Source organism: Synechococcus sp. A10-1-5-9 (genome assembly GCF_047716785.1).
Classification (GTDB): Bacteria; Cyanobacteriota; Cyanobacteriia; order PCC-6307; family Cyanobiaceae; genus Synechococcus_C.
The window spans coordinates 1,318,667-1,432,497 of sequence record NZ_CP180406.1; the positions used below are offsets into that span (position 1 = coordinate 1,318,667).

Below are 113,831 nucleotides of genomic sequence, written 5' to 3' on the forward strand. Positions count from 1 at the left end.
TGGAGGGAGCCTCCATCAGTGATGCTGAACTCAGGCAACCCGCACGCAACGCAACCCTGGGAGCGCGCTACCTGGCCTGGCTACTCGAGGAATGGCAGGGAAACCCCTGGCTCACCGTCGCCAGCTATAACGCGGGGCCTGGCGCCGCCGGATCTTGGTTGAGTCAAGAATTCACGCAAGATCCGGAACTTTGGGTTGAACGCATTCCCTATCCGGAAACCAGGCTTTACACAAAAAAAGTGCTGGGCAACCTCTGGGCCTACCTCAGATCGGACTGGGCAAGTCGTGACCAATCCAAATCCCGCTGATCACAATCACTGCCAACCAGAAAGCTGTGATCTGGGGAGCTGGTACCACTCTGATCCTGGTGAGATCCAACCGAGCCAAAAGTGTGGCTGATGCAAGGATCAACACATCGGAAAGCAGGCTAAGGCTCAACATATAAAGGCCCACAGTGATCACCAACGCGAGGGTGACCACCAGGCTGAGTACCCGGCTAGAAGCCATGAGCAAGGACAACTGACGCAGCAACAGATCCGGCATGGTGCAGATCACTACAACAACTAGGGCCTGAATCAGTTCAATCGTCCAGAACATATTGACACTCATCTGATGGGCCTTCGCAAGCCAGGTTTCCTGTATGGCCCAGTGATGACCAAGAAACAGAGAGACACCGAAAAGCACCAAAAGCAGGGGTGCTCTCAAGGGCAACAACAGGAAGCGAAGAAGAGGCATCAACGTGGTGGGTTTCCCTGGATGACAGACACCGGGTGCGATAACCACTCCACTTGAAACGCTAGCAACAGCAGGTGGTTTGTCCTGTCAGGATGGATGTCGAATCCTTCTCAAGGATGACCGGCACACCCGACAGCACAAGCCTTACATCACTGCAGAAAGGCCTTCTGCTCGTCTCGGCCATTGCATTGGCCGTCAGTCTGTTTTTGGTGCGCAATGGCGGGATAGCGGAATCACCCCTCGACCTCCTGGCCCGACGATCTCTGGCCCCGGAAATTGCACTCAGCAATGGACGTCCCACGATCCTGGAGTTTTACGCCGACTGGTGTGAGGTCTGCCAAGAAATGGCTCCCGCCATGATGACGATGGAAGAAGCTCATTCGGAAGAGCTCGACGTGGTGCTGGTGAATATCGACAATCCTCGCTGGCTGGACCTCACGGATCGCTATGACGTGACTGGCATCCCCCAGCTCAACCTCTTCGCTGCCGATGGAGAACTGCGTGGCCGGTCTCTCGGCGGCCGCAGTGAAAGCGAGCTGAATGCGCTGGCTGCTGCGCTTGTCACCAACACCTCGTTGCCCACATTGACCGGGGTAGGCAGCGCAAGTCCATTACCAGAGCCGACCATGCTGGAAACTGCGGCCGGTCCACGCAGCCATTCCTAGACAGACCGGTCATGATCTGACAACGCTTGTTCTCCGACCTGACGTGACCATGGATTCCCGCTTTCGGGTCGACCTGATCGCTGCAACCCCTAACCCGCAGCAATGCGTATATGCCGGCATGCATCAGGACTACAGCGAAGGTTTCGTAGCCGCCGACCGCGACGATTGGCCCGATGAAACCCGTGCCGGCAAAATCTGTGTGAAGCGCTTGCTCTCAGGCGAGCGAGGCCACTACGGCCCGCTTGAACATGCCCAGATCGTTCTGAATGTGGGCTGGTTCCCTCACTCGGTGATGCAGCAAGCTCGCACCCACCGAGTGGGCGTGAGCTTCGATGTCCAGTCGATGCGTTACACAGGCGAGCGGATTGCCCGGGCTGCCGACGGTGAGCTGGATCTAGAGGACGTGTTTTACCTCAGACCAGTTGGAGATTACAGCGATCGTCAGGGCAAGAAATACACTTACAGCCAGGCGCTGCGGTCGCAGGATCTGCAGCTCTGCAAGCAAGCTTCAGAGCGCTATCGGGATCTACTGCGAGCCGGTTTCGCAGAGGAACATGCCCGCGGGATTCTTCCCTTTGATTACCGACAGCACTTCGTGGTGAGCTTCAGTCTTCGGGCGTTCCTGCACTTCATGGATTTGCGCGCCAAGCTCGATGCACAGAAGGAAATCCGCGAGCTCTGTGACCTCATGTGGCCACACCTCCAGGATTGGGCGCCTGAATTCGCAGCCTGGTATGAAAAAAGCCGGCTTCATAAAGCAAGACTGGCGCCCTGAGGTCAGGCCCCCACAAGCGTTCAAACCTTGGCGAGGGTAACCCGCTCAGGCTGGTGCTGATATTTGCCCTGGCGATCGCTGTAAGTGGTGTCGCATGGGTCACCTTCAAAAAACAACAACTGACAGATGCCTTCATTGGCATAAATACGGCAATCAGCACCTGAGCTGTTGCTGAATTCAAGAGTGAGATGACCTTCCCAGCTAGCTTCCGCGGGCGTGGTGTTCACAATGATACCGAGGCGGGCATAGGTGCTCTTGCCCAGGCAGATCACCGTGATGTTGGGCGGCACCTTCATTTTTTCAAGGGCAACGCCAAGCCCATAGGAGTGAGCTGGAAGGATGAAATAGTCACCATCTTCATCATGATGGAGCTCGGTGGGCTCCAGGTTGGCTGGATTAAATCGCTTGGGGTTCATCACCGTGCCAGGCACGTGTTTGAAAATCAGAAACTCCTGCGGTGAAAGGCGCAGGTCATAGCCATACGACGAACAACCAAAACTCAACACCGGGCGCAGTTTCTGATCCGGTTCGAGATGACGCACAAGACCCGCTTGAAATGGATCGAGCATCCCTGCAGCAGCTTGCTCGGTGATCCAGCGATCGTTTTTCAGCATCAGAGGCCCCTACGCAATTCCGTGACTTGATCAGCCAAAGCCATCAGCGAGTCCGGGATGGATGGACCCGTGATGATCACATCCATTGACGCGGGACGCTGCTCCAGGCGACACAACACCTCCCGCTCATCGAGGTAGCCGAATGCAATTGCCAGGCCAAGCTCATCCAGCACCAACTGATCGAGGTCCCCGCTGATTAATTGCTTTGCGCAGGCGTTCCAGACCGATTGCACAGCATCAATCACCTCCGGCTCAGCATTGGCCGCAGGTTGGGACAAACACTCAAGAACAGCAGGACGCATCCAGCTGAGACGGTCGCAGAGAGTGACCGCAGCATCAGGCCCCTGCACCACACCACCTTTGAGAAATTGAGCGACCAGCACCCTGCTGCCAAGACCCGCAGCACGCAGTGCTTGGCTCATCACCGTCCCGAAACTCCCTCGATACGGGGCCGTGTGAACCTGAAGCTGGCCCTCCTGAGCCACCAGATGCAGCGGTGGCCTCGGCTCAAAAACCGGCAATCTCCGCAGACCAGCTTGCTCAAGCGTCCGGTGATCCGCACTGCGGACGTCTCGGGATCGATGGCTGGAACTCAAGCTTGTTGTCATCTCGGTCGCTGGCATCAGGGCTGGTGTCCAGACGGCCCAGCAGAATTTGAATCTAGCGCTGCGGATCCGATCCACAAGCCCTTGGACACCACCCATGGTGTCTCAGTCCAACTGCCAGGCTCAATGAAGCCATCGTCGCCAGGCATGAACACCATCTCCCGCAAGGACGGACGTCAAGCGTCCGAACTGAGGCCCTTCGCCGTCGAATGGGATCCCATGGGCTTCGCCCTCAGCTCCGTGATCGTTCGCACCGGCCGAACCGCTGTGCTCTGCAGCGTCTGCCACGAGCAAGGCGTGCCGCGCTGGCGCCGTGACCAGGGCCTCGGCTGGCTGAGCGCGGAATACCGGCTGCTCCCTGGTTCCACCCCCGAACGTCAACGACGGGAATGGCTGAAGCTCTCCGGACGCACCCAGGAGATTCAGCGTTTAATCGGTCGCAGTCTGCGCGCTGCGCTCTCCATGGAGGCGTTGGGCGAGAACACTCTGCTTGTGGACTGCGATGTGATTCAGGCCGATGCAGGCACTCGCACCGCCTCCATCACTGGAGCCTGGCTGGCACTCCATCACGCCTGCGCATCACTGGTGTCACAGGGACTCATCCCGGCCAATCCAGTCAGCGCCCAGGTGGCAGCCGTATCGGTGGGACTACTCCAGGGCGAAGCCCTACTTGATCTGGATTACAGCGAGGACTCTCAGGCGGATGTGGATCTGAATGTGGTGATGAACGCCAGCGGTGAACTTCTTGAACTCCAGGGAACAGCAGAGGGAGCCACCTTCAGCCGGCAGCAGCTGAACCTGCTCCTCGATCGAGCGGAACCTGGGCTCAAGCAGCTGATGCGCGCCCAGAACGAGGCTCTGAGAACGCAGTGATCACTTTGGAATCGTGTGCGTTGCTACAGGGTGAGAGTCAATCGCTCCTTAACTTCCTAAAACCAATGTGCCGGCCATGCCCGAAGTGATCCGCGGCTTTAGCCGCACAGCCTCTCATCAAGGACGCACATCGGAAGTGAGCCTGGCCAACGCGCCCGCACCAACTAGCAAGACTCTGCTTGAAGTCATTCGGGACCTCGAGGGTGCCAACACGGAGCTGATCGAACGCAGCAAAACCATTTTCTTCCCGGGTGATCCCGCCGAACGCGTCTATCTCATTAGGCGCGGTGCCGTGCGCCTCTCTCGCGTCTACGAGTCAGGGGAGGAGATCACCGTGGCTCTGCTGCGAGAGAACAGTCTTTTCGGTGTGCTCTCCCTCCTCACCGGCCATCGTTCCGATCGTTTCTACCACTCAGTGGCCTTCACCAGGGTTGAGATGGTCACAGCTCCCGCCACCTCGGTGCGTAAGGCCATCGAAGCTGACACCTCGGTGGGGCTGCTGCTGCTGCAGGGACTCTCAAGCCGAATTCTTCAGACGGAGACGATGATCGAAACATTGACCCACCGCGACATGTCGTCACGCCTGGTGAGTTTTCTGCTGGTGCTCTGCCGCGATTTCGGCATCCCTGGAAACCAGGGGATCACGATCGATCTGCGGCTGTCGCATCAAGCCATCGCCGAAGCCATTGGATCAACCCGGGTCACCATCACCCGCCTCCTCGGAGACCTTCGCAACTCGGGTCTGGTAGAGATTGACCGCAAAAAAATTACCGTTCTCGATCCCATCGCCCTTGCCAAACGGTTCAGCTGACGCACAGAAGAGTGAGGATGGCGACGTTCGAGCTGCACTGCGTGCAATGAGTTCTCTGTGACTGGCTGGTTGCTTCTGCTGTCGTTGCTTGTCCTCGGTGGCGTGCTCTCGACCTTGGGTGATCGACTCGGCTCCAGAGTCGGCAAGGCTCGTCTGAGCCTCTTCGGCCTGCGCCCCCGTCAGACAGCCGTGGTGATCACAGTGCTCACCGGCAGCCTGATCAGCGTCCTCTCCCTGGGCCTGATGCTGCTCGTCAGTCGGCAGTTGCGCGTCGGCCTCTTCGAACTGAATGACCTTCAGGCCAGGCTGCGCAGCAGCCGGGCGGATCTGAAGACCAGCCGGTCAGCTCAGAAGCAATCCAAACAACAACTGGACAAAGCTCGCAAGGATGAGATCGAGGTGCGCAGACGCCTTGAGGAAGCACGTAAACAAGCCAATGAGCTGAGAGAAACCCTTCAACCCCTGCAGGATCAGACCCGCCGACTCGAAGCAGAACGACAACGACTGAGCCAGGACGTTGGTAAACGCGACGACGAAATCCGCAGAACCGACCGCGAGCTCGCCGCTGTACGAGATCGCATCCGCTCCGGCGAAGCCGAATTGAAACTGCTAGAGGAAAATCTTCTAGCCCTGCGCCGCGGAAACGTCGCGATCAGCAGTGGTCAGCCCTTAGCAACAGCCACACTCAGACTTGAACGCCCTGACCAGGCGCGCCAGGTGATCGATCAGGTGCTGAGAGAGGCCAACCTCCAGGCTTACCAGCAAGTCCTGCCAGGACAGGCTCCCGACAAACAGATCCTGTTGGTGCCTCGTGAAGACATCAACCGCCTGGAACAAGCCATCCGCAAACCAGGAACCTGGGTTGTACTGCTGCGCTCTGCCGCCAACGTGCTTCAAGGTGAAACGGTTGTGTATGCCTTCCCGGAGGTCAGGCCCAACGTCACCATTACCCGCGATGGAGAGGTGCTTGCAAAGACCGCCCTGGCCAGCGAAGAAACATCCGCGGAGGATGTCCGCAACAGGTTGAACCTGCTTCTGGCATCAACCCTGGCAGAAATTCAACGCCGCGGCTCCATCAGCAAGGGACTGCAATTCGACTCCCAGGCACTAAACGAGCTCGGAAAGATGCTGATTGATCGCAGCACCGGACGGGTTGAGCTTGAGGCGGTGGCACTCAGGAACAGCGAGACAGCCGACCCCATTGCGATTCAGCTTCGACTTCAACGCAGCTTCAAACCCACCACTGCGGATGACACACCGTGACTCGCATCGCCGCCCTGGATCCGGGCCGAAGCAAGTGTGGGCTCCTGCTCGTTGACACAGACTTGGGAATCGTCCTCGAAGGACATGTCCTTGAGGGATGCTCTGTCCTGGAGACCCTGGAGCAATGGCGATCCAAGGAACCTCTTGATCGCGTGGTGATGGGCAACGGCACAGCCAGTAGGCACTGGCGCGACCAACTACCGGCGGATCTGCAGCTCACCGTTGTCGACGAACGCGGCACCACCCTGCAGGCCAGGAGTCGATACTGGGAGCTCTGGCCTCCGAAAGGATGGCGGCGACTGCTGCCTGAGGGACTACGCATCCCCCCCTGTGATCTCGATGCTGTTGCCGCTCTGGTGATTCTCGAGACTGCGCTCAACTGCCGTTTCAGCTGGCCTACACCGGAGCCCGTCAGAACTTGGCTCTCACGGTGAAGCTGTAATCCCCTCCAGCCTCGAGCCGATAATCGGATCTCACCAAAAAGCGTTGCAACGCATCCTGGATCAGGGCGCGTCCGAGCGAAGGCTCAACGCTGAGCTCACCGCGCTTGAAAAACCACTGAAACTCCCAGATAAATCCACCGGCCTGAACTTCACCCTGAAGACACTGATCACTAAAACTCTGGTGATGAACCCTCAGATGAGCTGTGGTGGATGGCAGACGTGCCATCAAACCGACTCACTCTGAGCAGGAGCGAGATTCAAAGCATTGATGTGGTTACCAGCCCGTTCCAATCCCTGACGTTGGATGCGTTCCAGCCCGGAGAGAACTTCTTTCAATACCTCGTTCAGCAGAGGCTCCTCCTCACGGCTGAACGCCCCCAACACATGCGACACGGTGCGAGCCCTTCGTTCCTCAGGCGAAAGCCCCGGAGCACCAATCCCGATGCGAAGACGTGCGAAATCCTGGGTGCCGAGATGCTGAATCGTGCTTTTTAATCCGTTGTGACCGCCGGCACTGCCCCGAGCCCGCAAGCGCAGGCGTCCGAGGGGGAGATCCATGTCATCGACCAGAACGATGACTTGTCCCAGGCTCAAACCAAACCAGTCGAGGGTGGCACGGATCGATCGGCCGCTCTCATTCATGAAGGTCTTGGGCATCAACAAGCGCAAACGATCAGGTCCAGCGCCGATATCCGCAAGATCACCTTGGAGCTTGGCCATGGCTCGGAACCGAGCATGTTCCTGAGCAGCAAGCTGCTCTAAAACCATGAATCCCACGTTGTGACGGGTCGAGGCGTAACGGTCACCGGGATTGCCAAGACCTACCACCAATCGGAGGTCGCCGGAGTTGATCACGATCAGTCAGCGCTAGCGCCTTTCGACGGAGGGGTGTCCGTCGTTGGCTCTGAAACCTCAGGAAGAACTTCAGGCTCAGCAATGGCTTTGTTGATTTCCCGCTCGAATTCCTTAGAAGCGGATTGAAACCCCTTCAAAGTCTTCCCCAAGGTGCGGCCGAACTCAGGAAGACGCTTCGGACCGAAGACAAGCAAAGCGACGGCACCAATGACGGCCATCTCAGGAAGGCCAATTCCAAACACGTTCATGAGCCTCGCCCGAGAGTGGGGTGAGCCGGCAAGAGTCAGCCGGCCCCGTTCCAGTTGACGTTGATTCCTTCCAGGATCAGAGACTGGTTGTACAGCTGCAGGATGACGAGAAGGAAGACCAGGAACAGCACCATGAAAATTCCCATCACAGGCGTGGTTCCCCAACCAGGCACAACCTTGCCGTACTCAGAATTAAGGGGACGGAGCAGATCGCCCAGACGAGTGCGTTGAGCCATAACGGCGCTTGGGTCTCGGGTGGAGTTCAGTCCCGATACTCTAGGGGTCCCGGCCCGGAAGAGGCCGATCCTGTCGAGAGATGTGATGGAAAGTTCTTCGCCGGCCCTGTCCGTCGCGATTGCCGTTCTGGCAGCCTTGCTTGGTCTCACTGGTTTCGGGGTCTATACAGCCTTTGGTCCGCCCTCGAAACGCCTCGACGACCCCTTCGACGATCACGAGGACTGACGGACCAACCGAACCTCCCTGAGTTCACCGGGCATCATTTGGATGATGGTCTCTCCCGTAGGCATTGCCCAGCCACCATCGAGGAGCCAACGCAATCGCTGGGCCCCAGGGTTCAGCAGCTGAATCATCAACGCCGAGGCTGCTGAACACGTCGTTCTGTCAGCTGCCATCAAGGGCTTGATGGCCAAGGGGATCAGTCCATCGGGGACAGCGGGAAGTCCCTCCCAGAAGGCCTTCAGGTCCACAGGACCAAGCCACCCCGGTTCTCGGAATCGAATGGCCGCTTGAGGCACACCGTTGCGCATCCATCCCTCCGCCAACGGCATCAATGCAACACGCTGCCGATGCCAACCGGCATCGGCGGAGGGGTCCGGCCAGGTGGGTCCTCTGAGCAGGGACACCCCGAGGTGATCTGGCCCTGCATCAGCGCCCTGAGGTCCATCGAGCAAAATCGCCAGCCCACCTCCTGAAGCGGCAGAGTCGCTAGCCAGCCAGGAGATCACAGGCACCTCCCATCGAGCTTTCTCCATGGGCGTGCGCGGCACAGCAGGTCGCTCGATCACACCACCGCTGGTGTCGGAAGCCCAGCGCACCGCAGGCCTTTCCAAAGGACACTCAAGGCGCAACACCTCATGGGACTGGCGCCACTGAACACTGAGGCGCAGCTCCACATGTGGAGAGTCAGCACAGAGAAGCACATCCATTCGAAGTGCACTGACACCGAACTGGCCGCGAAGTGTCACGCGGGCCATCAAGGGGCCAGAGTCCTGCAGCTCCACCTGCCAACGCTCTGGCATGGGCAACGGATGCTTCCGGTACTCAGCGGCAAGATCCCAGGCATCCCAGAATTCACCGTGATCGCGGTAGCGGTTCAGGCGCAGCGGGGCCGCCAGACAGTCGGCCCCCCCAGCATCCCGCAGACCGATCAGCCCCTGGGGCCCAACGTCGATTGAGAGTCGTGCGTTGGACAGCCTCCAACCTCCGCTTTCAAGGGCTGTCACCCGGACGGGGTCGCGCACAGTTTCGTCGCTCTGGCAAGGCTCGGAACGATGGTCAGAGCGCTCGAGCGGCAGCGCACTCACGCCATCGACCATGGGCAGCTGCACCCAGACGCCGCCGGCAGCTGCCGCCTGCACCGGCAGACGCCGACCGGCACTGGACCATTGCCCTCGCGGAAGCCGTACCAGCGGCGACCAGCGCGGCAAGGGCTGCAGCGCACACCAGGCCCAGCGGCCTGAAGCGAAGCTTTCACCTCCAGGACCTGGACCGTTGCCAGAAAGGAGATGCTTCAGGCCTGCATCACGGGCAGCCGCAGCTGCGCGACGGGCGGCGCGCCACTGCGGTTCGGCTTGATCAAACACCTCTGGGATGGCCGTGCCGGGAAGAATGTCGTGGAACTGATGAAAGAGCAGGACCGACCAGGCCCAGTCCTGCCTCTCCTGGCCTAGCAGTGCTGCCACCAAATCGGCTTCCCGCAGCAGTCGCTCCAGGGTTCGGTTGTGGCGTTTCTGATCGGGGCGCGAGGTTGCACAACCGCGATGCAGCTCGAGATAGAGCTCATCACGCCAGACCGGTAACTCCGTGCGCAGAGGCTCCAGGTGCTGCAGAAAGCCACGCACGGTGCCGCCTTCACGGGCCGGAGACTGTGGATGGTCTTGCCAGAGCTGCAGCTGCTCCAGCATCTCGGCCGTTGGGCCACCACCGTGGTCTCCCACACCGGGAAGCCACAACGCCCGATCGATGCCAGTGCTCTGTTGAAACTTGCGCTGCTCAGCCCCCATCGCCACGGGGTCGGCATCGGTGCCAATCCCAGGAAGCATCAAGGCCAGCACTTCGGCGGAGCCGCGGCCTCGCCAGCGGAACAACCTGTGGGGGAATGGATTGGTGGCGTTCCAAGCCAGTTTGTGGGTGCAGAACCACTGCACGCCGGTGGCGTTGGCGACCGCTGGAAGCCCTGCACCAAAGCCGAAGCTGTCAGGCAGCCAGGCCAGGTCATGCCTCCATTCAGGGAAATGCTGGCGACTGAACTGCTGACCGCAATCGAACTGTCTCCACAGGGAGGCTGTGCTGATCAGAACACAGTCGGTTTCGACCCAGGGACCATTGATGGGCTCCCAGCGCCCCTTGCGACTGGCCTCTTGAATCCGGGCGAACAGCGCAGGCCGATGCTGGGCCATCCAGGCATAGAGAGCCGGAGTGGAATGGGCAAAATGCAGATCCGGCCAGCGCTCCATCAACGCCAAGGCCGAGCGGAACGTCCGCTCGGCCGCCTGCCAGGTGTCGGCCACAGGCCAGAGCCAGGCCAGATCAAGGTGAGCATGGCCAACCCAGTGCAAGACACCGTTCGCGGGGGGCTGGTCGGCCAGATAGGTGCGCACGAGTAGAGCCGCCTCGTCTGAGCTGGGCTCGCAATCGAGCCATGACTCAGGGAATTGCTGATGACTGAGCTGCAGAAGGTCCAGCGCTTCCGGCAGGAGGCAACCGTCAGGGTCCACCTGAGGGTTGCGAGGCTCCTTGATCAAGGTGCTGCTGATCAGAGCGCCATCGTCATGGCATGGGCTGCGGAGCTCAAGCCGAACCCGCAATCCTGAACCGCTACGCCATCGCTTTGGCAGCACCCAGCGGCAGCGGGTCTCGAAGAGATCACCACTGTGGACCAACTCGTCATCAACCCAGACCCGGACCTCATCCGCCCACCAACTGAGCACCAGCCGTTCCTGGCTGTCTTCACTTCGAAGCCAGTGCGACGGCCAGCGAATCACCTGCTCAATCTCCAGCCACACGCCACCTCTGGGCCAGATCAGCAACCCCCGCTCAGCCCAGTCAGGTCGGTGGATTGCCCCCCAGGCTTCCGCCAGCACAGACCGTTGCTCATGGTCACCGCAGCGGTGCCACCCAGACAGGAGATCCAGGCGACTGCGACACCGAAACGTTTCAATCCACGCCAATCGACGGGCCTGCAGAGGGTCCTGCATCGTGAACTCACAACCTTGACCCATAAGATGATGATGCTGTCCCAGACGCCGGTCGGTCCCCATGCTCGCCCTCAAGATTTCCGTTTACTCGGTCGTCTTCTTTTTCCTCGGGATCTTTGTGTTCGGCTTTCTTGCCAGCGATCCCAGCCGCACGCCTAGCCGCAAGGACCTCGAAGACTGATCACGATTGCTCTCTGAACTGATTCAGGTCAGGACCACGCTGACCACTGGTCATTAACAGGTTCACAAAGCTCTCCTCCATGTGAGGATCGCCGCCCAACGCTGATCGGGTTTGAGAGCCTTCCGGGGGCCAATCACCATCACTGGTCTCCTGGCCATCGCATCTGCTTTGTGCGTACCTGTTGGAGCGCAAACACCAGAAGGAGTTGTCAACTCCGGGATGCCTGCCGATTCGGGTTCACTGCCACGGGTGAATGATTCACCGAAAGTTGATTCAGTTCCATTCCCTCCGACCAACGACACGCAGGATCGAGCTTCAGCCAGTCCTCAACCTCCGGCTGAACTTCTGCTGAAGTCCAACAGTCAGGTGTTCGACGCACGTCGAAATCTGTTCATTGCTTCAGGTGATGTTCAAGTCACCCTTAACGGTGGCGTGTTGCAGGCCGATCGGATCGAATTCGACTCTGAGTTCAACACGCTCTTTGCCCGAGGCAGCGTGCGTTTCCGCAAGGGATCTCAGTACTTTCAAGCCAGTACGCTGCGCCTCAGCCTGATCCAAGGCAGTGGAGAGATGGAAGACGTTTATGGCGTCCTCGATCTCGACACAGCAGCGCTTGATCTCAATCCCTTCCCCTCCAAAAGCAATTCCGACCGAGTTCGACCAGGTCAGCCCTCGGATGCGCCAGAACAAACGCTCCCCGTACGGGAGAGCAGTGGCCTGGGATTCCCGACAGCCCTCGACATTGAGCTTGATGCAAATACTTCAGAACGACTGAGTCCGCAAGGAGATAACAGCACCTTCTGGGATCTGGAGCTCCCCCCCTCACCGGAATGGATGGGCCCTGAGGTTTCGGAGCAACAATCTTCCGAAGATCGCCAGGGCATGGCATGTCCAGCGGAACTGCCTCCGATTCCCGACTGGCACCCCCATCCCTGGGCTGTCACCGTCTGGGGTGGACAGATGATCGACGCGAATTTCGGTGACACCTTTATCGCTAAAGGTCGCTTGCGTGCCGAATACCTGCTGGGCGTCAGCATGCAAAAGCGCATCTGGCGCGCAGGGCCCGTGGCCTTCGAGCTGGAAGCCGATCTCTTTGGCCACCAGGCCTACCAACAACAAGGTGGCGCCTTCAACCAGAGCGTCCCCAATGCCAGCACCCCAGATCAAGCCTACCTAGAGGGCATCCTCGGTCTTGGTGTCCGTCTCTGGGTCCAGCCCTGGCTGAGCTTTGGATTCGTCGAGGGCATCAGTTACAACTCCTCCGTCAGCAACTACGAACGCACCTTCCGAGAGAACTTCTCCCAGCTGCTGAACTACCTCGGCTTCGAAGTTGAAGCCGCTGTCTCTCCCCAGCTGTCCATGGTCGGACGCATCCACCACCGATCTGGCGCGTTCGGCACTTATAACGGCGTTAAAGAGGGAAGCAACGCCTACCTACTCGGCGTCCGTTATCGCTGGGGAGAAGACAAACCCGAAGCCCTATCACCTGAGGCACCACCGCCTCTGGGTTGTCCAGACCCTGGACGCATCGCACGCCTCGCGCCCCAGACGATGAGCGAGCAACTCGAAGACATCACACTCGGCAACCCAGTGCGTCAAGCGCAGACGCCATCAGCCAACGCAGCATCCTCCACTGTCCTGTCCCAGACGCAAGACTCCAAGCTTTCTCTGCCTGAACAGGAGCGACTGCGAGCAGAAGCCATCGCTGCCATCGATCAGCGCATCAGCAGCATTCAGCTGCAGCAGCGCCTCGTGATTCAGCGCAGCCGTGGATCCGAAAATCTCCGGAACAACGAAGTTTTGGCCGCCAATCGCTTCGGCGGCGTACGACCTTCCCAGCTCAACACCCAGGGGCAAACCCAGTTCATCACTGGTGAAATCAGCCGTTGGCGCGTTCAGGCCGCCAGGGTCCGAATCACTCCGGATGGGTGGAGTGCCGATCGCATGGGTTTCACCAACGATCCCTATACCCCGGCGCAGACGCGCATCGATGCCGAAAACGTTGTGGCAACGGAAGAGGAAAATGGCGACATCCTGATTAAGAGTGAACGCAATCGCCTGATCGTTGAGGAGCGACTGCCGATTCCCGTATCGCGAACACAGAGAATCCAGAAACAGGAAGAAGTGGAGAATCGCTGGGTTTTCGGTATCGACAACGATGATCGCGATGGATTCTTCATCGGCCGGAATCTGCGGCCAATCGAATTGACCGACGACCTCGTTCTCCAGATTCAGCCGCAGTTCCTACTGCAGCGTGCCATCAATGGTGACAACAACAGCTACGTGGCGCCTGGTGCATCCATCGACAGCGGAGACGTCACCCAAGACAACACCGTCGGCGACCTTTTCGGGGTGGACGCGGAACTCAGTAGTCAGTTCCTGGGGTTAACAACCAACGTAGAAGCCGAAATCAGTACTTTCAATCCAAGCAACTTCCTGAACGGCAGCCGTTTCTCGGGCTCAACCAGGCGCACAGTCACCCTTCCATGGCTCGGAGACGTGAGCGCACGCGTTTTCGGTGCCTATCGCTTCCGAGCATTTAATGGGTCACTGGGAGAAACGGATGTCTACAGCGCCTATGGGGTCCTCGCGGAACAAAAAGGCGATTGGAACTGGGGGAAACTCAAGAACGACTACATCTGGCGCATCGGGGTCGGCAATTACCAAGCTGAAAGTTTCACCAGCACCAACCTGATCGACACCCTGCGGGCCAACTTCTATGGCTCACTGAACAGTCGATACCAACTGTGGCGTGGCAAGCCAGCAGAGCTGACACCGGAAGCGGCCTATCGCTACAGCCCCGTTGCGATTGTTCCTGGGCTGGAGCTGCGGACGAATCTGAACACAGCGCTGGCAGCTTTTGGAGACGGAACGCGCCAGAACACCATCAGCCTTACTGGGGGCCCCACACTTACCCTTGGCAACTTCAGCAAAACATTCCTGGATTACACCCAACTCTCGATCGCTGGTGGAGGCACGTTGAAGCAGGGGTCCAGTCCTTTCGAATTCGACCAAGCGGTTGACTTAGGCACCCTTGGGCTCGGCCTGACACAGCAAATTGCAGGGCCTCTCCTTCTGAATGCAGGTGTAGGCGTGAATATTGATCCAGCATCCGAGTTCTTCGGCAATGTGATCAATTCGAACATCGAGCTGCGCTGGCAGCGAAGGTCCTATGACCTTGGTTTTTACTACAACCCTTATGAGGGCGTCGGTGGATTCCGCTTCCGTCTCAACGACTTCAACTTCACCGGAACTGGCCGACCTTTCATTCCCTATTCGCCAGACCCTCTCCGCAACCCACTCGATAGTCGCCCCTTCTAAGGCGCTTCAGATCTAATCGGGACCGCCGCCATAAATCAGATTGCTCCCTGTGAGATCGGCCCCGGCAAAACGCATGCCGTCCGTTCGCACATTCGGGGCATAAGCATTGATCACCACCGCATCGCGCAGGTCAGCCCGTCGAAGGTCTGTATCTGTGAGGTCTGCATTGCTGAGCCATGCTCCGCGCAGATCAGCTCCATCGAGCTGAGCACCGCTGAGGTCGGCTCCTTCAAGATTGGCCTCCCGAAGATCCACTCCTCGCAGATCGGCATCGCGCAGATCAACACCAATCAGATGCGCCCCCTGAAGGCTTAGCCCACGCAGATCGCATCCAGCACAGGCTCCAAGCTGAAGCAATCGCTCCTGCGGTGTTGCATAGGGAACAACTTCAATGGATTGCGGCGTTCCCGCCTGTAGAGCCATGGGTGCCAGCAGTGCTGTCATCAACATGACTGCCAAGGAATATGACGTCGAATTCACCATGACCTGAGATCATCTGTCTCATTCATAGACAATTCAGCAGGCGGTTGCCGTTCAGAACCCGCGAAGGTAAGGAAGATTATCCATCGTGCGCGTCAGTTCGTCATCTCGGGCCACCAATTGACCTGTGGCATCCCACTGACCACTACGCAGCATGTCGAGAGCACCCGAGGCAACCTGGATCGGCTCGGAGACGGAACCGCCTGAGAACGTAAGACCGTTGAGATCCAGCAGCCAGTTCTCGGAGGGATCAGCAGCCACAGCATCCTGAAGAAGGCTGATCTGTTGCGAGGCGGCCGTGGCACAAGGAATCCCGAGTGCGAGGCAGTTGCCATAAAAGATCTCTGCAAAGCTCACACCCACCAGCGCCCTGATCCCCCAGCGCATCAGCGCCTGGGGAGCATGCTCACGGCTGGACCCGCAGCCGAAATTGTCATTGACCACCAGGATCGAGGCCCCGGCGTGCACGGACTGATCAAAGGGATGGCGACCAGCCAGCTCCTGGCGATCATCCGCAAAGGCCTGTGCTCCGAGAGCCTCGAAACTGACGCATTTGAGGAAGCGGGCCGGAATGATCCGATCGGTGTCGATGTCATCACCGCGCAACACAAGTGCACGCCCCCTCACCATCGGGATCCGGCCTTGCGGGAAAGGAGTGGTCTCAGTCATCGGAAGTCATGCAGTTCAGCTGCCGCACATCACGAACCTGACCGGTGATGGCGGCGGCAGCAACCATCGCGGGACTCATCAGCAGGGTTCGGCCACTGGCCGAACCCTGCCGGCCCTTGAAATTGCGATTGCTTGAGCTGGCGCTGATCTGGCGCCCCTCCAGACGATCAGGATTCATGGCCAGACACATGGAACAGCCAGGTTCGCGCCATTCAAATCCGGCCTCGCGGAACACGGCATCAAGGCCCTCGGCCTCCGCAGCCCGGGCCACTTGTTCCGATCCAGGGACAACAAAAGCCCGAATGCCCGAGGCCACATGACGTCCCTTAGCTACCGCAGCTGCAGCCTGCAGATCACTGAGCCGTCCATTGGTGCAACTGCCGATGAAGCACACATCCACAGGCACCCCTGCGATCGCCTGACCGGGCGCCAGATCCATATAGCGATAAGCCTCCTCCGCGATGGGGCGATCGGCCGGGTCCAGCTGCTCAGGCGTGGGCACCGTCTCATCAACACCGATTCCTTGGCCGGGTGTGATGCCCCAGGTCACCGTGGGAGCGATGGTGGCGGCGTCAAAGCGCACCTCATCATCAAAGCGGGCATCAGCACCGGAGGCCAGAGATCGCCACCAGGTCAGCGCACGGTCCCAGGCCTCTGCCTTAGGCGCCTCAGCACGACCATGAAGGTAGTCGAAAGTGGTCTGATCAGGGTTCACGTACCCGCAGCGCGCACCTCCTTCAATCGCCATGTTGCAGAGGGTCATGCGCTCTTCCATCGACAGCGCCTCGATGGCTGGACCGGCGAATTCATAGGCATATCCCACCCCTGCTTTCACGCCCAGTGAGCGAATCACGTGCAGGATCAAATCCTTGGCGAACACCCCTGGGCTGAGCTTGTTTTCCACCCAGATCCGACGCACCTTGAGCTTGTTCATCGCCAGGCTCTGGCTGGCGAGGACATCGCGCACCTGACTGGTTCCGATCCCGAAGGCGATGGCCCCGAAGGCTCCATGCGTGGACGTGTGCGAGTCACCACAGGCCACCGTCATTCCGGGCTGCGTGAGACCGAGCTCCGGCGCAATCACGTGCACGATTCCCTGGCGACCACTGCCGAGACCATGCAGGGTGATGCCGTGATTGGAACAGTTGCGCTCCAATGTGCTCAGCATCTCCTCTGCGAGTGGATCTGCAAACGGTCTGGCCTGACTGGTGGTTGGAACAATGTGATCCACAGTGGCCACGGTGCGCTGCGGGCAGCGCACAGCAAGTCCCTTGTCTTCGAGGGCCGCAAAAGCCTGAGGACTGGTCACCTCATGAATCAGGTGCAGGCCGATGAACAACTGGGTGGATCCACCAGGAAGATCAGCAACGCGATGCAGATCCCAAACCTTGTCGTAAAGGGTCCCGCTGCTCATTCCAGGTCAGCTGTGAACATTCAACCCTAATGGCTTGTCGCCTGACACATTGTCTCACCCCGACTCGGTTGCCATCAACCGCAACCGCAGGCGGTTCAGTGCCTCCCCAGCACTCACCAGCCGGATCCAGTCCCGTCCTCGGGACGAGCCAAGCCGGATGGGGTGACTTTCGCAACCGTCCGGTCCTGCCACAGCGATGTGCACCAGCCCGACCGGTTTCTCATCGCTACCACCTCCCGGACCGGCAATTCCCGTGAGTGCGAGGGCCCAATCGCTGCCTGTCAGCCGTCGCACACCCTCAGCCATCGCCTGGGCGACCGGAGCACTGACAGCGCCGACTTCCTCCAGGAGAGAAGAGGGAACACCCAACAACTCACACTTCACTGCATTGGCATAGGCGATCACACCGCCGAGCAACACCTCCGAGGAACCAGGAACGGCTGTGAGCTCGGAGCCCAGCCCGCCACCCGTACAGGATTCCGCCACAGCCAGGGTCTCCCCACGCACGCGCAGATGCTTCAGCACCACAGAGGCGAGTGAATCATCGTCGGCACCGAAACAGAGATCGCCTGTTCGGTCGCGGAGATTTCGTTCGGTCTCATCCACGAGCTCAAGGGCTTCAGGCTCCGAAGACGCACAGGCAGTGATGCGCAGCTTCACCTCGCCGCGGCCGGCGTAGGGAGCCACCGTAGGGTTGGCCTGATCCAACAGATCACTGACCTGCTGAGCCAGGGTTGATTCGCCGATTCCCCAGAAGCGGAGCAACCGGCTGACAAAAACGCCATTGGAGAGTCCCGACTGGCTAAACCAAGGAGCCGCTGTGGCTTGCCACATGGCACGCATCTCACTCGGAACCCCCGGGAAAGTGAGCACCGTGAAGTCTTCAGTGGGTGACCAGATCATCCCCGGCGCCGTTCCCGTGGGATTGGGAAGCAATGTCGCGCCGACAGGCAGGAGGGCCTGCCGCCTGGTCTCAGGGCCGGGCTCCCTTCCACGGCTGCGTGACTTGGCCGTGATGTCAGCCCAGACGTCGGCCCGCTCCTCGAGGGGAGTCGCGAAGGCCGCAGCGATCGCTTCGGTGGTGAGGTCATCGGGGGTCGGGCCCAAACCACCCGTGGTGATCAACACCCTGGAACGACAGGAAATCTCCCGCACCTGCGCGATCAAACGATCCCGGTTGTCTCCCACAACGGTTTGCCGGAAGTGAGGCAGACCCAGAGCAGCCAGCTGCTCGGCAAGCCAGTGAGCATTCCCATTCACAATATTCCCGAGCAAAAGCTCCGTACCGATGCAAAGAATCTCCACGCCAGTACGGCCGGCACCGTTAACCATGGTGATCGCAGGAGCAGGATTGCCGATTCCCCGGGAGGGCATCCTCTGCCGCCGCGTCCTGAGCCAGCTCTGCCTGTTTCTGTCTCTGCATCACCACCACAGTGCCAACGAGGATGGCCGTCGCCAGCCCTAACCAGAGAAAGCGCATTTCCACATTGGCCACCACCATGGCCAAGGCAGCAAGCCACTGGGTGAACACATAGATCAGCAGCACGGTGCGACGGTGGCTGAACCCCGCTCTCAGAAGCCGGTGATGCAGATGGCGACGATCCGGATAGAAGGGGGAATGTCCGGAACTCAAGCGCCCCATGATCACGGCCGACATGTCGGCTAGTGGCAAAGAAAGAATGAGCAAAGGCAGCAGCAAACTCACCGTGGTGAGGCCTTTCGCTGGGCCAACGATGCTGATAGCAGCGAGGCTGAAACCGAGAAAGTATGACCCGCCATCACCCATAAAAATCCGTGCAGGATTGAAATTGTGCCGGAGAAAACCAAGACAACTTCCAGCCAACGCTGCCGCCAGGAACGCAGCAGCGACTTGATGCAGTGAAAAACTCACGGATACCAGTCCGATGGCCGCGATCCCAGCGACTCCGGCCGCTAGGCCATCGAGTCCGTCGAGCCAATTAATTGCGTTGGTGATGCCCACAAGCCAGATCACCGTGGCGATCAGGCTCACCAAGCCCGGAAGCACAACAGCGTCAGCGGTGCTGGAAGCCCAAGGCAAATCGATGGCGCCGATCCTCACGCCCTGGGACCAGACCACCATGGCGATCGCCACCTGGCCTGCCAGACGAGGCCAAGGTGACAGAGAAAAAAGATCATCGGCCAAGCCGATAATGAAGAAACACAGAGACCCTGCAAGCGTGGTCCAGATCAACTGATCCCTCGCGGGGATGAGCATGCCGAAACCACCGGCCATCCACGTGAGACCGAGCGCAACACTGAACCCGAGCACCATGGCCACGCCACCGAGACGGACCATCGGCACGCTGTGCTGCTTGCGTGAGTCAGGAGCATCGGTGAAGCCGTGGCGAAGGCCAAGCCTGCGTATCAGGGGCACGGTCACCATGGTGACCAGAGCCGCCGCCAGGAAAATCACCACAGCGACTGCGAGAGGAGTGCTCGCAACGGTCACGCAAAACTCCGAAGAGGACGACCCAACAAGGGTTTGATAGCGCCCAATTTAGGCAGACCTGAATTCGCAATCCAGGTCTGCATGGTCCAGTCAGACAAGCGCCGGCTCCGTCGCCTGTGCGTAAAGGGGGAAGCGACGGCAGAGATTCGCCACTCGCTCAAGACAGCGCGACTGAACCGCGTCGTCTGCGGGATTCAAGAGGCGATCGGCAATCACCTCCGCCACCTCAGCAAATGCATCGGTATCAAAACCTCGGGTGGTGAGAGCGGCGGTCCCTAAGCGCAGCCCGCTGGTCACGAAGGGAGATTCTGGATCAAAAGGAACCGTGTTCTTGTTGGCCGTGATGTGCACATCGCTCACCAGGAGATCGGCCACCTTGCCGGTCATACCGATGCTGCGCAGATCAAGCAGCACCACATGGTTATCAGTCCCCCCACTCACCACGTCAATGCCGCGGGCCATCAATCGGTCGGCCAAGGCTTGAGCATTAGCCACAACCTGCTGGCTGTAGACCTTGAATGATGGCCGGAGAGCCTCACCGAAGGCCACGGCCTTGGCCGCGATCACATGTTCGAGAGGCCCGCCTTGCGTGCCAGGAAACACGGCCTTGTCGAACTTCTTGGCGAAATCAGCATCCCGGCAGAGAATCAGACCACCGCGAGGACCGCGCAGCGTCTTGTGTGTAGTTGTGGTGACCACATCGCAGTACGGAACAGGGCTGGGATGGACGCCTGCTGCCACGAGGCCAGCGATATGAGCCATGTCGGCAAGCAAGTAAGCGCCAACTTCATCGGCAATCGAACGAAAAGCCGCAAAATCAATCGTTCGAGGGTAGGCCGAGTAACCACAGATGATCAGCTTGGGCTTGTGCTCGAGAGCCAGCTGACGGATCGCCTCCATATCCAATCGCTGGGTCTCTTGATCGACCCCGTATTGGACAACGTCGAACCATTTCCCACTCACATTCACCGGTGAGCCATGGGTCAGGTGACCGCCATGGGACAGATCCAGACCCATGATCGTGTCGCCGGGCTGAAGCAGGGCCAGGAAAATAGCGAAATTGGCCTGGGCACCACTGTGAGGCTGAACGTTGGCCCAGGCTGCACCAAAGAGTTCCTTGGCCCGCTCAATCGCCAGTTCCTCGATGGCATCCACGTGCTCACAACCGCCGTAGTAGCGCTTGTTTGGAAGGCCTTCAGCGTATTTGTTGGTCAACACAGACCCCTGGGCTGCCATCACGGCGCTCGAAGCAAAGTTCTCCGACGCGATCAGCTCAAGATGGGTTTCCTGACGCTCGCGCTCCTGATCGATCAGGCGGGCAATCGCAGGATCAGAGTCTGCCAGGGGTGCATTGATCGGAGCGGTTGCGAAATCCACCATGCGTTGCCTCGATGCGTTGTTTTGATGGTAAGCAACGGTCAACAGCAGCAGCGCTAGACAAAAAAAAACTGCCCGAAGGCAGTTGAACAACGCGCCTGGAGAGATTCGAACTCCCGACCCTCTGATCCGTAGTCAGATGCTCTAATCCGCTGAGCTACAAGCGCTGGCGCTTCACTATCTGACCCCACGAAGGGGCCCTTCGTCAACTGGCGCACATCCTCACGCGAGAATCGTTTGCATTCCATTCGGTCTCCCTCCATGCCGATCCGCTGGTACGGGCCTGCTGATCCCGCTGATCCCACTTACAGGCATTTCAACCGGGTGGTGAATCTCACGCTTCACGCCATGGTGTTCGCCGCCGTGAACAGTGGGCTCTGGTTCCTGCAAGAGATCCGCCATCCCTGGAACCATCTCAGTGTTCTCACTGGCCTGTGGCTTGTCGGACTGGCTGTGCATCTCTCGATGGTGCTGAAACTGCGGCCAGAAGTGGATACAGACAACATGGCGTCCTAAAGCCAGCATGCACCTGTTTGAACGTCTGCCATGACCATGGATGCCGCTGATCTGCATGATCTGAGCTCGGCCATCGGCGATCGTCTGTACTTGCAGGTCGCCGGCTGGCATCTTTACCTCAAAGATGCGGGCCTTGCCGAGTCCCTCGCGATCGAATGCAGCGCACTCGTCGATCAGGGAGCGGCGATCGCCGCTCGACATGCTCTTGAGCGTGTCCAGGTCCCGATCGGAGGCGGAAGCAGTCGATTGCCTCTCGCCAGGTTGTTGCCGTCCTCCCAACTTTCCGACCTCGAACAGATTCTTGAGGACCACGGCCGATAAGGTTGCTCTGATCTGGGAAAACGCGTGCTGATTATCGAGGTCACCAACGCACGTGAGGTGGTGCGTCAGCGCATCGGCCGCCTTGGGGAGCGCCTGATTGGCAAGGTCGTGGACCCCGAAGCCCAGGTGGAGAAGGCCCTGATTCAGGAACTTGATACAGCCTTCCGTGAGTTTGGAATTGAAGCTCGCATCGTGTCGGTGCAAGGGCCACAGCTCGTAGGCCGGCAGCAGCTCGAGTTGCCGATTCAGGTGCGCGATGACAGGAGAGTGACGCTCAGCGACGGCTGAAACGCCTTGCAATCCCTTGATTGATCTCAACAACTTCAACGATTCCGAGCGCCTGGCCGCACAACGCAAACAGAACCCCTCCGAAGCCACCGGAGAAAGCAACCTGAATCCCGCGGCCGATCAGATCAGGAGGCCATCGCACCATTGTGCTGAGCCCCCAGGCCGCACAACCGGCTAGTGCTGCCGATGCTGAGAGTCGTAGGACGTCATATCCCCAGCTACGCAGAGGCAGACCTCCCAAGCGTTGCTGGAGCACTAAGAGAAGAGCGAGACAGGTCAGGGAATTGATCAGCACCGTGGCCAGCACCAGCCCAGGCGCCCCGAAATTAAAGGGCAGCTGAGGGCCCCAAGGGGAGGGCCCCCCAACCAAGGCCCAGTCGAACAGAACATTCAGACCGATACCCGCCAACGACAGCCGGAAGGGAGTTGAGCCGTCTCCAAGGGCGTAGAACACGCGCACGAGCACATCGCGGCCGAGATAGGCCGGCATCCCGATTCCATAAGCCATCAACAGCCCGGTGACCAACTGCGCCGCCTCAGCATCAAAGGCACCGCGCTCATAAACGAGCGCAACGATCGGAGCAGCCAATGCCAGGAAAAGGGCCCCCAGCGGCAGCATCGAAGCAGTGGAGAGCATCAGGCCCTGACGGATCCTGGCGATGAGCTGAAGCCGATCCTCCGGAGCCGTGAGCCGGGAGAACGTGGGTAGAAGCGGCACCAACAAGGCATTGGAAATCAGTCCGAGTGGTGTCTGCACCAGCAAGTTCGCGTAACCAAGCCCTGCGGCTGCGCCGAGGATGCCCGACGCGAAGAACAGATCCGTAAAAACATTGATCTGAAGCATTCCGGACGACAGGGTGGCTGGGCCCATCACCCGCCAAACCTCACGCACCCCGGGGTGCCCCCAATCCCAGGACAGTTTGAACCGGGCCAGTCGCTGCCGAATCAAGGCTGGCAACTGCAACAACCACTGCAAGACGGCTCCAGAGAGCGTGGCCAGGGCCAGCACCACCCCTCCCCAGAGGGCATGCTCTGGCAAAGCGATGGCAGACCCGAGCTGCCACCAGAGCAAGCCGACTCCAAATATCAGCGCCAAGCTCGACATCAGCGGGGAAATCGCTGGGATCCAGAATTCGTCCGCGGCATTGAGCGATCCAAAGCCAAGACCGATCAGACCAGCGAGCAGGGCCATCGGGGCCATCACCTGCAACTGCGCGACAGCAATGCGATGAAGCTCGGGCGGCAGGCCTGGCCCAACCAGGGTGATTAATGGACCGGCAGCCATCACCAGCACCACCGTGACAGCCAGAAGCAGGGCACTCACCGTGGTGTTCAGCGTGGCGAGAATGTGGGCGCCTTCGTCTCTGGGCCTACGGCTGAGCACACTCACCATGGCGCTATGGAAGGGACCGTTGATGCCCCCCAAAAGGATGAGGAGAAAACCCGGAAGCACATAGGCGTAGTTGTAGGCGTCGTAGGCAGCGCCAACGCCGAACGCTGCAGCGATCACCAATTGCCGGACAAGGCCTCCGAATTTGCTGAAGAGAGTCCCAACGGTGACCACGAGGGCAATGCGCTTGAGAGATCTCGCCATCAGCGCTGCCAACCCGCCATTACTGCACTCATTCTCGGTCGATTCCCAGGCACCATGGCCCCAACTTGCCCGCCCCCATGACCGGCACCCCTCTCCTCTCATTTGAACCACTCACGGAGGGGATTTTGATCAAGCGCTACAAGCGCTTTCTGGCTGACATCGAGCTGAAAGATGGATCCTGCGTGACCGCCCACTGCGCCAACACCGGACCGATGACCGGTGTGCTGATTCCAGGGCAGCGAGTACGCCTTCGCCATGCCCCATCCCCAACCCGCAAGCTGGCCTGGACCTGGGAACAGGCGGAAGTACCCGGCGCTGATGGGAATCCTTGTTGGGTTGGCATCAACACCGCCTTACCCAACCGCTTAATCAGGGCGGCAATTGAAGCCGGATACCTGAACGAGATCGTTGGTCCGATCAGTGAGATCAGACCCGAGGTGGCCTATGGCGAGAACAAGCGCAGTCGCATTGATCTGTTGCTCACGCCAATGGCTAATGCGGCAGATCCAAGGCCCATTTATGTGGAAGTCAAAAACACAACCTGGTGCGAGGGATCACTGGCACTGTTCCCGGACACCGTCACCGAACGTGGCCAGAAGCATCTTCGGGAACTCATGAGCGTGCTGCCGAACGCGAGAGCCCTTCTGGTGCCTTGCCTCAGCCGTGATGACCTCAGTGCGTTCGCACCGGGAGACAACGCAGATGCCCACTACGGAGAGCTGTTCCGAGAAGCCTTGTCGAAAGGGGTGGAAGTCTTCCCCAGCGCATTCCGATTTGAACGCGACAAAATTGTCTGGCTAGGTAAGCGCGCCGTTCAGGAGAGGCAATCGCCGGTTTGGTAACAACGGCGACTTGAAAGGTGTACCTGCAAGTACATCTTAGGTCGGTGAGACGGTCATCACGACAGTCCGACCTGCAGTTCCGCTTTCTTTTCATGACAACTGCTCTGAACACTCCATCAGGGAGGCGAAAAGCTCTCCAGGAGGCAAGCCTGCTTGAGGGGCCAATGCTCCTTCTGCAAAGCATCCGAGGTTTCAGAACGAACCGAGCACTCCTTTGGCTTGCTTGTGTGCCAGTCGCTCTCTTCGGCCTTGGCATTTTCAATCTCTCCGCACACGCCGAAGAACTTCCCGAACTCAACGCAGCTTTCCTTGCAAACAATCTTTGGCTGCTGGTCGCGACAATTCTCGTGATCTTCATGAACGCCGGCTTCGCAATGGTGGAAGCTGGCATGTGTCGTCAAAAAAACGCTGTCAATATTCTCGCCAAGAATCTGTTTGTTTTCGCTCTTGCGGTCACAGCCTATTGGTTCATTGGTTATTCATTGATGTACGGCGGCTCAGTTGTTGATGGTTGGCTGTATTTCAAGGGCTTGTTCTTCGACCCAGCTGTTTCGGCGGAAACCATCAGCGAAGCTGGCTTGGTTCCAACTGTTGATTTTCTCTTTCAAGCAGCATTTGCCGGTACAGCTGCAACCATCGTGTCCGGCCTTGTCGCCGAGAGGGTGAAATTTGGCGAATTTGTTGTTTTCGCTCTCATTCTCACTGCAGTTATTTACCCGATTGCTGGTAGCTGGGAATGGAATGGTGGCTGGCTTAACAGCGTCGGCAACAAAGAATTCATTGACTTCGCAGGTTCATCCATCGTTCACTCCGTTGGAGCTTGGGCTGGACTGGTAGGCGCCATGTTGCTTGGCCCACGTATCGGCAAATACGTTGACGGACGAACGCAAGCCATTCCAGGCCACAACATGGCCATTGCAACACTCGGCGCACTCATTCTCTGGATCGGCTGGTACGGGTTTAACCCTGGCTCCCAGTTGGCCATGGACCAATGGGTTCCTTACGTTGCAGTCACAACAACACTTGCTGCCGCAGGCGGAGCCATCGGCGCAACAATCATTTCAACGATGACATCTGGCAAGCCTGACTTGACCATGATCATCAATGGAATTCTCGCCGGCCTTGTGAGCATCACAGCAGGTTGCGGGAACCTCACCCTGGTGGGGTCCTGGGTTGCTGGACTCATCGGTGGTGTGATTGTCGTGTTCTCAGTTTCTGCACTCGATTCAGCAGGAATTGATGATCCCGTTGGAGCTTTCTCTGTCCACGGCGTCTGTGGAGTTTGGGGAACGTTGGTCGTTGGACTCTGGGGTTTTGACATCCAGGGTGATGGCTCACCTCTTGGACTCCTTGTCGGTGGTGGAGTTGAGCAGCTCGGCATTCAAGCTCTCGGTTGTGCTGCCTATGCCATCTGGGCACTGGTGACCTGCTGGATTGCCTGGAGCATCATTGGTGCACTCTTCGGAGGCATCCGTGTCACCGAGGAAGAAGAGACCATCGGCCTCGATATCGGTGAGCACGGCATGGAGGCCTATCCGGACTTCGCTTCTGCAGGAAACTGATCACCAGTTTTTGTCTTAGAGCCCCGGCCACAACGCCGGGGCTTTTTTATGGAAAGGGTTGCCCTGTCTCAAGCAGATGAGCCAAGCCTGACCCACAGCCCATAGAGTCATCGCATCGTCGCCGCGGCTATGGATACCCACGCCTTCAAGCGCTCCCTGCACCATTCAGATCGCTACAACCGCCGAGGTTTCGGACGTGCCGATGAGGTAGCAGGAAGCCTTGAGCAGGCCTACCAAAGCAGCCTGATCGGATCCATCCGAGACAACGGCTACCAACTCAATCACGGTCGGCTTCAGGTACGCCTGGCCAAGGATTTCGGCTTCTGCTGGGGGGTGGAGCGCGCTGTCGCCATGGCCTACGAAACACGCAAGCACTACCCCGGTGAGCGTTTGTGGATCACCAACGAAATTATCCACAACCCCTCAGTGAATGACCATCTCCGCGAGATGAACGTTCAGTTCATCCCTGTTGAGCAGGGTGTGAAGGACTTCTCGGGTGTTACGTCCGGAGATGTGGTGATCCTTCCGGCCTTCGGCGCAACGGTTCAGGAAATGCAACTGCTCAACGAACGGGGCTGCCACATCGTTGACACCACCTGCCCCTGGGTCTCCAAGGTTTGGAACACTGTGGAAAAGCACAAGAAACAGACCTTCACCTCAATCATTCATGGCAAGGTGAAGCATGAGGAAACCTTGGCCACCAGCTCCTTCGCTGGTACCTACCTCGTGGTTCTTGATCTGGAAGAGGCACAGATCGTTGCGGATTACATTCTCGGTGAAGGGGACCGAGACAGCTTCATGGCTCGCTTTTCCAAAGCCTGCTCTCCAGGCTTCGACCCAGATCAGGATCTAAAGAGACTCGGCGTTGCCAACCAAACCACGATGCTCAAACGGGAAACCGAAGAGATCGGTCGCCTGTTTGAACGCACCATGCTCAGCAAATTCGGCCCAACGCAACTCAATGAGCATTTCCTGGCGTTCAACACCATCTGCGATGCCACCCAGGAACGCCAGGACGCAATGTTTTCTCTTGTGGATGAACCCCTCGACCTGATGGTGGTCATTGGCGGCTACAACTCCTCCAACACAACGCATCTTCAGGAAATCGCCATCAACCGCGGCATCCGTTCGTTCCACATCGACACACCGGAGCGAATCAGCGCCGACAACAGCATTGAACACAAGCCTCTCGGTCAAGAACTCATCCGCGAACAAAATTTCCTGCCAGGCGGAACAGTCACAGTGGGCATCACATCCGGCGCCTCCACCCCGGATCGTGTGGTGGAACACGTGATCCAGCAATTGATCAGTCTCAGCGAGGAAAACTGAAGGACCCGCTCGCTTTACATTGGTTGATCTTGGGGATCACCCCTCCAGGGACGCTCATCCGTGCTGCTCGTGTCGAGACCACCAGCCGATTCCCTTCGCTCTCGCCATGGCCAGGATCCGCAGGTGCGCTGTTACCGCAGCCACTTCAGCGACTGCATGGAGATGCGCGCCAGCCCTGCGGTGGTGGCTAGCTACCTCGATCGACATGACGATTGGTTCCGCCGCAGCGCCGCTCCGATGGAGGTGGAGGCACTGGACGCCCAGACTTATGTCCTCACTCTCGGGAGGTTCGGGAATTTTGGCTTTGAGGTAGAGCCGACCATTGCGTTGCGCCTGCTGCCTGGCCATGAAGGCACCTATGCCATCGAAACGGTAAAGCTGCCGGCGGTGGATCCAGCATTGGCTGCGCTCTACGACGTTGATTTTCAGGCTGATCTCAACCTGATCAACGACGTTGACCAGGGTCTCCCTGCAACTTGTGTGCGCTGGGAGCTTGATCTCAGCATCTGGATCTCACTTCCCAAAGTGATCACCATGCTTCCCGATGGCCTGGTGCAATCCAGCGGTGATCGACTGCTGCGTCAGATCGTGAGACAGATTTCACGACGACTCACTTGGAAGGTGCAGGAAGATTTTCATGGAACCCATGGGCTGGCTTGCCCGCCACGCAGGCGGGCCACCTTCTAATCAGCCCAGGAGCAGTCAGCGACTCGACCAGATCTTGTTGACAATTTGCATTCCACTGACCGCCTGCCAGAGAAAGAGAGTCATCATCCCCATGTTGAGACCCACATGAGCTTTACGGGCAATCAGATTGCCTTGCTGCATGAACGGAGTCAGGGACGCCGCCACCGCGATCATGGCGGTCATGGCGAGACCGGCTAGGAGGTGAGGGCCAACGAACAGCTTGTCGTTATTCAGATAGGTGACCGCCATGCCGCCAATGCTGCCCAGAACGATCAGTCCGAGCAGCACTCCACCCCAACGGAAATGACGCTGAGCGAACTTTCCAGGGATCAGAGCCTTGCGCTCTTCAGGCGTTCCCGTGCGGGTCTTCTTGGCTTTAATTCCCAGATACATCGCATAGGCAGATGCCAAAAGCAACATCCACATCATCAGTGGGTGAACAAAACTCAAGGCGAAAGGCAGCGCGGCAAGCGTCATCACAGGTCATCCCGTGGAGGTTGGCGCGAGGTTAGGACTCCGTGGTCATCAAAAGCGGTACTGAAAAACTCAGTGAAGAAAATGTCGCCGGCCTGTTAGCAGCATCGCCAGCCCCAATTCGTTGCAGGCTTTGACGGAATCCTCGTCACGTTTGCTGCCACCAGGGTGAATCACAGCCGTGATGCCGTGCTGCGCAGCCAGTCGCACCGTGTCATCGAATGGGAAGAAGCCGTCACTGGCAAGGACGGCACCGCGGACACGATCCCCTGAAGCCTCGAGGGCGATTCGGGCTGATCCAACCCGATTCATCTGGCCTGCGCCGATTCCGAGGCTCTGACCGTCTCTGGCCACGACGATGGCATTGGAGCGGACATGACGGACCAACTGCCAGGCGAAGCACAGGTCATCGTGCTCAGCCTGACTGGGAGCCCGCTCGGTGGCCACCGTCCACCCGTCCGCCGCGACCGGAAGGTCATCGAGATCCTGAACCAGCAGACCACCCAGGATGCTGCGCACATGGTCATGCCCGGCAGCATCGATGGCAGTGGGTGGAAGCTCCAAAACCCTGAGATTGCCCTTCGACGCGAGAATCTCTCTGGCCTCAGGCGCATACTCCGGCGCCACCACGCACTCCAGGAACAAGCTGGTGAGTTCACGGGCAGCGTGGGCATCCACGCGACCATTGACCGCCACAATGCCCCCGAAGGCACTGACCCGATCGCCATCCAGTGCTCGGGTGAGAGCGGCTGCTTCGCCATCGGCGACCGCCACTCCGCAGGGATTGGTGTGTTTGACCACAACAGCCGCCGGACGCAAAGCCGGGTAGGCCCCACCCTTGCCATAGCCAAATTCCCGCACCGTGGCGAGGGCTGCTTCAAGATCGAGAAGGTTATTGGTGCTCAGCTCCTTTCCCTGCAACTGGATGGCACCTCCCCAGCCAGTCTTGGGTGCGCTGTACCAGGCCGCACGTTGGTGGGGATTCTCTCCATAACGCAGCCGCTGACGCAGAGGCAGTGCTTGCAAAAATGGGAGCGCAGTTGCTGAAGGGTCATCGACTTGCTGCAGCTCAGACCTGCTCTGCATCCAGCGCGTGATCGCAGCGTCATAGGCCGCTGTGTGAGCAAACGCCTCCAGGGCAAGCCGCCGCCGCAGCCCAGAACTCACGGTTCCTCCTGATTGAGCCAGATCCTGGAGAAAGCGGTCGTATTGGTCCGGATCCGTCAGTACAGCCACGTGTTCATGGTTCTTGGCTGCGGAACGCACCATCGTGGGCCCTCCGATGTCGATGTTCTCAATCGCACGCTCCCAATCCACAGCGGGATCAGCGACGGTCTCACGGAAGGGATACAGATTGACCACCACCACATCAATCGGTGTGATCTGCTGAGCCAGAAGATCCGCTTCATGCTCTGGATCACCACGACGAGCCAGGATTCCGCCATGGATGCGGGGGTGGAGCGTCTTCACACGACCACCAAGGATCTCGGGGGCACCGGTGTGCTCTGCCACTGGCGTGACCGGCAGGCCGGCCTCCTTCAACACCTTGGCCGTGCCGCCACTGGAAAGAAGCTGATACCTATAACGTTCATGCAGGGTCTTGGCCAGTGGCACCAGACCACTCTTGTCAGACACACTGAGCAGCGCTGTGGGAGCCATGGGAGCAGGACACAGGGGACACCATTCGCCAACCTACGCAGCAGTCGATCAAGTCATCCATGGGCGACCTCCTGATCCATTGCGGCGAGGAACACCCCCAGACACGTCTGGTGGTTCTGCACGGCTGGGGGGCTGATGCAAATGATCTGATTCCTTTAGGAGATTCGCTCGTTGCAGGCTCTGGACTAGCCATGGAGCGCATGGCCTTACATGCCCCTGAACCTCATCCGGCGGGTTTTGGGCGCCAGTGGTATGGGTTATTTCCACCTCAGTGGGCCGATGTTCCCAAGGCTGTGAGCCAGTTAAGAGAGCGCCTGGAGGGGGGCGATCAACGGCAAATTCCGCTTTCAAGAACAGTCCTGCTGGGGTTTTCCCAAGGCGGCGCCATGGCCATCGATGTGGGATGCCAACTCCCTTTGGCGGGAATCATCGCCTGCAGTGCATATCCGCACCCCGGCTGGCAACCGAGAAAAGAACGACCGCCTGTCTTGCTTATCCACGGCCGGAACGATGACATCGTGCCCTTCGAAGCACAAAAGAGATTGTCAGAACAACTGGGCGGTGAGAGCCAGACTTGCCAGCTGATTACTTTCTCAGGAGGGCACACCATTCCTGAGAGCACTCAGCCTCAGATGATTCAGGCCATGCAGTCCTGGCTGAAGCCAATCAGCCAGGATTCCTAGGCAGTCAGCTCAAACGAACGCGTATTCGTACTCTTCCATCTCTTCCCAATCGTCGGAGGCAAGCTCGAGGCCCTCGAAGATCACCTCTTCGCCGACCTTGTCGACAATCAAGCGCAAGGATGGAAATAGAAAATGGTTCTCTTCGGCGTACTGAGCGCTGAACAGGCCCTTTTCACCCCAGAAGAAACGGTCGGTGGTGTGCTCGTTGCGCCGAACGTTCAGAAGGGCAGGAGGCACCAGTCCGCCTTCCGCAATGAAGCGGCGGGCTGCTGTGACAGGCTTGTGCTCACCGGTTTCCAGATGGAACGTCGGAACATGGGCAAGAACCCTCTGGCCGGCAAGACGACGGCGGCTGATCCGCTTGCGCTTCTTTGACATGGAAATCGTCGACCCGAAGTGGGGAGAAAGGAAAGGACAGTGAAAGAGCGGGGAGAGCCGTGAATTCAGCGCATACCGCAGGAGGCTCATCACGAGCACCCAAAATCTGCGTTCCTTCTGACGATGCGGTTAGTTAAACCGCATCGGCCATGAGGAGACGCACCGTTGAAATCTTCGACAGTGATGACGAAGACAGCAGAGGATTCATCAACCTCTGCTGTAGCCTTGGTCGTGCTGAAAGCGCAACCTCGATCAAACAATCGACTGAGTCCGATCTCCACGAGATCGAACCCTTTGGTCGTTCATTTGATCTTAAGACTTTTTTCTGAATTGGCAAGCTGACGATGTCTGTCGCCCTTTTGACCGTCTGAGCGTTTCCTCGCTGATGCATCTCTCTGATCGGTTTCTGGCTCTGGCACAACAGCATTTGAGCCTTCTGATCACCGACGGAGTCGCCGATCGCTTGGCCTTATACCTCACCGAACGAAACGGAGAGAACACACCAAGCCTCACTTTGGTTGCCCAGGCACCGCAGGATGCCGCTCTACCTGCATCAATTGCGCAAGATCCAAATATGCGCAGTTCAGCACCAGAACGACGCTGGTACCCCCTACGTCATGGCTCCTTGCTGCTGGGGGTGCTGCGGTCTGAACAGCACGCAGACGATGGACAGCCTGTGGCCCCTGCTCCCCGCCTGCAGACCTGCGCCGAAACACTGGCCTGCATCCTCGGACTGGAACTCGAGCAGGAACGGCTAAACGGGCAACTGAACGGGCAACGCCAACAGCTCTCCGTGATGGTCCATCAGCTGCGCAACCCGCTGACTGCTCTCCGGACCTATGCCCAGTTGTTGTTGCGACGCCTAGGTCCTGACGACCAACAGCGACCGCTGGTGGAAAACCTGATCCGCGAACAAGTGCAGCTCGATCGCTACGTGAGCTCTCTTGACCAGATCGGCCGGGAGGACCTGCGGCTTGAGCCAGAGAACTCCACCCCACTGCTGCTACCACCGGTGCCTTCCAATGCACCCGATCTCACAATTGCCGACCTGTTGAGCCCTCTGGTGGAACGCGCTGCTGCGACGGCCGCACTGCAGGGAAGGTCGTGGCAAGAACCAAAGCAATGGCCGAACTGGACGCACAGACAACGTCCGGCGGCCGATGCCGTGACGGCAGAGATCGTGGCCAACTTGCTTGACAATGCCTTTCGATACAGCCCCAATGGCTGTGACCTAGGCCTGCACCTGCACGACCATGGGGTGTGCGTGTGGGATGCCGGCCCCCCGATCCCTGCGGATGAACGAAAGCGAATTTTTCTCAAGGGGGTGCGTGGAAGTACAAGCCGCGAACGAGCCGGCTCAGGTCTCGGTCTGGCCCTGGCGCAGTCACTGGCCCAGCAACGGGGAGGACAGCTCGAACTCTTGCATTCACCGGCGGAACTTGATCCGTGTCTACCGACTCAGGGCAATGCCTTTCTGCTCAGCCTGCCCCCCACAGAACAGGAAACAGCAGCGCTGAACTGAAAAGAGTGAACGTCTCCCCCCACACGAGACAGGCACCGTAGGTATCGCCGGTGTGACCACCCAGGCGCTTTCCCAAACACTCCACCATCAGCAGTGCCGCCGCCAGTCCCAGCACAAGCACCAAAGACACGGCCACAAAGGAATTGGGCACTGCGCAAGCCACTCCAATGGTCAGGAGGAGAACCAGCACCAGGGCCGGAAACCAGTCCCAGAACCCGCGCCAATGCCGGCGATGAAAGGCCGCAGTCCCGCCTTGGCGAAGGTAAGGAAACCGTGCCATTGCAGCGAGAGGAGCGATCCTGCCGATCACAGCAGCCATCACCAGCGCGAGCGGGCCCCATGTCCCCAACCTGATCAAGGCCCCCGCTTGCAGAAGCACAACAAACAGCAGGGCCAGAACACCGCTGGCTCCGACACGACTGTCGTCCATGGCTTCAAGGCATCGTTCTTGCCCTGCAGCCAGACCGTCGGCCGTGTCCATCAGGCCGTCGACATGCAATCCTCCCGTTAGCCAGGCTCCCAGGGCAATAACCATCAAGGCACAGCTCTCAGCCGACCAGTTCATGGCACTGAGCAGGAGCCAGAGCAACGCCTGAAGGCCACCGATCACCAGACCGATCCAGGGAGCAAAGCGGGCAATGCGCTCGAACCGTGGTGAAGGCCAAGGCCAGGCGGGGAGTACTGAATAGAAAATCCAGGCACCGGCAAGATCCCGAACCCAGAACAGAGAAGCGATTCTCAGGGGGCAGCATCGGCGATCTGACCTCACCGTAGGGTCAAGACCTGGGCGGAGATGCGGATGTTCGACTTCCAGATCAACGCAACATGCCGGCACACCGCTGCACGCTGCGGTTGTTTTGAGACTCCCCATGGACCGGTGAGTACGCCGCGCTTCATGCCCGTAGGAACGCTGGCCACCGTGAAGGGCGTCACAGCCGATCAACTCGCCACCACGGGAGCACAGATGGTGCTCTCAAACACTTACCACCTGCATCTCCAACCCGGTGAAGCCGTGGTGGAGGCCGCCGGCGGGCTGCATCGCTTCATGGGCTGGCAGGGCCCGATGCTCACCGATTCAGGGGGATTCCAGGTGTTCAGCCTGGGGGACCTCAATCGCATCGACGACCATGGCGTTGATTTCCGCAATCCCCGGGACGGCAGCCGCATCCTGCTGACGCCAGAACGGTCGATGGAGATCCAGATGGCCCTGGGAGCGGATGTGGCCATGGCGTTTGACCAGTGCCCCCCCTACCCAGCCACGGAAAATGATGTGGAGGAAGCAAGCCGGCGCACCCATGCCTGGCTCGAACGTTGCGTGGGCTCCCACACGCGCACCGACCAGGCCCTGTTCGGGATCGTGCAAGGGGGATGCTTCCCCCACCTGCGGGAAGCCAGCGCGAGAGCGGTCGCCGACTTCAACCTCCCAGGCATCGCCATCGGCGGCGTCAGCGTAGGAGAGCCGGTGGAGGACATGCACCGCATTGTTCGGCAGGTCACGCCCCTGCTTCCGCATGACCGTCCGCGGTACCTGATGGGCATCGGCACGCTGCAGGAAATGGCAGTCGCTGTCGCCAATGGAATCGATCTGTTCGACTGCGTGCTCCCCACCCGCCTAGGGCGACACGGCACAGCCATGGTGGCCGGGGAACGCTGGAACCTCCGCAACGCCCGCTTCCGGCACGACCACACACCGCTCGACCCCACATGCCCCTGCATCGCCTGCAAGCGGCACACCCGGGCCTATCTACACCACCTGATTCGTAGTGAAGAGCTGCTCGGACTGACCCTGCTGAGCCTGCACAACCTCACGCATCTGATCCGCTTCACCAGTGCCATGGAACGCGCCATTCGCGACGGCTGTTTTGCAGAGGATTTCCGTCCCTGGAACGAGGACTCACCGGCCCATCACACGTGGTAGCGTCCGCTCACTGACCGAACTGTTCGCCGGGATGGCTGCCTTCTCCCTTGACCTGCTGGCCCAACTTCCCGAGGCCTACCAGGCATTCGGCCCACTGATCGACATCCTGCCGATCATCCCAGTGTTTTTCCTGCTTCTGGCCTTCGTTTGGCAGGCATCTGTGGGCTTTCGTTAAGCGCGTTAACGCCGGCGACCGCCGTCTCGAAGCACAGCCCAAGCGAATTGGGGGAGCACCAGATAACGCCGCCAGCGTGATGGGTCCTGGAGCAGCCTGAACAGCCATTCCATCTGCAGTCGACTGGTCCACTCCGGTGCGCGCTGCTTGAGACCGGACCAGACATCGAAGCTGCCGCCCACACCCATCCAGAGACCTGGAAGGGACTGACGCATGCTCTTCGCCCAGACTTCCTGACGGGGCACACCAAGAGCCACCAGCACGAGATCAGGCCGCAGACCACGGAGACGAGACTCCAGAGCTGGCCAAGCATCTGACGCTTGAAATCCGTGTTCTGCCATCAGCAACCTCAAGCGGGGATGGCTCCGAGCCAGCGTGGACTTCAAACACTCCATCACCTCGGGTGAACCACCCACCAGGGCGACGGACCAGTGATGGGCTTCGGCATAGCTGAGCAGTGACCAAGCCAGCTCAATTCCAGGGCTGCGACGCACCCTGACCCCCTGGCGACCTAAGGCCCAGACCACTCCCGCTCCATCCGGAACCACCAGGTCGGCCTGGGCGATCACCGCACCCAGTTCTGCGTCCTGACGGGCCCGCATCGTCATCTCAGCATTGAGCGTCACGATCTGACCGCCACCCTCTCCATGCAGGCCGATGGCAGCAGCCGCAACGTCCCGGCAAGCGTCAACAGGAACCCCAAGAACGTGGCAGCGACGGCGATCTCGCGGGCCAGTGCTGATTGTTTCCATCTCCGAAACGGCTCCGAGTGAGAATCTAAGTCCGGTCGAACGCGAGGCCATGGTTCTGTCCCATCCGGTTGCCGGGAATGACCAAGAGAAGCTGGCCCAGTTGCAGCACCTGGACAGCGCCATTGAAGCCGTGGTCTTGCAACGGCAGAACCCTCTCAGCGGACTCCTTCCTGCGAGCACAGCTCACACCGTTCACGGCAACTACGGCGATGCCTGGGTTCGCGACTGCGTGTACTCGATCCAGTGCGTTTGGGGACTAGCCATTGCCCACCGCAAACTCCTAGGCCCATGCCAACGCAGTTGGGAACTGGAGCAGCGGGTGGTCGACCTTATGCGCGGACTGCTCAGCGCCATGATGCGACAGGTGGAAAAGGTTGAACGCTTCAAGCACAGCCTGGATCCGCTGGATGCACTCCATGCCAAGTACGACAGCCGCAATGGTGAACCGGTGGTGCCCGATGACGGCTGGGGGCACCTCCAGCTGGATGCCACATCACTCTTTCTGCTCCAACTGGCCCAGTTGAGCCGCAGTGGCCTGGCCGTGATCCACAACCGCCATGAAGCGGCCTTCATTCAGAACCTGGTTTATTACGTCGCCCGGGCTTACCAGACCCCCGATTACGGCATCTGGGAACGGGGAGATAAGGGCAACCACGGACTGCCAGAACGCAATGCCAGCTCGATCGGCATGGCGAAGGCGGCCCTGGAGGCTCTGGACGGCGTGGATCTCTTTGCCGCGCACGGCGATGGCAGCGTGACCGTCCTGATCCCCCATGGTGCGGTGGTGCGTCTCCGGCGAGCGCTGCAAGGGCTTCTCCCTCGCGAATCCGCCAGCAAAGAGGTGGACAGCGCCTGCCTTTCGGTGATCGGCTATCCCGCCTGGGCTCTCGAGGATCCTGAGCTCGTCGAACGCACGGCCCGACGCATCCGCAGGGAACTGGGCGGTCTCTATGGGTACAAGCGCTTCCGGCGCGACGGCCACCAGACCGTGGTGGAAGACATCACCCGACTGCACTACGAATGCGATGAACTGGCCACGTTTGAGGGGGTCGAGTCGGAGTGGCCCCTGTTCTTGGCGTATGAACTGGTCACCGCCTGTTTTGAGGAGCGCTGGGATGAAGCCAGGCAGTGGCGCCATCGCCTGGAAGCTCTACGCGTGGAACGCAACGGCCAGATGCTTTACCCGGAGCTGTACCTCGTTCCTGCCGAAGCCCTGGAGCGTGAACGCCAAGTCCCAGGGAGCCAGAAACGGGTCGCTAATGACAATGTCCCCCTGCTTTGGACGCAGAGCCTGGCCTGGCTTGGAGAGATGCTGATGGATGGGCTGATCGAGGCGGCAGACCTCGATCCCTGCGACCGACGTCTGCCGTCCGTTCTTGGCGCCGAGTCGGTGCTGGTCTGCCTGGTACCCAACGATTCCACCGTGGCCTCGCGGCTGAAGGAGCTGGGCCTTCCGGTCTGCGATTTAGAGACTGCAGGGATCGAGGTTCTGAGCTCCGATGCACTGCGGCAACACCTGGGCGCTGTCGGCGTGGACGAGGCTCTCGGCCTGAGCGGTCATCCGCCTCTGCGACCTGAGACTGCTGCCAGCGCAAGGCTCTACCGACTGGGTGAGAGGCAGCTGGCCTTCCTTCCCGCAGTCCTTGAGGAGGGAACGTTTTACCTCAGTCACGATCCCAGACACCTGGTGGACAGTGTGGTGAACGAGCTGCATCTGCTGCAGAGACACTGGCAGGGGCCTGGCTCACCCCTGCTCTTGATTCCGGTGCAAGCCTCCTTGCTGGAGCGGAGTGACAAGCATCTGCTCGCCCTTACAGAGCGCCTCCGCAGTGGTTCCGTGGAGGAAGTGAATGTGGAATTTGCAGCCCTAGAAACCCTGGCGGCCAGCGCCCAGTGGCATGAACTGCCGGGTTCGCTGGGGACCGCCGGTCTACCCGCCGCCCCCAGTGCCAAACAACTGCTGCGGGCCTCAACAGATCTGAGTGATCTCACCGCTGCCCAGGAACAGGAGCTGGACGACACATCCTTGGAGGAGCTGCGGCGCCGTCTCTGGTCCAGCAACTCCCTGCGAGAGCAGGCCGAAGTACTGGAGTTACTCACGCGCAGGCTGGGAAGCGCATCGATCCTGAGCGGCCCCCAGGGTGCTCCGGTGGAGATCAAGACCCTGCTGGAAGAGATTTACAGACGGGGGCTGCAGCAGGAGGACTGGAACGTGGCCCGTCGCTGCGCCGGTGCCATGGGACTCGTTCACCCGCAACTCGACGATGCACTCATCGACCTGCTCAGCCGACAGAAGCAGGTGGTGGTTGGACGGAATTACACCAAGGTTTCACGACTGAGCACTCCCGTGTCCAGCCACGAGATTGCAGCCCTGATCGAGCAAACATGCGGCAGTGACGGTCGCGAGTGGATGCTGCAGCAGGAACTCTTGCTGGCGCTCGACGGAATCGCTCGGCGCGAACCGGACATGATCCGAGGTTCTCTGACCTTCCAGCTCGGACAGTTGCTGCTGCTGCTCACGTCTGAGCTTGCTGCTGAACGACAACTCAGCCAGGACGAAGCCTTCGAAGCCGTGTGTGATGAACCGCCGCACCGCCTTGGCCAAAGGCTACGTACGGTATTGGAGGATGTCGATCATGCCCGCGACGCCTTGCAGCGGCGGGAGTTGCTGCATGTGCGCGGGACGGTGCAATGGAGTGTGCCGGCTCCCCTTGAAACGGGTCCCGGTGGAAATAACTGGCTTCAACATCGCATCCGTCTTGGCTCCCTCCAGCAAGTCCCCAAGGAGTTTTATGCAGGCATCTGGTCGCTTCTGCACCACTGCCGGGGCTTGGTGATTGGAGACAAACTTGAACGCCGCAATCGCCTGACCAGTGCCCTCCTGCTGGAGAAAACACCCGGCGAGCGCAACTTCGCGATCCAAGTTGAACATCTTCTGAGCCGAATCACCGCGCCCGAGTACCGACAACTATGCACGGAAAGTCTGCTCTCACTGATGGCTTTTACCACCGCCAATCCCAAGATCCAGATCGATGACGACATCGCGCTGGATGTGGTGATCGGTCATGCCGTTCGCGTTGGATGGCACGCCACCCACCCCGACTTAACGGAAGCTGATTACGCCCAGCACAAAGCCAGTGCATGGGATCAGTTTTACCGGTCATCCCCTGCCCTCTGCCGTCACTGGCAGATCGAGGCCCTGCGTCAGCTCGCCGATCAGGACAATCTCACTTGACCTGAGCCCCTGAGGCGAGGGAGACCCGACTCAGATCGGCGCCTCAAGCGGAATGCCAACACCAGGTTGTTCGACCGCCTGCTCGATCAAATCAGCCAATCGCAAGGCTCTTGAGGCCTGTTGCCCATCCACCGCTGGAGTTTCCTGGCCTCGCACGCACTGCAAGAAATGCTCGAGCTCGGCGTAGAGGGGTTCGATGGAGGTGGTGCTCACCTCCTCAATGAACCCGTCATTTCTGTAGAGCAGCTCACCATGGTCAGCCGAATACCACTCGTGGGCGCGGCGGTGGATGTGCAAGTTGTGATTGAGAAAGTCCGTCTCCACCAGGCTGGAGCGGCAGTGGGCGCTAAGGCTTCTGATCTTGCGGTGGCTCATTTTGCTGGCGGTGAGACTGGCCACAACGCCGTTCTCGAACCCGAGCGTGGCATTGACGTAGTCGATCGGACCTGAAGAACTGCGACCACCGGCCGCGGACAGATGCACCACAGACGAACCGGCGAGTTCAAGAACGAGGTCGAGATCGTGAATCATCAGATCCAGAACCACGGAGACATCATTGGCGCGGTCTGCGTGGGGACTGTGCCGGCGTGCCTCCAACACAACAACCTCCTCATTGGCCACCACTTTGGTGAGCTCACGAAAGGCAGGATTGAACCGCTCAATATGACCAACCTGAAGCAGACGTCCGCCCTTACTCGCTGCATCAATCAGAGCGGCAGCCTCCTCCTGACTTGCAGCGATGGGCTTTTCGATCAAAACGTGCAGACCGGCTTCAAGACAGGCCAGACCCACGGAGTGATGGAGCAGTGTCGGAACGGCAATGCAAACGGCCTCAACTTCACTCAACATGTCGCGGTAGTCAGCGAACCAGCGACATCCGAACTGCTCCCTGGCCAGCGCCCCTCTGGCCTCATCCGGATCGGCCACGCCGATCAGGTCAGCGTCTTTCAGCAGGCTGAGAACGCGAGCATGGTGCCAGCCCATGTTGCCGATGCCGATCACGCCGACCTTCACCGGAACCATGGTGTCGGTCATCAAGGAGCCTGCGCAAACGCGCTGATTATCGTTGATCGACTGAACGGTTAGTGAAACGGAATTACAGCTCTTCTGGATTTGGAGAATCCTGGGTGGAAACCTCCTGGTCTGGAAGCACCAAGCGCACCCGCACGATGCGGGGGCCCGCCATGGCGAAGATCTCAAACTGGAGCCCGTTATGACGCAGTGCTTCCCCTGGCGAGGGGATGTGCTGAAGCTTCTCCAGCAAAAAACCAGCCAAAGTGTGATGATCGCTGGCCTCTGGCAAATCAAGTGCCAGCTGGCGGTTCAGCTCGAAGATCTCCAAGTCGCCTGCGACGAGCCAGGTCCCCGGTTGACCTTCCACCGGTTGAAGATCGGGTTCATCGGTCTCCTCCGCTGGCTCATCGCCGACAATTTCGCCATTGAGATCAGCGGCGGTGACCAGGCCCTCCGTGCCGCCATGTTCATCCACAACGAGAAGAAGGGGATGGCCTGAACGGATGATCGCCAAGAGCTCAGCGAGGTTGCTGGTTTCCAGAACGGTCTCAGCAGGCATCAAGTAGGGCTCTAACGAAGAGTCTTCCTTCAGTTCTCCCCGAGCGATCGGTTCCGCAAGGCGCCTGAGATCGAGAACACCACGCACGTCATCGAGCGATTGACCGATCACGGGAAAACGAGCATGACGGGTGCGATGCACTGCCTCCATCAACCCAGCGAAACGAACCTCAACCGGCAGGGTGACCATCCCTGAGCGGGGAACCATCACCTCTCTCACCTGGGTATCGCGCAGAGCAAACACACCCTCAAGGATGTTGCGTTCATCGGGCTTGAGTCCTGTCACACCGCCGCTTTCGATCAAGGTCTCCAGCTCACTAGCCGACAGCGCGGAGACGGTGGCTCCCCAGCGCTGGCTGAGGCCGGCGAGTCGCAGAAGAAGTGTGGCCAGAGCATCGAGGATCGTGAGCAGTGGCTGCAGCGCCCGAATCGCTCCCTCCAGCACTGGCCCTAGCTGCAGCGCTGAGGATTCGGGACGACTCAGCACCCAGGCCCGGGGCAACAGCCCCGCAAGCAAGGTGGCCATCACCACTAGTACGAGGAACCAGGCGAGATCCCACCAGCGACCGGCGGGCGTATCAAGCGGCCACCAGCGCTGACCGAAACCCCGCCCCGTCCAGCCAAGCGCCACCAGTGAGAGCGTCGTACCGAACTGGGTCATAAGCAGCGCTGTCGGCAGGCGACGCTGCAGCCTTTGCAGGGCTTGAGCACCGGGGCGACCTTGCTCGCTGAACTCATGCACCTGACTCGGTCTGAGCCTCAGCAGCGCCACCTCGGCTGCTGAAAACAGAGCCGGCAGAACCAGCAGCGCGATCAGCAGAAGGGGGCGCATTCGGGAGAGGGGATGGGGGTCGCGAGGATCGAACTCGCCTTAGGCGAATTATGAGTTCGCTGCATTCACCAGATTGCTAGACCCCCACAATTGAGGTCTTACCACAGAGCCCGAACAGCAGGAAAGGGGTTTGGTGACGGCTTGAGCACGGACGGGGGCTGCTGCATCTCCTCCGCCAGACTGCTGCCAAATCCATTGGATAAATCAACCGTGCGCCAGGGAATCGGTGCGCTCTGCTCTTCAAGCAGGATTCGGGTGGTGTTCTGCAGTGCAGATCCATCCCAGATGATGGTCTGATCAGGGAACCCCAGGCCCATCAATCGCTGGCCATCGGACCCAGCTAGCGCAATTCCGAACAAATCGGTGACCTGGTGTAGGAGGTCGACCCCTCGGGCATAAGACGACGTCCATGTGTAGAAACGACGCTCCACCAGGGCTTCGGTGGCCTCCACAGGGGCACATCGAGTCACCTCCACAGGCTGCTGGGCGACGGCCTCAGCCGAAGCCGAGATCCCTGCAGGTGCCTCCAAAGTTGTGGTGCAGACCATGGGTCTGGCCATTCCTTTGGGACACAGGGCCAGAGGAATGAACAGAAGCAAGGGGCTGGGGCGACGCCTGGCCACGGAACGGAGGCAACTCTGCGCGCAAACTAGGCAGAGGATTCGCCGTGCACCAGCCCCCCATGACCGATCGTTCCGACCCATCCATGGATCGCGATGTTCTTCTCGACCGCCTGGCGCGGGAGGCCTATCGGTTTGGACACTTCACCTTGGCCTCCGGCCGCAGCAGCGACCATTACGTGAACTGCAAGCCCGTCGCTCTCAGTGGCAGCGGCCTGGCCCTGCTGAGTCCAGCGATGCTCGCGCTGGTGGACATAGAGGCCGTTGCAGTGGGGGGACTCACCCTCGGTGCTGATCCCCTGGTGAGCGGTGTGGCGATGGCAGCCGCGCAGCAAGGTCGTGCACTCGATGCCCTGATCGTGCGCAAACAGGCAAAGGGCCATGGCACTGGCGCCTGGCTCGAGGGGCCTCTGCCCGAGCCAGGCGCTCGCGTCACGGTGCTGGAAGATGTCGTCACCACCGGTGGCTCATCGATCAAAGCCGTGCAGCAACTGCGTGAGGCGGGGTACAACGTGGGTCGGGTTGTGACGATCGTGGATCGTGAGGAAGGGGGCAGCGCCGCGATGGCCGCGACCGATCTCGAGCTGGTCAGCCTGTTCAAACTGCACCAGGTGGCAACCCGCGCCAAGGAGCTGACGGCTTGACGATGGATGGATCGAAATCACAAGCCCTCCTCTGGGACGCACACTTTGATGTCATCCGACTCGAGGGTTCGGGCTGCGCGGGATTCCTGCATGGCCAGACAAGCGCCAGGGTGGACGGCGCAGCCTTAGGGCAGTTGCTTCAGGCGTGCTGGCTCAATGCCACGGGCCGGGTGCAGGCGCTGCTGGAGCTGCGCCTCGACGATCAAGGCGCCGACGTGCTTGTGCTCAATGGAAACTCTGACCATCTGGCCAAAGGCCTGGATCGTGTGATCTTCCCAGCGGACCGCGTCAGGCTCGGTCCAGCGCGACAGCAAAGGCGCCTGCAGCACTTGAGTAGCGATCAAGCACCAGGCCCGGAGACCGTGCTGTGGCTGGATGACGACGCCGTCCCTCCTCCGCCATGGAATCGAACGCAAGCGTGCGCCGCGGCCGACCTGGAGCGCTGGCGGCTTCGGCAGGGCTGGCCCCTCGGCGCCGAAGAGATCAATGGCGACACCAATCCTTTTGAGCTGGGCCTGGCGGGGTGGGTGAACCTCGAGAAGGGGTGCTATTTGGGCCAAGAGACCCTGGCCAAACTGGGATCTCGCGGTGCGGTGAAACAGCAGTTGCGCTCCTGGCAATGCGCAGATCCAGTGGCCGCAGAGCTCAAGCCAGGGGATGGGCTGACCCTGAACGGTGAACGAGCCGGACGCATCACCAGCGTTGCTCATCCCAACGCGTGTGAACCCCAGTGTGGGCTGGCCCTGATCCGACGACAAGCGCTCGAGGCTGAGGAACTGCAGAGCGAAACCACGGAGTCCCGACCCCATCCACTGACCTTGACGCTGCAGCGCCCCGGAGCCTTTCAAGATCCACCAAGCGGGCGTTAAGCCTTCCGCTCCGTTTCGTCTTGCGCCAACAACCAGGCGGCCACCGCCCAGGTCGCCATACCGTCATCCCGGTTGTAGGCAAAAATCCAGCGCAGAGCCTGCACGTGGCCCCGGTCCCCCGGGCCGGTTCCCCGCCACTGCCGCCACCAAAGCAGTGCCCGGGCTCCATCCACGCCTGTCTGTCCCCAACGGAAACCAAGCCAATCCGCCACGGTCTTGAGCCCGTAGCTGTTCAGCGGCAGGCGCCAATGACGGCGCAATCTCTCGTGAACATCCACCAGCCGACGTCGCAACGCCATCAGGTCCCCATCCCCGATCCCCTGACGCTGGGCCATGCGACGCAGCGCTAGGGATTCGGTTTCTCCGTAATGGAGCACGGGCCAATCGGGGTAAAGCCGCAGCATCCGTTGGAGACGCGTCCAACAGGCCCCCTCCCCGTGCTCCTGCAGCGCCAGCAAAGGGTGATAAGTCGCCAGCGAGGGATCCCAGCGACCATCCAGCCCTCTTGGCAAGCGCACGAATCCATGTAGGAAATCGTCGCGGGCATCAGGATCGGATTCGATGTCATACAACAGCACCCCAGGCGCTTCAGCCAGTTCCGGAAGGACTGGTGGTGCAGCCAGTGGCTCAGCACATCCATCGCGTTGGGCCCTTGCCTGCGCCACCAGAGGTGCCGCCACAGCACCGTGCTGCTCACCAAATCGCTCGAGCTGCAGCGCCAGCCGCTCCGGATCGGCGTCGGCCAGAGCCGCCAGGCCTTCAATGCCAATCTCCATCAGCATCTCCCGGCGTTTGGCACCGATGCCGCTCACTTCACTGAGATGGCCTTCACGGGCGGCGTCGGCATTGCACACGCCACGCCATGAGCACAACGTGCATTTGCGTCGGTCCGCCGCCAGAGCCGGCGGAGTGGGGCGACTCAGATCCGTCGCGAGCTTGGACAGGGACTCATCCAGCTGATGCTGGAGCCCACCACCGAGCGGCACTGTTTCCCGCTCAAGGCGACGACCGGATCCAGCCAAGGCAAGGCCATCGGGGACAGGTGCTTGCTGCAACCGTTCGAGAAGACGCCCGGCCAAGGCCAGCTGCAGTCTGTGTTCGCGCGTCAGCCGTCGCCCCTGCCGTGCCAGCACAGGTCGGTAGACAAAAGATCCCCAACGACTGGAGCCCGCTCGACGTTGAAGCAGAGCGGGATGAGCCTCAACAGCCAGACCATCCCGGGTGGTAGAGCGAAGCCGCAACCCCACCACACCGGCCTCACCCTGCGCACAGGCCTGCAGTCCATGGCCAGGCTTCTTGGCCAAGAGAGCCACAAAACTGCGCTGCTGATCGTCGAGCTGGAGGGTTCGGTGGGCTGTGTAGAGCCGCTGCCGGTCGTCGCCATGGCGATCGAGCCAGGCGCGACGCCGACAGCGCGTCCAGCTGCGCAGCAGACGATCTGTAAGCGGCTTGTCAGCAGAGGGGGTGTCACCCATGGGCCGACGTTACGGCGGCCAGCTGCTAGATCCAATGCATCGCAGGCTTCCTATGGCGTCGGCTCCTCTTCCTTTAACTGCAGCACCGATCCGTTTTGGAACTGATGGATGGCGCGGAATTCTTGGGGTGGACATCACCGTGGAACGGCTCCTGCAGGTGGCAGCTGCAGCTGCTCGGGAACTGGCCTATCAGGCGCCTGAGGACCACAAAAGCCGAACGGTGGTAATCGGTTATGACCGACGTTTTCTGGCACCGGAGCTGGCCGAGGCGATCGCCGCCGCAGTACGCGGCGCTGGGCTGGATCCATTGCTGACAAGCACAGCGGTGCCCACGCCCGCCTGCAGCTGGGCTGTGGTCCAGCGCCAGGCCCTTGGAGCCCTCGTGATCACCGCCAGTCACAACCCACCGGAATGGTTGGGTCTCAAGATCAAAGGGCCCTTCGGCGGCTCCGTGGAGGGTGATTTCACGGCTGCAGTGGAACAGCGCCTGGCCGCCGGTGGAATCACTGTTCCTATTCCTGGTGACCTGCCACGGTTTGATGCTCGGAACGAGCATCTCCAAGGGCTGCGCAACAAGCTCGATTTGAGCGCCATCACCCAGGGCCTGAACTCCATGGGCCTGAAAGTGATCGTGGATCCGATGCATGGCTCCGCCGCAGGCTGTGTGCAGGAGCTCCTGGGTGCCGAGGCCAACGGGATCGTTTCCGAGATCCGTAGCCTCCGCGATCCTCTCTTCGGGGGATGCCCGCCGGAACCTCTGGCCCCTCACCTGAAACAGCTGATCGCCGCCGTACAGGCCTCCACGCAATCTGGCCATCCAGCTGTGGGCCTGGTGTTTGATGGCGATGGCGACCGGATCGCAGCGGTTGATGAAACCGGTTGTTTCTGCAGCACCCAGCAGTTAATGCCGCTTCTGATCGACCATCTAGCAGGGTCGAGACAACTACCTGGCGCTGTTGTGAAGACCGTGAGCGGCTCTGATCTGATGCGCCTGGTTGCCGAGGATCTCGGTCGAACCGTGCTCGAACTGCCCGTTGGCTTCAAATACATCGCTGCCGAGATGCTGAGCGGAGAGGTACTCATCGGCGGCGAGGAATCCGGCGGCGTCGGCTTCGGCATGCACTTACCGGAACGGGACGCCCTGTTCGCAGCGATGTTGGTTCTTGAGGCTCTTGTGGCGGGCGGCCAGCCTTTGGGGAAACGCCTCGAGGCGTTGCGGGATCGCTGCGGAGGGGCTAGCCATTACGACCGCCTCGACCTGCGCCTGCCCGACATGGACTCGCGCCGCCGCCTCGAGGCACTGCTTGGGGAACAGCCACCGCAGACGGTAGCTGGTGTTGCCGTTCAGGAGGTGATCACCACCGATGGCGTGAAACTGCGACTTGGCCCAAGCCATTGGCTGATGCTCCGTTTCTCTGGAACCGAGCCGCTGTTGCGCCTCTACTGCGAGGCGCCGGACGCTGGGCGTGTAGCCGAAGTGCTCGCCTGGGCCCGCAGCTTCGCGGAGGCAGCATGAGTCCGTCCCCGCGAACGTTGGTGATCGCCAGTGGCAATCGCGGCAAGATCCGTGAGTTCGAACACCTTCTGAGCAGTCTTCCGCTTCGGATCACCGCCCAACCAGAAGGGCTGGAGGTGGAGGAAACGGGTCAGACATTCGCGGCCAATGCCCGCTTGAAAGCCTTAGCCGTCGCCAACGCGACCGATTCCTGGGCCCTCGCCGACGACTCTGGCTTGAGCGTTGACGCTCTCAACGGATCCCCTGGGGTGCATTCCGCCCGCTATGCCCCAACTGACCCGCAACGCATCAGCCGACTGCTCGAGGCCCTACAAGATCACGACGACCGAAGCGCGCATTTTTGTGCCGCCTTATGTCTGGCGGCACCTGGCGATAGTGTGCTGCTTGAGGTGCAGGGGCGCTGCGAAGGACAGATCACGCGAAGCCCCAGAGGCGAGGGGGGCTTCGGATATGACCCGATCTTCGAGGTGGATGGCACCGCAAGCACCTTCGCCGAAATGTCCACACCCGAGAAGAAAGCGCACGGCCACCGGGGCCGGGCCTTCGCCCTGCTGGAACCCCAGCTCCGGCAACTCCTCTTCAAGGCCTGAGGCCACCGGGGTGACCTATGTCACGAAGTCCTGACAGAAGTGTCCTGTACCGTGAACGTTGTCGCTGACGAGGTCCATGGCCATTGCCATGACCACGGGTTACAGCGCGCAGACCGAAGGCGCTCTCCTCTGCATCGAAGCCGCCTCGGACTGGGCCCTGACTTGTGTGAATCAACTTCCTGTATCTGACAGCCATGTGCTGATCGATTACGGAGCAGCCGATGGAGGCACCGCCGTAGGGCTCTGGAACCAGATCCTCGATCGCCTGCACGCCAATCAGCCGCAGGCTCACCTCACGCTGATCGGCAACGACCTGCCAAGCAACGACAACGTGGCCCTGGCCGAAAACCTGGCTCTGCAGATTCCCAGGGAGCCCAAGCCCACCGTTCTGGTGAGTGCCCGAAGTTTTTACGAGCCCTCTGTCGGTCCCAACACCATCAGCTTCGGCTTTTCTGCGACAGCCATGCATTGGCTGAGCCAGTCGCCCGGACCGCTCGACACCCATACGCACGTGCTGGCCTCGGCCGACGCCGACGCTCTGCAGCGGTTTACAAGCCAGGCCCTCAAGGACTGGACCTACGTGCTCGAACTACGCAGCCGTGAGCTGATCGTGGGTGGTCGTCTGCTGACTGTGAACCTGTCACGGGACCATGAAGGCCGCTATCTCGGACACAACGGCGGGGAGACTCGCAATGTGCACGACCAGTTGCATCAGATCTGGCGTGGGTTGGCCGACGAGGGAGTGATCAATGAGGAGCAGTACCGCAGCGGCACGGTGCTCAACTTCTACAAGTCCCCTGACGAATTCATGGCGCCGCTGAAGGATGAATCCTCAGCGCCCTACCGCAACGGCCTGCGTCTGGTGGATGAGCGCACGGTGTATGTCAAATGCCCCTACCGCAGGCGCTGGAACGAGGATGGCGACACGGCCACCTTCGCGGCGGGCCTGATGGCCACGATCCGCAGCTGGAGTCGACACAGCTTCGCCAGTGCCGCTGGCGACAAAGCCGCGGACCTGGTCTATGAGCGCCTCCAGCAACGAATCGCCGATGCTCCGAGTGAATGGAGCCTTGATTACGTCGAACACCACCAGATGATGGAGAAAGTGGCCTGATGACAACCACAACCCACACCAAGCCGACCGTGTCGGTGCTCGCTGAGCATGTCTCCGATCACCTGTCGGTGTTTGTCGTCGCAGAGGACACCGACTCCGCGCGCCCCGCCAATGGCGGACTGCGCTTGCTCAACTATCCAAGCGACGCAGCGTGCATCGCCGACGGTGAACGTCTGGCAGGACTGATGACCCACAAGCATGACCTCTACGGAACAGGGTTCGCCGGGGGCAAGATCGTGGCGCGGGCCACGGAGCCGGCCGCTGTGAAAGACGAGTTGATCCAAGTCACCGCCAGCCTGCTCGAATCCCTCGATGGCGCCATGATCACCGGCTGTGATCTGAACACCAGCCTGGAAGACATGGAGCGTCTGACGGCGCTCACCCCCCATGTGCTGGCGGCTGTGGGAAGCCCGGTCGACGCCAGTGCGGCCACGGCCCACGGCACCTTGGGCGCCGTTGAAGCCGTGCTGGAGGCCGAGCTCAGCCAAGCAACCCCTGGCCGCGCTCTCGTGCATGGCTGCGGCGCCGTGGGAGGCACAGTGGCTCGCGTGCTGGTCCAACACGGCTGGACCGTGTTTACCGCCGATCTTGACCGAGCGCGGGCGAGTTTTCCCGGAGCCACACCCCTGCCCAGTGATTGCCCTTGGTGGGAGATCAAGGTGGATCTGCTGATCCCCTGCTCCATTTCCGGGTTGATCAACGCAGAGATGGCGTCCGCCCTCAAGGTGGCTGCAGTGGTACCAGCAGCCAATGCCCCCTTCCAGCACTCCCAGCTCGCGGACGAGCTGCGCCGTCGCGGCATTCGGGTGCTTCCCGACCCGCTGGTGAATGCCGGCGCGGTGATTGCTGATTCAATCGAACGTTTTTCACCGGACGCCTGGGAAGGAGCGGGTGCAAACGATGTCTATGCCTTCGTTCGCCAGGAAGTGCACCAACGCGCAACCAACTATCTCAATCAGCGTGATCAGGGCTTGTCGGTGGGGGCTGCCCTCGTGGAAGTGGCCGCAGAACGTGAACATGATCCGATCGGCCTGAGCTTCGGAGACGCGGAATGAGCCAGCCACCAATGCCTGTCAAGGCCGAGGTCGTAATCGTCGGTGGCGGCATGGCCGGCCTGAGCTGTGCAGCAGCTCTGGCACGGCGAGGAGTGCGTGATGTGGTGCTTCTGGAAGCGAAGACCCTGGCCCATGCACGGGCCAGCAGCTTCGGTGAAACCAGGATGTTCCGGGAGATGTATTCCGACCCGGTGCTCTGCCGTCTGGCCCAGGAAGCCAATCGACTCTGGCTGGAAGAAGAGCAGCACGCCGGAGAGCGCCTGAGGGAAACCCACGGGTTGCTGTTTTACGGCGAAAGCTGGGATGAAGAAACCATCGAGGGGTCCATCCCTGGCGCCCGACGGGTGATGGATGAACAGAACATTCCCTATGAGGCTCTGAGCGCGAAGGAGATCGCCGAACGCTTTCCGCTCAAACCCAGACCAGACTTCACCGGTCTGTTCGAACCCACCGCCGGGGCCGTGCGCAGCGACAAGGTGATCGCCCACTGGCGACGCACAGTGGAACAGGCGGGGCATCGTCTGCTGGAGGGAACTCCGGTCAAGGAGATTGATGCCGACGGCGGCGGCGTGACTCTGGCCGACGGTCATCACATCGCCGCCGATCAGGTGGTGGTGGCATGCGGCATCTGGAGTGATCTGTTGCTGGCTCCGCTCGGGCTTTCACCCAAGCTCGAGATCTGGCCAATGTTGTGGGCGCACTACACCGTTGATCCGTCCCTGGCGGATCGCTACCCGCAATGGTTCTGCTTCCAACGGGAACGCGGCGACGATGGTGGCCTGTACTACGGATTCCCTGTCCTCAGCCGCACCGCGGATGGACGTCCGCGGATCAAGGCCGGTATCGACTGGGCTCCAAAAGAGCTGCGGGTCGCCGAACCCAATGCCATGTGCAGCGAACCGCCGGCTCGACTGGTCGAACTACTCGACAGCTTCCTATTCAACGAACTCGACGGTGTACAGGAACGGGTGGAGACGGTGATGAGTCCTTACTCCATGGCGAGCGATGTGAACTTCGTTCTCGATCGCCTCTCGCCGAAGCTCAGCCTGTTCGCCGGAGGCTCCGGCCAAGCCTTCAAGTTCGCCCCTCTGGTTGGGGATTCCCTTGCCCGACTGGCCTGCGGAGAATCACCAGCCGTGGATCTCTCCTGCTGGAGTCACCAGCGCGAAGCCTTGCGCGCCTGAAGCACAACCCGCCAGTTCTTCGATTCAGCATTGTCCGTGAGCGATCCAACCAATCTCGACGACGGTTCAAGTACACCAAGGCCCTGGTGGCGTCGCCCACCCCTCTGGATCGGAGCAGGCCCACTGCTGGCCTTTCTGGTGCTGGCGGCCGTCAACCTGAAACTGGCCCAGGAGTTCACCAGCTCGGGCAGAGCAATCGTTAGCAACTCCCTGGGCAGCATTTGGCAATGGATGGTGCTGGTGCTGTTTGTGATCGCCGTGGTGATGGCGATCAGCCCAGTGGGACGCCTGCGCTTGGGAGGCGTTGATGCCAAACCAAGCCTGAAATTCTTCGACTGGTGCGCCGTGCTGATCTGCACGCTGCTGGCCGGTGGAGGTGTGTTCTGGTCAGCGGCCGAACCACTGTTCCACTTCCGCACGCCGGCGCCCTACTTCAGCAACGTTGAAGGCTCCACAGCCGCAGCTGTCGATCCCTCCTTGGCCGTCAGCTTCCTGCACTGGGGATTCCTGGCTTGGGCACTGGTAGCCACTACGGTCACGATCACACTTTCGATCCAGGAACAACGCGGTGAATCCCTGCGGCCGCGCACTCTTCTGGTGGGACTGCTTCCCCATCGGTGGGTTGAAGGCCCGCTTGGAGACCTCGCCGACGGACTCTCTGTGGTGGCTGCCATTGCCGGCACGGTTGGGCCCCTCGGTTTTCTTTCCCTGCAGCTGAGCAACGCCGCGGGCATGCTTCCGGGCCTCAGCGACAGTGCAGGCCTGCAATCGCTAGTGGTGATACTTCTTACCGCGGTGTTTGCCACCTCCACGGTGAGCGGAATTCAACGGGGCATCAAATGGCTGTCGGAAGTGAACGTTTGGCTCACGCTCGGCCTAGCCGCAGCTTTGCTTCTGTTGGGACCAGGTCTTTGGCTGATTCAGCACTTCGCCAGTTCCTTCACGCTGTACGTGAGAAACCTGGTGCCGATGGCCCTGGCTGCCAACCGTGGGCCCGACAACTGGGTTAATGGCTGGACGGTGTTCTACTGGGGCTGGTTTCTGGGCTACGCCCCTTTGATGGGGCTGTTCACCGCTGGCGTCAGCCGGGGAAGAAGCCTTCGTGAACTGGTGCTGGCGGTCGCGATCCTCTGCCCGATCGTGACCAATCTCTGGTTCACGCTGCTAGGGGGCACAGGCATGCAACTGGAGCTGAGCAATCCGGGAGCCATCACTGGACCACTGGCTGCCAGCGGCGAAGCTGGAGCTCTGCTCGCCATCCTTGGCCAGCTGCCACTCCCCTGGCTGCTGATTCCTGTGGGCCTGATCCTGGTAGTGCTGTTCATGGCCACCAGCGCCGACTCGATGAGCTATGCCGCCGCCATGGTGGTGAGTGCCCAACGCAAGCCACCTGCACTGCTGCGGCTGTTCTGGGCACTAATGATTGGCAGCCTCACCCTGGTGCTGCTGCGCATCGGTACCAGCCTGGGGGACAGCACTTCGATCAATGCCCTCCAGGCCTTCATTGTGATCTCCGCCGTTCCAGTCACTCCTCTCGTGCTGATCACTCTCTGGACAGCGCCACGGCTGGCATGGAGGGAATGGAAGCAGCGTCAGCAAGTTCAAATTTGACCTGAGCAAGGACGTCAGCAGCGTCTGTAGGGGAGAGCCCGATACCTCCAAATCCAGAGCCAGGTCTGTTGAACTGAAAAGAAAGTCAGATCCGAAAGAACTGGAGTGATACCGACGACGGGTCTCCACCCAGACCAGCCGGATGCGGGTTATGAGAGGCAGTAATCGAGGGTGAGCATCAGAGTCCTTGTGGGGAGTGGGGCCTCCCCAGGCCTGAAGCGGGGAGCGGCCGTTGCCGCCATCGCCAGCTCACGGGATGCGGGCTGGCTGCGCTGATCAATGCGCAACAGCTTCACCTGGGACAGCCCCAGGGCTGAAGCCGTACTCCCCGCCTGCGACTGACCACGATCCAAGGCCCGCTTGAGCAGGCGCTCCTCCAGCTCCGCCTGGCTCTGCGCTGAAGCCAGGGAAGTCATGCCCTGGAGGCGAACCCCTGGCAGGCGACCGGCCCGCTGAATCACCGTGTCGTAATTGCTGCGACTGACCGAGCCTCGGATGGTTGTGGACGCCCGGTAGCGATCAGACGACTGCGAACGATTGATGGGGAATGTGCTGGGTGCAGACACGTCCAGACCACCCAGCGCCAAAGGGGTGAGATCAGTGCGCACACGGGCGAGCCGACCATTGAGCTGCGCGAGGGCAGCAGCCGTGCTGGATGCTTCAGCCTCCAGACGCAGCGTGAAACGAAAACGGTCGGTGCGCGTGTCGCCTTGCTCCTGGACACTCAGCTGCAACACAGTGCCACTGCAACGAGGTCCACGCACCTCAGCCCAAGCAGCCGATGAAACCGAGGGATACAGCAGCATTGTCAATGGGAGGGCAAGCAGAGAGACCGTGGATCTCCAGGAACACATGGCGAAGAGCGAACACAAAGCCTTAGTGCTGTCTAATTCAATGGGAGCCATGAGCTAGTGACTGCAAGGTGACGGGTCACTGTTCAGTTATCTCAAAATCCATCTGAGCATCGGGAATCACAGCAGTTGCAATGAAAGCCATGGGAGTTCAACCGGTGAAGGATGCCGAGCAACATGGGAAACGACGACCGAAGGAATCGAGAGCATCAGGATTAAACAAGTACGCAACTATCACGAGGCAAGAAATCTCGACTATGCCCAAGCCAAACTCATTGCAGTAGAACTGATGCCATAAAAACCATGAAGAACGCATTGAACAAGGATTCATCAGCCAAATGCAAAACAAGCTGACATCGACCGTCAAAAAGTCATCAAAGATGGTCGAAAACCAACACAACCAACCAACCAACCAACCAACCAACCAACAGAATTATGAGAAAGATGAACTCAAAAAGCATCAAGAGCAAGCATCAATGATGCTCTCTCACGCGCATCAGAATGGAGCCAAGATCCTTGAAAAAATCAGCTTTTAAAAAGAAATCATCTGCACCAGCACGAAGAGACTGCTCTCGTAGCGTTGAATCGTAAAGCGCTGAAAAAATAAACGCTGGCTTCGCATACCCTTTATCACGCAAACTACTAATACATTCAATGCCAGTCATCTGCGGAAGAATTAAGTCTAAAAAAACGCAAGAAGGCTCATAGCGTTCAAAGTCTCGCAACAAATCAAAAGCATTGTCAAAAAAAACCGCGGTGACATTGAAATCGCTGAGCTGAGCTTTTAATAATGCTCGAATACTAGGATCATCATCAACGATGACGACCGAAAGGCCCTCGCAATCAATAGGCAAAATCGAAGACATCGTCAGCACCACATCACCGAAAGAACATTACGAGCACAATCAAAAATATTGAAAGGAAATTCACACCAAACCAACCGGTTCAATGGTCAGAACACGATGACTACGCGTGTGGCGCGGCAATTCACCAAACATACGCTTGTAATTGGCCGAAATCCTGCCACTATGCAAAAGGCCAACACTTTCGCAAGCTCGACCAACCTCTAAACCTTGAAGCAACAAACCTCGCAATTGCGTTAGACGTAATTCATGCAAAACCTGCAATGGAGTGCGGTTCATGACAGTTTTGAATGCAACTTGCAACGTACGAGAGGACACACAACAAACCTTGCACAAATCAGAAAGACAAATTTCTTTCGCAAGATTATCTTCCATATATGTCAACGCCATCTGAACATAGGAAGAATGAGAAGTCGTATCAGACTCAACTGGCTGAAGAACCTCGGAGCTAGAGCCAAGCAGAGCAGCAAGTAGAGAAATAATGGATGCCTCCAAAGGCTGAAGAACCCTTTCGGGGGAAATATCAACTGCTAACGAGAACTTAAAAAGATGCAGCGCACAGGCGAGTATTAGTTGCTCATGACCAGGGATTAATTCATTCAAAGACATCAAACTCACAAATGGACTGCCATGCATGGAAGCCTCTTTTAACAAGAATTCAACGCCGATACTAACTTGCAGAAGCCTTACATATTCAGCACTGGGAACTAACTTGGCCGACTCTCCCGGCAACATCACAAAAGCGAGGCGCTGAGGAGTCATGCAGATAGATCGCTCAGCAACCATACCCCGAAACTGACCAAATTCTGGAATGAAAAAACAGAAACTAGACTCTGGATTACGAAAATAAAACTTGTCAATTGCCTGCAATTCGAGACGAGTCACGCAAAGATCAGTACCCTCATAATGAAAACCCTCAATAAAAGGTGGCGTATCACACGATTCAGGAGCAATCGCTCGAGCATTATGGCTGGCATACCAGGAAGACAGACGAGAACAAACGTCTAGTTCCATAAAATTAAAGACCTAGGTTCATCCACGATTAATCATAGAGGCAACCTTAAAGGCCTTCAACAACCACACTATGAGCAAAAAATAAAGATCGAGCCACAACGCGGCTTCACAAAAACGACCAAATTATTACGCAAAACAGAATGCACCAACAAATATCCACCATTACAGAGCGGAAAATCAAACAACAATACGGATCTTAATCAATGCACATAGAAATAGGCATCAGCGATAACCAATAGTCGTTTAAATCACAATTGCGAAAACGTTCAGAACAAGAGATTTAAGCAAAACACACAAGCTATAGCCATCGATAAATGTACTGAAAACCACTGAGCGAAAGCAAAAATGACCGAGCCCCAGGGTTGTTGAACCCACCAAAGATCAGTGAATATACCTATTGAACGACACACCGGAAAAGACAATTGGCAAAATACTATGACGGATGCGCAAAGCAATGTGCCAATAAGGCACACAATACGCACACAAGGCTCTAATCATCCTTGTCAACTAAGTTGTAAGCAGATAGATAGCAGACTCTGATGCAATCAAAGGCAATAAAAGCAGACAAAAACGAAGCAAACTAGTCTTCTTGCAAACAAAGTCCCAATTAAGACACAAAAACGCGGATAGCCAACATGTCATACTACAAAGAAGATGTCAATTTAACAAACAAAAACGGACTCAGTCAGCAATACAGCACATTTAAAGCCTGGATATTTGGAAGAGACAGAGAAGAAAGAAGCCAAGTAATCAACGCCTTAAAACAGGAGCAATGGCCGCTTGTAACCATCCAATCACTCGATTACTTTGAGTCTTTGGCTAGTCAGCTATCACCGGACATTCTAATCCTGTGTAGTGACATAATGTCTACATTCGGGAATCAGCTTATTAGAGATCTCAGGAAAAAGGGGACAACGTTTCCAATACTATGCATTGGCAAGATACTACAAGCAGAAAACTGCATCATAGCACTGGAAGAAGGCGCCGATGATTATCTGCATTCACCCTTAAATAAAAGAGAGTTTGTATCAAGAGCCAGAAGAGCCGCGAAATTAACCAACAGGTCACACACGACTCCGGAAAAAACGGACAATAATGCAAAATATACAATTTGCAACCTACAATTTTACCCAGAAACAAAAAACTTGAAAAGCAAAAGTGGGCAGCACGTGTCGCTCACCAAGGGAGAAGTAAACCTACTTCTGCTACTTTGCGAGAACAAAGGAGTGACAATCAGCAGGCAAAGACTAGCATCATTAACGGAAACAGAAAGCAGCAATAGCAGGACTATTGATGTAAGAATTTCGAAATTAAAAAAGAAAATAACACTTCTGGATCCAAACGAGACTTATATCACGTCAAAACGACACGAAGGTTACCACTTCACAAGTGATGCCCGAGCCATACATGAAATCAAATGAGAGCACAAGAAAACAAGTGCAATCAAAAAAATTTAAAAACTCTCCTGGTTAAGACAGAACAACGAACAAGGTTGTCAGACTGGCCTACTCATCAAGCATGAGGATTAAAACAATGCTGGATATTACACACATAAAACAAATTACAGATCAGGCCACTGATTAAAGCAAGCAGAGACAATAAGACCTCGGAATTTAGCCCGATGCGTTGATATAAGTATCAATCACTCATCAATGCCCTTGAAGAATTCATTGAAATTTGAAAAGCAACGGCTCACAAACGTGACCTGCCCATTGGTGACGGAAGAAAAGTATTGAGAGGCATCTCAAGCAAAGCTAAATTGAAGCTCAAATCAACATAGGGGCAATGTCTCGTTCACTGCTATGTTGACGACCCATCGGGGACACGAATTCTAAAGAACAACGTCACAGCAAAAGATTTCTTGTGGCAGCAACAATGACCACCCCACTAGGATTGCAAGGCTTGATGGATGGACAACGACTAGCAAGAAAGTGACTTATGACCAGAGGTGGCAAGAGGCCTCAGCAAAAAAGGAATGAACGAAGACTCAAGAGCGACAAGACGGACGTCATCACGGAGAGTTTTGCACGCTACAAATGGATTAAGGATCTGAAGAAATTTGACTGAAAGCAGTATTAAGTGATGCGTTAACAGAGATTCGATGGCCATTCAGAACAATTCGATAAATCACCAATGGTTCAAAGAGATGAGAACAAGACTCAGACAAAAACAATACCTTTGCCATGCCTGAAGAATCAAACACGGATGAATGCAGATCGTCCACGCCTCAATACAGTGAAGGCAATGGCCGTCCAAATCACCATGTGAAAGTGGATGTCAGTCCATAAAAAAAGCCCCAGAACTTACTCTGGGGCTGAATTCAAAATGATAAGACTAGAACATCAGTCGATTACAACGGGCCAAAGAGATTCGGTTGAGAATATTTTTCCGTTGTACAGGAAAACAACCATCTTAATAATTGACATCATACCAGGACATTACTGTCAGCATTAGGGGAGAATTCATCAACGCCAGATGGAGTGAATAAACCTCCATTGATCAGATCAGCCGTATTAACACCCAATTGCTCCGTAAAAGCAGTGCTATCCCAAGTGAGTGGTTCTTGTACGAACAAGAATTCGACATCGGCGACATCGAAGTTTCCCTCAGGGAAGAGATCAGAGAAAGCGCGGTTACGTTCACCGCGTGAAATTAACATGTCTTGCTCAATGATCGCGAAATCATTGACATTCACAATGCCGTCAAAGTTTGCATCAGCTTGGGATGGATTAGTACCGGCATTGATTGCATTCTCAAGGAAGTCAAAATCCTTTTGATTGACACGACCATCCAGATTAAGGTCACCCTGGAAAGTCACAAGATGCCTGACATGTAGATTACTGAGATCTCGAGTATCCCAACTGTTGAAACTTTTCGTGCTGAGAGCATAGCCGGCACCATCATCACCTGCAGTGCTTAATATTTCACCAACAGCATTATCGTTGACCTTAAACGTTGCTGTTACATCAACAGATCCATCGACCGGAAGCGCCTTTAAGAAAGATTCACCATTAGCAAATACAGCAGAAACCTGCGCGATATCATTGCTGAAATTCTCGAGCGAAAGGTCTTTCGCTCTAATTCCAGCAACATTCGACCAAGAATTCGTTTGAGTAATGGTGGAGCCTGCTCGAACCAAGTTCGAGAATCCACCGTCTATAAGCTCGGTGCCCAGATCAAAATGACCATCGACTTCAAGCGTCATGTCAGCTAATTGAACATGTTGATTAATGCCATTTCTTTGATAAACGACTTTATCAATGCCTTGGAATGACTTAACACCTGAGCTGCGCCATTCAACATTCAAGGCCTGTCCATCAAAATCAATCGAGTATTTTCCAATTTCACCACCAAGCTTTAAAACTGCGGTGTTGTCTCGGTTATCACGGCTAAAATCAAAATCATTGGAATTGGAGACTTTCAAAAACTGAGAATCATCAGCCCCCGTCAACAAGACACTATGTTTTTCACCAGGTTGAAACTCAACTTTTAGCCCAGACTTCGGTGTGTTAAATACGAATGAATTTTCTCCCATTTGCTTGTATGCAGCGTAATCCAAAACGATATGCTCAATGCCAAAGAACTGATCACGAGTTTCAAGAGCATCTCTAGTGGCCACACCCTCTGCGCCCCATGAATTCAGCGATGAAAGATCAACAGCGACACTTTGAACACCATTTTGGAGTCCAACTTCAGCAACTAAAGTGTCGTACCCAGGTCCACCGAAGACATATGTGGAATCAGTACCGTCAGTATAAATAATGTCATCGCCACCGTCGGCGAAGATTAAATCAGTTGGTAACCTTAGATCTTCTCCAGGCGGTACTTCCACTTCTGCAACGGGCGGTTCCTCTACTGGGACGTCGATATAGCCGTTACGCTCCATCCATGCGGTTAATTCCTCAGCGTCTACTTGATTAGACAGAAGACCTTCAATGTCATGGTGCTTACCGGCGTAAATCGTATCGTTACCAGTGGGACCGACATAAGGCATCACCACCATCGTTGGTCTTGGACCGCGTTTACCAGGATCATCAGGATTAATAACCTTACGCGTACCTTCGATATAGTCGCGGAAAGCTGTGATTTGTTCTGAGGTGAAAGCCTCACCAGTTAAAGGATTGATTCCGCCAACGAGAACGCCATATCCAATTTCAGTCTTGAGAGGCAGAAGGGTCTTAACAATTTCGCCTCTTGGATTACGCTTTTCCCAAGCACGAGCTAGCAGCTCAGCATTGAAAGTAGCAGCCGCACCATCGCCAAAGAGAATGTCTCCGAACTCATCACCACCAACAAGTCCCCCTGAACCATCACCAACGACGGTGTCGTCACCACCACCACCGGCAACTTCATCCGGGCCATCTCCACCAAAGAGAATGTCATTGCCCTCCACGTTAAGAGCATTTGCAGCCCCAGAATCACCAAACACAACGTCGAATAGATCACCTGCAAGCACTACATCATGGCCTAAGCCAGCGTCATGGAAACCAGAACCACTGAGGCGAAGTAGGAGGTCATCATGATTCTCACCAAACAGAACATCCTCGGTATGTCCATAAAGAGTGTCATTATCATTACCACCAAAAACATGATCCAAATTAAGATCATCTCCTCCACTCAGTTGATCTGAACCGGCTTGGCCGTAGACCCAATCGTCACCACCAAGGGCATTGATAATGTCATCACCAGCACCACCACGGATGTCATCAGATGCTTCGCGCGTTTCAAATCCTTTCTTCGCTGCTCCACTACTGCCCTCAATAACATTGTCTAGTGCATTACCTGCGATGATTCGATTAAATGCATTGCCATCCCAATCAAGCTCATTTAATGCCGCGAAATCCTTTGTGCCATCAGCGAGAGTGTCGATCTTTGCAACACGGAAGGTATCTTGGTGCACAAATTGAGCTCCATCACCAAGTGCCGTTTGAATCATTGCTGTCCAGGTCTGGAAACCCAGTTGCCTCAATGTCTCTGAGCCCGGGATACTGATTTTATAATATTCTTCATCTCTATCTTGAGCTCGATCAAAAGAATCAATCAGCAAGAATGTAAATGTATTCCCCATCAGGCTGTGCATCAGCCCTTCACCAGTGGGGGTTTTCACTTGCTTCTCAGCAAGTCCACCCACGTAAAGGGAAACATTATCTAAACCAATACTATTATCCAGGGCAGCATCAGGACCTCCATACAGGGCCATGAAATCGAAAACAAGATCAGGATCACGGAGATTCTTAGAAAAATGGTCCCAATCCTCATAAGGCTTCATTCGCCGAAGAAACTCATTGCGCTCCGAACCAGGCGCAAAAATACCAGCAGAAACATCAGAAGCACCTGACTGGAGTTCGTTACCAATCCCAGTCTCTAAGAACAACTCAGTGACCGACCGACGAAATTCCTGGAGAGTCGGTAATCCCATTTCAATGGCCCGCTCAACATTAAAGGCCAGCAGATCATTGGGCTGTCCAACAAGCATATTACGAACTGCATTGACAACCAAAGTATCGACAGCCTGGGAACGCTCATGAACATTGGCCGCAATAATACCCTCTGCCCCACCAAGCTCACCGTAAATTGCTGGATTAATAAATGCGTCAATCAGAGGCTTTTCTACCAGCTCAGAGACACGAATCAATTCATCCAATTCTTCAATCTTGGCTCCATTCAGTTCAGAATAAATTTGTGAATGTCCATAACGGAATGCAGCGCCAGCAAACTCAGTCGAAATATTAGGATTGACCTCAGGATGAACACCGTTAAATCCGTGCTCACTGAGAATGATTGATTGTGGCATCAATCGGTTAGTGTTAGGCATCAGGTCATCGTCCTGAGCCTTTGAAATACCAAAAGGAATTCCACCTGTTGCATGCACTAGATACTGATCAGCGATCATGCGCTGGTACCCAGCATTATTAACAGTGCGCGCCATTGCAAAGACCGCTTGAGCGGCATCAAGCGTCAGTGTCTGACCATCTGAATTGACATGTTCAATATCCCAACCCTTCGCCAAAGCGACAATATGCTCTAAACCAGGAGCCTCACTGCTTACCTGTTCAAGCGAATCAAAGTCTGCAGCAACTTGAGCCAGTTGGTCTTCAATACGATCTACAAGGTGATTATGGTTGCGCAAGAAAACTTCTGTGATGGCCATGAGTTGTGAATTCTCATTGGTCCGTGCATCACCAGAGATTTTGTGGCCGAGAGCTGAGAGAGCACTGTAATTGGCAAGGGGGCTTGCATCGCCAATCAGCATCGAAAAGACTTGCTCAAAATCAGTTCCATTACTCGAACCTGCTGTTAATTGAGCAAAAAATTCAGAACGCTGTGCTCGAAGATTCCCTAACTCCTCCATCACTGAAAACGTTTTATCCTTGCCTGCAATATTGAGAGTAATGACATCAACCCGCGGATCCCCAGTAACTTTATTCCCCAATTCCTGACCACGAACTTGGCGATCCCACTCACGAACCACTTGATCCGAAAAATAAAGAGAGCGGCTATCAAGCAAACCATCAATGAGTCGCTTCAACTCTGCCTGTGATGCATAGCCCAGGCGTTGGGCTGAATTAATGATAACATCGTAAAAACTAGGGAGGGAAGCAATATCACCTGTGTACTCTCTAAAAAAGCGAAGATCACTCGTCGCTGACCAGTATGAATTAAGGAGTCTTGCAGTGAAATTACCATCGGCATCTTTTTCACGCAGATAGCTATTTATTTCAATATTCGCGCCATAGGATTGATCTTGATCAAAGAAAGGCGTCTTAACATTTTGGAATTCACCTTCACCAGGTGCATCAGTTCCTTCAATAGGTTCGGCTGCATTCAGCAGTTGGAGCTTCGTGACAGGCTGGCCATTAAAGTCAAATGATTTATTTCGCAAAGGATCCTGCTTTGGCAGGAAAATTGTCATTGTGTCTGCATCTTCACCTGATTGCTTTGGAATCAAATCCAGACCGTGGTCAATGTATTGACCAGTGCCCATAAAAAGATTATTAAAGCCGGCCTCTTCCGGCATGAACCACTCACCCTGGTCAGAAATCGTATTACTAACTTGACGAGAGTTAGGGAATGGTCTTCCATCAGAACCCAAACTCTGAATATATCCTTCAACGGCTGTAGGAGAATTGTCCTCTCCAAGCTGAGCAACGGCTTTGTCAACCGTTCCTTGAGAACGACTACCCCTTCCGGGGTAATTATTAACAGGAGAGATTCTTTCAAACGGTGATCCGCCATCCTCTGTCGCGACGATACGGACATCGTCCATCATGAACTTGTCGAGCAGCATCGAGAGATCTGCATTGCCGAGAGCGAAGTCTTGCTTCAGCTCTGTCGTGCGATTAATCTCAACTCCACTGATGTCGGTGCCAAACTCTGCTTTAAATTCTTCTTCAATAAATTTCTTTGAATTGTTTTGAAAGTCTTTAGACTGCTTGTTTTGAGCCACTAGTTTTACCTCAATGAGAAAAGGTTTGCATTATTTGTAAGCCCAAGAGTGGCACCTACAGTTCAACGATATGAATCCCAGTGCGCCACACCGACATCGAAAAGAAAAAGACTGCACAACGACTACTTCTCTGCGCCTGAAAACCAAAGCTTGTAAACGTGTTTACATTTCAAGTAAACGCATATCATCTGCTTTCTCAGAGCATTGACGCATCAGTATCCATCTCTTCTAGCTCACCATCGTTGGCGCAACGCGACACCCGTCTGTCAACGAACCTCGGAGAGGTCAACGCAACCAGGCCTAGCTCAATCGCAACAAACCTCACGAGCAGAACAGCTCGTGAGGCGATAGCACCAGGAAGAGTTCGCAGTACTCAGCTGAACAGGGACTATGACCTGTTCAATCGAGCCTGACCCAACAACAGCAAATCCTTCATAGCAGAGAGCAAAGTGAAGCTCACTGAGCAACGCAGAGCCACAAGCCAACAGTCAAGGGATTCAGACGGTGTGCGTGCTGAATTAACAATCAGCGAACAACTGAAAACTCCAATCTGATCACTGTTCCCAACGCAGTCGAATCAGCCACAGCAATCCGACCGTTCATCAGATCCACGAGCTGTGAAACCAGTGCCAAACCGACCCCAGAGCCAGGTACAGATTGATTGTGCTGCATTCCTCGGAAAAAAGGTTTGAAGATATTGGCTTGGTCCTCGATTGAGATCCCAGGGCCATGATCCTTAATCTCACAAAAGAAGCATTCCGAAGATGTGCCCTGGCTCAAATGAATCGGCGATGCTTCAGGCGAATACTTTGCAGCATTTTCAAGTACATTAATAAGACATTGAATCAAACGTTCAAGATTAATTAGCAATGACAAGTCTTTAAATTGTTCTAAATCCTGAAGTTGATCATGCTGAACTCTGGAGCCCCAGGGGAGTAATTCAAGCTGTCTGAACATCTGTTGCAACACATCAAATGCAGAAATTTTCTCCAAAGACAAAGTCAATCGACCAGATTCACACAACGACAAATCAGTCAGATCGCGAACGAGTCGGTCGGCTTTACACGCTTCGTTTTCCAACAAATGCATCAGTTGAAGGTCTGAGTCAGGCACGTCCTTCAGGCGATCTCCAAGACGATGGGCTGTCGCACTGATCAATGCCAACGGTCTCATCAGCTCGTGACTCACTGATCGCATAAAGAGCTGTTGCTGTGTCCATGCATGCTGAATGCGTTCCGCAAGTCGGTTGTAAGAAGTCACGACTCCCTGCCATTCCTGAGGTTGACTCTCCAACAAAAGAGATTCATTGTGAGGCACTCCATAAGAACACAATGTCATTTGGTCCATCATTTCTTCAAGTGCCTTGAAATGAGGAATCAATGAGTTCATCGGATGATCGGACAATGGAGTCCTGAGGGCATCTAAATTCCCTCGAACTTTGCCTGATTCAAATGCAGAGATACACTGCGATTTCACCTGATCTAAAAAAAGCTGAGATCCTGACTGATCATTCGCGATAACAATAATCCCTTGGGAGACGATAGCTGCGACAAATGTTGCCACCTCAAGAAGAAGACTGTCCCCAGAGCTCGACTTCAATACCAGAAGATTCCGCTGAAGCAGTCGATTCATCTTCGAGACAATTGCAGATGGCAATTCATTCTCTGCCAATGCAAGTGCACTGCTGCTTGCCAACAAATTAAACACCGCAATATTCATCACTGCCTGGCGCAGATTCACACTCAGATTAAACTGGCTCTTGCCTGACAGGCCTGCATAAAATTCCCTGAAAGCATCAAAAAAGCACTCACCCAAAGACAACTCTTCAAGCCGTTGAATAAAAGTTTTCTTTTGCTTAACACTAAGCGTAGAAGCTTCAGGTTCGCCGCCGAAAAACTCCCAACTGTTATAGAGAGCTGTAGAAAGACATTGATAGAAAAGCGCACTTGAAGACTGCTCATGCGCTGACTGATCAGCGATCTCCAATGAAAGCTTAACCCAAGAAACGAAATCACTCAACTCACTTCTTGAGAGAATAACCGCTTGAGGATTATAATCCAGGCAACGAAAGTCCGCCCACTCCAAATGATTTATTGAACTTCCAATAGCTTCTCTTTTTTCGGAAAATTGCTCACTAATACTTAAACCATCACCTCCCAAGTGACACCATCTAAAACCACCTCTCTCATCCATAGAGGGAATTGAAAAGGCATCACATCGTGCGGCTCCATCGAACTTACTTGTTTCCATATCGCCCGCTACCAACTGCGTTGCAGGCCGATTTTTATATAAAAAATATGCTTCCAATGCAACATCATCAGTGTTTATCCGTTCAACCAGACTGTTGCGAGTAAACAGGCGCTGCTGATCCAGTGAACTAAGTGCCATTACGAGAATCTCATTTTGCTCCCAAGCAGATGGTGGAATAGGAATCGCACGCTGAGCATCAAGCGGACAAAACAACGCTATTCACACAAAAATTGAGAGGAACTCGTATTTCGGACAAAAGGCAATATTGCACCGCCCTTAGGAAGCTTTCTTAGCTCACACCTAAGAGACCAAGAGACAACGAAGCAACAGATTTATTCGGAAAACGATGCACAAGACACCAAATACGCAGACCTGGAGCAGCTCACTCCTTCAAGAGCACCACTCTCCCAGGTTGATGTTGAGACATGTCTGTCTCAATAAACTACACCCCAGATACCGCGATGGAATGGAGTCTTGATGCCGAACAAACCCTGAAAGAGGTTCCTTTCTTCATTCGGCCTGTCGTTCGCAAAAGCATCGAAAAGATGGCTGCGTCCGATGGCAAAACCATGGTCGACAGCGAGCTGTACGCAAGAGCGAAAGCCGCTCGAGGACGTTAGGGAGCACTGCTGCCAATCAGGGCAGCAAGCATGACTTAAGAGCAGGCCGGCTGCCAACTCCCATGCAGACCATGAGGGATCGCCAGAGGCAACTCAACCACAGCGATCTCTCGCAGATCAGACGCATCCAGAATCACAAGATCAGAGCCTTCCCGGTCACCGTTCCAGACCAGCTCGAGAACCCAGCCTTCATCCTCAGCCGTTGCACCGGGGCGGGGAACCATCAGTGGTTCGCTGACGAAGCCATGGGGTGCGGCACTCCAGATCCATCGCTCTCCACTGCTGAGATCCAGCTTCTTGATCACCTGCAGAGGGTCATTGCCCTGCTCCCGGGCAGCCGCGGCCATCCAGGCGTAGCGGCATGGCAGGCCCTCCTTTTCGGGATTCACCATGGCGAATTCACAGCAACGTTCACTCAAGCGAGTGGTTTGCACCCGGCCACTCTCCAAGCTGATGCGGCATTGCTCCAGCAAACCCTCTGGAATCAGATCGAAATCCACCGCGGCGAAGTCCATCTCCGGACCGACAGATGGAAAGTCGCTGTAGTAAATGCTTTCCACCACCACATCACCCTCCTCTTCCCAGGCATTGAGGTGATGGAACACAAAGCCGTCCGGGGCATCCACAATGCGAGGCGACTGACCGGCGAAGGCACCACTGTCGCGGGGAATCAACCAGAACTTCGCCTGACCATCAGGTTTTGACTGCAGGCACTGAGCCGCACCTTTCTGACCAAGCACGAATGGCAGCGGGTTGAACGCGATGGCGTTTTGAAGAAACACCGCCCAGTTGGGTGTGATCGCGAAATCGTGCAGAAATGCGAAGCCGTTGAAGCTGTCTTTACGTTCACAGAGAAGATCGCCGGCCTTAATGCCTGCAGCAGGATCGGTTTCAGTGGCGAACTCCATCAAGCGGATGGTGCTGCGCGGCCCGGTTTTCACCCCAAAGGTCACCATGCGTGGACGGTCGTGATGGCCAGGATCAAAACGAGGATGCGCACTGAAGGCCTCACCTTTTTTGAGCACACCTCCCAGAAGGCTGATGCCATGGGTTTCAAGGGTGCGGGGATCCAACGCGTGCGGTTCCGCCGCTTCCCAGAGCGCCAGTAACTGATCGCCCAGCTGCACTACCCCGGTGTTAGCGATGTTCTTCAGGCGGAGATCAAATGCATTCGCTAGAGGCCCACCAGGCTTCTGGCTGCCGAACACACCGCGATACAGCACCTTCCCTGCAGCTTCCTCTTCCTGCCAACCGGCCGTTCGCACAAAGCGATTGCTCAGGGCAACAGCACCTTCCTGAAAGCGCAGAGCCGTGATCATCCCATCGCCGTCAAAGGGATGATGCACCCGCTGACCGTTGCGTTCGAGTCGACCGGGACCGTTGCGGTACAGAGTTCCCACCAAGTCGGGAGGGATGGTGCCGCGCACCGGGGTCAGGGACACATCGGTGAGCTCCTGTTCCACATTGCGAAAGGCACTAGCCCATTCCGACCGCTCGAAACGGTCAACGGCAGGAGCGACGGTCACAGAAGATGGAGCAGTTGACCCCATCTTCTCGTAACGGACTGTGAAGCGCGCGCTTCAGTTCAATCCAGCTTGCTCCAGCACCCCCTTGCTGCTTGGCACCGCATTGGCCCGGCGTGGGTCGATCTCCGTGGCCTGGCGCAAAGCCCGGGCGAAGGCCTTGAAACAAGCCTCCACGATGTGGTGAGAATTGGCACCATCGAGTTGGCGGATGTGCAAGGTGAGACCGCTGTTGTTCACCACAGCCACGAAAAACTCCTTCACCAGCTCAGTGTCGTAGGTGCCGATCTTCTGGCTGGGAATGCTGAGGCTGTAACTCAGGTGCGGACGGCCTGAGCAATCCAACGCCACCTGCACCAAGGCCTCGTCGAGAGGCGCGAGGAAATGGCCAAAGCGATGAATGCCGCGGCGATCACCGAGGGCCTGAGCGAGGGCCTGGCCAACAGCGATGCCCACATCTTCATTGGTGTGGTGATCATCGATGTGCGTATCCCCTTGCGCGCTGATCACCAGATCGATCAGCCCGTGGCTGCTGATCTGATGAAGCATGTGATCAAGAAACGGCACACCGGTGCTGGCCTGGCACTGACCACTGCCGTCGAGGTTCAGGCGCACCTGCACATCGGTTTCTCCGGTGACCCGGTGGATTTCACCACTACGCATGCTCATCGGCCTCAGGATCGGGGACGCATGCGCTGATCATGCCGGCTCACATGCCGTTAATGCAGTACCCGGCATCCACATAAAGCGTTTGCCCCGAGATCCCGCTGGAAAGCTCGCTGAGCAGGAAAGCGGCCGTGTTGCCCACCTCGGTCTGCGTGACAGTCCGGCGCAGAGGAGCTTTTTCCTCCACGTTATGGATCATGTCCAGGATTCCGCCAATGGCCGAACTAGCCAGGGTGCGGATCGGACCGGCACTGATGGCATTCACGCGCACCTGCTTCTCGGGGCCGAGTTCGGCAGAGAGGTAGCGCACGGAAGCTTCAAGAGCCGCCTTGGCCACGCCCATCACGTTGTAATTGGGAATCGCGCGCTCAGCGCCCAGGTAGGTGAGGGTCACGACCCCCGCCTTTTCACTGAACAGGGGCTTGGCATGACGGCAAAGCGGAGCCAGGGAATAGGCACTGATCTCGAGAGCACGGGCAAAGCCTTCGGCCGTGGTGGCGCTGTAATCGCCCACCAGCTCCTCTTTGCCAGCGAAGGCCAGACAATGCACCAGTCCGTCGAGGACACCCCACTGGCTCTTGATCTCGCTGAACACGGCCTCCATCTGAGCCGAATCCTGCACGTTCAAAGGGAGAAATAGCGAGGGCTCCAGGGGTGCGGTGAGCTCACGCACCTTTGACTCGAAGCGACCCTTGTCGTCTGGGAGATAGGTAATACCCAGCTCAGCGCCTGCGGCTTTGAGCTGCTGGGCAATGCCCCAGGCGATCGATCGGTTGTTGGCAATGCCGGTAACGAGAATCTTCTTGCCCGTGAGATCGAGAAGCATCGGACCGGCTGATATTGAACACTGCTGGGATTCTCTCCTATCCCGCACCCCTGCCCTGAGAAGCCAGTCGCAGTTATCTCCTGCGATCGACAGGATGGCGGCGTTCCTGTGATCCCGTGGTGCTGCCCTTACCCCCCATCACACCCCTGTCCTGGCCTGAACAGCCAGGGGATCTGCCTCGAGACCTACCGGATCGCGACGCACTCGATCGACGGCTTGCCAACGAATTCCCCTCCGCCCAAGGGCCACTCAGTGGCATTCAAGGCGGCCGACAAGCTGCTGAAAGCCAGCTTCAGCGGATGGAGGCGAAGCGTTACGGCCGCAGCCGCAACCATCTCAAGGGGGCCGTCACACGCTTATCCCCCTGGATCCGACACGGCGTTCTCTCCTTGGCGGAGATCAGGGAAGCGGTCTTTGCCCAATTGCGGGATCGCGGCCAGGGCAGAGACGACGGCAGCAAGCTGATCAATGAACTGGGCTGGCGTGATTTCTGGCAGCGGATGTGGAGCGATCTCGGCGATGGCATCCATGAGAGCCAAGAGGAGCTGAAGACCGGCCACGATCCCTCCAGTTACAGCCGGGAGCTTCCCGACGACGTGCGTGAAGGCCGCACGGGGCTGGCCTGTATGGATGGATTCAGCGAGGAGCTGGTGAGCAGTGGCTGGCTCCACAACCACGCACGGATGTGGATGGCGGCGTATCTGGTGCACTGGCGCAGGGTGCATTGGAAAGCAGGAGCCGACTGGTTTCTGGAGCACCTGCTTGACGGCGATCCCGCCAGCAACCACCTCAGCTGGCAATGGGTTGCCAGCAGCTTCAGTCACAAGCCGTACGTCTTCAACCGCGGCAACCTGGAGCGCTACAGCGACGGGAGGTATTGCAAGATCTGCCCGAGCGCAGACACCTGCCCGTTTGAGGGAAGTTACGACCAGCTGGAGTCGCAGCTGTTCGCGCCCCAGCCGGCGATCCGGGATGTGCCCAGCCGGCGCAGAAACGGAAACACCCGAGGCAGTGCCAGCGCCGCCTTCGCCAGACCGAAGCGCTGAGCCTCCGATTCCGAAACCCCCACACCCCATGCCGTTCCAACACCCGATCCTCTGGATCCACGAAGAAGCCCTTGGCCCCCACAACCCTGCCCGGCTCGCATGGCCTGACGCCCCTGCACTGTTCGTATTCGACACGCAGTGGATCGAGAACGCCGGCATCAGCCGCAAACGCCTTGGCTTTCTCTACGAGAGCGCCCTCGAGTGTGCCGTGACCCTGCGCAAAGGAGATGTGGCGGCCGAGGTGATCAGTTTTGCCCAGCGGCATCAGGCCGATGGAGTCGTCACCAGCGTGCCAGTGGATCCGCGTCTGGCGGGAATCGCAGCACGGGTTGAGAGCCAATACCCCTTGGAACGACTTGAACCGGAGCCCTTCGTGAACCTGCCGCGGCCACCGCGCCTAGGCCGCTTCAGCCGTTACTGGCGTGAAGCAGAACCGGTGGTCTGGGAAGGGTTCTAGCGCCGAGGTCACTCGGCTTCATTGGCTCGGGTTCAACAACGCCTCTTCACGCTTGAGCTCCTCAGCGGGATCGGTGAGCAAGTCTTCCTGCTCCAGTGCAGGAAGAGCAACAGGCACGACCTCCGAGGCCTTGGTCGGCGGTTGAACCCACTGCCAGCGGGCCTTCGGCGCCCGATCTGCACATAAAGCCTTCAACTCGTCTTGAAGGGCCGTCAAAACCGAATCCCGTTGAACAGCCTCAAAAAACTCCGAACGCGGAGCCAGACCGGCACTGAAGGGTGCTGTTCCGTTTCCGTTGAAAAGGCGTGCAGCATCCACAAACCAGCGAGGTTTGCAGACCGCCGGATCACGGGTATCCGTTTCCAAGAACAAGTGAAGACCGAATCCATCGGGCTGACTGACCACAGCCAGTCCGTCATGGGGTACCCGTCGCTGCAGGGGGAACACCGCCCAGGACGCCTCAGGTGATGAAGCACAGCCCGCCAGTGTGCAACCCATGACTGCAAGGCCTGCAAAAGCAGTCTGAACCCAGCGCACCAACGCTTCTCCACCGCAGAGCAGGATTCTGAACCAAGATCAACGACAGTGCAGGTTCCTGGTTGGTCGCATGGTGCTCACGCCATCCACGATGCTTCCCTTAGGGCATCCACTCCCTGAATTCCATCTGCCGGTGGTGTGCGGCGAGCTGGCGCAACAATCCCCTGGCGGAACCCTTGGACGCGACGATCTGCCTGTTCGTCCAGTTCTGGTGATGCTGATCTGTTCTCACTGCCCGTTTGTGAAGCACGTGGAACCGGAACTGAGCCGCCTGGAACACGACTATGGCCAGAGCATTTCGCTGCTCGCCGTTTCGAGCAACAGCGTGATCACCCATCCCCAGGACGGACCTGAGGGCCTTCGCCGGCAAGCCGAACGCATGGGCTGGTCGTTTCCTTATCTCTTCGATGAGCAGCAGAGCCTGGCGATAGCCCTCCGCGGCGCGTGTACGCCGGAGTTTTATCTGTTCGCACCGGGTTCAAGCGGAACGCAGACTTTGCGCTACCGAGGGCAGCTGGATGGCAGTCGGCCGGGGAACCCGGCAGAACTTGATGGTCGTGATCTAAGGCAGGCCATGGATGCCGTCCTTGCTGGGCAGCCGTTGCGGAGCCAACAAAACCCCTCGATGGGCTGCAACATCAAATGGCATCCCGGACAAGAACCGCCGTGGTTCGGGAGCCCGGCTTAAGGTGCCCCCCATGCAGGTGCCACCCTTCAGTCTCAGCCAACAGCTCGCGGATCTCGGGCAGGAACTCGATGACGCAGCGCTTCGGGTGCTGCACAGCGGTCAGTACATCGGCGGTTCCGAGATCCAGGCGTTCGAGCGCTCCTTCGCAGAGGCTGTCGGGTCAGCCCATGCCGTGGGCTGCAACAGCGGTACGGATGCCCTTGTCCTGGCCTTGCGCGGCCTGGGTATCGGCAGCGGCGATGAAGTCATCACCGCATCCTTCAGTTTTTTTGCTACAGCGGAAGCGATCAGTGCCGTGGGTGCTACGCCGGTCTTCGTGGACGTGGACCCGTCGACCTATCTGATCGACCTAAGCCGCATCGAAGCGGCGATCACCCCCAGAACCCGCGTGCTGCTCCCGGTGCATCTGTTCGGCAGGCCCGTGGACATGACGCGACTGATGGCCATCGCCGAACGCCATGGCTTGCGGGTGATTGAAGACTGCGCTCAGGCCACCGGTGCCCATTGGGACGGACGGGGCGTTGGCAGCTGGGGGGATGTGGGTTGCTTCAGTTTCTTCCCCACCAAGAACCTCGGTGCAGCAGGCGATGGCGGTGCTGTGTGTTGCCAAAGCCCTGAGCTGGCTCAGCGGATGCGCGAACTGGCCGTGCACGGCATGCCGCGACGCTACTTGCATACCGAGCTCGGTTACAACAGCAGGCTCGATGCCCTCCAGGCAGCTGTGCTCAACGTGAAGCTGCCCCATCTCAGTCGCTGGGTGGAGCGCCGTGGTGCCATTGCAGCCCGCTACTGCGAAGCCCTCGATAATCTTCCTGGTTTACAGCTTCCGGAACCAGACGCCCATGGCGGCCATGGCTGGAATCAATTCGTGATCCGCGTACATCCCTGCGCAAGCGGGAAGGAACTCTGCGGCGGCAGCTGCCCGGAGGTGCGCAGTGAGCATGGACTGCCAGACAGCCGCTGCCGCGACTGGCTAAAGCAAAGTCTTCAGCAACAGGGCGTGAACACGATCATCTACTACCCGATCCCCATTCATCGCCAACCTGCTTACGGCGATCTGAATCTGGCTCCTGGGTCTTTACCGGTCACGGAACAACTCTGCAGTGAGGTGCTCAGCCTACCGATTTTCCCCGAACTCAGTCTGGAACAACAAGACCGGGTGATCACCGTGCTCAAAAGCTTGCTGAATCAACGCGGCTTCAATGCAGGCCAGTCCTGCGGCGTTGCAGCCTGATCTCTGCCTGATGCTTCAGGCTTTGATGGTGGCGTAGAGCACTTTGAATTTGGCCTGCTGAATCTTGTGATTCACCAGTGGTTCCGGGTAACCCCTGCGCTCCAGAGCACCGATCTCACCACTGAGCAAATCTTTTGTGGACACATGCCGCAGCTCTGGAACCCAGCGGCGGATGTAGTCCCCATCGGCATCGAATTTGGACGCTTGGGTGGCGGGATTGAAGATGCGCAGGGGCTTGGGATCCATGCCACTGCTGGCACTCCACTGCCAGCCGCCGTTATTGGCGGCCAGATCGCCATCCACTTCCAGCTCCATGAAGGCCCGCTCACCCCAGCGCCAGTCACAGATCAGGTCCTTCACCAGGAATGAGGCCACGATCATGCGACAGCGGTTGTGCATCCAGCCGCTCTGCTGGAGCTGGCGCATGGCCGCGTCAATGATCGGCATCCCAGTCTGGCCGTCCTTCCAGAAGTCGAACCAGTCCTCGTTGTTCTCCCAGGGGAATCGGCGCCACTGTTCCCTGTAAGGACCATCGGCCAGCTCGGGGAAATGGAACAGGGCCTGCTGGTAGAACTCACGCCAGGCGAGCTCCTGTTCCCACACGGCGATGGCTTGACGCTGTTCATCACTACGGGCCAGCTCCTTAGCAGCCTGAGCCGCGCACCAGGCCTGCCTCGGACTCAGCGTGCCCACACTGAGTGCAGCACTCAGACCAGAGGTGCCAGCGTTGCCAGGGAAATTGCGATCGGGCTCGTAACCCAGCAGAGGACCATCCGCGAAGACGGCCAGCTGATCGACAGCGGCCGCTTCACCTGGACGGCAAGGACAGAGATCCATACCGGCGAATCCATGCTCCGTTTGCAGACGCTGCAAAGCCTGCTGCCCATCCGCCCACAGGCGACCAAGCGCCGTCTCCGTGGAGCGGATCGCCTGCTGCTGCTCCGCTGTCAGATCCTGGAGGTCTATGGGTGCAGCCACAGTGCTGGGACGCAGGCGTTCCACCTGCCCACGCCAGTTGCGCAGGAAGGGGCCATAGACGCGATAGGGATCGCCATTGCCGGTTTTCAGCAGCTCCGGAGCCACTAACAGCTGATCCCAATCCACAAGCACTTGGCGTCCATCGGCCTGCAGAGCCTTCGCCACTCCGCGGTCACGTTCGCGGGCGTAAGGCTCCACATCCCGGCTCCACACCACGGTGGAACTGTCTAGAAGCGCAGCCAGCTGGGGAAGCAACGTGAGCGGATCACCCTGCAACACCAGCAGGCGACTTCCCGCCTCGCGCCAGCGCTCCTGGAGTTCGATCAGGCTCTCCACCAAAAACCACAGCCGTGCCGGGGCCATAGGCGGCAACTGCGGAGGTGGCGTGATGATGGCCGGGTCGAGGACATAAACCCCGGTCACGGCAGGACCGAGAGCAACAGCAGCCTGAAGGCCAGTATTGTCAGCCAGTCGCAGATCACGCCGGTGCCAGAAAAGGGTGCGTGGAGACGCCATCACAGATCCAGAAGTTGTTTGGCACGGAACCAGGCTGTAACACTCTTGCCATCGAGCCATTCCTCACCGGAGGCCAGGGCCGCGTCGAGCTCAGCCGGGGTCATCTCCAACACCTCCAAATCCTCATCCGCATCCCCTGCCGGCGGGTTCAGCAATGGGGTGAGCTGCCGGGCCAGGAAACAGTGAATGACCTCATCGGAATAGCCCGGGCAGGGCAACATTGGACCCAGACAATCCCAGCGAGCAGCGCTGTAGCCGGCTTCCTCTCCAAGTTCGCGCTGCATCGACCCCAGGGGATCCTCGCCATCCTCGAGGGTGCCGGCGGGAAATTCCAGCAGGCGGGCCTGAACGGCGAATCGATATTGACGCAGGAGCACGACCCGGCCCGCATCGGTGATCGGCACCGCCAGGGATGCGCCCGGATGCCGGATCAGCCCAAACGTGCCCTCCACGCCCATGGGCAGCTTGATGCGATTGCGCTCGAACCGGATCTTGCGCGCCTGCATTACCTCGATGGTTTCCAGCATCTCGAAGGGCTCGGGGGCTGGCAGCGGTGCCATGGAGTTAGGGAAGAAGGGATACCAGCATGGCGGGTGAGACAACCGAGTGATTACCTATGGCGCAACATCCATGAAAATCATTTCAGACCAGTTGTTTTGCCTTAAAAGGTGGCTGGATGATCAAAAGCAAAAGCAAAAGCAAAAGCAAGCCAAGGATTCGAGTAGACCGTAGTTCTACACAAATTCCATCATTCCGCGGACGCACAATGATCCAAGAGATTGCCGCTGACCACGCACTTCAAGCAACTCAGGGGAAGAAGCAGCTGTTGGATCGTGCAACTGGAGCTCTTCACCAAGAGCATGAAAAGCAACATCAAGACCGAGAACCAGACGAAAGAGTCTGAGCTGTTCCAACTGATCGAGCGACTGCAAATAGCGCTGGAATGACTCAAGAAATTCTCAGAGGCACTGATACCCGTGAACGATGATGGCTACTCATCATGAAAACTTTGATCAACTTTAGCTGCCAATCTGCACTGATCGGCCTGCCCAGATTCATGCATTCCTTGTATTGAGAGTAATGACTGGGATCGTGAAATGAACCAGCCCCGCTCCTTATGGAGGCACTGCCATCCAAGGCCACATTGCTCGTTAGAGACAGACCTTCATGCAACGGCATGCTCGTAGGACAATCGACTTCAAAATACATCAGATCGCACTTGTTGAGCATGATAAGAGCATTGACGCAAGAGACTGATCAAGTCGGAATCTTGAGCCCCTTCGAGGCTAAACTTTTGCAATAGCTCTATGAACAATCTGGAGCGGCCTAACAGAATAGGAAATCCACTATTTGCACGCTTCCGATCATCGGATTGAAGTGAACAAAGCCGGCTCTTATCCTCAAAAAAGCGCGCAAGCATGTGGCCGAACTGAACAGGATTGACAATTTTACCGGCCAGAAGAATCATAGCCCCACCGGACATCAATTGAGACAAAAAGCCCAGAAAACATTCTCCTGGATCAGCACTTGAAATCTCTTTTTGACAAGATATTCCAGGGAATAAATGTGTTAAATCCTCAATTTCCCAAGACGTAAGCGAGGAGGAGTAAACCACAATGCGACAATCGATGAGCGATCTCGAAAAGTAGAGCGAAATCAGTGTCGCCATGATTTTTTCAAGATCGCCACCAACCACGACACAAGAGATAGATGAATTTTTATACGCAGTAAAACGCAACTTCCGAGTGAAACCACCTGTCGCCATCAACTGAACCAACCGGTGAATGGAACTAGTCATCCATTCTTCGAACTTTTCAAAGGCAATCAAAGAACTAAAGTTGATCGGACTTAGTTGATCTAGGTCAAGATTGCAATGGGATTGCATTCTTTTCTGAGTGGACTCAAGGATATAAGGAACAAGCCTTTCGAAAGCGTGCAAATAACTACCATTACTCGGCAAAGGCTCAGGAGGCACTCGTGACTCTTCAAAACACGATGCAATCAAAACAGCCGCTTTAAAATCAACCCAAAACATAGAGCCAGCCGGGAAACAAATAAAATCTTCAGGACTTTCTCTAACACCAAAGCGATCTAAAAGATGAGATATCGGCGCAAGATTACTCTTCCATTTACAAAATCGAAATACGTCAAGCGATATCAATGGTGACACCAGAGCGCAGTTAGTCGTCTGCAGTAATTCCAATAAAATATATTTAACGTTCTCAGGCGAGCCCAACAAATTAGACAAACTACCTTCAAGCCACCTTCCGCCAAACTCTTTACCTTTACCGGACGCAACAGATCGCTTAGTATGTAATTTAAGAACAAAATCATATGCTTTATTTTGAAGCCTTAAGCCCTTGATGACCTGCACAAAAGGCAATAGATCCCGACCAAGATTGGCCAAAACCTTAATATCAAGCACATCAATCGGCAAATCAACTTTTTCCAGACACTCCTTTACCACTTCCTTATCACCGCAAGAGCAAACAGTGACAACAAGATCAAAGTGGCAAGGCATATGCCTCAAAGAAGGAAAAATTGTTGCCAAACTCTCCGGATAGTAAGCATGAATGACGACGAGAATCTTTAAAGGATGCTCAAGACTCTCTGGATCATCAGTCTTGCAAGGAAAACAAAGGCTTGTCAGAGGGTGATTGATATATTCAAAATAATCAAAAATACCAGCATGCTTTGCCTTTTTTAAATCATACTGACTATCGAGGTAATTGATCAATGGATTAACAAGATTACCCGATGGATCAACACTTTCTTCCTTCTGCAAATAGCGAGCGACTGAAAAAAATGGATTCGGATCACGACGAGCTCTCCAGCCACGAGAGCAAAAATCTTCGAGAGCGGACATCCCCGACGAGATCTTATGCCCATACAAATTCGAGTAGAAACGTTCATCAAAAATTGCACTTGCCCTTATACGCTCAACCTCTTTCAATCGATACTCACTTCCTGACGAAACAACCTGGAGAGGAGGGCTTCCACGCACATGATCAACTTGATTTAATTGTTCCTCACATAAACGGATGAAAAAATCCAATGTTTTCTGATTGCAGCGCCCAGCCTCAGCCAAGGACCGGTAATGCCTCAATGCCGATTCAAAGTCATGGCGCTTGAAACTTAAATAGGCTTGTTCAAGAAGAGCAAGATCATTCATGCTTACTTACATTATTGAGCACGTTAAAAAATTAGACATTACATTAACTCAGTGAGAAAATAAGCGATTTTGCAATGATCTTCATTGAAAAACCTGCAGCAGGGGTGCCAGAACAAATGCACGCAAGTGAAGCCGAGGGTGAGGCAACACAAGACGAGCATGATTCAGCCTCATTTCACCCCAAAACAAAAAATCTAGATCCAAAGAGCGAGGGCCCCAACGTTCCTCGCTGGATCTATCCCTGCCAAAGAGATTCTCAAGACGATGAAGGCGATCTAAGAGGTCAAGAGCTGCCGTTTCAGTGGGTGGCATGTTGAGTCCCTTCACTAAAAGAACCGCATTGCAGTAACGGGACTGACCAGGCGGTCCGCCAAAAGGATCAGTGTCATGCAGGGCAGACCAGCGAAAACTCAAATCGTGATTCCCCCAGTGCCGAAGCTCAGCCTCTAACAGCGGCTGAACGGCCACCAATGTTTCTCGAGGCGAACCCACTGCACTGGGTCGATTGGCCCCAAGTGCAACAGCAACAAGTGCGTGATCGATGTCAGGCATCAGCGAGACTGGAGTTCACGAACGGGCTGAACTCATTCATGGTGGCAAGCAGTGTGGCAGTGAAGGACGATCAGGCCAGCCGCGCCTTTCCCCTGGCTGCCATCACCGGTCATGGCACCCTCAAACTCGCCTTGCTCCTGGCAGCCGTGGACCCAGGACTTGGCGGCGTGATCATCGCTGGGGGGCGTGGCACCGGCAAGTCAGTGCTGGCGCGGGGACTGCATGCGCTCCTGCCTCCGATCGACGTGCTGGATCCAGAAGCAGCAGGACTGGCCTCAGGCCCGGGGCGCAACCTCGATCCCAGCCGTGCGGAGGAATGGGACGCAGCAACCCGGGAGCAGCTGAGCACTGAGCCACCCTCACGGGTGATTCCGGCGCCGTTCGTTCAAGTTCCTCTCGGCATCACTGAGGATCGCCTCGTGGGTGCCGTGGACGTGACCGCCTCTCTCAGCTCTGGCAGCCCTGTGTTTCAACCTGGCCTTCTGGCCGAGGCCCACAGGGGAGTGATGTATGTGGACGAACTGAACCTTTTGGATGACGGCATCGTCAATCTCCTCTTGGCCGCAGTGGGAGCCGGCGAGAACCAGGTGGAACGCGAAGGCCTGAGCCTCCGCCACCCCTGCCGGCCTCTGTTGATTGCCACGTACAACCCAGAGGAAGGAAACGTTCGTGATCACCTACTAGACCGATTTGCAATCGCCCTCTCCGCCAACCAGTTGGTGAGCACCGAGCAGCGAGTTGAAATCACCAACGCGGTACTCAGTCATGGCCAGTGCAGCCGCAGCTTCGCGGAGCGTTGGAAAGAGGAAACAGACGCTCTGGCGACCCAGCTGCTGCTGGCTCGGCAATGGCTCCCGGATGTGCAGATCAGCCGCGAGCAGGTCGAATACCTGGTCACCGAAGCCATCCGCGGTGGGGTCGAAGGGCATCGCTCCGAGCTGTATGCCGTGCGCGTGGCCAAGGCCCATGCGGCCCTCAGTGGCCGCGATCAGGTCGAAGCCGACGACCTGCAGGTGGCGGTGGCCCTGGTGATTGCGCCACGCGCCTCCCAGCTGCCACCACCGGATCAGCAGATGGAGCCACCGCCACCGCCCGAGCAACCAGACGATCAAACCCCGCCGCCACCAGACTCCGGTGAACAGACCAACGACGACACGCCTCCCCCACCCGAGGGGTCCGGCGAGGACGAAAACGATCCGCCAGAAGACAGCAGCGACGACGACGACAGCGACAACAACGACGACGACGAGGACTCGGAGCAGGACGAGGCACCTCCATCAGTGCCGGAAGAGTTCATGCTGGATCCCGAGGCGGTTGCGATCGATCCCGACCTGCTGCTGTTCAATGCTGCCAAGAGCAAGAGCGGCAACAGTGGCAGCCGTTCGGTGGTGCTTAGTGACAGCCGTGGCCGTTATGTGAAACCGATGCTCCCCCGCGGTCCCGTCCGGCGCATCGCCGTCGATGCCACGCTTCGAGCGGCTGCTCCCTACCAAAAAGCACGCCGGGCACGCCAACCGGATCGCACCGTGATTGTGGAAGAGGCAGATCTGCGCGCCAAGCTGCTGCAGCGACAAGCAGGAGCCTTGGTGATCTTCCTGGTAGATGCCAGCGGATCCATGGCTCTGAACCGGATGCAGAGCGCCAAAGGTGCCGTGATCCGTCTGCTCACGGAAGCCTATGAAAACCGCGATGAAGTGGCCCTGATTCCCTTTCGCGGCGATCAAGCCGAAGTGCTACTGCCGCCCACCCGCTCGATCACAGCCGCCCGCCGGCGCCTGGAATCGATGCCCTGCGGCGGTGGTTCACCGCTAGCCCACGGCCTCACCCAGGCGGCCCGCGTCGGCGCCAATGCCCTGGCCACGGGCGATCTCGGGCAGGTGGTGGTGGTGGCGATCACTGACGGGCGCGGCAACGTTCCCCTCAGCACCTCTCTGGGCCAGCCGGAGCTTGAAGGTGACGAGAAGCCTGATCTCAAGCAGGAGGTGCTCGATGTGGCCAGCCGTTACCGAATGCTCGGTCTCAAGCTGCTGGTGATCGACACCGAGCGCAAATTCATCGGCAGCGGCATGGGCAAGGATCTGGCGGAAGCGGCTGGGGGTAAATACGTCCAACTGCCGAAAGCCAGTGATCAGGCGATTGCAGCGGTGGCCATGGAGGCCATCAATGCCGTGACCTGACCCTGATCCGTTAGTTCGAGGTACCCGTCCTGGCTGGATATACCTCATCGAAGAAGGCGCCGAGGCCGATCATCACGCTGCGGAGGCCTTGCATGAACTGAGGATCCTTTGTGAGCTGTTCAATGTCTCCACCTACGGCATCAATACGGGCCGTGAGCTGCTTGGCGTTGGTCACGGTCTGCTTGAGCTCACTGACCATTTCAGGGTTATCAAACGCCTTGGCGAGGTTATTGATGCTGGCCGCTGCTGAAGCAGCTTCGGCTGTGGCCCGGTTGAGGTTGTCGATCGTGGGCTGAGCACGGGCAACCTCATCACGAAGTTGCTGCACAAGTGCATCCACGTTCTGGGCCGCCTCATCGGCGGTGTCGAGGAATTTGGAAGCGTCCTGGCTGGTCGTCCCGAACTGCTTCGTGGATTTCACCAGTTCAGGGATCAGATTGGATTTCTGGGCTTGATCGAGCAGCTTCTCTAAACTGGTGGTGACCGACGTGAGGGTGGCTCCCGACTGGCCGCGAATCGTGTCACCGTCGCATAAAACTCCATTGTTTTTGCACCCGCGCGATTTGGGGGAAGGTGCATCTTTGAGCAGCGTGGTGCCCTTGGTTTTCAGTTCAACCTGGGCGTCACCACCAAGCAACGATGCCTCCGACACGATGGCCGTAACCGGCAGGGGAAGTTTGAGGGAGTCCTGGTTGATTTCGAGCGTGGCCCTTACCGACTGAGGAGTGACTTCAATCGCTCGCACCGTTCCCACGGTGATTCCCCTGAACGTAACGGGAGAGCGGTCAGCCAGACCACCTGCATTCTGGAAATCAGCTTGGACCGTCCAGGTTTCAGAGCCCAGGCGCACTCCCCTTAACCAAAGCATGGTGCCGGCAAATCCGGCGATCGCTCCAACAATCGAAAAACCGACGAGGGCTTCGCGGACACTACGGCGCATGGATTAGTGGTCGGAGGGTTGCATCGGCCCGCGCAGATTACCTGTCCTGAACTGCACAACGTAGGGATTATCTGAATTGCGGTACTCCTCAACAGTTCCATCCCACTGGAAGCGCCCGCCGTACAGCATCACGATCCGTTCAGCGGAGCGCTCGATCGTGCTGTGAACGTGGCTCACAACGACAGAACAGCCCCGAGCCACCGTGGTGGTTTTCACAATCAGATCTTCAATCCGCGTGGAAGCAACTGGATCCAAACCAGCGGTGGGCTCGTCGTAAAGGAGCAGAGGCATGGCTCCTTCCTCCCGATCTGGATCATCGATCAGGGCCCGGGCAAAGCTCACTCTTTTTTGCATGCCCCCGCTCAACTGACCTGGGTACTTGTCGGCCACTTCATGAAGGCCGACGGCTTCAAGGCATTGCTGCACCCGCTCTCGAATCTGAGCTTGCTTGAGACGGCCCAGGCGTGTGAGCAAAAAACCGACATTTTCCTCGACCGTGAGGGAGGCCAGCAGGGCTGGGTTCTGAAACACCAGTCGCACATCAGGAGGCCGACGCTGATCGAGGCGCAGGTAGGTCTGCGGTTCACCGAAGAGGCTCAGTTCACCGCCCGTTGGCAGCTGCAGTCCAGCAAGGAGACGCAACACCGTGGATTTACCGGCACCGGAGGGACCGACAACGGCAATCCGCTCGCCAGGCTTCATGGTGAGCGACACACGATCGAGCACGGGCCTGGGGCCCCATTGCATGGTGAGATCTCGCAACTCCACCACGGGCGTCGGCGTTGTTGCTGGGGTGGTGCTCGGCCGACTCATGTCAGGGCCGCATTGCATGAGCCACCATCCTGCCGCGTCCGACACGAAGGGATGGCCATTGGGGCCAGCTTCCGTACAGTTTGGGGATCGCAAGGGATGCGAACCCCTCGCTACGGATCGCATTTGACCAGTCCTTCACGCCGCGGAAACCGTCAACGCATCCGAGCCATGCAGGCTGAGCGGCAGCGCGACCTGATGCTGCGCTCTCGCCGCGCGATGCGCTGGCTGCAGCCTGGACTGGTCGTGAAACGCTGGCTGCTCACCTCAGGGATCGGGCTTGTACTGGCCCTCATCGGTGCTGCCGTATGGGCCGATCTGCAACCGATCTACTGGACCCTCTGGGCCATTCAGGAAGTGCTCGGCTGGATCACCAGGGTCCTGCCCCGGGGAATCACGGGTCCTCTCATGCTGCTTGCTGGGATCGGACTGCTTCTCTGGGGTCAGAGCCGCAGCTTCGGTTCGATCCAGCAGGCTCTCGCTCCCGAAAAAGACACTGTTCTTGTCGACGCCTTGCGCGCGAAGAGCCGGTTGAACCGGGGGCCAAACATCGTGGCCATCGGTGGTGGCACCGGCTTGTCCACCCTGCTCAGCGGTTTGAAGCGCTACAGCAGCCACATCACAGCCATCGTCACGGTGGCCGACGACGGAGGCAGCAGCGGCGTGCTGCGCCGCGAACTGGGGGTGCAACCGCCTGGAGACATCCGCAACTGTCTTGCCGCTCTATCCACGGAGGAGCCCCTGCTGACGCGCCTGTTTCAATACCGCTTCTCCTCGGGAACAGGACTGGAAGGCCACAGCTTCGGCAACCTCTTTCTCTCTGCGCTGACAGCGATTACCGGCAATCTCGAGACAGCCATCACCGCCTCGAGCCGCGTGCTGGCCGTGCAAGGCCAGGTGGTACCGGCCACCAATGCCGACGTACGGCTGTGGGCGGAACTTGAGGATGGGCGGCGCATTGAGGGCGAATCCGCGATTGGCAAAGCGCCGAATCCGATCGTGCGTCTGGGCTGTTTACCTGAACGACCACCAGCTCTCCCGAGAGCCCTTGAGGCCATTGCCCAAGCGGATCTGATCCTGCTCGGACCAGGGAGCTTGTACACCTCACTGCTTCCGAATCTGCTGGTGCCCGAGCTGGTGACAGCGATTCAACGCAGCCGTGCCCCAAGGCTTTACATCTGCAATCTGATGACCCAGCCCGGAGAAACCGATGGGCTCGATGTGAGCGGTCACCTACGAGCGATCGAAGCGCAGCTGGCCTCTCTTGGCATCAACCAGCGACTGTTCGATGCGGTACTGGCCCAGGAAGCGATCGCGGATTCTCCCTTGATCGCTCACTATCGATCCAGAGGCGCTGACCCCGTTTTTTGTAACAGGCGGCAATTGATCTCCGAAGGGTACGAAGTGATGGAGGCACCATTACAGGGAAGCAGGCCTACAGCCACCTTGCGTCACGACCCCCGTTCGCTGGCACTGGCAGTGATGCGTTTCTATCGCAAACACAAGAAAGATCTTCAGGGATCAGCAGCTCAGCAAGCAGCTGATCAATAGGCGTCCTGCATTTCGTAGAAATCAGGCTGCACATAGTCCTTGCGCAAAGGCCATCCTGTCCAGTCTTCCGGCATGAGCAGGCGTTTTGGATGAGGGTGACCTTCGAACTGAATGCCGAACATGTCGAAGGTTTCCCGCTCCTGCCAGTCGGCACCTCGGAACAGCCCATAAAGACTAGGAACACTGGGCTGCCCTTCACGGGACAGGAACACTTTCAAACGCACCTCGCGCACCTGGTGGGCGCCACCTTCCGTGACTTCCGCCATCGCCAACAGGTGGTAGAAGCACACCAGCCGCTCTCCGGGGCCTTCGTCGTAGCCGCCCTGGCATTGCAGGTAATCGAATCCATGGCTCTTGAGTGCCGCAGCGATCACTGGCAAGAACAGAGCTTCCACAGCAATCTGCTCGACACCCACATGATCGGGCTCAAGAACTTCATGGTCGAAGCCCTGCTGGCTCAGCCATTGGCTCACCAGGCCAGGCGCAGGGGCCAGGGCGACTGGAGCGTCATCATTCGCTTGCTTGTCAGGGGTGGTACTCATGAGGGCTCAGAAGTTTGAACAGCGTCAGCGGTTTCCAAGGCAGGCATCGGCAGGCCTGCACCGGGTTGGAGAGCAGCCACTTGGGTTTCAGCACGGAGATAGGCACCCGTGACGATGGGCTCCACTGGAGTCATCGCGTGGGCAACGGAGCAATAACGGTGGGTCTGCTTGAGCTGACGACGATCGGCGACGGATTCGTTGGCCACCTTCTTTCTCAATTTGATCACCGCATCAAAGATGGCCTCCGGGCGGGGGGGGCAACCCGGCATATAGAGATCAACGGGGATGAGTTTGTCGACACCGCGCACCGCCGTTGTGGAGTCGGCACTGAACATTCCACCGGTGATGGTGCAGGCGCCCATGGCAATCACGTACTTGGGCTCAGGCATCTGCTCATAAAGCCTCACCAGGGCCGGAGCCATCTTCATCGTCACCGTGCCGGCCACGATCAGCAGGTCGGCCTGACGCGGTGAACTGCGGGGCACAAGCCCGAAACGGTCGAAATCGAAACGTGACCCGAGCAGCGCCGCAAATTCAATGAAGCAGCAAGCCGTGCCGTAAAGAAGCGGCCAAAGGCTGCTCAAGCGGGCCCAGTTGTGGAGATCATCAAGGCTGGTGAGAATCACGTTCTCACTCAGGTCCTGGGTCACCGTGGGGGCACCGTCAGCAGCTCCTGCAACTGGACCGCAACTGGCCTCGCGCAGATCGCGCAGAGCCTGAATGGAAGGGGTGTCTCCGGCCATGGCGGAACGATCAGTGGAAGAGGTCATGGGGTCAGCTCCACTCCAAGGCGCCCTTGCGCCAGGCGTAGGCGAGAGCCACCACAAGGATGGCAATGAAAATCAACGCTTCGATGAACGCCAGCAAGCCCAGGCGATGGAAAGCCACAGCCCAGGGATACAGAAAGACGGTCTCCACATCGAAAATCACGAAGACCAGCGCAAACATGTAATAGCGAATGTTGAACTGAATCCAGGCACCACCGATCGGCTCCATACCCGACTCGTAGGTGAGCTGTCGCTCTCCGGCCTGACTGCGGGGAGCCAGCAGTTTGTTGGTCACCAACGCCAGCACCGGTACGGCTGCTGCGATCAGCAGAAAGCCGAGAAAGGCGTCGTATCCCGGAAGCACAAACATTTAATAGGCTCCGATCTGGCAGTCAGTCTGGCATTTGCAGGCAGCATCTGACGTTGGCTGTGATCACGCCGATAGAGTGATCGAGCCCGGATGAGCGACGGTGAGCGACGAATCACAGGCCTCAGACAACGTTGCAGCTGCGGACTCTGAAGCCGAGGCCCCGCAGGCTCCTACTGAACAAACCCTTGCCGAAGCAAGCGATCCGCGCACCCACCGCTTCGAATGCCGCAGTTGTGGCTATGTGTACGACCCCGATGAAGGGGTGAAGAAGCTGGCGATTCCGAGTGGTACCGCCTTCGAAGATCTGGACGTGGCAAATTTCCGTTGCCCCGTTTGCCGCAGCAGGGTCGGCGCCTTCCGAGACATCGGCCCCCGCTCTAAGGCCAGTGGCTTCGAGGAAAACCTGAATTACGGCCTGGGCGTCAATCGACTGACCCCAGGACAGAAAAATGTTCTGATCTTTGGCGGCCTGCTCCTCGGATTTGCCTTTTTCCTTTCGCTTTACTCCCTGCGCTGAGCGCGTCGATCCGTTGTTTTCTGTGCCTCGCATGTCTTCTCTGCTCAAACCCCTGATCCAGCTCGTGCTGGTGGCCTGCATCGGCTTCGGCCTCGGAGGCTGCGTCACCACCCGTGTTCCCGTGGCCACGAGCAGTCCTTGGCAGGTGGTGGACCTCAACACCGACGCCAATCCTCTGGATGTGGCCTTTACCAGTGCGGATCACGGCTTTCTGGTGGGCAGCAACCGCCTGATCCTTGAAACCAACGACGGAGGGTCCAGCTGGAACGAGCGCAGCCTTGACCTCCCCGATGAGGAGAACTTCCGCCTGCTCAGCATCGCTTTTGAAGGCGACGATGGCTGGATCGCAGGCCAGCCTGGCCTGCTGATGCACACCACTGATGGCGGCCAAAACTGGACCCGCTTGTTCCTCGACACCAAGCTGCCTGGCGAGCCCTATCTCATCACCGCACTGGGAGCCGACAGTGCTGAGCTGGCCACCAACGTTGGTGCTGTGTATCGCACCCGTGACGGCGGCGGCAGCTGGGAAGCGGAGGTGAGTGATGCCGCCGGTGCAGTGCGCGACCTGCGCCGCAGTGCCGATGGCGGCTACGTGAGTGTGAGCAGCCTGGGCAATTTCTACGCCACTTGGATTCCGGGACAAGAGGTATGGCAGGTACATCAGCGCGTGAGCAGCCAGAGGCTGCAGAGCATTGGCTATCAGCCAGATGGAAACCTATGGATGGTGGCCCGTGGCGCTCAGATTCGACTCAATGACAATGCTGAAGACCCTGAGAGCTGGAACAAGCCGATCATTCCCATCACCAACGGCTACGGCTATATGGACATGGCCTGGTCCAAGGATGGTGCCATCTGGGCAGGTGGCGGCAACGGCACCCTGCTGGTGAGCCGGGACGGAGGTGACAGCTGGGAGCGCGATCCCGAAAGCCGGCAGGCACCGACCAATTTCAATCGGTTCGTCTTTGACGACAGCGAAGGCCAAGACCACGCGTTTCTTCTCGGAGAACGTGGCTTGATGCTGCATTGGACGGCAGTGAGCTGAGCGCAGAGATCAGCCGCGAACGGACAACGCTTCGTAACCATGGGCAGGCTCTAGCCGCAATGGCCGGAGCCCTACCCCTAGGATCACCAAGCTGATACGCCCGAAGTCATGGCCGCCGGCTCCACCGGGGAACGCCCGTTTTTCGAGATCATCACCAGCATCCGCTACTGGGTGATCCATGCCATCACACTGCCCTCCATTTTCTTGGCGGGTTTCCTGTTTGTGTCCACCGGCCTGGCCTACGACGCCTTTGGAACACCTCGCCCTGATGCCTATTTCCAGGCCAGCGAAAGCAAAGCTCCAGTGGTGAGCCAGCGCTACGAAGGCAAGTCCGACCTTGACCAGCGCCTGAAATAAACCAGAACCATGACGCAATCTCCCGCCACCTCCACGCCACGCAATTACCCAATCTTCACGGTGCGCTGGCTAGCTGTTCACACTTTGGGCGTTCCCACAGTGTTTTTTCTTGGCGCCCTGGCAGCCATGCAGTTCGTTCGCCGCTGATCTTTCAACTCTTTGAACCATGGAGCGCAACCCCAATCCCAACAACTTGCCCGTCGAGTTGAACCGCACCAGTCTTTATCTGGGCCTTCTTGTGGTCTTCACCACAGGCATTCTTTTCTCCAGTTACTTCTTCAACTGAGGTTCTGATTCATGAGTGGCAAGAAATCCAATCTTCCTGACGGAAGAATTCCTGACCGTCTACCTGATGGTCGCCCCGCCGTCGCCTGGCGTTCCCGCTGGACTGAAGGAACCCTTCCCCTCTGGCTCGTGGCCACTGCCGGTGGCATGGCTGTGCTGTTTGTGGTGGGTCTGTTCTTCTATGGCTCCTACACAGGCGTTGGTTCAGCCTGAATCACTGCAGCCTCTTGCATTTGTTCAAACCCGCCACCCTCTGGGATGGGCGGGTTTTTTGATGAGAGTTTGGGCGGCAGTCAGACTGCCTCTCGACAAGTTGAGAGCCGATGAGCCAACTGCAGAGCCTGCGGGGCATGGTGGACCTGTTGCCCGAGCAAACGCGGCGCTGGCAAAACGTGGAAGCCGTTGCGCGCGAACACTTCCGTCGTGCAGGCCTGGAGGAAATTCGCACTCCCTTGCTCGAAGTCACCGAATTATTTGCCCGCGGCATCGGTGAGGCAACGGATGTCGTTGGGAAGGAGATGTACAGCTTTCTCGATCGTGGTGAACGATCCTGCACCTTGCGACCGGAAGGCACGGCATCGGTTGTCCGCGCCGCCGTCCAACATGGCTTGCTGAGTCAGGGAGTTCAGAAGCTCTGGTATTCAGGCCCGATGTTCCGCTATGAACGCCCTCAGGCTGGTCGACAGCGGCAATTTCATCAGATCGGTGTGGAATGCCTCGGTGTCAGCAGTGCCCGCAGCGACGTGGAGGTCATTGCCCTGGCATGGGATCTGCTTGCTGATCTGGGCTTGGAACACGTGAAGCTAGAAATCAACACCCTGGGCACATCGGAAGACCGCCAGGCCTACCGAAAAACCCTGGTGACCTGGCTGGAGGAGCGCAGCGATCAGCTTGATGCCGATTCACAGAAACGTCTCAGCACGAACCCGCTGCGCATTCTCGACAGCAAAAACCAATCCACCCAGGCCCTTCTTAACGACGCTCCAACGCTGCAAGCAGCCCTCAGCGCCGAAAGTGCCTCACGTTTTGAACACGTGCAGGCGCTGCTCACCCAACTCTCCATTCCCTTCACGCACAACACCCGCCTGGTACGCGGGCTGGATTACTACGGGCACACAGCGTTTGAGATCACTAGCGACCAGCTCGGCGCCCAGGCCACTGTCTGCGGTGGCGGTCGCTACGACGGACTCGTTCAGCAACTGGGGGGCCCGGCCACTCCAGCTGTGGGCTGGGCTCTCGGCATGGAGCGTCTGCTGTTGATGCTCGGCAACGCGTCGGACGCAGCACCGGATGTGTATCTGGTGAATCGTGGAGACCAGGCCGAGGGTGTAGCCCTCGGCCTGGCCCGCGACCTGCGCAACGCCGGACTCGCCGTGGAACTTGATGGTTCAGGAGCCGCGTTCGGCAAACAGTTCAAGCGGGCTGATCGCTGCAAGGCCCCATCAGCACTGGTGCTGGGCGACGGCGAAGTCGATCAGGGGATTGTGAGGATCAAACGCTTGCAAGGAGATGGTGAGGAACACACATTGCCCTGGAATGATCCCGCTGTGGATCTCCCGGCGCTCTTGGAAACCCTCGCATGCCATTGAGTATCAAGGGCGAAAGTGAAGCCAGGAAGCCACTGGCGGTAACGTTGCCCGAACAATGGGCCAGCTAACGCAGCGATGGGATCACCAATTCAACGCATCTGCTGCATCGGTGCCGGCTATGTAGGAGGGCCAACGATGGCGGTGATCGCCGATCGTTGCCCACAGATTCAAGTCACGGTGGTTGACATCAATCAGGCCCGCATTGATGCCTGGAACGACCGAGATCTCAGCAAGCTGCCGGTGTACGAGCCCGGCCTCGATGCCGTGGTGAAGCGGGCCAGGGGGCGCAACCTGCACTTCTCCACAGGGGTTGCCGACGCCATCGCCGACGCCGACATGGTGTTCATCTCCGTGAACACTCCCACCAAGACCAAGGGGTTGGGGGCAGGCCAAGCCAGTGACCTGCGCTGGGTGGAGGCCTGCGCTCGTCAGGTGGCTCAATCGGCCCAGGGCCACACCATCGTTGTGGAAAAAAGCACCCTGCCGGTGCGCACCGCGGAAACGGTGCAGACCATTCTGGCGTCGGCAGATACCTCCCAGGGTGATCGATCGTTTGCGGTCCTCTCCAACCCGGAATTTCTGGCCGAGGGAACCGCGATCCGCGATCTGGAGTCACCGGACCGAGTGTTGATCGGCGGCAACACAGAGGATGCCATTGAAGCGCTCGCCTCGGTCTATGCGCACTGGGTAGATGACAGCAAGATTCTGCGGACCAACCTCTGGAGCAGCGAACTCTCCAAGCTCACCGCCAATGCCTTTCTGGCCCAGCGCATCAGTTCGATCAATTCCGTAGCCGCTCTCTGCGAGAGCACTGGTGCCGACGTGCGTGAAGTAGCGAGGGCCATCGGCACCGACAGCCGCATCGGCCCCAAGTTTCTGCAATCGGGCCCCGGCTTCGGCGGCAGCTGCTTCCAGAAAGATATTCTCAATCTGGTTTACCTCTGCCGCCATTTCGGCTTGCCGGAGGTAGCAGATTATTGGGAACAGGTGGTCATCCTGAACACCTGGCAGCAACACCGCATCGCCCGCTTGGTGGTGCAGAAGCTGTTCGGCACGGTGACGGGGAAACGGCTGGCGATCCTGGGATTCGCCTTCAAGGCCGACACCAACGACACCCGTGAGGCACCCGCGATCCGGATCGCCAAAGACCTCCTCGTGGAAGGGGCCCAGCTGGCCATTCACGACCCCAAAGTGGATTCCGAGCAGATCGCCCGGGATCTGCAGCTCCAGGCCAGCGAGGCTCCCGATGGATCCGCGGGCCCGACCCGCGCCTCCCTCAGCGGTGAAGGCACCTGGTGGCCCAGTGCCAGCGTGGAAAAAGCGGTCACTGGTGCTGATGCTGTCCTGATCCTCACCGAATGGCGGGACTACCGGCAGTTGAACTGGAGCGCGCTGTCGAAGCTCATGCGCCAGCCCGCCTGGGTGTTCGATGCACGCTCGGTGGTCTCTCCGACCGAGGTTGAAAATGCCGGATTAAGCCTCTGGCGCGTAGGCGAGGGAGAGGCATGAGCGGCGATCAGTCCCGTCCGATCCTCGTCACCGGTGCGGCCGGATTCATCGGTGCTGCCCTCGTGCAGCGCTTGTTGAAGCGCGGCGACCGCGTGATCGGCATCGACAACCTCAACAGTTACTACGACCCCTCGCTGAAGCAGGCGCGCCTGCAGACCATTGAAGCCATGGCGCCTCAAGGAGCCTGGCGCTTCGAACGGCTTGCCCTGGACGACGGAACAGCCCTGATGGAGCTCTTCGCGGGTGAGCGTCCGCGCGTGGTGGTGAACCTGGCAGCGCAGGCGGGGGTGCGCTACTCCCTGGAGAATCCAGCCGCCTACATCCAGAGCAATCTTGTGGGCTTCGGCCACATCCTCGAGGGCTGCCGGCACCATGGCACCGAGCATCTGGTGTATGCCTCGAGCAGCTCGGTGTATGGCGGCAACCGCAATCTGCCGTTTCACGAGCAACAGCCCGTGAACCATCCAGTGAGCCTCTACGCCGCCAGCAAAAAAGCCAATGAGCTGATGGCGCACACCTACAGCCATCTTTATCAGTTGCCGGCGACCGGTCTGCGCTTTTTCACGGTCTACGGCCCCTGGGGCCGACCGGACATGGCACCGATGTTGTTTGCCAAAGCCATTCTTGCCGGCAAACCGATCCGGGTGTTCAACCACGGCAAGATGCAGCGCGACTTCACCTACATCGACGACATCGTGGAAGGTGTACTGCGCTGTTGCGACAAGCCTGCCTCAGCCAATCCCGACTTTGATCCACTGGCCCCGGATCCGGCCACCGCGGCGGCTCCTCACCGAGTGTTCAACATCGGCAACAACGAACCCACTCCTCTGATGCGGTTCATCGAGGTGATGGAGCAAGCGCTGGGGACAACCGCCATCAAAGACTTCCAACCAATGCAACCCGGAGACGTCGTCGCCACCGCAGCCGACACCACAGCCCTGGAGGCCTGGGTGGGCTTCAAGCCATACACCCCGATTGAAACCGGTGTGGAGTGTTTTGCCCGGTGGTATAGGCAGTACTACGCGGTCTGAAGAACTCCAATTCATGCAAAAGGAGGGCCCTCCGGTGAGCCAGACAATCCTGCAGCTGCTGCGGGAATGGCCCCCCGGATTTGGCGGCGTTGAGCGGGTCGCCCACGAGCTCGCCAGCGTCTGGGGCGGCCGCGTTTACAGCTTTGATCCTCAACGGCAGGCCAGCCACGCCATCGATTCCTGCCCAGTGAGCTATCCGCGACAGGTGCTGCCCTGCAGCCCGCCCGTGGCGCGACTGCAACTGCCTTGGCCGACACGGATCCTGGGAAGGCTTCTGCTCAGTAGCAAACACCTCCATGGCCACCTTCCATCTCCTGGTGTGCTGCTTCTGCTTGTTGCCGCCAAGTTGTTGAGGCCGCGGCGACGGGTCACCGCCCATTGGCACTCCTTTCTCGAACAGTCTCCAGGATTCAGTGGTCGCCTGTTCCTTTTGTATCAGTGGCTGGCCTTGCGGCTTCTGCCTCTCCTGAATGGAGTTGTTACCACCTCACCGGTGCTGGAGGAGGCGCTCATTCACCAGGGCTGTGTCTCCGAGCGGGTGCAGGTGCTGCCCTGCTGTCTCAGCAATGCACAGGAACAACAGCTCCTCGCCATCCCGGCCCGCCCTGTCGAGCCTGGGCGACCGATGCGCGTGCTGTTCATCGGACGCCTCGCCAGTTACAAACGTCTGGACTGGTTACTGAACGCGCTGGCCGAATTGAGTCAGGGGTGGGAGCTCCACATCGTGGGTGACGGCCCCCATCGCGATGCCTTCGAGACCCTGAGCCATTCCCTGATGGGTCATGACGCTCCGGTGACATTCCTGGGACAACTGGATGAAGCCGCCAAGCTGCAGCAGATCGCCGCAGCTGATGTGTTGGTGCTTCCTTCAGATCGCAGCAACGAGGCCTTCGGCATCGTGCAGCTGGAGGCAATGGCCGCCGGCATTCCAGCACTCGCGTTTGATCGGCGACGCTCAGGCATGGGTTGGGTCTGTCAGCTGGAGGGTCTGCCATGGGCGCAAACCCCCGACGAGCTTGCCAATGTCTTGGCCTTGTTGATGCATAACCCTGAGAAACGCCACGACCTGGGCCTCGAGGCACGCAGGCGCTACCAAGCGCTTTTTGCCAGACACCACTGGCTCAACACCTTGCAAACCTGGACAGCACAGAACTGACGACGCGCCAGCTGATCCAGAGTCCGGAACGAAGAAGAGTCACCGCCATCAACGCAACACCGGGAAGCGACTTATGCCCCTCTCGCACACACAAACAAGCCACATCCCGCTGCAACCTCCACTCATCGATCAGCACCTCGCACCCAGCACGGCGTTCAAAGCGTTTGCGTCGAGCCTTGAGCAATACCTGATCGCTGGAATTCGCACCCTGCCCAGGCATGGACGAGCGGGTTGATTCCGCTTCGTGAACACCACTGAACTCTGGCGAGTAAAGAATTTTGGATCCGAGAATTTCACAAACATCAAGGCAGAACTCAACATCCTCACCGCAGACGCGGTAGGCCTCATTCATCCTGAGCTGAACCAGAGCCGATCGCCTGATCAACATCAGGGCGCCGGAGGCAGCAACAACACGTGCCTCATCTCTGAGTACAAACGTGTGATCCGCAGAGACAAGCGACTCCAAATAATGGAAGGGAGAGGCAAAACAATCAAAGAGAATTCCAGCATGGGTCAGACGTCCATCCAAACCACGCAGATGGGATCCGATCAGGGCCACTTGAGCTTGAGAGGCCATGGCCGCCAAAGCAGAATCGACACTTCCACGGTCGAGGATGACATCATCATTGACCAGAAGCAGGGACTCTGCCTGAGCCAACCGGACCAGTGAATTCACATTTGCAGCAAAGTGATAGGGCGCCCTCGACACCACACGGAATAACAATCCATCGGGCACATGGATGAAGGCCTCATCGACGATCGAACCATTCCAGGAGCAGAGAATTTCAACATCGGCCAGCGGTAGAGAACAGGCCATCGGAAATGACGCCAGCAAGCGATTCAGCAAACTCGGAGTTCTTGAAACAACCAACACTGAGAGACGACAGTCCATGCAGCGGCCTCACAAAGGCAAACAATTAAAGAGCGATTGATCAAGACATTCGCGACGGATGTCAACACAAGATTTCAGAGCGATGCCCTATCGAAACAACAACTGATTAGCTCCACTTGAGGTGAACCGACACCGATTGCGCAAGCCCAACCTGATGCATTCGCGAAGCATTGCAGCCGCAGTAGAGAATTCACGTTAAATCGCCACCGTTAGGCTTCAATCCCCAGAGATCAAATCAGCTCTCATGGCCAAGATCCTCGTCACAGGGGGAGCCGGTTTCATTGGCAGCCACACCTGCCTCGTCCTTCTGGACGCGGGCCATGAGCTTGTGGTGGTCGACAACCTCAGCAACAGTTCTCTGGCCTCACTCAACCGCGTCGCATCTCTGGCAGGGGTTGCACCGGCATCAAAGGCGGGACCGACGGATCGCCTGCAGTTTGTCGAAGGGGAAATCCGCGATACCCCCTGCCTTGAGGCGATCTTCCAACAGGCCGAAGCGCAGGGCCAGCCGATTGATGCGGTGATCCACTTCGCAGGACTCAAGGCCGTGGGCGAGTCTGTTGCTGAACCGCTGCGCTACTGGGACGTGAATGTGCACGGCACGCTCAGCCTGCTGCAGGTGATGGCCAACCACGGCTGCCACACCTTTGTGTTCAGCAGCAGCGCCACCCTCTACGGCTACCCCGACCACGTGCCGATTCCGGAAACGGCGGCGATCCAGCCGATCAATCCCTACGGGTACACCAAAGCAGCGGCGGAACGCCTGCTCAACGACCTGGCTACAAGCGCCCAGGAACTCTGGCGGATCGCCTGCCTGCGCTACTTCAATCCGGTCGGTGCGCACCCCAGCGGCCAGATCGGTGAAGATCCCCTCGGCATTCCCAACAATCTCTTCCCCTTCGTGAGCCAGGTGGCCGTGGGCCGGAGGGAATGTCTGCAGGTGTTCGGCGGCGACTGGCCCACTCCGGACGGCACCTGCATCCGCGATTACATCCATGTGATGGATCTCGCCGAAGGTCACCGCGCCGCCCTGGACTGCCTGCTGGAGGAGCCGCCACAGCTGCTCAGCCTCAACCTCGGCAGCGGCCGAGGCATTTCAGTGCTGGAGGTGATTCAGGCGTTTGCTGAAGCCAGCGAACGCCCCATTCCTCATGCCATCGTCAGCCGCCGACCCGGTGATGCCGCCATCACCGTGGCCGATCCGGCCGAGGCGCTCAGGCGACTGGGGTGGCAGACACAACACTCACTTCAGGACATCTGCCGGGATGGCTGGGCCTGGCAATCCGCCAATCCCCAGGGCTACGCCAGCGAGCCATGAGTGTTCTGGTGCTGGCCGGAGGTGGCCACAGCCATGCACTGTTGCTGCGTCGCTGGGCGATGCGCCCCGAGAAACGACCCGACGGGCTCGTCATCCTCGTGAGCCAGTGCAGCACCACGCTCTACTCGGGAATGGTCCCAGGTCTGATCGCCGGCCGTTACAGCCTTGACGAGGTGAACATCGACCTGCGCAGACTCGCCGACCAGGCTGGAGTCGCCCTGGTGATCGCCACCATCACGGGCATCAATCTTGCAGAGCGTCAGTTGTTGCTGGAACGCCGACCGGCACTGCGTTTTGATTGCCTCAGTCTCAACGTTGGCGCGATCACCACAGCCTCGCAGTCCCGCTGCGAGGGGAACACGCACGAACTCACGCCAATCAAACCCCTGAAGCCCGTCCTCGCCCTGCTTGAGCGGGAAGATCGCAACCCAGCACCGCAGAGCACCTGGCCCCCTTTTGCCATCCTCGGCGCCGGACTGGCGGGCCTGGAAGTGGCCTTGGCGCTACGTCAACGTTGGCCGGCGCGGCGCCTGCTACTGATCAGCAAACCTGGGCAACCGCAGCCGGAGCTGGCCAAGGCGATCACCGCAGCCGGCATCAAGCACTGTGTGGTGAGCGACGGAGAACCCACCATCGAAGGGCCAGGACTGCGCTGCACAGGCAGCCAGGCGCCAGCCTGGCTGGCAGCCAGTGGATTGCCTTGCTGTCCCCAGAGCGGTCGGGTGCAAACGGACGCGACACTTCAGGTGCAAGGCCACCCGGAGCTCTTCGCCACCGGTGACTGCGCTGTGGTCAACGGAGCGGTCCGCCCGCCTTCCGGCGTCTGGGCTGTGCGTGCGGCCAAGCCCTTGGCCCGCAATCTGGAAGCCGCTGGACGCAGCCAACCGCTACATCACTGGAGCCCCCAAACTCGAGCCCTGCAGCTCCTGGGAGGCCATCGCCAGGGAACAGCTGTGGCTTGGCTGCTCTGGGGGCCCTGGGTCCTTGGACCCAGGGGTTGGCTGTGGAACTGGAAAGAGCGCATTGACCGCCGGTTCATCCGCCACTTCAAAACCCAATCGACCATGGATTACGCGGCGGCGGACCCGGAAACGATGCGCTGCAACGGATGCGCGGCGAAATTACCGGCCCATCACCTGGAAACTGCCCTCAGCCGGGCTGGACTACAGACGCTGGGATCAGCGCCCGAAGATGCAAATCCCTTGCCTGGCAGCCGAGCAGTGAGTGGACAACCGCTTCTGCAAAGCGTGGATGGTTTTCCAGCGCTGATCAGCGACCCCTGGCTGAACGCCAGGCTCACAACGTTGCATGCCTGCTCAGATCTGTGGGCCTGCGGAGCGCGTGTGCAGGCGGCCCAGGCGGTGGTCACCCTTCCCCTCGGCGACGCTGCCGATCAGGAATGGTTGCTGGAACAAACGTTGGCGGGCATCCAGTGCGCGCTGCAACCCCAGCAAGCCAGCCTGCTGGGAGGACACACTCTCGAGAGCCGTCAGGCTGGGAGCCCACCCCCAAGCCAGGACATCCAAGTGATCCTGAGCGTCTCCGGAGCTTCACCGGAGCGGCCATGGCCCAAACGCGGTCTTCAGGCAGGAGACCAGCTCCTAATCAGCCGTGCTCTGGGCACGGGGGTTCTGTTCGCGGCAGCGATGAGAGGCAAAACGCACCCTTCAGACCTGGACAAGGCTTTGGAGCAGATGTCCACCAGTCAGCACCACCTGCTGGAAGAGCTGCTCACGCTTCAAAAGATCCATCCCAATTGCATTCATGCGGCCACCGACATCACAGGCTTCGGCCTCCTGGGCCACCTCGGCGAGATGCTGGGGCCAACTGCGACCCCTGAGCACGTGCGCGTGACTCTGCAGGCGGATGCCATTCCCGCACTGCCTGGAGCCCTGCCCTTGCTCGAGAGCGGTCTAGCCAGCAGTCTTGCTCCAGCCAACAGGCGCTCCTGGGGCCTGCTCGATCAGGGCCTGGTGACCCTGCACTTGGGCAACATCCTCGTGGGCAGCCTGCAAAGCCAGGCTCTGCTCGAGTTACTGGTCGATCCCCAGACCTGCGGACCGCTGCTGATCAGCGTGACCAGCCCTCTGGCTGACGCTTTACTTCAGGCCGAATCCAGCCCCTGGACGGCAATCGGCTCAGTGGCCCTGGCCTCGAGCTGAACAGCAAGCTCACGGCAAGGGCTCAATCGGCGCCAAGCGCGGATCCAGGATCTTGGGACCCATCCCTGCGAACTTCACCGCAATCGACACCTTCTCGCCACTACCGAAGGTGTGGGTGACCTCCCCTTCTCCGAAGCTGCTGTGCAGCACCCGGTCACCCACGCTCCAGCTGCGACCGGGCGCTGGACCGGCCTGACGCCGACGCACCGCGTTAGCAGGGGCGCTGCTGGGTTGCTCACGGTCCACACGAGTGAGGCGATCTAAACGTTGTTCCCGGCGGATCGCAGCGCCGCCTGAGCGCGGGATCTCTCCTTGCACCAGCGCTTCCGGCAGTTCGGAGAGAAACACACTCGGCACGGCCGGTTCGCGCATGCCACCCCAGAGACGTCGTTCGCTGGCATGGGAGAGGAACAGGCGCTCCTTGGCCCGGGTGATGCCCACATAACAGAGCCGCCGCTCTTCCTCCAGCGAAGCGGGATCGTCAAGGGAGCGATAGCTGGGAAAGAGCCCCTGCTCCAGACCCACCAGGCACACCACCGGAAATTCCAGACCTTTACTGCTGTGCAGGGTCATCAGAGTGACGCGATCGGCGGCGGTGTCCTTGCTATCGGCATCGCTGGCCAGAGCCGCAGAGGCCAGAAAACCCTCGAGATCTCCCTCCTCGTTTTCCTCCTGGTACTGCAAACCTGCATTCACAAGCTCCTGCAGATTGCGCCTGCGTTCCTCGGCCTCATCGCTGCCTTCGGTGATCAGTTCGCTGACGTAGCCACTGAGCTCCATCACCTGCTGAATCAGTTCAGAAGGGGGCGTGGTGGACACACGTTCGCGCAAGCCGTTGATCAGCTCACAGAACTGCAGCAAGCCCCGGGCGGAACGGCCACCGAGGGAGCGCACCGCTTCGGGATCACTCACCACATCCCAGAGGGGAATGCCCAGCTGATTGGCCGCATCAGTGAGCCGCTGGATCGTGGTCTTGCCGATGCCCCGCTTGGGCACATTGATCACCCGCAGCAAACTCACGGTGTCGGCAGGGTTGATCAGCAGGCGCAGGTAGCCGAGCACATCCTTGATTTCCCTCCGGTCGTAGAAGCGCAGGCCGCCCACCACGACATAAGGAATCCGCCACCGCACCAGGGATTCCTCCAGCGCCCGCGACTGAGCATTGGTGCGATAGAGACAGGCCATGTCCCCCCAGGTCAGCTCGGGGTTGGCTGCTTCCATCATCCGCAGCCGATGAACCACCGCTTCGGCCTCGGCGATCTCGTCATCACAGCGGGTCAAAGAAATCAGCTCCCCCTCGCCGCGGGTCGGACGCAGCACCTTGTCGATGCGCTCGCTGTTGTTCGCAATCAAGGCATTGGCAGCTTCGAGAATCGTGGCCGTCGAGCGGTAGTTCTCCTCCAGTTTCACCATGGTGCGGGTGGCCTCATCGGGCTCCTGGTCTCCGAAGTCGTCCTGAAAGCCCATCAGGATCGTGAAGTCCGCCGCCCGGAAGCTGTAGATGCTCTGATCGGCATCGCCCACCACAAACACCGACCGACCTGTCCAGTTGTCGTAGGTCTGGGGATCCTTGCCGTCAGTGACCAGCAACTTGATCAGGTCGTACTGGGTGCGGTTGGTGTCTTGATATTCATCCACCAGCACATGGGCGAAACGGCGGTGCCAGTAGCCGCGCACCTGCTCGTTCTGCTGCAGCAGCTGCACCGGCATCAACAGCAGGTCATCGAAATCGAGGGCATTGTTGGCCGCGAGGGCCTTGCGGTAGCGCCGGTACACGTCGGCGGTGAGTTTGCCCCGCTGCCCCTCGGCATTGGCTTCGAGCTGATCGGGCAGCCACCCCTGATTCTTAGCGTTACTGATCGCCCAACGGGTTTTTTTCGGTTCGAAGCGCTTGGGGTCAAGCTGAAGCTCCTGGGTCACAATCTCCTTCACCAGGCTCTGGGCATCGGCCTCGTCGTAGATGGAGAACTGCTTGGTCCAAGAGAGTCCTTCGCTGTCCTTGAACTTGTCGATGTCGTAGCGGAGCATCCGTGCGAAAAGGGCATGGAAGGTGCCGATCCACAGCTCCTTGGTGATTTCCCGGTAGATGCGTGAGCGCAGCTGACGCTGCTCCACCGGCGGCAGGGTGCTCCAGGGTTGGCCGAACTGACTCTGGGCCAGTCGCTGGGCAAGCAGGAGCTCCAGACGCTCCTTCATCTCACGGGCTGCCTTGTTCGTGAAGGTCACAGCCAGGATCTGGGCGGGATCGGCACCGTGCTCACCAATGAGATGGGCAATGCGATGGGTCAAGGCCCGGGTCTTGCCGCTACCCGCACCAGCTACCACCAGCAGGGGCCCCTCATGGTGATCAACCGCCCGGCGCTGGGCGTCATTGAGGCCGGCGAGAAAGCTCATGGGGCGAGAATAATCAGCTGCTCTTTGCGACGCCGAAATGGGTGCAACACCCGCTACGGATGGAAGTCCGAAGCCACGGCCAACGATCAGCAGGACATGGTTCAACGTGCTGGACAAAGCCGCACTAGCGGATGCCCTGATCCCTGTCACTGTGGCGTTGCACCTCAGCGAAAGCACCCGCGAACTCGGCCTGGTCAGCCTGTTCAGTTGGATCGTGCTGAAACTGATCAGCTGTATCCAGCGTCAGATCCGACAATCAGCCCCAAGGGAAACCTGGTTGAGCTGGTGCGTGCTGCTTGCTCTTGTGCTGCTGCAAGCACGCAACATCATCCTGCGAGACGACTACCGCGGCCCTGTGCTGTTTCTACTGATCGGCAGTGGTCTACTGATCGGCAGTCAGCTCACTCAGCGGTCTTGGCAGCTCCTCCTCAGCTGGATGAGCCTTGCCATTGCACCCATCGCCTTGTTCTTCGCCATTCAGCTCTCAGCGTCAGGCGACTGGAGCGTCCAGAGCATGTTTGATCTCTACTACGCAACGATCCAGCGCAGTTTGGGCAGCATCAACCGCCTGGCCACGCTCACCACCTTTCTCACGCTGGCTACTTGGTACAGCGCCACACAGGCACGAAGGCTCTGGTGGAGGGGGGTGCACCTGGCGCTCTTTGCACTCGGCTACTGGGTGATTCTTGGGACCGACTCACGCATGGCCATCCTTGCGGTCCCATTGGCGATCGCCCTGCCATGGCTGGGCCTGAGATTGCGCCATCACGTGCGGCGACGGCAATGGGTTTTGAGCCTGATAGCGGTGGGCAGTCTTCTTAGTGCTGCAGCCTGGAAGCTGGTGATCGCGCCCGACATCGGCAGTGACGCCATGCGCTTGCAGATGGCATCTTGCTGGGTGCGCAAGGGAATGCTGAAGAGCACAGAACGCTTCTGGATGGGCTCCGGATACGACACCAGCGGGCTCCGTGAAGCCTGTGAATCAGTCCGCCCAGGTCTCTCGTTCGGGCACGCCCACAACACCTGGGCGCAGGTCGCTGGCAACCACGGGCTGCTGGGGTTAATCGTGCTGATGGCGCTAAGCGGATTGATCCTGCAAGGACTGTGGACGCAACAAATGGCCGTCTCGGCAGCACGCAACTGGTCACCCTGGAACTCCACCAACTGGTCTGAAATCAGCCTTGGCTTGAATCTGGCCCTGCTCTTCTGTGCCCTCTCCACCACGGTTCAGGAATTCAGTCCGATCAATCAGCTGCTGATCGGCCTGGTGGCTGGAACGGCCTGCATCAATCCGGTTTCAACGGACGATGGCCAAGGCATGAGACAGGACATCAAGGAGAATCAACACTGTTAGAGGGCCATTCACTTTGTCCGCACTCACCCGCTGCCTGCAGGAAGAGGCTGCTGCCATTGCGGCGGCGGCCTCTCAGCTGTCTGCAGACGAGGTTGAGGGAGCCCTGGCCCTTCTGGAGCGCTGTGCTGACCGCAAGGCCAAATTGGTGATCACGGGGGTCGGCAAGAGCGGGATCGTGGCCCGCAAGATTGCCGCTACCTTCTCCTCCATCGGCCTGATGGCCCTTTACCTCAATCCCCTTGATGCCCTGCACGGGGACCTGGGCGTGGTCGCTCCTGACGATGTTTGCCTGCTGCTGTCCAACAGTGGAGAAACGGCAGAGCTTTTGGAAGTACTCCCCCATCTCAAACGTCGTGGTACGGCCCGGATCGCCCTGGTGGGACGGGCCGACTCCTCCCTGGCCCGCGGCAGTGATGTGGTGCTCGACGCCTCCGTGGATCGGGAGGTCTGCCCTCTCAACCTCGCCCCCACGGCCAGCACCGCAGTGGCCATGGCCATCGGCGATGCCCTGGCGGCGGTGTGGATGGAACGGCGCGGGATTTCCTCAGCCGACTTTGCCCTGAACCACCCAGCCGGTGCCCTGGGTAAGCAGCTCACGATGACGGTGGCTGATCTGATGATCCCTGTCGCCCAGCTGCCATCGATCACACCCACGACGCCACTACCGGACGTGATCGGTCGCCTCACCCAAGGGGCAATCGGCAGCGGCTGGGTAGAGGACCCCGTCAAACCAGGCCGTCTGCTGGGACTGATCACGGACGGCGATCTGCGCCGAGCCCTGCGTGATCACGGTCCAGAACGTTGGCCAGCGCTCACCGCTGGCGAGCTGATGACGGCGGATCCGATCACGGTGTCGGCCGACATCCTGGCCGTGGAAGCGATTCAGCGCATGGAGCACAACCGTCGCAAACCGATCTCCGTGCTGCCGGTCGTGGATGAGCACGATGGCTTGCATGGTCTGCTGCGCTTGCACGATCTCGTCCAGGCCGGGCTGGCCTGATGCAACACCTGCTGCGCGAATGGCAATGGCACAGGCAGCGCCAGCGGTTAGCCACGCTCCAGCTGCTGGTCTTGGATGTCGATGGTGTGCTCACCGATGGCGGGCTCTGGTTCAACCCTGACGGACAGCTGCAGAAACGCTTCGATGTGCGCGACGGACTCGGGCTGCGATTGCTTCAAAAAGCGAGCCTGCATCTGGCCTTTCTCAGCGGCGGCCAAGGCGGTGCCACGGAGGTGAGGGCACGCCAGCTGGGCATCAAACACTGCCTGGTTGGCATTAAGGACAAACCACCGGCCCTTGCTGCACTGCGACAGGAACTCGGTGTGTCCCAATCCCGCACTGCCTTCCTCGGCGATGACCTCAACGACCTGGCGGTCAGAGGTCACGTGGGACTTCTGCTGGCACCAAACGATGCCTGTCGCCCCCTGCGGCAACAGGCCGATGCTGTGCTGCAGAGCCGCGGTGGGCACGGTGCTGTGAGGGAACTGGCGGAACGCATCCTGCAGGCGCGTGGGGACTGGGAGGCGCTGCGCCGCCACGGCTGGCGTGACCGCAATGACTGAGTCACTCTCTCCAGCCGGTGGCGTTTTCCTGCTGGGACTCGGGGCTCAGAAAGCCGGCACCACCTGGCTACATGAACAGCTGCAGCGCAGGGCTGATACGGACTTCGGCGTTCTGAAGGAGTACCACGTGCACGATGCCCGAACCATGCCGGAATTGGCTCGGTTCCGGCGCATTGAGATGTCGCTAAGCCAGCCCCGCAGCTGGATCCAGCCCCGCAGCTGGATGCGCCAGCTGTTCATCCGCCAGCCAGACCTCTACTTCGACTATTTCGCCTGGTTGCTGCGCAGACCGCGCCGCAAAGGCTGCTCAGTCACCTTGACCGGAGATATCACGCCGTCGTATGCGGCACTATCAGCAAACACGCTTCAATTAATCCAATCCGGCTTCCGACAGCGCAGCATCAACGTGCGTCCTGTGTTCCTCATGCGGGACCCGATCGAGCGGCTGATCTCCAGCCAACGCATGAAACAACGCAAGCTCGGCAAGCGAGATGCAGCGAGTGAAATCGCCGGCTTACGCAAGCGGGTGCGCAAGGGCCCGAGTCTGCGCAGTGATTACGGCCGCACCCTGGAGAACCTCAGACACAGTTTCGGGATCCAGGAGTGCTATCTCGGTCTCTATGAAACGCTGTTTCAACCCGAAACGTATGCGCAACTCTGTGCATTCCTGGGTCTTCATTACCACGAACCAGCTTGGGACCAGCGCGTGAATGCGAGTGACAGCAGCACTGACATCCCCGACGATCTCTTGGCTGAATTAGGACAGTCGCTCGCCGCTGATGTCAAAGCCGTGCGTCAGTTGCTTCCTGAGGTTGACCTTGAACAGCACTGGCCAACGGCAAGCCGCTGGTGCCGCTAAGTACTTCAGGCTCACAGCGATACCCGGCCTCTGTCGGCCAGCCAGAGCTGGTCGGGCGCTGGGCGTCTGATCAAGGCACGTTGCAGCGCATCGCCATCCCTCCAAGGGAAAGACGATGGACTCATTCGCCCAGCTGCGACCTCCATCCGATCACTGAGATTAAGCAGACGGGCACGACGTGAGTAACGGTGGGGCTCACGCTGCAAACGCCTGCTGAGCGCAGGATCCAAATCGGCGAAGCTGTGCCACCACCAGCTCATCAGGAGCAGGGCCAACCAGGGAATCAGTACGGGATAGCTGGGCTGAAAGCTCTTGCCTGTGGTGGAAGCCCATCGGTCCAAAGTCGGCAGACACCAGAAGCACCAGCCAGCGCTTCATCGCAGTCCCTCCAGCACCTGATCTCGGGAGCGACGCAGCGCCTCCCCTAACAGCGGTCCAGGTTGCATGCCCTGGGCGATCAAGTCTCTGGCGCTGACCGAGGCGGTCGCATGCCGCCAGCGCCCCCACCAGCGCAGCATCGGGTGCCAGCACAGTGGGGTTTCGATCACCGCCAAAGCCACCACCGGCGCGGACCAGTTGGCCTGCTCAAGACGTGAGGTCCACTCCAGAGCTCCCCATTGGCGCCATGGCTGGGGCAACACCTCCTGCTCCAGCCAGTGCCGCAGCGCTTGCAGTTGCTCCAGCCAGCGCAACTGCTGCATGGGAATCTCAAGCCGCTGAGCCAGAGCGACGGGTTCCTCGGCTGCGGCGATCAAGGCGCTGAGCAAGGGAAGTTGCAGACGTGCAGCCCGCCGCAGTCTGCGAATGAGCTTGGCCTCGCTCTGCAACAACGGATCCAGAAGAGGTAGCGCAGACCATTTCTGCAGCAAGGTCAGAGCCTGCGGCCAGGGTTCCCGCGCCAGGAGCAGATCCAGCTCCATACGCAAGCGGGTCCCCAGGGCTGGAGGCACCTCATCCACAACATCGCCATACCGCCAGGCCCAAGGCCAGCGCTCCAGCGTGGTCTTCAACTGCTGCAGGGATCCCGAATCGAGATCGAATCCAAGCCGGGCGCCATAACGGGCAGCGCGAATCACGCGCGTTGGGTCATCAGAGACGCTGGCCTCATGCAAAAACACCAACTGCCGTGAAGCCAGGTGGTCGAGACCACCATGGGGATCCAGCAGCTGCTGGCTGCCATCGCCATGCAACACCAACGCCATGGCATTCGCAGTGAAATCCCGGCGTGCCAGATCCTCTTCGAGCGGTCCCGGTTGAACGATTGGGTTCTCGCCCGGTAGGGGATACCGCTCCTCACGGGCACCGGCCAGATCGATCAGCACGCCATCCAGCATCAGTTCCGCCGTGCCGAAGCGCTCATGCAACTGCAGCCACGGCATCCGCTCAGAACCGAACCTCTGCTGGAGACCACGGGCCAGATCAGCGCAGGATCCTTCCAGCACCAGATCCAGATCCGGAAGCCCTGTCCACGAGGCACCATGGCATTGATGGAGCAGGGCATCACGGACGGCACCACCGACCAGAGCCAACCGCCCAAGCCCCTGGAGTCGAACCTGCTCGACGAGGGCCAACGTCAACTCCGGGGGAATGCCTGGCAGCTCAAGGCGTGAGATCGCCCCCATCCCTACGTGCGAGCCATCCGGCGGGCCTCCTCCAGCTGCTCCGGTGTATCCACAGAGAGTGAGGTTCCCTCCACCCTGAAGGTGGCGACCGTATGCCCGGCTTCGATCAAGCGCAGCTGCTCCAAGCGCTCGAGATCTTCAAGAGGAGAAGCCGGCAGTTGATCCCATTGGGCCAGCACATCCCCCCGGAAGCCATACATACCCACATGTCCCCAGTAAGGCGCATGCCGATGCCAGTCAGCGGGATCCACGTCACGGACATGGGGGATGGCGGAACGGGAGAAGTACAACGCCCGGCCGTCGTGGGCCACCAGGGTTTTCACGACGGCTGGATTGTGGATGGTGTCCGCGGTCAAGCGGTAGATCGGTGTCACCACTGCGGGCACAGGCTCGCACCGTCCGAATTCATCAACCATCGCAGTTACGACAGCAGGGTCAAGAAAGGGCTGGTCACCCTGCACATTGATCACGGCCGTAGTGCGGAGCCGCTCGGCTCTCTGCGGCTCATCCCAACAATCAACCCGCTCGTCCCAGGCCTTAGCCACCAGCTGGTCGGCCACGGAGGCGATGCGCTCGCTACCGGAGCTGCAAGACTCCGACGTCATCAGCACCGGGACCCCCCAACCCAGGGCCAGCTCCTGCAGCCGGCGGCTGTCGGTGCAGAGCACCACTGCTGCAGGCCCAGCGGCATGGGCGCAGCGTTCCAGCACCCGCTGGATCATTGGCTTGCCGCCAATCTCCGCCAATACTTTGTCGGGCAAGCGGGAGGACGCCAACCGGGCCGGCACCGCCACAACTGAACGCTGAATCGGCATCGTCATCAGTCCCAGAGCTTCATGGCGTCATCACGGGCCGAGAACCATTCCGCCGCAAGTGGCCCACCCATCGTGCGCTGCTCCCTGAACCAGGGGCCGCCGAGGGTCCAGTGCAGCAAGCGCGGACCACCTTCTTCCGCAGCCGCCGTGGGTGCGTCCTGCACATCCACGAGATGGTTCCAACCAGCATCCAAGGCACCGATCTCATGATCGCCCTCCAGCCAATGGAATCGGTGGAGTTCCAATCCTGTGGCCTTGTTCACATAGTCCACGGTCAACGCCGTGCAGCGGCTGCAGTTCAGCAACATCAGCGAGCTCCAGTTCTTCTTCGGGTAAGCGCTCTGCACTTCCCCCAGAAATTTCACCGTTTCGCCGGGCACATGCTCGTGCTGCACGCACATCGCTCCATAGCGATCATCCCGCTGGTCCCAGAGCTGCTTGATATCACCGCGGCAGAGCATGTCGCAGTCCATGAAAATCGCCCAGCCCTGATACCCCATCAGATGGGGCACCAGAAAGCGGGTGAAGGAAAACGCCGTGCTCTGCTTGGGATCCCGCTGGCGCCGGTACAGCCCCTGAGCCTCCAGTTGGGGGGTCACCAAGGGCGTGATCGCCAGTGGCGACGTGCTGTGCTGATACAGGCTGTCGATCAGCACATTGGTGGCAGCCCGCTCCCGCGGGTCGTAACCGATGAAGATCGGAATCGGAGCGAGGGTCGTCACCGGCAGGCCTGATCTGGGCGCAGATTACGGCCCGCTCCAGCACGAGGCCTAGGCTTTCGGCCCTGGAAGCACAACCATGGCAGCGCGGCAGGTCAGTCTTGGGTCAATCACCTTCGCCAACGACGCGCCCTTCGTGCTGATCGGCGGGGTGAACGTGCTGGAGTCGCAGCAGTTCGCCCTCGATGCAGCAGCGCAGTACGCCGATGTCTGCCGCCGGCTCGCCATCCCTCTGGTCTTCAAAGCGTCCTTTGACAAGGCCAACCGTTCATCGGTTCACTCGTTCCGTGGACCCGGACTGGAGGAGGGCCTGGCGATGCTTCAGGCCGTCAAAGACACCCATGGGGTGCCCGTGATCACGGACGTGCATACACCCGAGCAGGCCGCTCCAGCCGCAGAGGTGTGCGACATCATCCAACTCCCGGCATTTCTGGCCCGCCAGACGGATCTGGTGGAAGCGATGGCGCAAACCGGCGCAGTGATCAATATTAAGAAGCCGCAGTTTCTGAGCCCCTCTCAGATGGCCAACGTGGTGGAGAAGTTCCGCGAGTGCGGCAATGAGCGGTTGCTGATCTGCGAGCGCGGCAGCAATTTTGGCTACGACAACCTGGTGGTGGACATGTTGGGGTTTGGCGTCATGAAGCGCTGCTGCGACGACTTGCCGCTGATTTTTGATGTCACCCATGCGTTGCAGTGCCGTGATCCCGGCGGTGCGGCGTCGGGAGGTCGCCGCAGTCAGGTGCTGGATCTGGCCCGCGCCGGAATGGCCATCGGACTGGCAGGTCTGTTTCTGGAGTCCCATCCCGATCCCAATCAGGCCCGCTGCGATGGACCGAGCGCCCTGCCGCTGGAGCAACTGGAACCCTTCCTCTCCCAACTCAAGGCTGTGGATGACCTGGTGAAATCCCTGCCAGCCCTCACCATCCAATGATTCAGGCCGCCAGCAAGCAATGGCTGCTGGCCTACAACCAGATCAGCCACGGCCTGGTGCTCAGCCTGGTGGCGCTCGGTGTGATCACTCTCCTCGTGATCGCCGCCAAAGACCAGGACCCAACAGATCAGAGCACCCAACCCTTGCCCTTCCGGATCCTGAGATGGATCCGGCGTCACCCTGTTGTGACCGTCGTGTTCGCGGGCTACACCGTGGCGATGGTGCAGGGCACCAGCTGGTTCTATCCGGAACTGCCCGACCTCTACCAAGGCTTCATCCACAGTCCGCTGCTCGACCAGCCCCAGGTGCAAGAGCGCTTCATCGCCGAAACGATGCAGCGCAACAGCTTCCGTTTTTTCCCTCTCGCCCACCAGGACCTGCATGCCCTCAGCTGGTTCACGCCCTACGTGAAGGTGTGGATGCTGGTCAGTGCGGTCGAATTGATGGCGATCGTGGTGCTCAGCGCCCGGATGGTGCAGGAGATGGTGGGACCACCGCGGGTCCCAGGGCTGCTTCTGAGCATGGCCCTGCTGTTTCTCTTCGCACCGGCCACCGGATGGGGGTTCTTCCAGCTGGTCTACTGCGAGCGGCTGCTCACGGTGTTGTTCGCCGGCTATGCCTTCAGCTACTGGCGCTTCATCAAGAGCGGCCGCAGACGGTCCGGGGCGTTCACTCTTATGTGGGCACTGCTCGGTGTGTATGTCAAAGACATCGCCGTGCTGCTGTTCGTGATCCCAGCTCTGCTGCGCTGGCTCACCACTCCGGCCGCTCGGCGCTGGCGATCCCTGGAGAGCGCACTGATCGCCCTTGTGCCGGTGGTGGCGGTCTCCTACGTGACGCTCAGCCTTCTGCCCAGCCTTGTCGCCCAGGCCACACCCTTCAGCAGCGAGGGACGCTGGAGCCTGGATGCGGACTGGCGACTGATCGCTCTCTTCGGCTTCAACGCTCTGCGGCTGCTGCCTCTTGTTCGCAACCGACGGTCTACTGACCTGCTGGACGGGCTCAATCTGGCGGTCATTCTCTACGCGGTCGCCCTCTGGGCCAGCGTCGGCTACCCCTACGCCAGCTTCTGGACCCTGCCGGTGCAACTGGTCACGGTGCTTGACCTGGGCTGGATCTGGTGCTGCTGGCTGGTGCCGCGTCTGGGTCGCCGTCCAGCCTCTGCCACGGTCGCAGCCCTGGGGATGGCCGGAAGCCTGGTGCTGGTCGGCCTCGAACACCGCGCCTCAGAAACCTTCAGCAAGCGCGTGCGCACGATCAAAACCACGCAGCGCCGCTGGCGCGAAACCTTCGAAGCCATGGCAGCACTCAGCCGCGACAGCCGGGAGAAGGGAGAGCCGGTGAATGTGATTTTCATGCGCTCCTATTTCAATCAGCACACCCTCAAACCGCTGGCGGTGGACCGACTGATCGAGTACCACCGCCAGCGCCGCACGTACACCGTGGTGGAAGGCCCCAACCGGGGAGAGACTTACACGCCCCAACCGGGTGATTTTCTACTCACGATCGACAAACGCGAGCGCAAGGATTTGGGGCAGGATGGCCAGGCCTTTGCGGAGATCTACCGCCACAGCACCGCCAAGCGGGCTGGGCGCATCTTCCGCCACCGCTGAGTTTGCATGTCACTGCCGAAAATGATCCGGCGCTTTCAGCCCTGGATGCTGCTGAGCAGCGTCGCAGCGATCCTCTCCCTCGCCGGGATTGGCTCCTGGCTCTGGCTGCAGCAGGCGATGCGCTGGCTCCCTGACCCTCGCAGTGCGGCTGGGAAGCTCCTGCTTTACACCTACAACCGCACCTCTCACGACATCGCTCTGGCACTTCTGGCGATCGCCGTGCTGTCGCTGCTTTGGATCGGCCTGCGATCAGAGACGCCGCCTGAAGATGCAGACCAACCTTCCCTCAAACGGGGGAACTGGGCCAAACAACTGCTGACATTTTCGAGGGAACATCCCCTGGTGTTGCTGCTGTGGAGCGCCTACACGGTGGCAATGGTGAACGGCACCAGCTGGCTTTTCCCGGAGCTCGTGGGCTGGTACGACGGCATCCTTGACCACCATCTGCTCGACAACTTCTCAATCCGCTACGACTTCATTGCGGAGACCATGCTCCGCAATGACTACCGCTTCTTCCCGCTCGCCCACCAGGACCTGCACGTTCTCAGCTGGTTCACGCCGTATGTGAAGGTGTGGATGGTGGTGAGTGCAGCAGAGGCCTTCACCATCGTGATCCTGGCCACCCGCATCGTGCGGGGTTTGGTGCACCCTCCCACTCCCAAGCATCTGCTGTTGATGGTCAGCCTGCTGCTGCTGTTTGCGCCGGCTACTGGCTTCGCCTTCTTTCAGCTGATCTACGCGGAACGGATGCTCACGCTCTGCTTCGTTGCTTTTACTTTTTTCTATCTGCACTACCAGAGCACGGGAGGCCGTCAGGCCTGGTGTTTCAGCCTTCTCTTCGCCCTGGTGGGGATGTTCTTCAAAGACATCGCCGTGCTGCTGTTCGTGACACCCGCCGCGTTCACCCTAATGACCGGTGCGGCCGGGTTGATGGATCGTTACCCAGCCTTCCCAGCTCACAACCTGACCGTTAAGCGCCTGCGCAACTGGATGGGTGCTTACAGCCTGGAACTCTGGCTCATGAGCCTGATGGTCGTCTTCGCGCTCGCTTACACCTACCTGAGCTATCTGCCCAGCCTGTATCACGGCAAAGAGGCCTATGGCTCGGATGACGGGTTCCGATTCATCGGTGATTTGCGCAGCTGGATCTTGTTCATCTTCATCGGCCTGCGCATCGTTCTGATCAGCTGCAAGCGATCCTCAGCCAATCTTCTGGATGGACTCAATGCTGCGGCCCTCACTTACATGGGAGCCCTCTATGCCGTTGTGGGCTACGAGGGCACCAGCTACATGAGCCTGCCGGTGCAGCTGGTGACGGTGCTTGATCTGAGCTTCGCCTGGTGTGCCTGGATCACGCCCACCCTCAGCCGACGCATCCAGTCACCCATGGCACTGAGCGCCGCAGCCATCGTGGCCAGCGGCGGCCTGCTCGGCCTCGAACATTTTCAGGAGGATGGCTTCATCGAACGGGTGAGTGCGGTCAAAGCCAAACAACACTCCTGGCTGACCACCTTCAACAAGATCGACGACCTCACCGTCAAGGCCAAGCGACGCGGGGAAGAAGTAAACCTCGTGTTCACCAAATCCTGGTTCCGGCGCAAACGCCACATCGATCGTTTCAAGGTGGATCGCCTGATCTTTCTCGATCCGTCCACCATGACTTACACCACAGTGGCAGGAATCGGACGCGGCGAGACCTACACCCCGAAAGCCGGCGACTTCCTGATGGACATCGACAAGGGCAATCTCAAGTTTCTCGGAGACGAACTAGACCGCTACGAACTGGTGTATCGCTACAGCCGCCACCGGGGCAACGGCCGCATCTACCGCTTTCGCGGACCGTCCGACTCCGCCAAGGCCTCGGAATAAACCAAACGGCGGTTGAGGGCCGCCACCCAGGGCAGGGCCAGAGCCAACTGGGCCAAACCAGCAGGGGCTGCCATCCAGCTGCCGTCGTAACGGATGGCACCGCTGCGTTCAGGGTCGAACCGCAGACGGTTGCCAGACAGCACATGGCTGCTGCTGTGGCAGGCAGGCTCCAACATGCGCGTGTCGAAGGGGATCTCCAGCCAGGCACACAGACGACGCAGGCTGGGCTCCGGCTGCAAGGCCAACTCCTCATACCCCAGCCGGAACACCGGTTTCCCGCAGCGGCGCAACCATCGCTCGTGGCGGGCATTGATCCGGCACCAGCGCAGCAACGGTTTCAGGCCGGGAAGCCACTGACCCCGCTGACGCCCATCCCTTGAGCGGGAATGCACCCAGGAACGCAGGTCGCGGGTGAGATGCAGGATGCGGATTTCCAGGTCGTCATCCTGATGAAAAGGCAACACGAAATCACCCTGATAAGAGTCCACCACCCAGCTGGGTGCGGCCTCTGAAGCAGCTTCAACCACCGTCAGAAGCATCCGCATCTTGTCGGCCAGGGGCTGGGCCTCATGGGCTGGCAGCCAGGTCAGCATCGGTCCCCAGACGGGACACTCGGCCGCAAGCGTCCCGCAGGTGCAACGCCGCTGAAAACGCAAATCACCGCGCAGCTGGGCCGGACCCCGGTGTTCTTCACCAACGGCAGGACGGTCCAGGATCCTTGCGGCTTCCCCCAATCCCACCATCTGGGGATGGGCCCCCAAAGCCAGATCAAGAATGGTGGTGCCGCTGTGACCGAGGCCGCGGATTAACAGAAGTCTGCGGGTCATCGCTCGTCATCCCCGATCACAGCAAGCAGGAAGGAGGAAAGCTGGTGGAGGTGGTGGTCGATCGTGAACCCCTTCTGAATGCGGCGCCGGCCGCCATCTCCCAGACGTGCCGCCAGGGCTGGATCGACCGCCAACCGCATCATCGCTTCAGCCATCCCCTGCACATCGCCCTCCCCCACAAGAAAACCGGTCTCTCCATCGAGCACCACCTCGGGAATACCCGCATGGCGCGTGGCCACCACAGGCAGACCACTCAACTGGGCTTCCATCACGGCCACCGGATTCCCTTCACTATCACCATCGGCAGCCACGAGAGAGTGCTGCACAAATCCACGCACCTCACGCATCAGCTGCGCCACCTTCTCCTGGCCGCGGACGCCGAGGAAACGCACCCGCTCATTGAGATCCAGGCTGCGCACCAATGCGCGTGCATCGGCAAGCAAAGGACCCTCGCCCACCATCCAGAGCGCCAAGTCCGGCTGCTCAGGCCCCAGACCTTCGCAAACCTGGGAAAAAGCCCGGATGGTGTGAAGAGGTCCCTTCTTGGCCACGAAGCGCCCCACCGCCAGAAACACCACTGGAGCAGCAGCCGGATCACTGCCGTGAAAGAGCCTGGCATTGGCCCCCGAGGGACTGATCAGCAACCGCTCCGGGCGAGCACCGAGGGATCGCAGGGTGTCGGCCATCGGACGTGACTTGACCACAACACCGGAGGCGATCGCGAACAGCCGCCGATAGCGCTTCCCCAGCAGCCCAAGCCGATCACGAGCGGACGCATCCGATCCTCGGAAATGCACCACCAAGGGAACGCCGCTCCAGGCACAGGCCTCCATCACTCGCACCGCCTCAAACCCGAAATCCACCAGCACCGCATCGGGACGCTCTCGCCGGATCTGCCACCAGACCACGCCGGCGGCAGGCATCTCAGCCAAACGCAACCACCGCAACCGGGTCAACACTTTGCTGAGCAGGATCGCCAGGCCATAGGCCAGAGCGACCGGCCGTCCCGGTGGCCGCTCATCGCCAAACAAGGCAGTGACGTCGAAAGGCAGCCCCTCGAGATTGGCGCGGATGAAGGTTTCGCTAACCGCACGACGGGTGGGCGCCAGCATCAGCAGACGATGGGTGAACCTGGTGGAGAGGCCCTCGGTCACGGCAGAGCCAGCACAGAGCGCCAATGGGGTTCCACCACATCCCAGTCAAGGGCGCGCAGGGTCGTCCGTGCTTCCGCCCCCATGCGCTCACGCAGGTCCTGATCACCCATCAAGTGCTGCAAAGCTTCAGCAAACGCTTCAACATTTTCGTTGGGCACCACCAGGCCCTGGCAGCCATCGCACACCATCTCCAACGGACCAGGCGAGGCGTCGCTCACCACTGATGGCAAGCCGGCTGCCATCGCCTCCAGCAGGGCATTGGGCATGCCCTCAAAACGGGACGGCAGCGCAAAAATCGATGCGCGTTGCATGTAGCGCAGGGGATCCGACTGGAACCCCTCGAACACCACCTGAACGCTGATGCCGAGTTGCTGGGCCAGTGCTTGAAGGGCGTTGCGCTTCGGACCATCCCCCACCAGCACAAGGCGCCAGCCGGCCCGCACCGGCTCTGGCAGGGAAGCGAAGGCCCGGATCAGCAGGTCGAGACCCTTTTGAGGAACAAGCCGCGCCACCGCAAGAACCTCGAAATCGCGAGCTGCAGGCCCCGATGAACCCTGCAGATTGAGGCCACCGGGGAGGGGATTGGGCAAGAGATCAAGGCGCTGCCAGGTGCCCATTGCCTGCAGGGCTTCGAGCACACCCTCGGTATTGGCCGTCACCACATCAGCGCGGCGGTAATACACGCGGCGCAGTCGATTCCAAAGCCGATCCAGCCTCTGGCGACGGGGATCATTCCGCTCCGACACCACCAGATGAATCGGTAGATCCCACACCGCAGCACAGCAGAGGATGTTGGTTTTGGTGAGCAGAGCCAGAACTCGTTTCGGGCGCTGCTCCAGGAACAGCTGCCGCAGACGCCGGTAGCGATCTCCACCGATCCGTCGCATGCAGCGGTTCAGCAGACGCACGGCTGATGCCTCAGAACCGGGTTGGATCCTCTGCTCGAAAAGGGGCCAGGTCAGCTGGACCCAGCGCAGCACCAGGGCCGTGACCACTCGGATTACGAAACGGCGCAGCTTGATCCACTGAGCCACGCAAAAACGCCGTCCGCGAGCCAGCAGCGATCGGTTCCAGACGTCCTGCAACCAGGGATGGACACTGAAGTCATCCTGATCAGGCCCGAGATCGAAAGCAGTCACGTTTTCAGGCAACCGGTGCTTGATCGGATGGTTGTGACGCAGCGACAGCACCCGAACCCTCAGGCCCTGGGCCGCGAAATGCTCTGCAGCCAAAAGGCCGACCTTCTGGGCACCACCGGCACCGAGGTGGGGGAGTACAACCCAGAGGTCATCCATGGCGGGTCGAGCGCAGGGCCTCCAGACAATCACGGCGCAGGCAATCGGCGGAATAGCGCTCACGCACCTGGATCGCCCGCTCTCCCAGACGACGACGACGCTCTGAATCAGCAAGCAGTGCGGCAACGGCCTCGATCCAGTCATTGGAGGTTGCCGAGGCGGGCAACAGCAGACCGTTGTCTCCATCGCGGATCAGATCCGATGGGCCCGTGAGGCAATCACTGGCGATGCAGGCACACCCAGCAGCCATCGCCTCCAGAAGCACGTTGGGGAAGCCCTCATAGCGAGAGGGCAGCACAAACACCGTG

General features: G+C 58.6%; 109 protein-coding genes and 2 tRNA genes (2 of these 111 running past the window's edge). 57 read left to right on the forward strand and 54 right to left on the reverse strand.

The window, feature by feature from the left end:
- Positions 1-308 carry the 3' portion of a transglycosylase SLT domain-containing protein gene (locus tag ACLM45_RS07520; RefSeq protein WP_415411307.1) on the forward strand. Its footprint begins 1,780 nt before the window's first position, so the window shows 308 of its 2,088 coding nt (coding positions 1,781-2,088); its start codon lies off the left edge, out of view; it ends in the stop codon at positions 306-308.
- Here the strand turns inward: ACLM45_RS07520 and ACLM45_RS07525 are convergent.
- Positions 265-735, reverse strand: coding sequence for a hypothetical protein (locus tag ACLM45_RS07525; protein WP_006042317.1), 471 nt, complete (start codon positions 733-735; stop codon positions 265-267). The two genes, ACLM45_RS07520 and ACLM45_RS07525, sit on opposite strands and share 44 nt — an antisense overlap.
- A gap of 116 nt (positions 736-851) precedes the next feature.
- Here ACLM45_RS07525 and ACLM45_RS07530 point away from each other — a divergent pair, with 116 nt between their 5' ends.
- Entirely contained in the window at positions 852-1,400 is a 549-nt protein-coding gene (locus ACLM45_RS07530) for a thioredoxin domain-containing protein (protein WP_415411308.1), read from the forward strand.
- Between the two features lie 49 nt (positions 1,401-1,449).
- A complete protein-coding gene (thyX, locus tag ACLM45_RS07535; protein WP_415411309.1) occupies positions 1,450-2,175 on the forward strand; it encodes an FAD-dependent thymidylate synthase in 726 nt (241 codons plus the stop codon).
- A gap of 20 nt (positions 2,176-2,195) precedes the next feature.
- Here the strand turns inward: thyX and dcd are convergent, their stop codons facing one another.
- Both dcd and ACLM45_RS07545 read right to left on the reverse strand, forming a co-directional pair.
- Complete coding sequence (dcd, locus tag ACLM45_RS07540) at positions 2,196-2,789, reverse strand: dCTP deaminase (protein WP_006042320.1); 594 nt, start codon at positions 2,787-2,789, stop codon at positions 2,196-2,198.
- Entirely contained in the window at positions 2,789-3,397 is a 609-nt protein-coding gene (locus tag ACLM45_RS07545) for a cob(I)yrinic acid a,c-diamide adenosyltransferase (RefSeq protein ID WP_038005186.1), read from the reverse strand. Before ACLM45_RS07545 ends, dcd begins: the two co-directional genes overlap by 1 nt.
- Before the next feature lie 144 nt (positions 3,398-3,541).
- Between ACLM45_RS07545 and rph the strand changes: the two genes are divergently transcribed.
- The 4 genes from rph to ACLM45_RS07565 all read left to right on the forward strand — a co-directional run bounded on the left by rph (position 3,542) and on the right by ACLM45_RS07565 (position 6,775).
- Positions 3,542-4,267, forward strand: a complete 726-nt coding sequence (rph, locus tag ACLM45_RS07550; RefSeq protein WP_415411310.1) for a ribonuclease PH — start codon at positions 3,542-3,544, stop codon at positions 4,265-4,267.
- A 76-nt stretch (positions 4,268-4,343) separates the two neighbouring features.
- Positions 4,344-5,078: a global nitrogen regulator NtcA gene (gene ntcA, locus ACLM45_RS07555; RefSeq protein ID WP_006042323.1), complete on the forward strand. Its 735-nt coding sequence runs from the start codon at positions 4,344-4,346 to the stop codon at positions 5,076-5,078.
- A 57-nt stretch (positions 5,079-5,135) separates the two neighbouring features.
- Positions 5,136-6,341 (forward strand): DUF3084 domain-containing protein, encoded by a 1,206-nt coding sequence (locus tag ACLM45_RS07560; protein ID WP_415411311.1) that lies wholly within the window; start codon positions 5,136-5,138, stop codon positions 6,339-6,341.
- A complete protein-coding gene (locus ACLM45_RS07565; protein ID WP_415411312.1) occupies positions 6,338-6,775 on the forward strand; it encodes a resolvase in 438 nt (145 codons plus the stop codon). Before ACLM45_RS07560 ends, ACLM45_RS07565 begins: the two co-directional genes overlap by 4 nt.
- On the opposite strand, the gene ACLM45_RS07570 is transcribed toward ACLM45_RS07565, so the two are convergent.
- From ACLM45_RS07570 to psbH, 4 genes are read right to left on the reverse strand one after another with little or no spacing between them, the layout of a single operon-like run.
- Complete coding sequence (locus ACLM45_RS07570) at positions 6,753-7,010, reverse strand: DUF3146 family protein (RefSeq protein WP_006042327.1); 258 nt, start codon at positions 7,008-7,010, stop codon at positions 6,753-6,755. The two genes, ACLM45_RS07565 and ACLM45_RS07570, sit on opposite strands and share 23 nt — an antisense overlap.
- A complete protein-coding gene (pth, locus tag ACLM45_RS07575) occupies positions 7,010-7,636 on the reverse strand; it encodes an aminoacyl-tRNA hydrolase (RefSeq protein WP_415411382.1) in 627 nt (208 codons plus the stop codon). The genes ACLM45_RS07570 and pth overlap by 1 nt, the downstream gene beginning before the upstream one ends.
- A gap of 5 nt (positions 7,637-7,641) precedes the next feature.
- Positions 7,642-7,887 (reverse strand): TatA/E family twin arginine-targeting protein translocase, encoded by a 246-nt coding sequence (locus ACLM45_RS07580; protein WP_415411313.1) that lies wholly within the window; start codon positions 7,885-7,887, stop codon positions 7,642-7,644.
- A gap of 35 nt (positions 7,888-7,922) precedes the next feature.
- On the reverse strand, positions 7,923-8,123 hold the full coding sequence (psbH, locus tag ACLM45_RS07585) for a photosystem II reaction center phosphoprotein PsbH (protein WP_006042330.1): 201 nt from the start codon (positions 8,121-8,123) through the stop codon (positions 7,923-7,925).
- Between the two features lie 85 nt (positions 8,124-8,208).
- Here psbH and psbN point away from each other — a divergent pair, with 85 nt between their 5' ends.
- Complete coding sequence (gene psbN / locus ACLM45_RS07590) at positions 8,209-8,349, forward strand: photosystem II reaction center protein PsbN (RefSeq protein WP_011932239.1); 141 nt, start codon at positions 8,209-8,211, stop codon at positions 8,347-8,349.
- On the opposite strand, the gene ACLM45_RS07595 is transcribed toward psbN, so the two are convergent.
- Positions 8,337-11,324, reverse strand: coding sequence for an alpha-mannosidase (locus tag ACLM45_RS07595; protein WP_415411314.1), 2,988 nt, complete (start codon positions 11,322-11,324; stop codon positions 8,337-8,339). The two genes, psbN and ACLM45_RS07595, sit on opposite strands and share 13 nt — an antisense overlap.
- Before the next feature lie 61 nt (positions 11,325-11,385).
- On the opposite strand from ACLM45_RS07595, the gene ACLM45_RS07600 reads away from it, so the two are divergent.
- A complete protein-coding gene (locus ACLM45_RS07600; protein ID WP_006042333.1) occupies positions 11,386-11,505 on the forward strand; it encodes a photosystem II reaction center protein I in 120 nt (39 codons plus the stop codon).
- A gap of 111 nt (positions 11,506-11,616) precedes the next feature.
- On the forward strand, positions 11,617-14,826 hold the full coding sequence (locus ACLM45_RS07605) for a DUF3769 domain-containing protein (RefSeq protein ID WP_415411315.1): 3,210 nt from the start codon (positions 11,617-11,619) through the stop codon (positions 14,824-14,826).
- 12 nt (positions 14,827-14,838) lie between these two features.
- Here the strand turns inward: ACLM45_RS07605 and ACLM45_RS07610 are convergent, their stop codons facing one another.
- The 7 genes from ACLM45_RS07610 to ACLM45_RS07640 form a co-directional block, all read right to left on the reverse strand.
- The gene (locus ACLM45_RS07610; RefSeq protein WP_415408651.1) at positions 14,839-15,276 is read right to left on the reverse strand and encodes a pentapeptide repeat-containing protein; all 438 of its coding nucleotides are present in this window, start codon (positions 15,274-15,276) and stop codon (positions 14,839-14,841) included.
- An 84-nt stretch (positions 15,277-15,360) separates the two neighbouring features.
- Positions 15,361-15,975, reverse strand: a complete 615-nt coding sequence (locus tag ACLM45_RS07615; RefSeq protein WP_415408652.1) for a 3-isopropylmalate dehydratase small subunit — start codon at positions 15,973-15,975, stop codon at positions 15,361-15,363.
- Positions 15,968-17,389: a 3-isopropylmalate dehydratase large subunit gene (leuC, locus tag ACLM45_RS07620; protein WP_415408653.1), complete on the reverse strand. Its 1,422-nt coding sequence runs from the start codon at positions 17,387-17,389 to the stop codon at positions 15,968-15,970. The genes ACLM45_RS07615 and leuC overlap by 8 nt, the downstream gene beginning before the upstream one ends.
- A 54-nt stretch (positions 17,390-17,443) precedes the next feature.
- A complete protein-coding gene (locus ACLM45_RS07625) occupies positions 17,444-18,721 on the reverse strand; it encodes a competence/damage-inducible protein A (protein WP_415411383.1) in 1,278 nt (425 codons plus the stop codon).
- Positions 18,714-19,859 (reverse strand): glycosyltransferase family 4 protein, encoded by a 1,146-nt coding sequence (locus ACLM45_RS07630; protein WP_415408654.1) that lies wholly within the window; start codon positions 19,857-19,859, stop codon positions 18,714-18,716. Before ACLM45_RS07630 ends, ACLM45_RS07625 begins: the two co-directional genes overlap by 8 nt.
- A gap of 90 nt (positions 19,860-19,949) precedes the next feature.
- Positions 19,950-21,239 (reverse strand): serine hydroxymethyltransferase, encoded by a 1,290-nt coding sequence (glyA, locus tag ACLM45_RS07635; protein WP_415408655.1) that lies wholly within the window; start codon positions 21,237-21,239, stop codon positions 19,950-19,952.
- Between the two features lie 90 nt (positions 21,240-21,329).
- Positions 21,330-21,403: transfer RNA gene (locus ACLM45_RS07640), tRNA-Arg, on the reverse strand.
- Between the two features lie 94 nt (positions 21,404-21,497).
- Here ACLM45_RS07640 and ACLM45_RS07645 point away from each other — a divergent pair.
- The 3 genes from ACLM45_RS07645 to ACLM45_RS07655 are packed head-to-tail and all read left to right on the forward strand — an operon-like array spanning position 21,498 to position 22,361.
- Positions 21,498-21,752, forward strand: coding sequence for a hypothetical protein (locus tag ACLM45_RS07645; protein ID WP_006042342.1), 255 nt, complete (start codon positions 21,498-21,500; stop codon positions 21,750-21,752).
- A gap of 30 nt (positions 21,753-21,782) precedes the next feature.
- Entirely contained in the window at positions 21,783-22,073 is a 291-nt protein-coding gene (locus ACLM45_RS07650; protein ID WP_006042343.1) for a DUF3181 family protein, read from the forward strand.
- 24 nt (positions 22,074-22,097) lie between these two features.
- Positions 22,098-22,361 (forward strand): cytochrome-c oxidase, encoded by a 264-nt coding sequence (locus tag ACLM45_RS07655; protein ID WP_415408656.1) that lies wholly within the window; start codon positions 22,098-22,100, stop codon positions 22,359-22,361.
- On the opposite strand, the gene murJ is transcribed toward ACLM45_RS07655, so the two are convergent.
- Complete coding sequence (murJ, locus tag ACLM45_RS07660; RefSeq protein WP_415408657.1) at positions 22,348-23,955, reverse strand: murein biosynthesis integral membrane protein MurJ; 1,608 nt, start codon at positions 23,953-23,955, stop codon at positions 22,348-22,350. The genes ACLM45_RS07655 and murJ overlap by 14 nt on opposite strands.
- Positions 23,956-24,032: 77 nt before the next feature.
- On the opposite strand from murJ, the gene sfsA reads away from it, so the two are divergent.
- The 4 genes from sfsA to ACLM45_RS07680 all read left to right on the forward strand — a co-directional run bounded on the left by sfsA (position 24,033) and on the right by ACLM45_RS07680 (position 28,375).
- Positions 24,033-24,797, forward strand: coding sequence for a DNA/RNA nuclease SfsA (sfsA, locus tag ACLM45_RS07665; protein ID WP_415408658.1), 765 nt, complete (start codon positions 24,033-24,035; stop codon positions 24,795-24,797).
- 92 nt (positions 24,798-24,889) lie between these two features.
- Positions 24,890-26,359 carry an ammonium transporter gene (locus ACLM45_RS07670; RefSeq protein ID WP_415408659.1) on the forward strand — a complete coding sequence of 490 codons (1,470 nt, stop codon included), beginning with the start codon at positions 24,890-24,892 and terminating at the stop codon, positions 26,357-26,359.
- Between the two features lie 129 nt (positions 26,360-26,488).
- Positions 26,489-27,688, forward strand: a complete 1,200-nt coding sequence (locus ACLM45_RS07675) for a 4-hydroxy-3-methylbut-2-enyl diphosphate reductase (protein WP_006042348.1) — start codon at positions 26,489-26,491, stop codon at positions 27,686-27,688.
- A gap of 60 nt (positions 27,689-27,748) precedes the next feature.
- A complete protein-coding gene (locus tag ACLM45_RS07680; RefSeq protein WP_006042349.1) occupies positions 27,749-28,375 on the forward strand; it encodes a DUF1997 domain-containing protein in 627 nt (208 codons plus the stop codon).
- 15 nt (positions 28,376-28,390) lie between these two features.
- Here the strand turns inward: ACLM45_RS07680 and ACLM45_RS07685 are convergent, their stop codons facing one another.
- On the reverse strand, positions 28,391-28,852 hold the full coding sequence (locus ACLM45_RS07685) for a DUF4079 domain-containing protein (RefSeq protein ID WP_038004521.1): 462 nt from the start codon (positions 28,850-28,852) through the stop codon (positions 28,391-28,393).
- A gap of 69 nt (positions 28,853-28,921) precedes the next feature.
- Positions 28,922-30,508 carry a bifunctional phosphoribosylaminoimidazolecarboxamide formyltransferase/IMP cyclohydrolase gene (gene purH, locus ACLM45_RS07690; protein ID WP_415408660.1) on the reverse strand — a complete coding sequence of 529 codons (1,587 nt, stop codon included), beginning with the start codon at positions 30,506-30,508 and terminating at the stop codon, positions 28,922-28,924.
- A 59-nt stretch (positions 30,509-30,567) separates the two neighbouring features.
- Between purH and ACLM45_RS07695 the strand changes: the two genes are divergently transcribed.
- On the forward strand, positions 30,568-31,191 hold the full coding sequence (locus ACLM45_RS07695) for an alpha/beta hydrolase (RefSeq protein ID WP_415408661.1): 624 nt from the start codon (positions 30,568-30,570) through the stop codon (positions 31,189-31,191).
- A gap of 9 nt (positions 31,192-31,200) precedes the next feature.
- On the opposite strand, the gene ACLM45_RS07700 is transcribed toward ACLM45_RS07695, so the two are convergent.
- Positions 31,201-31,569 carry a DUF3155 domain-containing protein gene (locus ACLM45_RS07700; RefSeq protein WP_038005198.1) on the reverse strand — a complete coding sequence of 123 codons (369 nt, stop codon included), beginning with the start codon at positions 31,567-31,569 and terminating at the stop codon, positions 31,201-31,203.
- A gap of 385 nt (positions 31,570-31,954) precedes the next feature.
- Here ACLM45_RS07700 and ACLM45_RS07705 point away from each other — a divergent pair, with 385 nt between their 5' ends.
- Positions 31,955-33,091, forward strand: a complete 1,137-nt coding sequence (locus ACLM45_RS07705) for a sensor histidine kinase (RefSeq protein WP_415408662.1) — start codon at positions 31,955-31,957, stop codon at positions 33,089-33,091.
- On the opposite strand, the gene cobS is transcribed toward ACLM45_RS07705, so the two are convergent.
- The gene (gene cobS, locus ACLM45_RS07710; protein WP_415408663.1) at positions 33,048-33,860 is read right to left on the reverse strand and encodes an adenosylcobinamide-GDP ribazoletransferase; all 813 of its coding nucleotides are present in this window, start codon (positions 33,858-33,860) and stop codon (positions 33,048-33,050) included. The two genes, ACLM45_RS07705 and cobS, sit on opposite strands and share 44 nt — an antisense overlap.
- A 30-nt stretch (positions 33,861-33,890) precedes the next feature.
- Between cobS and tgt the strand changes: the two genes are divergently transcribed.
- Both tgt and ACLM45_RS07720 read left to right on the forward strand, forming a co-directional pair.
- Positions 33,891-35,009: a tRNA guanosine(34) transglycosylase Tgt gene (gene tgt, locus ACLM45_RS07715; protein ID WP_415411384.1), complete on the forward strand. Its 1,119-nt coding sequence runs from the start codon at positions 33,891-33,893 to the stop codon at positions 35,007-35,009.
- A gap of 31 nt (positions 35,010-35,040) precedes the next feature.
- Complete coding sequence (locus tag ACLM45_RS07720) at positions 35,041-35,184, forward strand: photosystem II reaction center protein K (RefSeq protein WP_006042358.1); 144 nt, start codon at positions 35,041-35,043, stop codon at positions 35,182-35,184.
- 5 nt (positions 35,185-35,189) lie between these two features.
- Here ACLM45_RS07720 and ACLM45_RS07725 read toward each other — a convergent pair whose 3' ends face one another.
- Positions 35,190-35,936, reverse strand: coding sequence for a WecB/TagA/CpsF family glycosyltransferase (locus ACLM45_RS07725; RefSeq protein ID WP_415411385.1), 747 nt, complete (start codon positions 35,934-35,936; stop codon positions 35,190-35,192).
- Between the two features lie 49 nt (positions 35,937-35,985).
- Between ACLM45_RS07725 and ACLM45_RS07730 the strand changes: the two genes are divergently transcribed.
- Entirely contained in the window at positions 35,986-39,171 is a 3,186-nt protein-coding gene (locus tag ACLM45_RS07730; protein WP_415408664.1) for a glycoside hydrolase family 15 protein, read from the forward strand.
- A 30-nt stretch (positions 39,172-39,201) separates the two neighbouring features.
- Here ACLM45_RS07730 and ACLM45_RS07735 read toward each other — a convergent pair whose 3' ends face one another.
- The 4 genes from ACLM45_RS07735 to ACLM45_RS07750 all read right to left on the reverse strand — a co-directional run bounded on the left by ACLM45_RS07735 (position 39,202) and on the right by ACLM45_RS07750 (position 42,198).
- Positions 39,202-40,206, reverse strand: coding sequence for a Gfo/Idh/MocA family oxidoreductase (locus ACLM45_RS07735; protein ID WP_413331075.1), 1,005 nt, complete (start codon positions 40,204-40,206; stop codon positions 39,202-39,204).
- Positions 40,207-40,267: 61 nt separating this feature from the next.
- Entirely contained in the window at positions 40,268-41,575 is a 1,308-nt protein-coding gene (locus ACLM45_RS07740; protein ID WP_006042362.1) for a hemolysin family protein, read from the reverse strand.
- A 13-nt stretch (positions 41,576-41,588) separates the two neighbouring features.
- A tRNA-Ile gene (locus tag ACLM45_RS07745) sits at positions 41,589-41,661 on the reverse strand.
- 12 nt (positions 41,662-41,673) lie between these two features.
- Positions 41,674-42,198 (reverse strand): hypothetical protein, encoded by a 525-nt coding sequence (locus ACLM45_RS07750; protein WP_369776000.1) that lies wholly within the window; start codon positions 42,196-42,198, stop codon positions 41,674-41,676.
- 59 nt (positions 42,199-42,257) lie between these two features.
- Between ACLM45_RS07750 and pyrE the strand changes: the two genes are divergently transcribed.
- Both pyrE and ACLM45_RS07760 read left to right on the forward strand, forming a co-directional pair.
- On the forward strand, positions 42,258-42,839 hold the full coding sequence (gene pyrE, locus ACLM45_RS07755; RefSeq protein WP_415408665.1) for an orotate phosphoribosyltransferase: 582 nt from the start codon (positions 42,258-42,260) through the stop codon (positions 42,837-42,839).
- Positions 42,836-43,708 (forward strand): YgfZ/GcvT domain-containing protein, encoded by an 873-nt coding sequence (locus tag ACLM45_RS07760; RefSeq protein WP_415408666.1) that lies wholly within the window; start codon positions 42,836-42,838, stop codon positions 43,706-43,708. Before pyrE ends, ACLM45_RS07760 begins: the two co-directional genes overlap by 4 nt.
- Here ACLM45_RS07760 and ACLM45_RS07765 read toward each other — a convergent pair.
- Positions 43,705-45,183, reverse strand: coding sequence for a TM0106 family RecB-like putative nuclease (locus ACLM45_RS07765; protein ID WP_006042366.1), 1,479 nt, complete (start codon positions 45,181-45,183; stop codon positions 43,705-43,707). The genes ACLM45_RS07760 and ACLM45_RS07765 overlap by 4 nt on opposite strands.
- A gap of 52 nt (positions 45,184-45,235) precedes the next feature.
- Here ACLM45_RS07765 and ACLM45_RS07770 point away from each other — a divergent pair, with 52 nt between their 5' ends.
- The 6 genes from ACLM45_RS07770 (at position 45,236) to ACLM45_RS07795 (ending at position 52,253) form a co-directional block, all read left to right on the forward strand.
- Entirely contained in the window at positions 45,236-46,699 is a 1,464-nt protein-coding gene (locus ACLM45_RS07770) for a phosphoglucomutase/phosphomannomutase family protein (RefSeq protein ID WP_415411386.1), read from the forward strand.
- Positions 46,696-47,289, forward strand: coding sequence for an RdgB/HAM1 family non-canonical purine NTP pyrophosphatase (rdgB, locus tag ACLM45_RS07775; protein WP_415408667.1), 594 nt, complete (start codon positions 46,696-46,698; stop codon positions 47,287-47,289). The genes ACLM45_RS07770 and rdgB overlap by 4 nt, the downstream gene beginning before the upstream one ends.
- 76 nt (positions 47,290-47,365) lie before the next feature.
- Complete coding sequence (locus tag ACLM45_RS07780; protein WP_415411387.1) at positions 47,366-48,403, forward strand: SAM-dependent methyltransferase; 1,038 nt, start codon at positions 47,366-47,368, stop codon at positions 48,401-48,403.
- Entirely contained in the window at positions 48,403-49,458 is a 1,056-nt protein-coding gene (locus tag ACLM45_RS07785; protein WP_415408668.1) for a Glu/Leu/Phe/Val dehydrogenase dimerization domain-containing protein, read from the forward strand. The genes ACLM45_RS07780 and ACLM45_RS07785 overlap by 1 nt, the downstream gene beginning before the upstream one ends.
- Positions 49,455-50,642: an FAD-dependent oxidoreductase gene (locus tag ACLM45_RS07790; RefSeq protein ID WP_415408669.1), complete on the forward strand. Its 1,188-nt coding sequence runs from the start codon at positions 49,455-49,457 to the stop codon at positions 50,640-50,642. The genes ACLM45_RS07785 and ACLM45_RS07790 overlap by 4 nt, the downstream gene beginning before the upstream one ends.
- Before the next feature lie 36 nt (positions 50,643-50,678).
- Entirely contained in the window at positions 50,679-52,253 is a 1,575-nt protein-coding gene (locus tag ACLM45_RS07795) for a BCCT family transporter (protein WP_415408670.1), read from the forward strand.
- A gap of 149 nt (positions 52,254-52,402) precedes the next feature.
- Here the strand turns inward: ACLM45_RS07795 and ACLM45_RS07800 are convergent, their stop codons facing one another.
- From ACLM45_RS07800 to ACLM45_RS07810, 3 genes are all read right to left on the reverse strand, one after another.
- Positions 52,403-53,107 (reverse strand): SIMPL domain-containing protein, encoded by a 705-nt coding sequence (locus tag ACLM45_RS07800; RefSeq protein ID WP_415408671.1) that lies wholly within the window; start codon positions 53,105-53,107, stop codon positions 52,403-52,405.
- A 470-nt stretch (positions 53,108-53,577) separates the two neighbouring features.
- Positions 53,578-53,970, reverse strand: a complete 393-nt coding sequence (locus tag ACLM45_RS07805) for a response regulator (protein ID WP_415408672.1) — start codon at positions 53,968-53,970, stop codon at positions 53,578-53,580.
- 60 nt (positions 53,971-54,030) lie between these two features.
- Positions 54,031-54,852: a helix-turn-helix domain-containing protein gene (locus ACLM45_RS07810; RefSeq protein ID WP_415408673.1), complete on the reverse strand. Its 822-nt coding sequence runs from the start codon at positions 54,850-54,852 to the stop codon at positions 54,031-54,033.
- Between the two features lie 764 nt (positions 54,853-55,616).
- Here ACLM45_RS07810 and ACLM45_RS07815 point away from each other — a divergent pair.
- Positions 55,617-56,402 (forward strand): response regulator transcription factor, encoded by a 786-nt coding sequence (locus ACLM45_RS07815; RefSeq protein ID WP_415408674.1) that lies wholly within the window; start codon positions 55,617-55,619, stop codon positions 56,400-56,402.
- Between the two features lie 1,004 nt (positions 56,403-57,406).
- Here the strand turns inward: ACLM45_RS07815 and ACLM45_RS07820 are convergent.
- Together ACLM45_RS07820 and ACLM45_RS07825 are read right to left on the reverse strand one after the other, a co-directional pair.
- Positions 57,407-62,428, reverse strand: a complete 5,022-nt coding sequence (locus ACLM45_RS07820; RefSeq protein WP_415408675.1) for a peroxidase family protein — start codon at positions 62,426-62,428, stop codon at positions 57,407-57,409.
- Between the two features lie 525 nt (positions 62,429-62,953).
- A complete protein-coding gene (locus tag ACLM45_RS07825; RefSeq protein ID WP_415408676.1) occupies positions 62,954-64,891 on the reverse strand; it encodes a sensor histidine kinase in 1,938 nt (645 codons plus the stop codon).
- Positions 64,892-65,103: 212 nt separating this feature from the next.
- On the opposite strand from ACLM45_RS07825, the gene ACLM45_RS07830 reads away from it, so the two are divergent.
- Positions 65,104-65,298 carry a PCP reductase family protein gene (locus tag ACLM45_RS07830; protein WP_415408677.1) on the forward strand — a complete coding sequence of 65 codons (195 nt, stop codon included), beginning with the start codon at positions 65,104-65,106 and terminating at the stop codon, positions 65,296-65,298.
- Positions 65,299-65,333: 35 nt separating this feature from the next.
- Here ACLM45_RS07830 and ACLM45_RS07835 read toward each other — a convergent pair whose 3' ends face one another.
- From ACLM45_RS07835 to fabI, 3 genes are read right to left on the reverse strand one after another with little or no spacing between them, the layout of a single operon-like run.
- Positions 65,334-66,824 (reverse strand): carotenoid oxygenase family protein, encoded by a 1,491-nt coding sequence (locus tag ACLM45_RS07835; RefSeq protein WP_038005210.1) that lies wholly within the window; start codon positions 66,822-66,824, stop codon positions 65,334-65,336.
- A 54-nt stretch (positions 66,825-66,878) separates the two neighbouring features.
- Entirely contained in the window at positions 66,879-67,490 is a 612-nt protein-coding gene (hisB, locus tag ACLM45_RS07840; protein ID WP_006042382.1) for an imidazoleglycerol-phosphate dehydratase HisB, read from the reverse strand.
- A gap of 40 nt (positions 67,491-67,530) precedes the next feature.
- Positions 67,531-68,313 carry an enoyl-ACP reductase FabI gene (gene fabI / locus ACLM45_RS07845; protein WP_006042383.1) on the reverse strand — a complete coding sequence of 261 codons (783 nt, stop codon included), beginning with the start codon at positions 68,311-68,313 and terminating at the stop codon, positions 67,531-67,533.
- A gap of 119 nt (positions 68,314-68,432) precedes the next feature.
- On the opposite strand from fabI, the gene ACLM45_RS07850 reads away from it, so the two are divergent.
- Both ACLM45_RS07850 and ACLM45_RS07855 read left to right on the forward strand, forming a co-directional pair.
- Positions 68,433-69,359, forward strand: coding sequence for an FAD-binding domain-containing protein (locus tag ACLM45_RS07850; protein WP_415408678.1), 927 nt, complete (start codon positions 68,433-68,435; stop codon positions 69,357-69,359).
- A gap of 28 nt (positions 69,360-69,387) precedes the next feature.
- A complete protein-coding gene (locus ACLM45_RS07855) occupies positions 69,388-69,816 on the forward strand; it encodes a hypothetical protein (RefSeq protein WP_415408679.1) in 429 nt (142 codons plus the stop codon).
- An 18-nt stretch (positions 69,817-69,834) separates the two neighbouring features.
- Here ACLM45_RS07855 and ACLM45_RS07860 read toward each other — a convergent pair whose 3' ends face one another.
- A complete protein-coding gene (locus tag ACLM45_RS07860; RefSeq protein ID WP_415408680.1) occupies positions 69,835-70,356 on the reverse strand; it encodes a hypothetical protein in 522 nt (173 codons plus the stop codon).
- A 67-nt stretch (positions 70,357-70,423) separates the two neighbouring features.
- Here ACLM45_RS07860 and ACLM45_RS07865 point away from each other — a divergent pair, with 67 nt between their 5' ends.
- Together ACLM45_RS07865 and ACLM45_RS07870 are read left to right on the forward strand one after the other, a co-directional pair.
- The gene (locus ACLM45_RS07865; protein WP_415408681.1) at positions 70,424-71,041 is read left to right on the forward strand and encodes a thioredoxin family protein; all 618 of its coding nucleotides are present in this window, start codon (positions 70,424-70,426) and stop codon (positions 71,039-71,041) included.
- Positions 71,042-71,051: 10 nt separating this feature from the next.
- The gene (locus ACLM45_RS07870) at positions 71,052-72,275 is read left to right on the forward strand and encodes a DegT/DnrJ/EryC1/StrS family aminotransferase (RefSeq protein WP_415408682.1); all 1,224 of its coding nucleotides are present in this window, start codon (positions 71,052-71,054) and stop codon (positions 72,273-72,275) included.
- A 15-nt stretch (positions 72,276-72,290) separates the two neighbouring features.
- Here ACLM45_RS07870 and ACLM45_RS07875 read toward each other — a convergent pair whose 3' ends face one another.
- The 4 genes from ACLM45_RS07875 to folK form a co-directional block, all read right to left on the reverse strand.
- Positions 72,291-73,769 (reverse strand): FAD-binding domain-containing protein, encoded by a 1,479-nt coding sequence (locus ACLM45_RS07875; RefSeq protein WP_415408683.1) that lies wholly within the window; start codon positions 73,767-73,769, stop codon positions 72,291-72,293.
- Entirely contained in the window at positions 73,769-74,329 is a 561-nt protein-coding gene (locus ACLM45_RS07880; protein WP_415408684.1) for an NUDIX hydrolase, read from the reverse strand. Before ACLM45_RS07880 ends, ACLM45_RS07875 begins: the two co-directional genes overlap by 1 nt.
- Positions 74,330-74,967: 638 nt before the next feature.
- On the reverse strand, positions 74,968-76,941 hold the full coding sequence (locus ACLM45_RS07885; protein WP_415408685.1) for a rhamnan synthesis F family protein: 1,974 nt from the start codon (positions 76,939-76,941) through the stop codon (positions 74,968-74,970).
- 81 nt (positions 76,942-77,022) lie between these two features.
- Positions 77,023-77,493: a 2-amino-4-hydroxy-6-hydroxymethyldihydropteridine diphosphokinase gene (gene folK / locus ACLM45_RS07890; protein ID WP_415408686.1), complete on the reverse strand. Its 471-nt coding sequence runs from the start codon at positions 77,491-77,493 to the stop codon at positions 77,023-77,025.
- Between the two features lie 38 nt (positions 77,494-77,531).
- On the opposite strand from folK, the gene bchD reads away from it, so the two are divergent.
- On the forward strand, positions 77,532-79,670 hold the full coding sequence (bchD, locus tag ACLM45_RS07895; RefSeq protein WP_415408687.1) for a magnesium chelatase ATPase subunit D: 2,139 nt from the start codon (positions 77,532-77,534) through the stop codon (positions 79,668-79,670).
- A gap of 10 nt (positions 79,671-79,680) precedes the next feature.
- Here the strand turns inward: bchD and ACLM45_RS07900 are convergent, their stop codons facing one another.
- Positions 79,681-80,610 carry an MlaD family protein gene (locus ACLM45_RS07900; RefSeq protein WP_415408688.1) on the reverse strand — a complete coding sequence of 310 codons (930 nt, stop codon included), beginning with the start codon at positions 80,608-80,610 and terminating at the stop codon, positions 79,681-79,683.
- A gap of 3 nt (positions 80,611-80,613) precedes the next feature.
- Positions 80,614-81,423 (reverse strand): ABC transporter ATP-binding protein, encoded by an 810-nt coding sequence (locus ACLM45_RS07905; protein ID WP_006042397.1) that lies wholly within the window; start codon positions 81,421-81,423, stop codon positions 80,614-80,616.
- Positions 81,424-81,591: 168 nt separating this feature from the next.
- Between ACLM45_RS07905 and yvcK the strand changes: the two genes are divergently transcribed.
- On the forward strand, positions 81,592-82,971 hold the full coding sequence (yvcK, locus tag ACLM45_RS07910; protein ID WP_415411388.1) for a uridine diphosphate-N-acetylglucosamine-binding protein YvcK: 1,380 nt from the start codon (positions 81,592-81,594) through the stop codon (positions 82,969-82,971).
- Here yvcK and ACLM45_RS07915 read toward each other — a convergent pair.
- From ACLM45_RS07915 to ndhC, 3 genes are read right to left on the reverse strand one after another with little or no spacing between them, the layout of a single operon-like run.
- Positions 82,965-83,513: an NAD(P)H-quinone oxidoreductase subunit J gene (locus tag ACLM45_RS07915; RefSeq protein ID WP_415408689.1), complete on the reverse strand. Its 549-nt coding sequence runs from the start codon at positions 83,511-83,513 to the stop codon at positions 82,965-82,967. The two genes, yvcK and ACLM45_RS07915, sit on opposite strands and share 7 nt — an antisense overlap.
- The gene (gene nuoB, locus ACLM45_RS07920; protein ID WP_415411389.1) at positions 83,510-84,256 is read right to left on the reverse strand and encodes an NADH-quinone oxidoreductase subunit NuoB; all 747 of its coding nucleotides are present in this window, start codon (positions 84,254-84,256) and stop codon (positions 83,510-83,512) included. Before nuoB ends, ACLM45_RS07915 begins: the two co-directional genes overlap by 4 nt.
- Positions 84,257-84,287: 31 nt before the next feature.
- Positions 84,288-84,650, reverse strand: a complete 363-nt coding sequence (gene ndhC / locus ACLM45_RS07925) for a photosynthetic/respiratory NAD(P)H-quinone oxidoreductase subunit C (protein WP_006042402.1) — start codon at positions 84,648-84,650, stop codon at positions 84,288-84,290.
- Positions 84,651-84,750: 100 nt separating this feature from the next.
- Between ndhC and ACLM45_RS07930 the strand changes: the two genes are divergently transcribed.
- The 10 genes from ACLM45_RS07930 to ACLM45_RS07975 all read left to right on the forward strand — a co-directional run bounded on the left by ACLM45_RS07930 (position 84,751) and on the right by ACLM45_RS07975 (position 92,136).
- Positions 84,751-85,167, forward strand: coding sequence for a rubredoxin (locus ACLM45_RS07930; protein WP_415408690.1), 417 nt, complete (start codon positions 84,751-84,753; stop codon positions 85,165-85,167).
- Positions 85,168-85,198: 31 nt separating this feature from the next.
- Positions 85,199-86,209 (forward strand): photosynthesis system II assembly factor Ycf48, encoded by a 1,011-nt coding sequence (locus ACLM45_RS07935; protein WP_006042404.1) that lies wholly within the window; start codon positions 85,199-85,201, stop codon positions 86,207-86,209.
- Between the two features lie 108 nt (positions 86,210-86,317).
- Positions 86,318-86,566 carry a cytochrome b559 subunit alpha gene (gene psbE, locus ACLM45_RS07940; protein WP_006042405.1) on the forward strand — a complete coding sequence of 83 codons (249 nt, stop codon included), beginning with the start codon at positions 86,318-86,320 and terminating at the stop codon, positions 86,564-86,566.
- Positions 86,567-86,575: 9 nt separating this feature from the next.
- The gene (psbF, locus tag ACLM45_RS07945) at positions 86,576-86,713 is read left to right on the forward strand and encodes a cytochrome b559 subunit beta (RefSeq protein WP_006042406.1); all 138 of its coding nucleotides are present in this window, start codon (positions 86,576-86,578) and stop codon (positions 86,711-86,713) included.
- 19 nt (positions 86,714-86,732) lie between these two features.
- Positions 86,733-86,852: a photosystem II reaction center protein L gene (locus ACLM45_RS07950; protein WP_006042407.1), complete on the forward strand. Its 120-nt coding sequence runs from the start codon at positions 86,733-86,735 to the stop codon at positions 86,850-86,852.
- Positions 86,853-86,863: 11 nt separating this feature from the next.
- A complete protein-coding gene (locus ACLM45_RS07955; protein ID WP_006042408.1) occupies positions 86,864-87,064 on the forward strand; it encodes a photosystem II reaction center protein J in 201 nt (66 codons plus the stop codon).
- A 110-nt stretch (positions 87,065-87,174) separates the two neighbouring features.
- Positions 87,175-88,440 carry a histidine--tRNA ligase gene (gene hisS / locus ACLM45_RS07960; protein ID WP_415408691.1) on the forward strand — a complete coding sequence of 422 codons (1,266 nt, stop codon included), beginning with the start codon at positions 87,175-87,177 and terminating at the stop codon, positions 88,438-88,440.
- 75 nt (positions 88,441-88,515) lie between these two features.
- Positions 88,516-89,949: a nucleotide sugar dehydrogenase gene (locus ACLM45_RS07965; RefSeq protein ID WP_415408692.1), complete on the forward strand. Its 1,434-nt coding sequence runs from the start codon at positions 88,516-88,518 to the stop codon at positions 89,947-89,949.
- Positions 89,946-90,980: an NAD-dependent epimerase gene (locus tag ACLM45_RS07970; RefSeq protein ID WP_415408693.1), complete on the forward strand. Its 1,035-nt coding sequence runs from the start codon at positions 89,946-89,948 to the stop codon at positions 90,978-90,980. Before ACLM45_RS07965 ends, ACLM45_RS07970 begins: the two co-directional genes overlap by 4 nt.
- A gap of 34 nt (positions 90,981-91,014) precedes the next feature.
- Entirely contained in the window at positions 91,015-92,136 is a 1,122-nt protein-coding gene (locus ACLM45_RS07975) for a glycosyltransferase family 4 protein (RefSeq protein ID WP_415408694.1), read from the forward strand.
- On the opposite strand, the gene ACLM45_RS07980 is transcribed toward ACLM45_RS07975, so the two are convergent.
- Positions 92,102-93,028, reverse strand: a complete 927-nt coding sequence (locus ACLM45_RS07980; protein ID WP_415408695.1) for a hypothetical protein — start codon at positions 93,026-93,028, stop codon at positions 92,102-92,104. The two genes, ACLM45_RS07975 and ACLM45_RS07980, sit on opposite strands and share 35 nt — an antisense overlap.
- Before the next feature lie 244 nt (positions 93,029-93,272).
- Between ACLM45_RS07980 and galE the strand changes: the two genes are divergently transcribed.
- Together galE and selD are read left to right on the forward strand one after the other, a co-directional pair.
- Positions 93,273-94,346 carry a UDP-glucose 4-epimerase GalE gene (galE, locus tag ACLM45_RS07985; protein ID WP_415408696.1) on the forward strand — a complete coding sequence of 358 codons (1,074 nt, stop codon included), beginning with the start codon at positions 93,273-93,275 and terminating at the stop codon, positions 94,344-94,346.
- Complete coding sequence (gene selD / locus ACLM45_RS07990; protein WP_415411390.1) at positions 94,343-96,508, forward strand: selenide, water dikinase SelD; 2,166 nt, start codon at positions 94,343-94,345, stop codon at positions 96,506-96,508. The genes galE and selD overlap by 4 nt, the downstream gene beginning before the upstream one ends.
- 9 nt (positions 96,509-96,517) lie before the next feature.
- On the opposite strand, the gene ACLM45_RS07995 is transcribed toward selD, so the two are convergent.
- Entirely contained in the window at positions 96,518-98,902 is a 2,385-nt protein-coding gene (locus ACLM45_RS07995; RefSeq protein WP_415408697.1) for a UvrD-helicase domain-containing protein, read from the reverse strand.
- Positions 98,903-99,008: 106 nt separating this feature from the next.
- Here ACLM45_RS07995 and ACLM45_RS08000 point away from each other — a divergent pair, with 106 nt between their 5' ends.
- From ACLM45_RS08000 to ACLM45_RS08015, 4 genes are read left to right on the forward strand one after another with little or no spacing between them, the layout of a single operon-like run.
- Positions 99,009-100,256 (forward strand): O-antigen ligase family protein, encoded by a 1,248-nt coding sequence (locus tag ACLM45_RS08000; protein ID WP_415408698.1) that lies wholly within the window; start codon positions 99,009-99,011, stop codon positions 100,254-100,256.
- Between the two features lie 13 nt (positions 100,257-100,269).
- Positions 100,270-101,256, forward strand: a complete 987-nt coding sequence (locus tag ACLM45_RS08005) for a KpsF/GutQ family sugar-phosphate isomerase (RefSeq protein WP_415408699.1) — start codon at positions 100,270-100,272, stop codon at positions 101,254-101,256.
- Positions 101,256-101,819, forward strand: coding sequence for a KdsC family phosphatase (locus tag ACLM45_RS08010; protein WP_415408700.1), 564 nt, complete (start codon positions 101,256-101,258; stop codon positions 101,817-101,819). The genes ACLM45_RS08005 and ACLM45_RS08010 overlap by 1 nt, the downstream gene beginning before the upstream one ends.
- Positions 101,812-102,678 (forward strand): sulfotransferase family protein, encoded by an 867-nt coding sequence (locus ACLM45_RS08015; protein ID WP_415408701.1) that lies wholly within the window; start codon positions 101,812-101,814, stop codon positions 102,676-102,678. Before ACLM45_RS08010 ends, ACLM45_RS08015 begins: the two co-directional genes overlap by 8 nt.
- A gap of 11 nt (positions 102,679-102,689) precedes the next feature.
- Here ACLM45_RS08015 and ACLM45_RS08020 read toward each other — a convergent pair whose 3' ends face one another.
- From ACLM45_RS08020 to ACLM45_RS08035, 4 genes are read right to left on the reverse strand one after another with little or no spacing between them, the layout of a single operon-like run.
- Complete coding sequence (locus ACLM45_RS08020; RefSeq protein WP_415408702.1) at positions 102,690-103,019, reverse strand: hypothetical protein; 330 nt, start codon at positions 103,017-103,019, stop codon at positions 102,690-102,692.
- Between the two features lie 33 nt (positions 103,020-103,052).
- The gene (locus tag ACLM45_RS08025; protein ID WP_415408703.1) at positions 103,053-104,300 is read right to left on the reverse strand and encodes a CCA tRNA nucleotidyltransferase; all 1,248 of its coding nucleotides are present in this window, start codon (positions 104,298-104,300) and stop codon (positions 103,053-103,055) included.
- 2 nt (positions 104,301-104,302) lie between these two features.
- Positions 104,303-105,115: a 3-deoxy-manno-octulosonate cytidylyltransferase gene (kdsB, locus tag ACLM45_RS08030; protein ID WP_415411391.1), complete on the reverse strand. Its 813-nt coding sequence runs from the start codon at positions 105,113-105,115 to the stop codon at positions 104,303-104,305.
- Positions 105,116-105,120: 5 nt separating this feature from the next.
- Positions 105,121-105,837: a glycosyltransferase gene (locus tag ACLM45_RS08035; protein WP_415408704.1), complete on the reverse strand. Its 717-nt coding sequence runs from the start codon at positions 105,835-105,837 to the stop codon at positions 105,121-105,123.
- 76 nt (positions 105,838-105,913) lie between these two features.
- Here ACLM45_RS08035 and kdsA point away from each other — a divergent pair, with 76 nt between their 5' ends.
- The 3 genes from kdsA to ACLM45_RS08050 are packed head-to-tail and all read left to right on the forward strand — an operon-like array spanning position 105,914 to position 110,247.
- Positions 105,914-106,765 carry a 3-deoxy-8-phosphooctulonate synthase gene (kdsA, locus tag ACLM45_RS08040; RefSeq protein ID WP_415408705.1) on the forward strand — a complete coding sequence of 284 codons (852 nt, stop codon included), beginning with the start codon at positions 105,914-105,916 and terminating at the stop codon, positions 106,763-106,765.
- The gene (locus ACLM45_RS08045; RefSeq protein ID WP_415408706.1) at positions 106,762-108,378 is read left to right on the forward strand and encodes a hypothetical protein; all 1,617 of its coding nucleotides are present in this window, start codon (positions 106,762-106,764) and stop codon (positions 108,376-108,378) included. Before kdsA ends, ACLM45_RS08045 begins: the two co-directional genes overlap by 4 nt.
- A 6-nt stretch (positions 108,379-108,384) precedes the next feature.
- Positions 108,385-110,247 carry a hypothetical protein gene (locus ACLM45_RS08050; RefSeq protein WP_415408707.1) on the forward strand — a complete coding sequence of 621 codons (1,863 nt, stop codon included), beginning with the start codon at positions 108,385-108,387 and terminating at the stop codon, positions 110,245-110,247.
- On the opposite strand, the gene ACLM45_RS08055 is transcribed toward ACLM45_RS08050, so the two are convergent.
- The 4 genes in view from ACLM45_RS08055 to ACLM45_RS08070 are tightly spaced (each overlapping or abutting the next) and all read right to left on the reverse strand, a layout consistent with a single transcriptional unit that may run on beyond the window.
- Positions 110,202-111,074 (reverse strand): sulfotransferase, encoded by an 873-nt coding sequence (locus ACLM45_RS08055; RefSeq protein ID WP_415408708.1) that lies wholly within the window; start codon positions 111,072-111,074, stop codon positions 110,202-110,204. The two genes, ACLM45_RS08050 and ACLM45_RS08055, sit on opposite strands and share 46 nt — an antisense overlap.
- Positions 111,071-112,228: a glycosyltransferase gene (locus ACLM45_RS08060; protein WP_415408709.1), complete on the reverse strand. Its 1,158-nt coding sequence runs from the start codon at positions 112,226-112,228 to the stop codon at positions 111,071-111,073. The genes ACLM45_RS08055 and ACLM45_RS08060 overlap by 4 nt, the downstream gene beginning before the upstream one ends.
- Positions 112,225-113,523, reverse strand: coding sequence for a glycosyltransferase (locus ACLM45_RS08065; RefSeq protein WP_415408710.1), 1,299 nt, complete (start codon positions 113,521-113,523; stop codon positions 112,225-112,227). The genes ACLM45_RS08060 and ACLM45_RS08065 overlap by 4 nt, the downstream gene beginning before the upstream one ends.
- A protein-coding gene (locus ACLM45_RS08070; protein ID WP_415408711.1) for a glycosyltransferase crosses the window boundary here: on the reverse strand, positions 113,516-113,831 show its 3' portion. It continues 833 nt past the right edge of the window; the window shows 316 of its 1,149 coding nt (coding positions 834-1,149); its start codon lies off the right edge, out of view — the gene reads right to left on this strand; the stop codon is at positions 113,516-113,518. Before ACLM45_RS08070 ends, ACLM45_RS08065 begins: the two co-directional genes overlap by 8 nt.

Excerpts from the sequence above, each read along its gene's own strand:
- ACLM45_RS07525 (WP_006042317.1), bottom strand. The coding sequence starts at position 735 with ATGCCTCTTCTTCGCTTCCTGTTGTTGCCCTTGAGAGCACCCCTGCTT.
- ACLM45_RS07530 (WP_415411308.1), top strand. The coding sequence starts at position 852 with ATGACCGGCACACCCGACAGCACAAGCCTTACATCACTGCAGAAAGGC.
- thyX (WP_415411309.1), top strand. The coding sequence starts at position 1,450 with ATGGATTCCCGCTTTCGGGTCGACCTGATCGCTGCAACCCCTAACCCG.
- dcd (WP_006042320.1), bottom strand. The coding sequence starts at position 2,789 with ATGCTGAAAAACGATCGCTGGATCACCGAGCAAGCTGCTGCAGGGATG.
- ACLM45_RS07545 (WP_038005186.1), bottom strand. The coding sequence starts at position 3,397 with ATGACAACAAGCTTGAGTTCCAGCCATCGATCCCGAGACGTCCGCAGT.
- rph (WP_415411310.1), top strand. The coding sequence starts at position 3,542 with ATGAACACCATCTCCCGCAAGGACGGACGTCAAGCGTCCGAACTGAGG.
- ntcA (WP_006042323.1), top strand. The coding sequence starts at position 4,344 with ATGCCCGAAGTGATCCGCGGCTTTAGCCGCACAGCCTCTCATCAAGGA.
- ACLM45_RS07570 (WP_006042327.1), bottom strand. The coding sequence starts at position 7,010 with ATGGCACGTCTGCCATCCACCACAGCTCATCTGAGGGTTCATCACCAG.
- ACLM45_RS07580 (WP_415411313.1), bottom strand. The coding sequence starts at position 7,887 with ATGAACGTGTTTGGAATTGGCCTTCCTGAGATGGCCGTCATTGGTGCC.
- psbH (WP_006042330.1), bottom strand. The coding sequence starts at position 8,123 with ATGGCTCAACGCACTCGTCTGGGCGATCTGCTCCGTCCCCTTAATTCT.
- psbN (WP_011932239.1), top strand. The coding sequence starts at position 8,209 with ATGGAAAGTTCTTCGCCGGCCCTGTCCGTCGCGATTGCCGTTCTGGCA.
- ACLM45_RS07595 (WP_415411314.1), bottom strand. The coding sequence starts at position 11,324 with ATGCAGGACCCTCTGCAGGCCCGTCGATTGGCGTGGATTGAAACGTTT.
- ACLM45_RS07600 (WP_006042333.1), top strand. The coding sequence starts at position 11,386 with ATGCTCGCCCTCAAGATTTCCGTTTACTCGGTCGTCTTCTTTTTCCTC.
- ACLM45_RS07610 (WP_415408651.1), bottom strand. The coding sequence starts at position 15,276 with ATGTTGATGACAGCACTGCTGGCACCCATGGCTCTACAGGCGGGAACG.
- ACLM45_RS07615 (WP_415408652.1), bottom strand. The coding sequence starts at position 15,975 with ATGACTGAGACCACTCCTTTCCCGCAAGGCCGGATCCCGATGGTGAGG.
- leuC (WP_415408653.1), bottom strand. The coding sequence starts at position 17,389 with ATGAGCAGCGGGACCCTTTACGACAAGGTTTGGGATCTGCATCGCGTT.
- ACLM45_RS07625 (WP_415411383.1), bottom strand. The coding sequence starts at position 18,721 with ATGGTTAACGGTGCCGGCCGTACTGGCGTGGAGATTCTTTGCATCGGT.
- glyA (WP_415408655.1), bottom strand. The coding sequence starts at position 21,239 with ATGGTGGATTTCGCAACCGCTCCGATCAATGCACCCCTGGCAGACTCT.
- ACLM45_RS07645 (WP_006042342.1), top strand. The coding sequence starts at position 21,498 with ATGCCGATCCGCTGGTACGGGCCTGCTGATCCCGCTGATCCCACTTAC.
- ACLM45_RS07650 (WP_006042343.1), top strand. The coding sequence starts at position 21,783 with ATGACCATGGATGCCGCTGATCTGCATGATCTGAGCTCGGCCATCGGC.
- murJ (WP_415408657.1), bottom strand. The coding sequence starts at position 23,955 with ATGGCGAGATCTCTCAAGCGCATTGCCCTCGTGGTCACCGTTGGGACT.
- sfsA (WP_415408658.1), top strand. The coding sequence starts at position 24,033 with ATGACCGGCACCCCTCTCCTCTCATTTGAACCACTCACGGAGGGGATT.
- ACLM45_RS07670 (WP_415408659.1), top strand. The coding sequence starts at position 24,890 with ATGACAACTGCTCTGAACACTCCATCAGGGAGGCGAAAAGCTCTCCAG.
- ACLM45_RS07675 (WP_006042348.1), top strand. The coding sequence starts at position 26,489 with ATGGATACCCACGCCTTCAAGCGCTCCCTGCACCATTCAGATCGCTAC.
- ACLM45_RS07685 (WP_038004521.1), bottom strand. The coding sequence starts at position 28,852 with ATGACGCTTGCCGCGCTGCCTTTCGCCTTGAGTTTTGTTCACCCACTG.
- purH (WP_415408660.1), bottom strand. The coding sequence starts at position 30,508 with ATGGCTCCCACAGCGCTGCTCAGTGTGTCTGACAAGAGTGGTCTGGTG.
- ACLM45_RS07695 (WP_415408661.1), top strand. The coding sequence starts at position 30,568 with ATGGGCGACCTCCTGATCCATTGCGGCGAGGAACACCCCCAGACACGT.
- ACLM45_RS07700 (WP_038005198.1), bottom strand. The coding sequence starts at position 31,569 with ATGTCAAAGAAGCGCAAGCGGATCAGCCGCCGTCGTCTTGCCGGCCAG.
- ACLM45_RS07705 (WP_415408662.1), top strand. The coding sequence starts at position 31,955 with ATGCATCTCTCTGATCGGTTTCTGGCTCTGGCACAACAGCATTTGAGC.
- tgt (WP_415411384.1), top strand. The coding sequence starts at position 33,891 with ATGTTCGACTTCCAGATCAACGCAACATGCCGGCACACCGCTGCACGC.
- ACLM45_RS07720 (WP_006042358.1), top strand. The coding sequence starts at position 35,041 with ATGGCTGCCTTCTCCCTTGACCTGCTGGCCCAACTTCCCGAGGCCTAC.
- ACLM45_RS07725 (WP_415411385.1), bottom strand. The coding sequence starts at position 35,936 with ATGGAAACAATCAGCACTGGCCCGCGAGATCGCCGTCGCTGCCACGTT.
- ACLM45_RS07730 (WP_415408664.1), top strand. The coding sequence starts at position 35,986 with ATGGTTCTGTCCCATCCGGTTGCCGGGAATGACCAAGAGAAGCTGGCC.
- ACLM45_RS07735 (WP_413331075.1), bottom strand. The coding sequence starts at position 40,206 with ATGACCGACACCATGGTTCCGGTGAAGGTCGGCGTGATCGGCATCGGC.
- ACLM45_RS07740 (WP_006042362.1), bottom strand. The coding sequence starts at position 41,575 with ATGCGCCCCCTTCTGCTGATCGCGCTGCTGGTTCTGCCGGCTCTGTTT.
- pyrE (WP_415408665.1), top strand. The coding sequence starts at position 42,258 with ATGACCGATCGTTCCGACCCATCCATGGATCGCGATGTTCTTCTCGAC.
- ACLM45_RS07765 (WP_006042366.1), bottom strand. The coding sequence starts at position 45,183 with ATGGGTGACACCCCCTCTGCTGACAAGCCGCTTACAGATCGTCTGCTG.
- ACLM45_RS07770 (WP_415411386.1), top strand. The coding sequence starts at position 45,236 with ATGGCGTCGGCTCCTCTTCCTTTAACTGCAGCACCGATCCGTTTTGGA.
- rdgB (WP_415408667.1), top strand. The coding sequence starts at position 46,696 with ATGAGTCCGTCCCCGCGAACGTTGGTGATCGCCAGTGGCAATCGCGGC.
- ACLM45_RS07780 (WP_415411387.1), top strand. The coding sequence starts at position 47,366 with ATGGCCATTGCCATGACCACGGGTTACAGCGCGCAGACCGAAGGCGCT.
- ACLM45_RS07785 (WP_415408668.1), top strand. The coding sequence starts at position 48,403 with ATGACAACCACAACCCACACCAAGCCGACCGTGTCGGTGCTCGCTGAG.
- ACLM45_RS07790 (WP_415408669.1), top strand. The coding sequence starts at position 49,455 with ATGAGCCAGCCACCAATGCCTGTCAAGGCCGAGGTCGTAATCGTCGGT.
- ACLM45_RS07800 (WP_415408671.1), bottom strand. The coding sequence starts at position 53,107 with ATGTGTTCCTGGAGATCCACGGTCTCTCTGCTTGCCCTCCCATTGACA.
- ACLM45_RS07805 (WP_415408672.1), bottom strand. The coding sequence starts at position 53,970 with ATGTCTTCGATTTTGCCTATTGATTGCGAGGGCCTTTCGGTCGTCATC.
- ACLM45_RS07815 (WP_415408674.1), top strand. The coding sequence starts at position 55,617 with ATGTCATACTACAAAGAAGATGTCAATTTAACAAACAAAAACGGACTC.
- ACLM45_RS07830 (WP_415408677.1), top strand. The coding sequence starts at position 65,104 with ATGTCTGTCTCAATAAACTACACCCCAGATACCGCGATGGAATGGAGT.
- hisB (WP_006042382.1), bottom strand. The coding sequence starts at position 67,490 with ATGAGCATGCGTAGTGGTGAAATCCACCGGGTCACCGGAGAAACCGAT.
- fabI (WP_006042383.1), bottom strand. The coding sequence starts at position 68,313 with ATGCTTCTCGATCTCACGGGCAAGAAGATTCTCGTTACCGGCATTGCC.
- ACLM45_RS07855 (WP_415408679.1), top strand. The coding sequence starts at position 69,388 with ATGCCGTTCCAACACCCGATCCTCTGGATCCACGAAGAAGCCCTTGGC.
- ACLM45_RS07865 (WP_415408681.1), top strand. The coding sequence starts at position 70,424 with ATGGTGCTCACGCCATCCACGATGCTTCCCTTAGGGCATCCACTCCCT.
- ACLM45_RS07870 (WP_415408682.1), top strand. The coding sequence starts at position 71,052 with ATGCAGGTGCCACCCTTCAGTCTCAGCCAACAGCTCGCGGATCTCGGG.
- ACLM45_RS07875 (WP_415408683.1), bottom strand. The coding sequence starts at position 73,769 with ATGGCGTCTCCACGCACCCTTTTCTGGCACCGGCGTGATCTGCGACTG.
- ACLM45_RS07880 (WP_415408684.1), bottom strand. The coding sequence starts at position 74,329 with ATGGCACCGCTGCCAGCCCCCGAGCCCTTCGAGATGCTGGAAACCATC.
- ACLM45_RS07885 (WP_415408685.1), bottom strand. The coding sequence starts at position 76,941 with ATGAATGATCTTGCTCTTCTTGAACAAGCCTATTTAAGTTTCAAGCGC.
- folK (WP_415408686.1), bottom strand. The coding sequence starts at position 77,493 with ATGCCTGACATCGATCACGCACTTGTTGCTGTTGCACTTGGGGCCAAT.
- bchD (WP_415408687.1), top strand. The coding sequence starts at position 77,532 with ATGGTGGCAAGCAGTGTGGCAGTGAAGGACGATCAGGCCAGCCGCGCC.
- ACLM45_RS07900 (WP_415408688.1), bottom strand. The coding sequence starts at position 80,610 with ATGCGCCGTAGTGTCCGCGAAGCCCTCGTCGGTTTTTCGATTGTTGGA.
- ACLM45_RS07905 (WP_006042397.1), bottom strand. The coding sequence starts at position 81,423 with ATGAGTCGGCCGAGCACCACCCCAGCAACAACGCCGACGCCCGTGGTG.
- yvcK (WP_415411388.1), top strand. The coding sequence starts at position 81,592 with ATGCAGGCTGAGCGGCAGCGCGACCTGATGCTGCGCTCTCGCCGCGCG.
- ACLM45_RS07915 (WP_415408689.1), bottom strand. The coding sequence starts at position 83,513 with ATGAGTACCACCCCTGACAAGCAAGCGAATGATGACGCTCCAGTCGCC.
- nuoB (WP_415411389.1), bottom strand. The coding sequence starts at position 84,256 with ATGGCCGGAGACACCCCTTCCATTCAGGCTCTGCGCGATCTGCGCGAG.
- ndhC (WP_006042402.1), bottom strand. The coding sequence starts at position 84,650 with ATGTTTGTGCTTCCGGGATACGACGCCTTTCTCGGCTTTCTGCTGATC.
- ACLM45_RS07935 (WP_006042404.1), top strand. The coding sequence starts at position 85,199 with ATGTCTTCTCTGCTCAAACCCCTGATCCAGCTCGTGCTGGTGGCCTGC.
- psbE (WP_006042405.1), top strand. The coding sequence starts at position 86,318 with ATGGCCGCCGGCTCCACCGGGGAACGCCCGTTTTTCGAGATCATCACC.
- psbF (WP_006042406.1), top strand. The coding sequence starts at position 86,576 with ATGACGCAATCTCCCGCCACCTCCACGCCACGCAATTACCCAATCTTC.
- ACLM45_RS07950 (WP_006042407.1), top strand. The coding sequence starts at position 86,733 with ATGGAGCGCAACCCCAATCCCAACAACTTGCCCGTCGAGTTGAACCGC.
- ACLM45_RS07955 (WP_006042408.1), top strand. The coding sequence starts at position 86,864 with ATGAGTGGCAAGAAATCCAATCTTCCTGACGGAAGAATTCCTGACCGT.
- hisS (WP_415408691.1), top strand. The coding sequence starts at position 87,175 with ATGAGCCAACTGCAGAGCCTGCGGGGCATGGTGGACCTGTTGCCCGAG.
- ACLM45_RS07965 (WP_415408692.1), top strand. The coding sequence starts at position 88,516 with ATGGGATCACCAATTCAACGCATCTGCTGCATCGGTGCCGGCTATGTA.
- ACLM45_RS07970 (WP_415408693.1), top strand. The coding sequence starts at position 89,946 with ATGAGCGGCGATCAGTCCCGTCCGATCCTCGTCACCGGTGCGGCCGGA.
- ACLM45_RS07980 (WP_415408695.1), bottom strand. The coding sequence starts at position 93,028 with ATGGACTGTCGTCTCTCAGTGTTGGTTGTTTCAAGAACTCCGAGTTTG.
- galE (WP_415408696.1), top strand. The coding sequence starts at position 93,273 with ATGGCCAAGATCCTCGTCACAGGGGGAGCCGGTTTCATTGGCAGCCAC.
- selD (WP_415411390.1), top strand. The coding sequence starts at position 94,343 with ATGAGTGTTCTGGTGCTGGCCGGAGGTGGCCACAGCCATGCACTGTTG.
- ACLM45_RS07995 (WP_415408697.1), bottom strand. The coding sequence starts at position 98,902 with ATGAGCTTTCTCGCCGGCCTCAATGACGCCCAGCGCCGGGCGGTTGAT.
- ACLM45_RS08010 (WP_415408700.1), top strand. The coding sequence starts at position 101,256 with ATGCAACACCTGCTGCGCGAATGGCAATGGCACAGGCAGCGCCAGCGG.
- ACLM45_RS08015 (WP_415408701.1), top strand. The coding sequence starts at position 101,812 with ATGACTGAGTCACTCTCTCCAGCCGGTGGCGTTTTCCTGCTGGGACTC.
- ACLM45_RS08025 (WP_415408703.1), bottom strand. The coding sequence starts at position 104,300 with ATGGGGGCGATCTCACGCCTTGAGCTGCCAGGCATTCCCCCGGAGTTG.
- kdsB (WP_415411391.1), bottom strand. The coding sequence starts at position 105,115 with ATGCCGATTCAGCGTTCAGTTGTGGCGGTGCCGGCCCGGTTGGCGTCC.
- kdsA (WP_415408705.1), top strand. The coding sequence starts at position 105,914 with ATGGCAGCGCGGCAGGTCAGTCTTGGGTCAATCACCTTCGCCAACGAC.
- ACLM45_RS08045 (WP_415408706.1), top strand. The coding sequence starts at position 106,762 with ATGATTCAGGCCGCCAGCAAGCAATGGCTGCTGGCCTACAACCAGATC.
- ACLM45_RS08050 (WP_415408707.1), top strand. The coding sequence starts at position 108,385 with ATGTCACTGCCGAAAATGATCCGGCGCTTTCAGCCCTGGATGCTGCTG.
- ACLM45_RS08055 (WP_415408708.1), bottom strand. The coding sequence starts at position 111,074 with ATGACCCGCAGACTTCTGTTAATCCGCGGCCTCGGTCACAGCGGCACC.
- ACLM45_RS08065 (WP_415408710.1), bottom strand. The coding sequence starts at position 113,523 with ATGGATGACCTCTGGGTTGTACTCCCCCACCTCGGTGCCGGTGGTGCC.